Raw genomic sequence first — 115,343 nt, 5'->3', positions numbered from 1 at the left:
GTCGATCAGATGCGTCCAGCCATCGACGCGGTCCGTGAGACCGGCACCACCGTCGCCGAAGTCGCGCTGAGCTACACCGGTGATCTGTCGAACCCGAACGAGAACCTCTACACCCTCGACTACTACCTGAAGCTGGCCGAGCAGATCGTCGACGCGGGCGCGCACGTGCTGGCGATCAAGGACATGGCCGGGCTGCTGCGCGCCCCCGCCGCCGCGACCCTGGTCACGGCGTTGCGCAGCAATTTCGATCTGCCGGTGCACGTGCACACCCACGACACCCCCGGTGGGCAGTTGGCGACGTATCTGGCGGCGTGGCAGGCCGGTGCCGACGCCGTCGACGGCGCGAGTGCGGCGATGGCGGGTACCACGAGTCAGCCCGCGCTCTCGGCGATCGTGGCCGCCGCGGCGCACAGCGAATTCGATACGGGTCTGAATCTGCAGAACGTGTGCGATCTGGAGCCGTACTGGGAAGCGTTGCGCAAGGTCTACGCCCCGTTCGAATCCGGGTTGCCCGCCCCCACGGGCCGGGTCTACACCCACGAGATCCCCGGTGGGCAGCTGTCGAACCTGCGTCAGCAGGCCATCGCGCTCGGGCTCGGGGACCGCTTCGAGGAAGTCGAAGCCAAATACGCTGCCGCCGACCGCCTGCTCGGGCGTCTTGTCAAGGTGACCCCCTCCTCGAAGGTGGTGGGCGATCTGGCGTTGGCGCTGGTCGGCACGGGTGTCGATATCGAGGATTTCGCCGCCGACCCGGGCCGCTACGACATCCCGGACTCGGTCATCGGATTCCTGCGCGGCGAGTTGGGGACCCCGCCCGGTGGCTGGCCCGAACCCTTCCGCAGCCGCGCGCTGGCCGGACGCGGACCGGCCAAACCCGAAACCCCGCTCACCCCGGCCGACGAAGCCGGACTCGCGGGAAGCTCGCAACAGCGTCGCGCCACCCTGAACCGGCTGCTGTTTCCCGGGCCGACCGCGGAATTCCTCGCCCACCGCGAGAAGTACGGCAACACCATGGGGTTGTCGGCCAACCAGTTCTTCTACGGCCTGCGCCGCGGCGAGGAACACCGGGTGCAGTTGGAGAAGGGCGTCGCCCTGCTCATCGGTCTCGAGGCGATCTCCGAGCCCGACGAGCGCGGCATGCGCACCGTCATGTGCATCATGAACGGGCAGTTGCGCCCGGTCGCGGTCCGTGACCGTTCCATCGCCAGTGAGGTCCCGGCCGCGGAGAAGGCCGACAAGTCCGATCCCGGTCATATCGCGGCCCCGTTCGCGGGCGTGGTGACTCTGTCGGTGTCCAAGGGCGACGCCATCAGCGCGGGCGACACCATCGGCACCATCGAGGCCATGAAGATGGAAGCGGCGATCACCGCACCGCGAGCGGGCACGGTATCGCGCGTCGCGATCGGCAAGGTCCAGCAAGTCGAGGGCGGCGACCTGCTGGTCGAACTCTCGGTACTCGAGTCCGCGAGCGAATGACGCGGATCGTCGCCGGTTCGGCGGGCGGGCGGCGTCTCCGGGTGCCGCCCGCGGGGACCAGGCCAACCTCCGACCGGGTGCGTGAGGCGCTGTTCAGCGCGCTCGACGCCAGGATCGATTTCGACGGAGCCAGGGTGCTCGACCTGTACGCGGGGTCGGGTGCGCTCGGTCTGGAGGCGCTGTCGCGCGGGGCCGCGCGGGCACTGCTCGTCGAATCCGACCGCAAGGCCGCAGCGATCGTGCGCGGCAATATCGCGGATCTCGGCCTGCCCGGCGCGGAGTTGCGGGTCGGCGCGGTCGCGGCCGTCCTCCAACAGGGTGGCGCGGAGCCGTTCGATCTGGTGATGTCCGATCCGCCGTACGAGGTGGACACCGACGCGGTGATCGCCGACCTGCGGGCCCTCGCCGCACGTGATTGGCTGGCGACGGGAGCGGTGGTCGTCGTCGAGCGTTCGGTTCGTTCGCCCGAGATCGTCTGGCCCACCGGCTATATCCCGTCGAAGGTGCGCAAATACGGCGAGACGAGGATCGAACTCGCCGAATACGATCCGGCGATCTGAGCGACACGGATCTGTCGGTGGCCGCGGGTACCGTGACCGCGTGAACCGCACCGACCGGTTATACGCCATCGTCGAAGAACTCAGGGCGATCTCGCCGCGCCTGCGCACCGCACGCGAATTGGCACAGCGCTACGAGGTCAGCGTGCGCACGATCGAACGGGATATCTCCGCGCTCCAGCAGGCCGGTATCCCCGTCTACGCCGACATCGGCAGGCGCGGCGGCTACGCGCTGGAGAAGAGTATGTCGCTGCCCCCGCTCAACTTCACCCCGGCCGAGGCCGTCGCGCTGGCGGTCGCTCTCGACGGCAGCCGGGGCACGCCCTTCGCGGACGCCGGGCACAGCGCGCTGCGCAAAATCCTGGCCGTGATGCCCGAACGCAATGCCGAGGCCGCGCGCGATCTCGCCACCCGCGTCCGGCGGCTCGAACGGCCGGACGAGCCACGCGCCGAACAGATTCCGGCGGTGATTGAACACGCCATCGAAGTCGGGCGGGTGCTGCGGATCGACTATATGGACCGGTTCGAGGCGCATAGCGTCCGCGAGGTCGAGCCGATGGCGTTCGTCAACGGCGTCAACGGCTGGTATCTCGTCGCCTGGTGCAGGTTGCGGGACAACTCCCGCTGCTTCCGCCTCGACCGCATCCGTACCGTGACGATGACGGACCTGCCGTTCCCCCGCAGATGTTTCGAGACGAGTGTGTCCGGCCCGCCCGATCTGGTGCTCAGGTCCGTCGGATTCTGAAGGCGCCGAATCGATGTCGAAACACCGACATAGGGTTGTCGCCGCGCCGGGAGATCGTGATCGGGCACAGCACGATCCACGAACTCCCGGAGGAGAGAGATGACGATACCGGCGGAAAACACGGTGGCCTGGTTCCAGATCGGCAGCGATAAGCCCGCCGAGGTCGAGAAGTTCTACGGCGATCTGTTCGGCTGGAATTTCACCCCCGACCCCGACAGCGCAGGGTACGACCTCATCGGCTATCCCGGCGGCCAGGCCCCGAGCGGTGGTGTGGCGCACTCCCCGGACGCGAGCGGCAATCACGCCACCTTCTTCGTCCTCGTCCGCGACGTCGCCGCCACGGTCGCCGCCGCGGAGGGTTTCGGCGGCAAAGTTCTCGTCCCGCCGATCACCTCGGAGAACGGGCTGGTCTTCGCCCATATCCTCGACCCGTCCGGCAATAATTTCGGCATCTTCACCCCCGCCCCGTAGCGGGCGAGGGGCGCGGGGGATCGGGTGGCGGCGCGCGACTGTCGCGCCGCCACCCGCAACCCGTCGTCCTCGGAAGTTGGCAGGCGCGGTGCGACTGCTACCGTCGGCCCATGGCTGGAGCACTGTGCCCCGGGTCCTTCGATCCGGTGACCAACGGACATATCGACGTATTCGCCAGGGCGTCGGCACAATTCGACGAGGTCGTGGTGACCGTCATGATCAACCCCAAGAAGCAGGGGATGTTCAGTGTCGAGGAGCGGATGGAGATGTTGCGCGAGGCGACATCGCATCTGCCGAATCTGCGAGTGGCGTCCTGGCAGGGCCTGCTCGTGGATTTCGCGCGCGAGCAGGGGATCGGCGCGATCATCAAGGGCCTGCGCGATGCCGGTGACTTCGGCTACGAACTACAGATGGCGCAGATGAACAAGAAGCTCTCCGGTGTGGATACCTTCTTCATCGCCACCAATCCGGCGTTCAGTTACCTGTCCAGCTCCCTTGTCAAAGAAGTCGCGTCCTACGGTGGCGATGTCAGCGATATGCTGCCGCCTCTCGTGCACAAGCGGCTGCTGTCCCGGCTCGCCGAACGCGACAAGGGTTAGCGGATCGGGGTTCAGAAGACGAGGCCGCGCAGGGCGAGGAAGCGCATGCCGCCGACCACCGCGGTGATGGCGAGCACGGCCGCCGCCTGCATGCTGTCGCCGAGACTCGGAGTCCACAGTTCCAGGCAGGCCAGTCCAGCGGTCGAGATGCCGAGGCCGACCAGCGCCAAGCCGCCGCCCTCCCACTGCGCGGTGAACCAGCCGACTCGACCGGCCGCCTGGAAGGTGAGCTGGCGGTGCAGTTCGTTGGCGATGACGGTGCTCACGATCGAACCGGCTACATTGGCGAGTAGCGGACCGACGCCGTGTAGCGCGAAGAACAGCAGCACATAGGTGATATTGCTGGATCCGCCGACCAACGCGAACCGGATCAGCTGGGCAAACGCACGGTCACCGCGCAGATAGCCGGCGACCCGACCGATGCGGCGGCGCACCGGCGCCGTGTCCATGACCGGGTACGGCCCCACCCACGGGGTGTATATCCCGGCGGGCAGCACGGGCGTCCGCGGTACTTCCAGAACGGTCATGGTCTATCCGATCCACACTGTGCCTTCGATGGGAACAACGGCGATGGTCATCGCTCTCCTTCCCACCACCGGCTGTCCCGCTCGTCGTGCCCGTTCAGGATGGACTGAGCGACGCGAACTGGTCAATCGGTATATGCGAAGGGTTGATCCGACCGTCGGCCTCCTCTCAGTCCCACGGTTCCGGTCGGGGCCTGCATTTGTCTTATGAAGATCTTGTTCTGATCCACACGGATAAAAATGTAACACGAAGCGGAGAAGGTCTCTCCACTTGATTTTGTGTGGTCTGCGAGACACTGGGTACGACACACCGGAAAACGACTCGGCGTCGGCGGTGATGAGGGGCACACTGGGCTCGGCGGAGAGTTTCGCCCGAAGGTCTGTACGAGAGCGGGGTAGTCAGCATGTATCGCGTATTCGAAGCGCTGGACGAGTTGGTGGCCATCGTCGAGGAGGCGCGTGGTATCCCGCCGACCCGCAGTTGCATCGTGCCGCGAGGTGATGTGCTCGAACTGCTCGACGACGTACGCGACGCGCTGCCGGGTGAGCTGGACGACGCCCAGGATGTCCTCGACCATCGCGACAAAATCGTCTCCGACGCCCGCGGCGCCGCCGAATCCACCGTGGCCGGCGCCAACGACCAGGCCGAGCGGACCATCGGCTCGGCGCGCGACGAGGCCGACCGGATCCTGGCCGACGCCAAGGCCCATGCCGATCGCATGGTCGCCGAGGCGAGCGCGCACGCCGATCACCTGGTGAATACCGCCCAGGCCGAAGCCGATCGCATCGTCGCCGACGGCAATGCCGAATTCGAGGCCGTCACCGGGCGAGCGGGCGTCGAGGCCGATCGCATGATCGAGGCGGGCAAGGCGTCGTTCGAGCGGTCGGTCGCCGAGGGCAAGGCCGAACAGGCCCGCCTGGTGGCGCAGACCGAGGTCGTCCGGGCCGCCCATGCCGAATCCGCGCGTCTCATCGACGGCGCCCAGGCCGAGGCGGACCGGATGCGCGACGAATGCGACCACTACATCGACTCGACGCTGGCCGACCTCGAGGAGACGCTCAACACCACCCTGCGCACGGTGGGCCGGGGCAGGCATCAGCTGCGCTCCGGGACGGGCGCACCCGACTACGCGGCCGATTATCGCCGGTAGTCGTCGCGGGCGTTTTGATTCGCCCGGTGCACCTCGCGTATTGTCGAGTGGTTGCCCATACCACTTCGATCGTGAGTGAGTTCGTGATGTCCGCCGGTTCCGGTTCCACATCGCGTTCGCACGCGGCCAAGCGCCGCGAGCCGGACGCGGCCTTCGTGCTGGATGTGCGCAGCCTCGGTCGGCGTCCCGGCACCATGAAAGAGCTGCGCCGCACGGTGGTCACCGCCGAGCGGCTCGGTCTGGAGATGATCGCGGTGCCCGCGGGCACCGAGGTGGAACTCGATCTGCGGCTGCAGGCGGTATCCGAGGGCGTGCTCGTGACAGGAACGGTCCGCGCGCCGACGGCGGGGGAGTGTTCGCGCTGTCTCGAACCGTTCACGGATTCGCAGGAGCTGTACCTCACCGAACTGTTCGCCTACCCGGACAGCGCCACCGAGCAGACCACCGAGGACGACGAGGTCCACCGCCTCGTCGACGACACCATCGATCTCGAACCGGTGATCATCGATCAGCTCGGCCTCGAACTGCCGTTGCAGCCGCTGTGCACCCCGGATTGCGCCGGGCTGTGCCCGGAATGCGGTGTCCGGATGGCGATTGCGGGTTCCGATCACGGGCATGAGATACTTGACCCTCGCTGGGCCGGGCTGGCGAATTTCGCCGCCGAATCGCCCGGTAGCGCCGCCCCTGATGCGGGCGCGGCCGACCCGGACCACTGAGAAGCAAGACCAGTCAGCCGCCGTGGCAAACGATGCCATGGCATGCACACAGGACAGAGGAGAAGTAGTCGTGGCCGTTCCCAAGCGCCGGATGTCCCGTTCCAACACCAGGTCGCGGCGCAGCCAGTGGAAGGCCACCGCGCCGACCCTGATCACCTGCCCGAACCGCGCGTGCGGTGAGAAGACGCTGCCGCATATCGCCTGCCCGTCCTGCGGCACCTACAAGGGCCGTCAGGTCACCTCCGCTGTCTGACAGTTCGATCTGTCGTATCGACGTGACGGTCAGCAAAGACGTAGCCGGTTCGGCCGGTGAACACGCGAGCCTACTCGAGGCGCTCGGTGTCGAGGTGGGACCGGATCTGCTGCGGCTCGCGCTGACACACCGGTCCTACGCCTACGAGAACGGCGGGCTGCCGACCAACGAGCGCCTGGAATTCCTGGGCGACTCGGTGCTCGGCCTGAGCATCACCGAACGGCTGTATCACGAGCACCCGGAGAAGTCCGAGGGTGAGCTCGCGAAGTTGCGCGCCAGCGTGGTCAATATGCACGCGCTGGCCGAGGTGGCGCGCGGTCTCGGCGAGGGCGGTCTCGGCGTGCATCTGCTGCTCGGCAAGGGCGAAGAGCTCACCGGCGGCCGTGACAAGCCGAGCATCCTCGCCGACGGTATGGAGTCGCTGCTCGGCGCCGTGCACCTCGAGCACGGTATCGGCGTGGCGCGCGAGGTGGTGCTGCGCCTGTTCGCCGATCTGCTCGAGCGCGGTCCTCGGATGGGCGCGGGCCTGGACTGGAAAACGAGCCTGCAGGAGCTCACCGCCGAGCGCGGTATCGGTGTGCCCAGTTACGAGATCACCTCGACGGGCCCCGATCACGACAAGGAATTCACCGCGACGACGGTGATCGGCGGCGCCCACTACGGGCAGGGCGTCGGCCGTTCCAAGAAGGAAGCCGAGCAGAAGGCGGCGGGCGCCGCCTATCGGGCATTGACCGCAGACGCCTGACGTGCCAGAACTTCCCGAGGTCGAGGTGGTTCGGCGCGGACTCGCCGAACATGTGGTCGGTCGCACCGTGGAATCGGTGACGGTGACCCATCCCCGGTCGGTACGCCGTCACCTCGAGGGCGCCGCGGATCTCGCCGCCCGACTGACCGGGCGGCGAGTGGAATCCGCACAGCGGCGCGGCAAATACCTGTGGCTCACCTTCGACGAATCGGATACCGCGCTCGTCGTGCATCTGGGCATGAGCGGGCAGATGCTGGTCCAGCCCGCCGCCGCCCCGCTGGAGAAACACGCGCATATCCGAGCCGCCCTGCACGACGGCGCGGAACTGCGTTTCGTCGACCAGCGCACCTTCGGCGGCTGGGCGCTGGCCCCCTTGGTCGAGGTAGGCGGATCGCTGCTGCCCGAACCGGTCGCCCATATCGCTCGCGATCCCCTGGATCCGCGTTTCGATCGGGAAGCCGCCGTGGCCGCGCTGCGGGCCAAACAGACCGAGATCAAGCGGGTGCTGCTCGATCAGACGGTGATCTCGGGGGTCGGCAATATCTACGCCGACGAGTCGCTGTGGCGCGCGCGCATTCACGGCAACCGGCTCGCGTCCGGTCTGACGCGCCCCGTACTGCGCACCCTGCTCGCCGAGGTCCACGCCGTGATGAGTGACGCACTGGAAGCGGGCGGCACCTCCTTCGACGCCCTCTACGTGAACGTCAACGGGCAATCCGGCTATTTCGAGAGGTCGCTGGCTGTTTACGGCCGCGAGGACGAACCGTGCCGCCGCTGTGGCGCGCCGATCGTTCGCGAGCGCTTCATGAACCGTTCGTCCTACTCGTGCCCGCGTTGCCAGCGGAAGCCTCACCAACGCTGAGCCGAGCGAGCTACCGTTTCCTCATGCGGTCCGGGATACGGGTCCGGTCGTTGGAGGAAGGATTTATGCGCAAGCTCACCTATTACGTCGCATCCACGATCGATGGATTCATCGCCACCGAGGAGGGGTCGGTCGACTTCTTCCCGGTCGGCGGCGACCACGGTCCGGCGATCACCGCGCAGTATCCCGAGACGCTGCCGACCAAGGTGCGGGAGGCGCGGGGTATCACCAAGCGCAACGCCAGTTTCGACACGGTGCTGATGGGACGAAAAACTCACGATTTCGGAGTGCGAACCGGGACGTCGAGCCCGTATGCGCACCTGCGGCAATTCGTGGTCTCCACGACGTTGCCGGAGAGTCCGGATCCCGCGGTCGAAATCATTGCGCGCGATCCGCTGGGCAAGGTCCGCGAACTCAAACGCGAGCCCGGTCTCGGAATCTGGTTGTGCGGTGGCGGGGAGTTGGCCCAGGAGTTGCTGCCCGAAATCGATCAGATCTTCCTCAAGCTGTATCCGATCGTGCTCGGCCGCGGCAGGTCGCTGTTCGGCGCCGGCCCCCGGCTGCCCGAGGCCGCCCGATACCGGGTGATCACCAGTCGGGTCTTCGAGGACGGAGTGGCCTTCATCAAATACAGCAAGGTGCGATAGGCGCGGTGGCCGAACCGAATTCGTCAGCCGAACCGGGCCCTGCCGTGACGGAGGGCCCGGTCGAAGCGCTGCGCGAAATCGGTTTCTGGCTGGAACGCGCACGTGCGCAGACTCACCGGGTGAAAGCCTATCGGCGGGCCGCCGATATCGTGGCCGACCTGTCCGAGGATGAACGCGCCGCGTACCGCGCCGCGCGCAGCTGGCAGGAGATCGCGGGTATCGGGCCCAAGACCGCCGCTGTCATCGAACAGGCGTATTCCGGTGCGACACCTGCGTATCTGTCCGAATTGCGTGGGGCCGCCGCACCCATCGGCCCCGCGGGGAAACCGCTGCGCGCCGCGCTGCGCGGGGATCTGCACACCCATTCGGACTGGTCCGACGGCGGCAGTCCGATCGAGGAGATGATGGGTGTCGCCGCCGCGCTCGGTCACGAATACTGTGCGCTGACCGATCATTCGCCGCGGTTGACGGTCGCCAACGGTCTATCCGCCGATCGGCTGCGCCGCCAATTGGACGTGGTGGCCGAACTCAACGAGCGGGTCGCACCGTTGCGTATCCTCACCGGCATCGAGGTGGACATCCTCGACGACGGCGCACTCGACCAGCGGTCGGATCTGCTGGCCGAGCTGGATATCGTGGTTGCCAGCGTGCATTCGCATCTGCGGGCCGAGGCCGATGTGATGACCAAGCGCATGGTGTACGCGGTCGCGAATCCGAATGTGGATATCCTCGGGCATTGCACCGGCCGCCTGGTGGAAGGCGGTCGCGGGATACGGCCCGAATCGAGTTTCGACGCCGAAGTGGTGTTCGAGGCGTGCAGGCAGTACGGGACCGCGGTCGAGGTCAACAGTCGCCCCGAGCGGCGTGATCCGCCCTCGCGGCTCATTCGGCTCGCCGTCGAGATGGGCTGCTGTTTCGCCATCGATACCGACGCGCACGCGCCGGGACAGCTGGATTGGCAGGGCTACGGATGCGAGCGCGCGCTGGCGAACGGCGTCGCGCCCGATCGGGTCGTCAACACCTGGCCGGTGCAGCAGTTGCTGGCCTGGACTCGTACCACCGAGGCCGGTTGACTGCCGGTGAACAGTCCTCGAATATTCGCCCCGGTATCGGGCGAGTAGTCGAATTCGCTCGAAAATGGTTGGCACCCGGCGGTAGTCGAGGTGGGCTGTGCGCGGCCAGAAGACGCAGGGGAGGGGTTCATCGGTGGGGGATTTTCCGGTCGACACGGTACTGGCGCTCATCGGTATCGCGGTGCCGGTCGCAGCATTCCTCTGGGAGTTCATTCTCGTCGGGCGGCGCAGGCTCGGCTACCGGGTGCAGATGGACACGCCGGTCACCGGCGAGGTCGAGGCGGTCTTCCCCGGGGTGCTGACCCAGTTGCGTCGTGACGCGGGGGCGCAGTTGCGCGATCTGTCGATCGTGCTGGTTCGTATCGAGAACAGCGGGACCTCGACGATCGAAACGTCCGACTATCTGGCTCCGGTGCCCCGGGTCGGTTTACATCTGCGCTTCCCGCAGCGCCGCGTTGTCGGCATGGCGGTGACCGAACTCAGCGATCAGGATCTGGCCGATACCCTCGGCCCCAATTCCGGTATCGGCGTCCGGGAGGACACCGGCGGGCATATCGGGGTGATCGACCTGCCCAAGGTGCCGCTGAATCGCGGGGATCACTACAAGGTGCTCGCGATCCTGCAACGCTCCGAGGGCAACGGCGAATATCCGGCCCCGGTGCTGCTCGGCGGGATCAAACGCGGGCGCGTCACCGAGACCAGGAGCCGCACCGGGGTGTCGCGGGTGATGCTGGCGCTCATCGCGTTCCTGGTGCTGGTGATCGTGGTGCAATTCGTCGTCGCGATGGTCGAGCCCGAGCCGAATCCCCTGGACTGTGCCACCGGAAAACTGACCGTCGTCGGCTCCTCCGCCTTCGAACCCGTCATTCGCGATGCCGCAGCCCAGTACGGGAAACGTTGTACCGGAGCGGAATTCGCCTTCGACTTCGCGGGAACCGAACGGGGACTGGACCGGGTGACCGAGGCGGGCGTCGATCCGGGGCTGCTGACCATCAGCGACGGGGCCAAGGGCGAAGGGTATCCGGCGCTGCGCGCGCGCCCGCTGTCGCTGTCGCTGTTCACCGTGATCGTGCACAAGGATCTCGGCATCACCGACCTCAGCGCGGCGCAGGTCGACGATCTGTTCCAGGGCAGGATCACCCGGTGGAGTCAGATCGGCGGCCCCGACCGCCCGGTGGTGCTGGTGAACCGCACCCCTGGATCGGGTACCCGTACGATATTCGAGCGCCGACTACTCGGCGGCGGGCAACCCGAACGCCCGCACCAGAGTTGTACGGCGATCAAGGACACCGCGGGCACGTCGTGCGATGTGCCGGTGACCAGGGATATGCACAAGGCGGTCGCCGAGATTCCCGGAGCCATCGGCTACAGCGAACTCTCCGAGGCCCGCAAGGCCGATATGCGGATCGTCACCATCGACGGGGTGGCCGCCGACAGGCAGCGGGCCATCGACCGGTCGTACCCGTTCTGGGGGGTCGAATACGCCTACAGCAACGGTGACCTGCCCGCCGAATCCCTCGCCGCGAGTTTCCTGCACTATCTGACCGCCGATATCGGCGCGGAGGTGCTGCGTTCACACGGGAACGAGCCGTGCGCCAGTCCCCTGATCGAGCCGGGACGGTGCGATCCGTCCCGGTGACGCCGCGTTCTCGGCGACAGGGGACCGCCGCCGCCGTGCCGATCTGTCGGTGGGGTCGGCGAGGATCATTCCATGACCGAACTTTCGCTGCGTGAGCTGAACCGGACACTGCTGGTGCGCCAGATGCTGGCCGAGCGGGTCGATATCAGCCCGTTCGAGCTGGTCCGGCATGTGGTCGCCGTGCAGGGGCAGGAACCCAACTGGCCCTATGTCGGATTGTGGTCGCGGCTGGCCGGTTTCACCCACGAGGATCTGGCCTCGCTGCTGCGCGATCGGAAGCTGGTGCGCTCCACCATGATCCGGCGCACCGTGCACCTCGCCACCGCCGAGGACTTCCGCTGGTTACGGCCCACGGTGCGGCCGATCGTCGACGCCGCGCTCCGGTCGCCCTACTTCCGCGACGAGATCGATGGCATCGACCTCGATGAACTCGCCGCGGCGGGTCGCGCCCTGCTCACGGGAAAGATATTGAGCCGCGCCGAGTTCGGGAAACTACTCGGCGAGAAGTTTCCGAATCGGCTGCCGCGCAGGCTCGCCGAATCGGTGGAGTTGATGGTGCCGATGGCCCACGGTCCCGAGACCGGGGAGTGGGGCCGGTGGCGCAATCGCTACGTCACGCTGAGTCTGGCCGACGAGTGGATCGGCGCGCCGATGGGGCCCGCCCCCGATCCACGGCAGTTGATCCTGCGCTACCTGGCCGCCTACGGTCCGGCCACCGTCGCCGATATGCAGGCGTGGGCGGGGGTCACCAGGCTGGCCGAGGTCATCGACGATATGCGCGACCGGCTGCGGGTGTTCACCGACGACAAACACAAGGTGCTGTTCGATCTCCCCGGCGCGCCGCTGGCCGATCCCGACCTGCCGGTCCCCGTGCGTTTCCTGCCCGCCTTCGACAACGCCCTGCTCGGCCACAAGGACCGCCGTCGGATGATCAGCGAACAGGACCGCCGGCGCGTCGCCAAGGAGGCATCGGCGGGGGTGCCCATGTACCTGGTCGACGGTTTCGTCCACGGCCGGTGGGGACTCGACGGCTCGACCATCCGCGTCATCCCGTGGCATCCGCTCACCCCGGCCGACGAGGAGGCGCTCCGCGCCGAAGCCGAACGCCTGCTGTCCTTCGTCGCGCCCGGTGCGGACGCCAAGGTGCTCGTCGAGCGGTGAACGTGCCAGGCCATCGGTGACCGAAGTATGACGCTCCGGCGCGGATACCGCCCGATCGCGCCGCGACCGGGCACGATCGGGCTATGACTCGAGATGCCGAGGCGGGCAAGCCGGAATCGCGCCGGTGAGCGGAATGCGGGTGTTGCTGACCGGCGCGGCCGGATTCATCGGATCCCACGTCCATCGCGCGCTGACCGGCGCGGGACACGACGTGGTCCCGATCGACCTCATGGTGCCCGCGGCGCACGGGCCCGATGCGGCGCCGCCGCCGGGGGTGGCGCGGGTCGATGTGCGCGACGGCGCCGCGTTGGACGTCGTACTGCGCGGTATCGATGTGGTGTGCCACCAGGCCGCGGTGGTCGGCGCCGGGGTGAGCGCTCAGGACGCGCCCGCCTACGCCAGCCACAACGATGTCGGGACGGCGGTGCTCTCGGCCGCCATGGACCGGGCCGGATGCAGGCGACTGGTGCTCGCGTCGTCGATGGTGGTCTACGGCGAGGGCCGCTACCGCGGGCAGCGGTGCGGCCGGGTCGAGGTCGGCGCGCGCCGACGGGAGGATCTCGCGGCGGGAATCTTCGAATATCGGGGCCGGGACGGTGAATTGCTCACCTGGGAGACGGTCGACGAGGACGCGCCGCTGCGGCCGAGGAGCCTGTACGCGGCTAGCAAACTCGCGCAGGAGAATTACGCGGCGGCGTGGGCCGCCGTGACCGGATCGACGGTGACCGCGTTGCGCTATCACAATGTGTTCGGACCCGATATGCCGAGGGACACGCCCTATTCCGGGGTTGCGGCGATCTTCCGCTCCGCGCTGGAGGCCGGGCAGCCGCCACGCGTTTTCGAAGACGGCGGGCAGATGCGGGATTTCGTGCACGTCGCCGATATCGCCGCCGCGAATCTGGCTGCCGTCGAGCGGCCGTTGTCAGGGTTCCAGCCGTTCAATATCTCTTCGGGGCGGCCGATCTCGATTCTCGAGGTCGCCGAGGCATTGGCCGCCGCGCGCGGTGGACCGGAGCCGGTGGTCACCGGGGATTACCGGCCGGGGGATGTGCGCCATATCGTCGCCGATCCCGGACGGGCCGCGCGCACACTGGGTTTCGTGGCGGCGGTGGACCCGATCGACGGCCTCGCCCGTTTCGCCTTCGAGCCCTTGCGCGAGAGTGCGGGTGTGTGCGCGCCGACGCAGTGAGGCGCACGTCCGCGTCCGGCGGTTCAGTGTTCCGACAGCGGCAGCCTGACCTCGAAACGGCTGCCCTGCTCGCGGTTGTGGACGGTGATGTCACCGTGGTGCGCCTGTATCAATCCGGCGGCGATGGCCAGACCCATACCGCTGCCCGCGGGAACCCCGCCCGCCGCGACCGGCGAGCGCGCGGCGGTGCCCCGGTAGGCGACGTCGAAGATACGGGGCAGATCCGTTTCCGAGATTCCGGGACCGGTGTCATCGACACGTGCCCACGCCTGGCCGTCGTCGGTGCCGGCGGACAGGGCCACCTCGCCGCCGGGGGGAGTGTGGGCGATGGCGTTGGAGACGAGGTTGGTCAGCACCCGGGACAGGGCCTGGTCGCTGGCGGACACCATGATCCGGTGCGGCGGCTGGTCGGCGCGCAGGGTGACGCGGGCGCGTTCGGCGGTCGGCCGGTTGGCGGCCAGGACCTCGTCGATGAGTTCGCGCAGATCTATCGGCTCCAGTTCCAGCCGCAGCGCGCCCGCGTTGATTTTCGACATCTCGAACAGGTCGTCGACCATCCGCGACAGCCGGTCGGTCTCACAGCCGATCTGTGCGGCGTAGCGGGCGACGTCGACGCGGCCGGTGACGACCCCGTCGGACAGCGCCTCCGCCATCGCCCGAATACCCGCGAGCGGAGTGCGCAGATCATGGCTGACCCACGCGACCAATTCGCGCCGGGATTTCTCCGCCGCCCTTTCCTGATCCCGTATCTGCTTCTCCCACACGGTTTTACGGGCCTGTTCCCGGCCGAGGACGATCGCCGCGGGCACGGTGACGGCGGCGACAACCGCCAATACCACGGCGGTGCGCTGTAATTCGTGGGTGAACATCAGGCCGCTGACGCCGATGATGCCCGCGAGCGTCGCCAGCGTCGGGATCAGCACGAGTACCGCCATGCTGACGGTCAGTGAACGATTGCTGTTGGCGCGCAGAATCAGTGCGCCGATCACCACCACCGGCACCGAACAGGCCAGCGAGTAGACGACCAGCGCGAAGGTGTCCTCAGGCACGGGTTCCTCCCGAACCGGAATCGACGCGCCCCCACGCGTAGCCGCGCCCCCAGACCGTGTCGATACGGTGGCGGTCACCGAGTTTGGCGCGCAACCGCTTGATATGCACGGTGACGGTGGACAGATCGCCGAAATCCCAGCCCCACACCTGTGCCAGCAGTTCCTCCCGGCTGAACACCTCGCGCGGATGCCGGAGCAGGAAGACCAGGAGATCGAGTTCGCGCGGGGTCAGATCGACCGGGGTGGCGTCGACCAGCGCAAGTCGGGCGGCGGGTCGCACCTCGATCGGTCCGTCGCGCAGGATCGGGTGGCCGTTGTCGCGCACCGTCGTGGCCCGCCGCAGCACCGAGGCCACCCGCAGCGCGAGTTCGCGTGGGCTGAACGGTTTGGTGACGTAGTCGTCCGCGCCCGCCTCCAATCCGAGAACCCGATCGTCTTCGTCGCCGAGCGCGGTGAGCAGGATGACGGGGGTGTCCGGGCGCGGCCCGGATCGGATCGCCCGGCAGATCTCGATACCGTCAGGCGCTGGCATCATCACGTCGAGTACCGCGAGTTCCACCGCGTCGCCGTCGTCGGACAGCGCGGCCAATGTCGCCGGGCCGTCCGCGGTTTCGCGGACGGTGTGGCCGTCACGTTCGAGGTAGCGCCGGACCACCTCCCGCACGACGGGATCGTCGTCGGCGATCAGAATGCACATGGATGTCACCAATTCGTCAGGACCAGATGGACGAGCGCGAGCGTGCCCGCCGCCTGGATCGCGAGCCAGACCCGGGCGTGGGACCTGGGCAGGAATGCCGTCGCGGCCAGTAGCCACATATCGAACGGTAACCAGATCCGCTCGGTTTCGGCTTTGCTGAGTCCGCTCATATCGGCGACAAGAACGGCGCAGAGCCCCGCGACGACCAGCAGCGCCGCCGGGTCGAGCGCACGCAGCACGCGCGGGGCGAGGGCTCGGGGCAGGGCTGCCGCGGTGGCGAGCCCGAGCGCGCACAGCGTCGCGGCGAGATTGGCCCACCAGAAGTACGCGAACGGACGTTCGGCGGCGATGCCCTGGTAGTAGCGTTCGATCACCAGGTGATAGCCGTCGAGCCACCAGAATCCGGCGAGGGTGAAGACGGCGGCGACGGCCAGTGCGCCCGCCGCCGCGGCGAGGATCGGGCGCGGGGTTCGTCCGGCGATGAGTACCGCGACCGCGGGCAATGCCATCAGCGCCAATCCGTAGCTGAGATATCCGCAGAGCCCGAACAACACTCCCGAGGCCATCGCGACGAGCACGCGGGCGCGGCCGGGTCGCGTGGCGATCGCGAGCAGCGCGACCGCCCATGCGGCGACGCCAGCGAATACCGCGTCGGCGGAGACGGCGATCCAGATCGCGGCGGGCGCCAACGCCAGATACGGCAGCGCCGCCCGCGCCCGGTGTTCGGCCCCCAACGCCCGCAGCGTCACCGCCACCGCGACGACGGCACTCGTTCCGATCAGCAGGCAGGCCGTCCCCGCCCACGCGCCGCCGCCGAGACCGATCCGATCGAGGAGGACGAAGAACAGCAGCGCGCCGGGTGGATGCCCGGAGACGTGAGTGGTCCACGAATCCGGCTGGAAATCGAGGATGCGGTCCGAGAAGCCGTGCAGGGCATCGGGAATATCGGTGACGCCGGGTACCTCGTGCAGATATTCGTGGCTCGTGGTGAGCCGGTCGGTGAAGCCGCGCCGCCAGCCGTCGACCATGGCGAGTGCGAAGGCCCAGGCGATCGCGGTCAGCCACGCCGTCGCCAGCGCCGAGCGCCACGGTAGCCGCCCGGCCAGTTCCGGCCCTCGGACGATGACGAGGCAGGCGAGGACGATCGCGGGCGCGGTACCCCATCCGATATGCGGTAGCCAGTTCCCGAAAATCGGCGCGGCCCCCGCGTACAGTCGGCCACGCCACTGTTCGCTAGCGATTCGCGGAACCGTGAAAGCCGTGACGGTCAGCGCCGCCGCGATCCCCGCGCCGATGAGTTCGCCCCGCCACCGCGCCCGCGGCGGGTCGGCAGCCGCTCGATCGGTGGCATTCTCGGTGGCATCGCTGACGTCGTACACGGAATTCACCATAGGACCGCGTTCGGGAGGCACGTGCAGTTCCAGGCCGTTTTTTCGGCACCGTCACTGTTTCGTCACAGGAATTCGACCGCCGATCGGGTCTCGGCGGCCTAGGTTCGAACCGTGACCGAAGCCTACGTTGATCCGCACGGAGTGACCGTCGTTATTCCGTGTCGAGACGAAGCTGAATCGTTGCTGGATGTGCTGGCTGCCATTCCCGCCGGATATCACGCGCTTGTTGTCGATAACGGGTCCACCGATGGCACCGACGCGGTGGCCCGCAGCGGCGGCGCCACCGTGGTGCGGGAGGATCGGCCCGGTTACGGCTCCGCGGTGCAGGCGGGTATTCGCGCGGCCCGCACCGAGTTGATCGCGGTTCTGGACGGTGACGGGTCGATGGATCCGGCCGAACTCCCCGATCTCGTCGAATTGGTGCGCGGCGGAGCCGATCTCGCGGTGGGGCGACGGCGTCCGATCGGCGCGGGGGTCTGGCCGTGGCACGCGCGGATGGGCAATCTCCTGATCGCCCGCAGACTGCGACGCAGGTACGGCCTGCCCGTGCACGATATCGCCGCCATGCGGGTGGCGCGGCGCAGCACGGTGTTGTCGCTGGGACCGCTGCATCCCCGCTCCGGATATCCGCTGGAATTGCTTGTCGGCGCGGCGGGTTCGGGTTGGCGGGTGGTCGAGCGTGACATCAGCTATCGGCCGAGGGCGGGCGGGCGGTCGAAGGTGTCGGGCTCGTGGGTGGGCACGCTGCGCGCCACCAGGGATTTCCTGGCGGTGCTGCGATGACCGGCCGCGGCGACACGACGCTGCTCGTCATCGCCAAGGCCCCGATCGCCGGATTCGCCAAGACCCGCTTGACCCCGCCGCTCGAACCGCGCGCGGCGGCGCGGGTGGCGGCGGCCTCGTTGCTGGACACCCTCGACGCGGTGTCGCGCAGCGACGTCGCCCACCGGGTCGTCGCGTTCACCGGCGATATCGACGCCGCCGAACGCGGCGTGGAATTGGCGCGGGTGCTGGCGCGATTCGTCGTCGTCGCGCAACGCGGCGCGGATTTCGGCACCAGGCTGGCCAATGCGCACGCCGACGCCGCCCGATTCGACGCCCCGGTGCTCCAGATCGGGATGGACACCCCGCAGGTGGGCCCCGAGGTGCTGAGCGCCGCCGCGCGACAGTTGGCGCAGGGCGATTCGGCGTTGCTCGGACCCGCCGAGGACGGTGGGTGGTGGGCGCTCGGCCTGCCGTCCCCGCAACCGGCGCATTTGCTGGCGCGGGTGCCGATGTCCACCGCCCGCACCGCCGAACTGACCCGTGACATGGTGCGGCACTGTGGTTTTCGCGTCATCGATCTTCCTTCGTATCGCGATGTCGACACCTTCGCCGATGCCGTGTCGGTGGCCGCCGCGTCCGACGGACGTTTCGCGAGGACCGTCGACGCGGTGCGTGAGCACGGGCTGGTTTCGCGGTGAGCGGCACGGATTTCGACGTCTTCGATCGCCTGCTGGCGGGTGAGCGATGCTGGATACGCAGTGCCGACGGCACCAGGCACCGGTTGCCGACCCGGCGCTGGCTCGGGCTCTCCGGCGACGAACACAGGGCGGATTTCGCCCTGACCGCCTGCTGCGACGGACCAACGGTCGATCTCGGCTGCGGTCCGGGCAGACTCGTCGCGGGACTGCTGCGCCGAGGGGTGCTCGCGCTCGGTGTCGATATATCGCCCGCGGCGGTGAGTATCACCAGATTTCGCGGAGCTCCGGCATTGCGCAGGGATGTGTTCGGGCCGCTGCCCGGCACCGGGCGCTGGGCGTACGCCCTGCTGGCCGACGGCAATATCGGGATCGGCGGCGACCCGCGCCGCATCCTGGCCCGCACCGCCGAACTGCTCGCACACGACGGTCTGGCGATCGTCGAATTCGCCGTTCCGGGAACAGGTGTGGTGACGCGACCGATCCGGTTGGAATCGCGATCGGGTGTGGGCGCGTGGTTTCCCTGGTCCCGCGTTGGTATCGAACACGCCGACGAGGTCGCGGCCGGCGCGGGTCTGCGGGTGCTCGGCACGGCGGCGGTGGACGGTCGACATATCGCGTGGCTGCGTCGTCAGCGGGAAGCCGAGCGGGTGTCGGTGCGATGAGTTCGGGTGAATCCGCCTACCGCCCTTCTGATTCCACGCCTCCACGGGCGCGCGAGTCGGGGCGGTTGGCAGGCATATCGGCGGCGAGGGGGCCCGAAGTGGCGAGCCGGGTCGGTATCGCGCTCGGCGTCGCGATCCTGCTCTGTTTCCTGACCGGCCTGCTCAGCCACGGAATCCAGCATCCGCCGAGCTGGTTCTGGTGGCCCGCGCATCCGGTCTGGCTCTATCGGGTGACCCAGGGGCTGCATGTGATCTCCGGGGTGAGCGCTATTCCGCTGGTGCTGGTGAAATTGTGGTCGGTCTATCCGAAGTTGTTCCAGCGACCGCTCATCGGCTCACCGCTGCGCGCACTGGAACGCGGATCGATCGCGTTGCTCGTCGGTGCGGTGCTGTTCGAGCTGTCGACGGGGTTGCTCAATATCGCCCAGTTCTATCCGTGGAAATTCTTCTTCCCGACCGCGCATTACGCGATGGCCTACATCGCGGCCGGGGCGCTCGCGGTGCACCTGGCGGTCAAGCTGCCGGTGATCAGGTCGGCGCTGAGTCGTCCGGTGCAACCGGCGGACGCGCCCGATAGTGCTGGGGTGCGGCATATTTCACGCCGGACGATAGTCGCGACCGCCTGGGTCGCCGCGGGGGTGGCCGGGCTCTCCGTCGCGGGGCAGACGGTGCCCCTGCTGCGGCGGGTCGCGTTCGCGGCGCCGCGCAGTGGACACGGGCCGCAGGGGCTTCCGGTGAATCGTTCGGCGACCGCGGCCGGTGTGCTGGACCGTGCCCGCGATCCGGCGTACCGCCTGACCGTGGTGGTCGGTGCGCGTCGCAGGGAATTCACCCGCGAGCAACTGCTGGCGTTGCCGCAAACCCGGGCCACGCTGCCGATCGCCTGTGTCGAAGGCTGGAGCGCGTCGGCCGACTGGTCCGGAGTGCGCCTGCGCGATCTACTCGAGGCCGTCGGTCCCTACCCGGGCGGCGACGTCGGATTCCGATCACTCGAAACCAGCGGCATCTACGGTGCGTCGCTGCTGCCGCAACGCCACGTCGTCGCCTCGGACACGCTGGTCGCGCTGGCACTGAACGGTGAGACGCTGGATCTGGATCACGGTTACCCGTGCCGCTTGATCGCCCCGAATCGCCCCGGCGTCCTCCAGACGAAATGGCTGTCGAGTATCGAGGTGCGAACGTGACGACACTGCGCGTCGTGCTGATCCTGGCCGGGTTGTGGCTCGGATGGCACGGCATCGGTCTGTTGTTCGACCTCGGACGCAGAGACCTCGTCTCGGTGATCCTCTGGTTCGCGGGCGCGATCCTGCTGCACGACGCGGTTTTCGCGCCGCTGTGCGCCGCGACGGGGCTGACGGCGCGTCGCTATCTTCCGCACGCCTGGTGGGGGCCGGTCGCCTGCGGCGCGGTCTGCACCGTCGCGTTGCTGCTGATCACCGCGCCGGTGCTGCGCCGCGGCGGCGCGATCGTGGACAACCCGACGGTGCTCGACCGCGACTACCCGCTCGGCCTGGCCATCGCGATCACGCTGATCTGGGTCCTCGTGGTCGGCGCGGTAACGGCAGGCCGATTGCGGACCCGACGGACCCCGGCCTCCGGCCACCAGCCCTGACCTCTACCGATGGTCCCGTCCGGAGGGAGTTTCGGGAGATGCGCCGTGCGGGTCGGTCACCTCGCCCACCGAGACCCCCGCCTCCGGAATTCCCTCGAGGAATCCGGCACCGAGAGCCTGCGTCGGGGTGTACGCCCCGCCGGGACGGGATTCGGACGCCAAGAGTGTGCGCACCGCGTGCAAGGCGCTCGCCGCGGTGAAATCGTAGGTGTTGGCGACGGCGAGCCGCAGCTGTCTGGCCTGCCCGGAGGGGTCGCTGACCTCGGCCCACAGTTCGCTGCGGGTATCGGCGCGGGTGTTCTCCGACGGCCCGGTGACAGCCGCGGCGATACCGCGGTCGAGCAGCTTCGCCACCCCGGGCAGGCGCAGCGCCCCGCGCAGGACCGGATCGGCGTGGCGAAGGAATCCGCCGAAGGGAATGCGGGTGAAATCGGTGATGTTCGGTATCCCGGTGGAGCGATAGGCGCTGCTGATATCGCCGAGCGGAATGCTGTGGACCGTGACCTCGCCGCCGCTCAACCGGATTCGACGGGAGCGGTGTGCGGTGGCAACGCTCACCAGTTCGCCGTTCGCGCGGACCCGGCCGCCGCTCTGCGCGCCTTCCAGCGCGGTGCGCAGGGTGCCTCGGCTGAACCCGCCGCGACTGACCAGTGCGATATCGAGGTCGGTCGCGGTCGGCAGTTCGCGAGCCAGGCGCACCGCGAGATATTCGGTGGGCACGACATCGAATCCGACGCCGGGCACGAGCATGACTCCGGCCGCCGCCGCGTCGTCATGCAATCCGTACAGCGCTTCGAATACGTCGACCTCGCCGGTCACGTCCACGTAGTCGGTGCCGGTGCGCAGGCACGCGTGCGCCATGGGCGACGCGGTGGCCGAGAACGGTCCGGCGCAGTGCGCGACGATGTCGATATCGGCAAGCGCGGCGTCCAGTCCGGCGTCGTCGGCGAGGTCGACCGCGACGAACGGGAGATCGAGTCGTTCGGCGACCGACCGGACGGCCTTCGCGTTGCGGCCCGCGAGCAGCGGCCGCTCACCGGTGGACGCCGCACGCTCGGCCAACAGCGCGCCGGTGTAGCCGTTCGCCCCGTAGATCATCCACGTCATGGCGGTTTCGGTCCTTTCTGCGGGTCGCCCGTTCGCAATCGCCGGGTACCGGCGAACTGTAACGTGTTGTCAAAGGGGATAGTCCGATCCGACACCCTTCAGCCTCGGTAGGGATAGTCGCGATCGAGTGCCAGATTGAGTTCGACCACGTCGACGGTGGGTTCGCCGAGGAATCCGAGTGTGCGACCGCAGGTGTGCGCGTCGATGAGTTCACGCACCTGCCGCTCGGAAATGCCCCGCGCCCCGGCGACCCGCGCGACCTGGATATTCGCGTAGTCGGGGGAGATATGCGGGTCGAGTCCGCTGCCGCTCGCGGTCACCGCGTCGGCGGGGACGGCGGGTTCGGCGGGGTTGTCGCCGTAGATCGCGATGATGCGCCCCTCGGCGTAACCGCCGAGTTCGGCCGCGCATTTCACCTCGACGCCGTGGTATCGCGCCAGGAACGGCCTCGGATGTTCGGAGCACAACTCGTTGACGCTGTAGACCGCGACCGGATGCGAGACCTCGCCGGCGGCGTCACGCGGCCCGATGACCGACAGCACCGCGCCGATACCGTCCGCCGTGCAGAACGGGCGGCGACCGTCGACCCCCTCACGGTCGGCGATCTCCTTGCCGCGCGTGCAGACGGTCGTCAGCAGACCGGCCCGGGTCTCGGATCTGCCCTCGTCATCGGTGACCGTGACATCGCGAATATCCTCCGGCCCGCGGTTGGACGCAGAGGTGGACAGCGGGTTGTACCCGTCGCCCGCGCCCTGGGTGATCTCCCCTGCCGCGGACGGTCTGCTCTGGAAGTACTGCACCAGTGCCGCGCCGTCCTTGCCGGTGAAAGGCTGGCCGATCAGGCTGCTGCCCACGACCTGTCCGTTTACCGTGAGCAGGGAGCCGTCGGCGTCGTGCTTCAGGCCGGGCAGCTGCCCGACCGCGAAAACGGCTACCGGATAGACGATTCCGGTGATCGCGGTGAGCGCGAGCAGCGCGCGCAGCGCGGCCACGTGCTGGCGGACCCACGTTGGCATACGCATATCAGGCCATCCCGGGGAGGAGTTGGACGACGAGGTCGATGATCTTGATGCCCACGAACGGCGCGACGATGCCGCCGAGGCCGTAGACCGTCAGGTTGCGGCTCAACAACTTCGACGCGTCCGCCGGGGTGTATCTCACCCCGCGCAGTGCCAGCGGAATCAGCGCCACGATGACGAGTGCGTTGAAGACGACCGCGGACAGAATCGCCGATTGCGGACTGGCCAACCGCATCACATTGAGCAGGTCGAGGCCAGGGAAGAGCCCGATGAACAGCGCGGGCAGGATCGCGAAATATTTGGCGATATCGTTGGCGATCGAGAAGGTGGTGAGCGCGCCGCGGGTGATGAGCAGTTGTTTGCCGATCTCCACGATCTCGATGAGTTTGGTCGGGTCCGAGTCCAGATCGATCATATTTCCGGCCTCTTTGGCCGCCGAGGTACCGGTATTCATCGCCACACCGACATCGGCCTGCGCGAGCGCGGGTGCGTCGTTGGTGCCGTCACCGGTCATCGCGACCAGCCGCCCGCCGTGCTGTTCCTTCTTGATCAGGGCGAGTTTGTCCTCCGGGGTGGCCTCGGCGAGGAAATCGTCGACGCCAGCCTCCTCGGCGATCGCCTTGGCGGTCAGTGGATTGTCACCGGTGATCATGACGGTGCGGATGCCCATCCTGCGCATCGCGTCGAATCGTTGCCCCATGCCCTGTTTGACGACATCCTTGAGGTGGATGACGCCGAGCAGTCGCGCCAGCCCCTGATCGACCTCCGCGACGACGAGCGGGGTGCCGCCGGAGGCCGAGATCCCGTCGACGACCGCCCCGAGTTCGGCGGGAACGTCGCCGCCCTGGGACCGTACCCATTCGGTGACGGCACTGGCCGCGCCTTTGCGCAACCGGTGACCGCCGGCAAGGTCGACCCCCGACATGCGGGTCGTGGCGGTGAACTCCACCCAGGTCGCGCCGATCAGCTCACCCGGCGTGCGCTCCCGCTTGTTGTACGCCTGCTTGGCGTACACCACGATGGAGCGCCCCTCGGGGGTTTCGTCGGCGAGGCTGGACAGCTGTGCCGCACCTGCCACCACGTCGTCCGGAATACCCGGCATCGCAACGAATTCCGAGGCCTGCCGGTTGCCGAGGGTGATGGTGCCGGTCTTGTCGAGCAGCAGGGTGTTCACATCGCCCGCGGCCTCCACCGCGCGGCCCGACATGGCCAGCACATTGCGCTGGACCAGCCGGTCCATGCCCGCGATGCCGATGGCCGAGAGCAGCGCGCCGATGGTGGTGGGGATCAGGCAGACCAGCAGCGAGACCATGACGATTCCGGTGACGCCGTGCGCGTCGAGCGCGACGGTCTCGGCGACGCCGGGGTTGTTCGACATGGAGAAGATCGCCAGCGGCTGGAGTGTGATCACCGCGAAGACGAAGATGATCGTCAGCGAGGCGAGCAGGATGTTCAGCGCGATCTCGTTCGGCGTCTTCTGTCTGCTCGCGCCCTCGACCAGGGCGATCATCTTGTCGATGAAACTCTGTCCCGGCTCCTGGGTGATCCGCACGACGATACGATCCGACAGCACCGTGGTGCCGCCGGTCACCGCGCAGCGGTCGCCGCCGGACTCCCGGACGACCGGGGCGGATTCGCCGGTGATGGCCGACTCGTCCACCGAGGCGATGCCCTCCACCACGTCGCCGTCGCCGGGAATGATCTGTCCGGCCTCGACGACCACGTGGTCGCCGCGGCGCAGTTCCGGTGCGCCGACCGCTTCCTCGACCGGTCGGCCGCCGGGAGTCCATTCGACGAGGCGTCGTGCGACGGCGTCGGTCTTGGCCTTGCGCAGGGCGTCGGCCTGCGCTTTGCCCCTGCCCTCCGCCACCGCTTCGGCCAGATTCGCGAAAACCACCGTCAGCCACAGCCACAGCACGATCGCCCAGGCGAAGAAGGTGGGGTCCGCGATCGCCTGCACCGTCGACCAGACGGCGCCGATCTCGACGATGAACATCACCGGATTGCGCCACATGGTGCGCGGGTCGAGTTTGCCGACCGCGTCGGGGAGGGAGGTCAGGAGCATCTTCGGGTCGAGCGCGCCCCTCGCGGCGCCTCTGCCGTCGTGTCCCGATCCGGTCTCGTATTTGTTACAGGTTACGGCGCTGGGCATTTCAGTGAATTCCTTCGGCGAGCGGCCCGAGCGCGAGCGCGGGTAGGAAGGTGAGCGCGACCAGGATCACCGTCACGCCGACGACCATGCCGACGAACTGCGGCCGGTGCGTCGGCAAGGTGCCGATCGAGGCGGGAGTCGTGCCCTGTCGGGCCAATGAACCGGCGAGTGCGAGCACGAAGATGATCGGCAGGAAACGGCCGAACACCATCGCCAGGCCGAGAGCGGTGTTGTACCAGTCGGTGTCGACACTCAGACCGGCGAAGGCCGAACCATTGTTGTTGGCCGCGGAGGTGAAGGCGTACAGCACTTCCGAGAGTCCGTGCGGACCCGCACCGAGCATGCCCGCGCGTTGTCCCGGCATCGCCATCGCGACCGCGGTGCCTACCAGCACGATCAGCGGACTGATCAGGAAATACGAAGCGGCGAGCTTGATTTCACGGGGCGTGATCTTCTTGCCGAGGTATTCCGGGGTGCGCCCGACCATGAGGCCCGCGACGAATACCGTGATCACCGCGAGGATCAGCATGCCGTAGAGCCCCGAACCGGCGCCGCCCGGCGCGACCTCGCCCAGTTGCATATCGAACATCGTCATCATGCCGCCGAGGCTGGTGTAGGAGTCGTGGAACGAGTCGACCGCGCCGGTGGACGTCAGGGTGGTCGAGGCGGCGAAGGTCGCCGAATTCGCCACGCCGAAGCGTGTTTCCACTCCTTCCATGGACGCGCCGACCGCGGTCGGCACGGTGCCGTGATGCTGTAACTGGAAGATATTGGTCAGCGTCACACTGAGCAGCGCGATCGTGCCCATCACCGCCACGATCGCGAAGCCCTGCCTGGTGCTTCCCACCATCCGGCCGAAGGTGCGCGGCAGCGAGAAACTGATCACCAGCAACAGGAAGATCTCGATCCAGTTGGTCCATGCGGTCGGATTCTCGAACGGATGCGCGGAGTTCGCGTTGTAGAAGCCGCCGCCGTTGGTGCCGAGCTCCTTGATGGCCTCCTGGCTCGCCACCGGGCCGCCGGGAATGGTCTGCTCGGCGCCGTTGAGGGTCGCGGCGACCTGGTCGTGCGGGTGGAAGTTCTGGACAACGCCACCGGCGATCAGCACGATCGCGAAGACGAACGCCGCGGGCAGCAGGATGCGCACGGTGCCGCGCACCAGATCGACCCAGAAATTGCCGAGTTCACCGGTATGCCTGCGGGCGAAACCGCGCACAAGCGCCACCGCCACCGCGATGCCGACCGCCGCGGAGACGAAGTTCTGCACCGCCAGACCCGCCATCTGCACCAGATGGCCCTGGGTCGATTCGCCGGAGTACGCCTGCCAGTTCGTATTGGTCACGAAGCTGATCGCGGTATTCCACGCCAGCGCGGGCGTCATCTCGGTGCCCGGATCGTTCAGGCGCAGCGGCAGTCCGCCCTGGAGCAATTGCAGGAAGAACAGGAACAAGACGCTGACCGCCGAGAACGCCAGTACGCTGCGCGCGTACACACCCCAGGTCATCCCGACCTCCGGCTGCGCGCCGATGGCTCGGTAGATCAGCCGCTCGACGCGCGAATGTCTGTCGCCGTTGTACACCCGGTACATGTAGTCGCCCAGCGGCACGTGCACCAGGGCGAGCGCGATGATCAGGGAGACGGCGAACGCGATCCCCGCCGTTGTCGTGTTCACCGTCGTGTTCACCTAGAACCTCTCGGGAAACAGCAGAGCCGCGACCATGTAGAGCGCGACGAGAACGGCGAGCACCAGACCGACAGCGTTCGCGATCACAGTTTCGAAACCCCCCGCTGAATCAGGCCGAGCAGCGCGAACACCGCCACGGTGAGCATCGTGAAGACCACGACAGACATGGATGACCAACCTCCTCGCACCGTCCCCTCGTGGAACGCGCACGGATGAGTCAAGCGCGCGAGCGAGTCTTCGCCGGGGTTCCTTACGAGTCCTTAGCGGGTCGTCGACGAGCATTGATATTTCGTTGACGGGCGCGCTCGGGGTGGTGAAAAGATGCCGTCAAGGCCGAACGGCATACCGTCAAGACGTCGTAAAGATCGCGATCGTCGCCGCGTGGCGGAGGTAGAAACGACAGCGACCGGCCAGGCGGAGCCTTCGCCACCGGCATTCCCATCGGTTGTCGAAAGGACGGCGCATGTCGGCCGTGGCGGTCGCCCTCATCGGGGGCTTCGTGGTCAGCGCACTTCTCATCCGGTCGCTGCACGCGGCAGGCGATCGCCGGGAATGTGACCCCGCGACAGTCCGCGCCGGGATCGGTGACGTGGCGTCGTGGCGCGCGATGATGGACGAGTGAAACGCGGCCAGCTTCGCATCTACCTGGGTGCGGCACCGGGGGTCGGCAAGACTTTCGCCATGCTCGGCGAGGCGCACCGGCGCGTCGAGCGCGGTCGCGACGTGGTCGCCGGGGTCGTCGAGACGTACGGCCGTCTCGAGACCGCGCGCCTCCTCGAAGGGATCGAGCGGATTCCCCCGAAGGTGATCGCCTATCGGGACGCCGAATTCCCCGAACTCGACGTCGAGGCGGTGTTGCGCCGCCGTCCCGCGGTGGTTCTCGTCGACGAGTTGGCCCACACCAACACGCCCGGCAGCACGCACGAGAAACGCTGGCAGGATGTCGAGGAACTTCTCGACGCGGGTATCGACGTCATTTCGACGGTCAATGTCCAGCATCTGGAGAGCCTCAACGATGTGGTCGAGCAGATCACCGGGATAACGCAGCGCGAGACCGTGCCGGATGCGGTCGTGCGCAGCGCCGAACAGGTCGAACTGGTCGATATCACTCCGGAAGCGTTGCGGCGCAGACTTTCCCACGGCAACGTCTATGCCGCGGACAAGGTCGACGCGGCGTTGCGTCATTACTTCCGTCCCGGCAACCTGACCGCCCTGCGCGAACTCGCACTGCTCTGGCTCGCCGACCAGGTGGACGCCGCGCTGGCGAAGTACCGCGCCGACCACAAGATCACCGAACTGTGGGAGGCCCGCGAACGTGTCGTGGTGGCGGTGACCGGCGGTCCGGAATCGGAGACCGTGGTCAGGCGCGCCAGTCGCATCGCGATGAAATCGAGTGCCGATCTCGTCCTGGTGCATGTCGTGCGCGGTGACGGACTAGTCGGCGTCTCGGCCGAGCGGATGGCCAGGCTGCGCGAGCTCGCGGGCAGCCTCGACGCCTCGCTGCATACCGTGACCGGCGATCACGTGCCGACCGCGCTGCTGGAATTCGCGCGCGAGGTGAACGCGACCCAATTGGTGCTCGGCACCTCCCGGCGGTCCCGCTGGGCTCGCATCTTCGACGAGGGGATCGGGTCGACCGTGGTGCAGCGGTCGGGAAAGGTCGACGTGCACATGGTCACCCACGAGGAGGCCAACAGAGGACTGCGCTGGCGATCGGTCGCGCCCCGGCAACCGGCGATGGCCTGGCCCGCCGCGGTACTGGTGCCGCTCGCGGTCTGTGGGATCAGCGTGGTATTCCTGGACGACTACCTTCAATTGGGCGGTCTGAGCGCGATGTTCTTCGTCGGCGTCGTCGCCGTCGCGCTGCTCGGCGGCGTCATCCCCGCGGTGTTCTCGGCGCTGTTCTCGGGACTGCTGCTGAACTGGTTCTTCGCCGACCCTCGCTACAGCCTCACCATCGCCGAGCCGGACAGTTTCGTCACGGTGGCGGTACTGCTGATCGTCGCGGTCGCCGTCGCGGCGCTCGTCGATGTCGCGGCGAAGCGAACCAAGCAGGCCCGCAAGGCTTCCCGGCAGGCCGAACTGCTGACGATGTTCGCGGGAGCCGTGCTGCACGGCGCGGATCTGCCGAATCTGCTGGAGCAGGTGCGTGAGACCTACGGATTACGCGCGGTCAGCATGGTGTGCGGTGACCTCGTGGTCGCGCAGGTCGGGATCGATCCACCGCAACGCGTCTCCGCCGCCGAAACCGCTGTCGAGGCGGGCGATACGACCAGTTGGCTGCTGTTGTCCGGGCGTCCGCTGTCGGCGGGCGACCGCCCCGTGCTCAACGCCGTCGCCAATCAGGCGGCCGGACTGGTCAGGCAGGGGCGGTTGGCCGAGGAGGCGAGCGCGGCGGCGGCGCTGCTCGAGGCGGATCGGTTGCGCCGCGCGCTGCTGTCGGCGGTGAGTCACGATCTGCGCACGCCGCTGGCCGGGGCGAAGGCCGCCGTTTCCAGCCTGCGCAGCGACGATGTCGAATTCTCCGCCGCGGACACCGCCGAATTGCTCGAGGCCATCGAGGAATCGGTGGATCAGCTGACGGCGCTGGTCGGCAATCTGCTCGATTCCTCCCGGCTCGCCGTCGGCGTCGTCGCGCCACAGTCGCGGCGGGTCTACCTGGACGAGGTGACCCACCGTGCGCTGGTGAGTGTGGGAATGGGCACCCGCGGGTTGCGACGGGCCTCGATGGATCGGGTGAAGGTCGACGTCGGCGAGGTGTATGTCCGGGCGGACAGCGGTCTGCTGGAGCGGGTCGTCGCGAATCTGATCGATAACGCCCTGCGCCATTCCGGGCGGGATACGCCGGTTCGAGTGACCGCCGAACGTGCCGACGATCGGGTGGTGATCGCGGTGGTCGATGTCGGGCCCGGGATCGCGCCCGGTTCCGAGGAGCAGTTGTTCGAGCCGTTCCAGCGACTCGGAGATCGTGACAACACCACCGGGGTCGGTCTCGGTCTATCGGTGGTGAGGGGTTTCGTCGAGGCGATGGGCGGCACGGTGCACGCGGAGCCGACGCCGGGAGGAGGATTGACGATGATCGTCGATCTGCCCGCCGACGAGGATCCGCGGGCAGAGAGCCGATGACCACCGCGAAGGTGATCGAGCGCGGTGCGAGGACAGAACGAGCGGAGAGGCGGACCGGAGTCGCGATGACCGACACCGAGCAGGATGCTCCGACGACCAAGGTTCTCGTCGTCGACGACGAACCGCAGATCGTGCGGGCGCTGCGGATCAACCTGTCGGTGCGCGGCTACGAGGTGATCACCGCGAACAACGGCGCCGCCGCGCTGCGTGCCGCGGCCGACAGACATCCCGACGTGGTGATCCTCGACCTCGGTTTGCCCGATATGGACGGTATCGAGGTGCTGGCGGGGCTGCGCGGCTGGACCGAGGTCCCGGTGATCGTGCTGTCCGCGCGTACCGATTCGACTGACAAAGTCGAGGCATTGGACGCGGGCGCCGACGACTACGTCACCAAACCGTTCGGCATGGACGAACTGCTCGCGAGGCTGCGCGCTGCCGTGCGGCGCGGCGCGACCGATGCCGACGCCTCCGAGCCGGTGGTGGTGACCTCCTCGTTCACGGTGGACCTGGCGGCCAAGATGGTCACCAGGAACGGCGCGACCGTCCATCTGACGCCGACCGAATGGGGCATGCTCGAAATGCTGGTCCGCCACCGCGGAAAGCTGGTCGGGCGCAAGGAATTGCTGCGCGAGGTCTGGGGACCGTCGTATGACACCGAAACCCACTACCTGCGCGTGTATCTCGCACAGTTGCGCCGCAAACTCGAAGACGATCCGTCCCGGCCGAGACATCTGCTGACCGAGGCGGGGATGGGCTACCGGTTCCAGCAGTGAGCGCGCCGTCGCGGGTGTGACGGTGCTCCCGCGCCGGAATGCCCGCGCGTCCGGCCGATGTTGCCAAGCGTGAGTGGTTTCCCGACCACCCCGACGACAATGGCAGGATCGACACCATGGCTGACCAGACCGCTGCACCCGTGACCAATGCCGCCGCGCCGACGAGCGCGGAACCGACCACCCTGTGGGTCGAGCGCACCGGAACCCGCGAGTACACCGGTCGCAGCTCACGCGGGGCCGAAGTGCTGGTCGGCTCGCAGGGCGTCCCCGGCCGGTTCACCCCCGGTGAACTGCTGAAGATCGCGCTCGCCGCCTGCTCCGGGCTGAGCGCGGATTTCCCGCTGTCGCGCAAGCTCGGCGACAATTTCGACGCGAGGATCAGGGTCGCGGGCGACCCGGACCGGGAGAACGAGGTCTACCCGCAACTCGACGAGGTTTTCGAACTCGACCTCAGCGAACTCGATGAGCAGGCGCGCGAGCGACTACTCGTCACCGTGGCGCGCTCCATCGACAAGGTGTGCACCGTGGGCCGCACGCTGAAGGCGGGCACGAAGGTGACGGTGTCGTTCGAGGTCGACGCCTGATCCGGACCGGTATCGGCGAACAGTGCCGGTGCGGTGCGCCCGGCGGCCTCGCACCCGTTAGGGTCTGCCCATGGGTGAGACACCTGCGGATCGATCCGGGCCGGACGAGCGCGCGCGACTGAGTGCCTGGGTGCACGGCACGGTGCAGGGTGTCGGGTTCCGCTGGTGGACGCGCTCGCGCGCACTGGAACTCGGACTCACCGGCTACGCGAGGAACGCACCGGACGGCCGCGTGCATGTGGTCGCCGAGGGCCCCCGGTCGGCGTGCCGGAAGTTGCTGGATTCGCTGCGCTCCGGCGATACCGCTGGCCGGGTCACCCTGGTTGTGGAAAGCTGGGAGCCCGCGCGGGGTGATATGCCCGGATTCGAGGAGCGGTAGTGGTGGTTTCGAGAGTGCCGGGGAGGGTTCGTTGAGCACGCAGCAACCGGGTGGGGAACCATCGGGCGGCCCAGGCCGCGAAGAGCCAGGCAGCGGCGGTCCCGCCGGACCCGCGCCCGGTGAGCCGACGCGGCAGGGCAGCATCCAGCGTCAGGAACCGGGCATCACCCAGCCGCGCCCGCCCACGGTCGCCGAGGCCAGGGCCCGCGACAAAGCGCGCAAACGCGCCGAGGAGGCGCAGCGCGCGGCCGTCGCCGCCGCGCAGGCCAAGAAGCGCACCCGCAATCGCGTGCTCATCGGCGGCGTCGCCGTCGTCGGCGTCGCCGGATTGGTCGGCGGCGGCTATCTCGCCTATCGCGCGCTGACCGCCCCGGATACGGTGACCGCCTCCTGCGTGCAGATCGACCAGAACGGCAAAGAAGTCGTGGTCGAGGACAAATACTGCAAACCGGGACAGGCCGGTTTCGCCGACGACGACACCGGACGCAACCACACCGGCGGCATCATCCTGCTCGGGGGCTGGCCGCAGTACCGCTACTACTACGGCGGCAGCACCACCGTCGGCAAGCCGCCGACCGGCGCGGTCACCGTGCGGCCGAAGGGCGCGGAGATCAAGACCAAGACCGGCACCACCGTGCAGCGCGGCGGACTCGGCAGCAAGAGCACCGGGGGCGGATCCTAATGCGGCGTGTCCGAAGCACGCCGAGGGCGGGATGGCAGCAGATCATCGAAGGCCAGGGCCTGGTCTACGGCGCGCCGGGCCGTGACGCCAGCGGACAGCCGCGTCCCTATTGGGACGAATCGGTGCACTACGAATTCGATATGCCGGAGATCCTCGCGCTGGAAGCCGATGTCGAACTGCTGCATTCGATGTGCTTGAACGCGGTCGAACATGTCGTCCTGACCGAGCGGTACCGGGATTTCGGTCTGCCGGAGTGGACGTGGGAACCGATCGCCGAATCCTGGCGGCGCGGCGACCCGTACGTCTACGGCCGCTTCGATCTGCGCTACGACGCGCGCCGCCCGGCGAAACTGCTGGAATACAACGCCGATACGCCGACCTCGCTGCTCGAGGCCGCGATCATCCAGTGGCACTGGCTGACCACGGTCTTCCCCGACGACGACCAGTGGAATTCGGTGCACGACAAACTGGTCGAGCGCTGGCGCGAACTGCGCGATCTACTGCCCTCGTCGCAACTGCATTTCAGCTGGTCCAGCGCCGACGCCACGGGCGAGGACAACGTCACGACGGCGTATATGCAGGAGACCGCCGCCGAAGCGGGTTTCGACACCATCGCGCTGCCCATCGAGGAAATCGGATTCGATTCCGAATTGGAGCGTTTCGTCGATCTGGCGGAGGCGCCGATCGAGTCGGCCTTCAAGTTGTATCCGTGGGAGTGGGTGCTCGACGACGATTTCGGCAAACGGGTCGTGCAGAGTCTGCCGCAGACCATGTGGGTGGAGCCGCTGTGGAAAACCCTGCTGAGCAACAAGGCGATTCTCGCGGTGCTGTGGGAGATGTATCCAGGTCATCCGAATCTGCTGCCCGCCTACCTCGATCAGCCGAATGAGCTCACCGAGTACATTCGCAAACCCAAACTGGGTCGCGAGGGCGCGAATATGACGATCGTCGGCGCGGGTATGGAGACGGCGACCGGCGGAATCTACGGCGCCGAGGGTTTCGTCTACCAATTACTCGATCCGCTCCCGGAATTCGACGATATGCGCCCCGTCCTCGGCGCCTGGATGGTTGGCGACACCGCCGCCGGACTCGGCATCAGGGAGACCGCCGGACTGATCACCGACGACGGCGCCGCTTTCGTCCCGCACCGCATCCCCACGAACTAGACGTTCAGTGTTCAGGAAGGACCATCGATGACCGCAGTCGCCCTCGAATCGGGTTACTGGAGCGCACTCGGCGAAGGTGTGGGGGCCATCCTCCTCTACGCCGTCATCGGCCTGGTGCTGATGCTCATCGGCTTCTACGCCATCGACTTGACCACCCCGGGCAACCTGCGCGGCATGGTCGTCGAGGGTAAGCCCAATGCCATCATCGTGACCGCCGCGGGCATCATCAGCATGGCGCTCATCGTGGTCCTGGCGATCTACTCCTCCGGGGGCAAACTCTCCGAAGGTCTGATCGCCGCGCTGGTGTACGGCCTGGTCGGCATCATCGCCCAGATCATCTCGGTCCGCGTCCTCGAACGCGCGCTCGGCATCGATATCGGCGTGGCCCTGCGCGCCGAGACCTACACCGTCGAGATCCTGGTGGTGGCCGCCGCGCACTTCGCGCTCGGCCTCGTCGTCGCCTTCGCCATCCTGTAGGCCGGAACCCGATTCCGGATTCCGGCCCCGTCGCGGTCAGTGGCCGCGGGCGATCCAGTCCGCTAGCGCGGGCTTCTCGGCGCCGATGGTGGTGCCGTCACCGTGGCCGGTGTGCACCGTCGTGTCCTCCGGGAGGGTGAGCAGGCGGGTCCGGATGGAGTCGATGATGGTGTCGAAATCGGAATACGAGCGTCCGGTGGCTCCTGGGCCCCCGTTGAACAGGGTGTCCCCGGTGAACAGGGCCGACAGTTCCGGCAGGTGCAGGCTGACCGAGCCGGGGGAGTGGCCCGGGGTGTGCAGGATGTCGATATCGGCGCCCGCGACCGTGATTCGTTCGATATCGGCGAGGGAACGATAGCCGACCTCGGGGTGGGTCATCCGCCACAGTGGCTCGTCGCCGGGATGCAACAGGATGGGGGCGTCCAGGCGGCTGCTCAATTCCGGTGCGACGGTAACGTGATCGTTGTGCCCGTGCGTGCACAGCACCGCGACCACGTGTCGCCCGCCGACCGTCGCTTCGATCGCGTCCGCGTCGTGCGCGGCGTCGACGACGAGCACCTCGCTGTCGTCACCGATCAGCCAGACATTGTTGTCGACGTCCCAGGTGCCGCCGTCCAGCGAGAAAGTGCCGGAGGTGACGACCCGGTCGATGCGCGCCGTCACAGCACGACCACCGAGCGCAGCACCGCACCGGCGTGCATCGAGTGGAATGCCGCTTCCACCTGATCGAGCGCGATCCGTTCGGAGACGAAACGGTCGAGGGGCAGGCGGCCCTGGCGGTACAGATCGATCAGCATCGGGAAGTCGCGTTCGGGCAGGCAATCGCCGTACCAGGAGGATTTGAGCGCGCCGCCGTGGGAGAACAGGTCGATCAGTGGCATATCGAGGGTCATCTCCGGGGTCGGTACGCCGACGAGGACCACGGTGCCCGCCAGATCGCGCCCGTAGAACGCCTGCTTCCAGGTTTCCGGGCGGCCCACCGCGTCGATGACGACATCGGCGCCGAATTCGTCGGTGAGTTCCTTGATGCGCTCGACGACATCCTCGGTACTGGCGTCGATGGTGTGGGTGGCGCCGAATTCGGTTGCCCAGCCCAGCTTCTCGGCGTCGCGGTCGATGGCGATGATGGTTTTCGCCCCGGCCAGCCTGGCCCCGGCGATGGCGGCGTCGCCGACACCGCCGCAGCCGATCACCGCGACGGTATCGCCACGGGAGATATCGCCGGTATTGACGGCCGCGCCGATCCCCGCCATGACGCCGCAGCCGAGCAGGCCTGCGACGGCCGGATCGGTGTCGGGATCGACCTTGGTGCACTGCTTCTCGTGCACGAGGGTTTTGTCGGCGAACGCGCCGATGCCGAGGGCTGGACTCAGCTCGGTGCCGTCGGTCAGCGTCATCTTCTTGCTCGCGTTGCTGCTGTCGAAGCAGTACCAGGGGCGTCCGCGCTTACAGGCGCGGCAGTGCCCGCAGACCGCGCGCCAGTTCAGTACCACGAAATCGCCCGCCGTCACATGGGTGACCTCGGCGCCCACGGTTTCGACGATGCCTGCGGCCTCGTGCCCGAGCAGGAACGGGAATTCGTCGTTGATGCCGCCCTCGCGGTAGTGCAGGTCCGTATGGCATACCCCGCACGCCTGGATACGCACGACCACGTCGTGCGGCCCCGGATCGGGTATGACGACGTCGACGATCTCTACCGGTGCACCTTTGCCACGGGCGATGACGCCACGCACGGTTTCCGACACGAATGCCTCCTGGGTTCGGCCTGTCGCATGTCAAGCATCGCCCATCCTGCCGTGCACGGGAACGACGCGCCACGGTGCCCGGCCACCCGGGGTTGACATTCCACATTGGAGGTTGCATTCTTGTTCTACATTCCAATGTGGAACATGACGACATAAGGAATCGGATTATGGACATCGCGACCGGTATGCGGGCATCGGACGTAGAGCGTGACCATGTGGTGGGACTGCTCGGCAGGCATCTGGCCGATGGCAGACTCGACCTCGCCGAATACGACCAGCGCGTGGCGAAGGTCTACGCCACCGCCACCCGCGACGATCTACACCTGGTGCTCTCGGACCTGCCCGGACTCTCGAAGCAGGGATTCGCCGGGGCGGACACCACCCGATCCCGGATCCCGCTCTGGCAGCGTATCGAGGGCGCGTCGTGGCTCGGGGTGAGCGTGCTCGTGCTGGTGATCTGGGGTGCGATCTCGATCGGCGTCGGCGAATTCACCTATCCGTGGCCGGTCTGGGTGATCGGTCCGTGGGGTGCGGTACTGGTGTTGCGCATGCTGACCGGATTCGAATCGGGTCACCGCCACCGGCGAGCCTGAGCACGGCGCCGCCGGCGGCCGGATGACTACCGGCCGTGACGTGCGCGCGGGGCGTCGCCGTAGAAATCGTCGTCGCCGTAGAAATCGTCGTCGTCATCGAAACCGCGGCGGGTGCGCGGGGCGGGCCTGCCGCGTTCGTTCGGGGGTGTACGCCGCTGCGCACTGCCGCCCGCACGTGCGGGATCGACGGGCGTGCGCGCGAATCGCGGCTGTGATCGGTCCGCGCGTTCGCGCGCGGGCGTCTCGAAGCCGGACCGGCCGTTGCGATTCGGTTCCGGCTGGCCGGAACGCGGGTTCGCCGAACGAACCCCGTTTCCCGCGGGCGGTGTCCGGCGCGCGGTCGTAGACCGCCGGGCGGGCGGATCCTCGTGCTGCGCGCGTCGGTCGCGCAGCCCCGGCCCGGAGGGTTCGGCGGATCGGCGCGCCGGGCGATCGACCGGGTAGTCGTCCTGATCGCGGCGGGCGCGACGGCCGCTCGGGATCGGGCCGGACAGGCCGTCGCTGTTCGGGCTCGACCGCGAGGACGGGGACCGGTCGGGGGAGGAATGGTTCCGGGACGGCGGGTCGGGGCGATCCACCGCGCGCTGTCGTCCCGATTCGGGCGTGGAACGCGTCCGCGACGGCGGGTCGGGGCGATCCACCGCGCGCTGTCGCCCTGAATCGGGCGTGGAACGCGTCCGGGACGGCGGATCGGAGCGATCCACCGCGCGCTGTCGCCCTGAATCGGGCGTGGAACGCGTCCGGGACGGCGGATCGGAGCGGTGGCGTCGATCGGGTTCCGGTGCGCGACGATCCCGTGGCACCGGCGCGGGACGCCGCGCGAAACGATCGTCGGCGCCGCCGAAGTGGTCGACATCGTCGCCGTCATCATCGACACCGCCATCGACATCGTCGTATTCGTCGTATTCGTCGTCGTATTCGTCATCGAGGTCGTCCGCGTCGCGCCGCTGCGGGATGGCACGGGCGAGCAGCCCGCGCGCACGGTCGAGTCTGTCTCGCAGCGACGGTGGATCGTCATCGATACGACGGGAATGCGACAGGCCCGCGAAGCCGGACCGCGCGCCGTCCCGCTCGGCCGGTACGGCGGGCCGCGCGGCGCGGGCGGGGGTGTGGGCGGGGGTGCGGAATGGTTCGGGCGTGACACGGGAATGCGGGCCCGACGCGGGGCGGGTGGACTCCCGCCCGGCCGGTTTCACGGTCTCGGCACTGGTTCCCGCCGCGACGGCGACCGCGCGGCTGGACTGCAATTCGCGCGGGAGGCCACGTTTGAGGATCGGGAGTTTACGGGTGGCGTGACTGGGATTGTCGCCCTTCTCGCGGTAGGTCGCGGTGATCCCGTGCGCGCGCACCCACGCCCCCGGATCCCTGCGGCTGTGCCGATCCAGTTGGGGGACGATCGTTTCCAGCAGGTCGACCAGTTCGCCGCTGCCGCCGCCGAGTGCGGTTCTGATGGCGGGGAACGTGCTGGGACGGAAGGTCCACGACCATTCGTGGGCCTGCGGGCCATCGGTGATCTCGCGGCCGTGGAACACCAGATTGCCCGATGGCGCGATGCGGGCGCGGATCGTGCGGTCCTCGGATTCGAGGAGGAACTCGCCGGATACTCCGGTTTCTGCGGCCTCGAGTTCGCCGGTCCGATTACTCAGCGAAATCTCGAACCAGGCCGCGGCGATCCCCGCGATCCCCAGGCCGGCCGCGAGGAGTACCTCACCCCACACATCCGCCAGCATCGAACTGCGACTGCGTTCGCACGCATAGAGAAAGACCAGGCTGCCCAGCACCAGAGCGCTGATACGGGCAAGCCGGTAGCTGGTGCTGGTCCCGGGTGTGGGGGCTGGCATCGGCAATACTCCCGAACAACATTCCGCTGGCGAATCAGGTGGATGGTAAGCCCAGTGAGGGCTTCATGGCACAGTTTGCGATGCGATCCGTTCAGGGCGAGTGCGTGAACGTCCTGTGAACAGCGCCGGAGTCGGTTGCCGGGACCGGTGGGCGTCCTGCTTCCGGGGGTGGTCGCCGCGCTCTCATCGCAGGTCACCGGCGTCATGGCCATCGTGGGGCAGGCGCGGGCCCGGGGCGCGGGTGCGCTGGGGCAAACGCGGAGCACACCCGGATACCCGAGATCGCCGGATGACTCGATAACCTGGACCGGGCCGTCCGCGGCGTCCGCCGCTGGGCCGATGGCACGGTAGGTCGCCTCGCAGTACTGTCGGCCGCATCGAAGACGGAAAGGTCGTCCGAATTTGCACCTGAAGAGCCTGACGTTGAAGGGGTTCAAATCCTTCGCCTCCGCGACGACGCTTCGCTTCGAGCCGGGTATCACCTGTGTGGTCGGTCCCAACGGCTCGGGTAAATCCAATGTCGTCGACGCGCTCACCTGGGTCATGGGTGAGCAGGGCGCGAAGGCGTTGCGCGGCGGCAAGATGCAGGATGTCATCTTCGCCGGTACCACCGGGCGCGCGCCGCTCGGTCGCGCCGAGGTGACCCTGACCATCGACAACTCCGACGGTGCGCTGCCCATCGACTACGCCGAGGTGTCCATCACCCGGCGCATGTTCCGTGACGGCGCGGGCGAGTACGAGATCAACGGCAGCTCCTGCCGCCTGATGGATGTGCAGGAACTGCTCAGCGATTCCGGGATCGGCCGCGAAATGCACGTCATCGTCGGACAGGGCCAGCTCTCGGCCATCCTGGAATCGCGTCCCGAAGACCGCCGCGCCTTCGTCGAAGAGGCCGCGGGCGTGCTCAAACATCGCAAGCGCAAGGAAAAGGCGGTCCGCAAACTGGAGGCGATGCAGGCCAATCTGGCTCGCCTCACCGACCTCACCACCGAATTGCGCCGCCAGCTCAAGCCACTCGGCAGACAGGCCGAGGTGGCGCGTCGCGCGCAGACCGTGCAGGCCGATCTGCGCGACTCGCGGTTGCGTCTGGCCGCCGACGATCTCGTCACCCGTCGCGGCGAACTGGAGAGTCAGCAGAGCAAAGAGGCGTACGCGCGCGAACAGCAGATCACGGTGCAGTCCGAACTGGACGCCGCCAACGCCGCGCTCGCCCAGCAGGAATTCCAGCTCTCCCGGCTCACCCCGAGCGCCGAGGCCGCGGCCCAGATCTGGTTCCAGCTCTCCGCGCTGGCCGAACGTGTGAACGCCACCGTCCGCATCGCCGGTGATCGCGCCCGTCACCTGCACGCCGAAACCCCGGTCGGCTCCGGCCGCGACCCGGACCAGCTGGAGGCCGAGGCGGCGCGGGTCGAGGTCGAGGAGGCCGAACTGCGCGCGGCGGTGGAAATGGCCACCGAGACGCTGGAGGCGGCCCGCGACGCCCTGGCCGAACGGGAGTACGCGGCCAAGGCCGCCGAGCAGGCGCATCTGGCCGCGGTGCGGGCCATCGCTGACCGGCGCGAGGGTCTGGCCAGACTCTCCGGACAGGTCGACACCCTGCGCACCCGCGCCCAATCGGTCGACACCGATATCGCCAGGCTGTCGGTGGCGATCACCGAGGCCAGGCATCGCGGCGAGTCCGCCAAGGCCGAATTCGACGCCGTGCAGAACGAACTCGGTGAACTCGACGCGAGCGAGGCCGGTCTGGACGCCCAGCACGAGCACGCCGTGCAGGCCATGGCGCTGGCCGACCAGCGCGTCACCGAATTGCGCGAACAGGATCGCGACGCGAGTAAACGTGTCGCCTCGCTGACCGCGCGCATCGAGGCGCTGAGTATGAATCTGGCCCGCCGCGACGGCGCGGCCTGGCTGGCCGAGCACCGGGCCGAAGGCCTGCTCGGTCCGCTGTCGGGAATGCTGCGGGTACACAGTGGTTTCGAGGCCGCGGTGGCCGCGACGCTCGGCCCGCTGGCCGACGCCGTCGCGGCCGACACCGGCGACTCGGCGCACGCGGCGGTCCGGGCGCTGAAGGAGGCGGACGGCGGACGGGTGGCGTTGGTATTCGACGCGACACCCGCGTCGAGTCCGCACGGCGATCCGCTGCCGGATTCCGCGCGGTGGCTCGGCGACGTGGTGGATTGTCCCGAGCGGGTGCGCGGGGCCATCGGGGCGCTCACGGCCGGTGTCGCCGTGGTCGCGGATCTCGCCGCGGCGACCCGGCTCGTCGCCGCGCGGCCCGACCTGCGGGTCGTCACGCGCGACGGTGATCTCACCGGAAGCGGCTGGGTGCTCGGCGGTTCGGATCGCGCGCCGAGCCAGCTGGAGATCCAGGCCGATATCGACGCGGCCGCCGCTGATCTGATCGCCGCGCAGCGCCGGGCCGAGGAGTTGGAGGCGGCGCTGTCCGGCGCGCTGGACGAACAGACCGACCGCAAGGACGCCGTGGATCAGGCGCTGTTGGCGCTGCACGAATCGGACCAGGCGCTGACGGCCATCTACGACCGGCTCGGCCGACTCGGCGAAGCCGCCCGTGCCGCCGAACGTGACAGCGCGCGACTCACCACCCAGCGCGACGAGGCCGAGGCGGGCCGGGAGGAATCCCTCACCGCGCTCGCCGAATTGGAGGATCGCCTGCGCGCGGTCGAACTCGAACACGGCGACGACGACGGGATCGGCGCGGCGGGCACCGAGTCGGCGGGCCGCGACCGCGAGGAGGCCGCCGCCGCGCTGGCCGAGGCCCGCTCGATGGAAGTAGAAGCCCGCCTGTCGGTCCGCACCGCCGAGGAACGCGCGGAATCGGTACGCGGCAAAGCCGATTCACTGCGTCGCGCGGCCCGAGCCGAACGCGAGACACGAGCCCGCGCCGAACGCGCGCAGGCCGCCCGCCGACAGGCCGCCGCGGTGGCGGCCGCGGTCGCCGAATCCGGCACGACGATCGCCGCGGAGTTGGAGAAGGTGGTGGCCGAGGCGAGCGCGAGGCGCGACGATCTGGTGCGCCGCCGCACCGAGGCCGCCGCCCAGGTCGATCAGGTCAAGGAGCGCGTCCGCGCACTCACCGCCCAGTTGTCCCAGCTCACCGACGCGGTGCACCGCGACGAGGTGGCTAAGGCCCAGGCGGCGCTTCGTATCGAACAGCTGGAGGCGAATATCGCCGAGCAGTTCGGTATCGCGCTGCCCGATCTGATCGCCGAATACGGCCCGGATGTGCCGCTGCCGCCCTCGGATCTGGAATGGCAGGAATACGAACAGGCCAAGGAACGCGGCGAACAGGTCACCGCGCCCGCCCCCATGCCCTACGACCGCGCCACCCAGGAGCGCAGGGCCAAACGCGCCGAGAAAGATCTGACCACCCTCGGCAAGGTGAACCCGCTCGCGCTCGAGGAGTTCGCCGCGCTGGAGGAACGCTACAACTTCCTGTCCACCCAGCTCGAGGACGTCAAGAACGCCCGCAAGGATCTGCTCGACGTGGTCGCCGAAGTCGACGCGCGCATCCTGCAGGTCTTCACCGAGGCCTACGAGGACGTGGAGCGCGAATTCGTCGGGGTGTTCGCCAAACTGTTCCCCGGCGGCGAGGGCAGGCTGGTCCTCACCGACCCCTCCGACATGCTGACCACCGGTATCGAGGTGGAGGCGAGGCCGCCGGGCAAGAAGGTCAAACGTCTCTCGCTGCTTTCCGGCGGCGAGAAATCGCTGACCGCGGTGGCCCTGCTCGTCGCCATCTTCCGTGCCCGCCCTTCGCCGTTCTACGTGATGGACGAGGTCGAAGCCGCCCTTGACGACACCAACCTACGGCGTTTGATCGGCCTGTTCGAGCAGTTGCGCGAGAAGAGCCAGCTGATCGTCATCACCCATCAGAAACCGACGATGGAAATCGCCGATGCCCTCTACGGCGTGAGCATGCGGGGCGACGGCATCACCCAGGTCATCTCCCAGCGTCTGCGCGGGGACAAGCCCGCTGCGGTGAGCGCGGCGAGTTGATGATCAGCCGGTAGGTCGCGCGGGCACGTGTCGAGCCGACGCGGAACGGCCCGAGGTGGATCAGGGCCGAGGTGGGTCAGGGCCGAGGTGGGTCAGGGCCGAGGCGGGTCAGGGTCGAGGTGGATCAGGGCCGAGCGTCGGCCTGCTGCTGGTCGAACAGGGCCGTGAGCTTTGCGGATCCGCCTGCCGCCAGCCAGGTTTCGAGGGTCTGCAAGCCGGGATGCAGCTCCCGCAGCGCCGGGATGTCGGCGTGCCAGCCGCCCGACGCGCGAGACCTGCGCCATGCCTCGGCCACAGCGTCGGCGATTCGGTCGGCCTGCGCCTCGGTGAGTTCGTGGTAGCCGACCGGATATCCGGTGGCTTTGCTGATGGCCTCGGCGGCGGCCACCGGGGTGAAGGCGTCGCCGGCGAGTTCGAGGGTTTCGCTGTGGAAACGGTCCGGATCGGCGAAGGCGATGGCCGCGAATTCGGCGATATCGGCGAGTGCGATCATCTGCACCGGATGATCGGCGCGGAATATGTGGCGGTGCACGCCGTTATCGATGCCGTCGACGGGAAGGCCCTGCGCCAGATAGTTTTCCATGAAACGCACCGGGCGCAGCAGGGTGTAGCGCAGCCCGCTGGCGACGGCAGCCGCCTCGATGCGGCGCTTGCCCTCCGAACCCCACTGGTCCTTACCCGGCATCGAGGCGACGCCGGTGAAGACGATGTGATCGACCCCGGCGCGCGCGGCGGCCTCGATCACGTGGACGCCGCGCCGCGCTTCGATATCGATATCCCAGCCGTCCGGGCCGAAGGCCGCGGGCGGAACGACGAAAACCCCGCGTGCGCCCGTGACCGCGGGGATAAGGCTGTCGGGGACGTCGAAATCGCCGGTCACCAGTTCCGCGCCCGAGGCAGCCAGTTCCAGCGCCTCGCGTGCGTGCGGGTCGCGTACCAGCGCACGCACCGAGACGCCGTCGGCGAGGAGCCGTCGCGCGGTGGCGCCGCCCTGCTGTCCGGTGGCGCCGGTGACCAGGATCGGATGCTGCTGAGAGGACATACTCGCCTTTCGTGCCCGATCGGAGGCGATCCGGTCGGGCATTCTCGATAGAATCGGGTCGGTCGACCCGTATCCGGACGATATGGGTGTTCGAACCGGCTTGGCCAGCACGGGAAATGGAAGGCCGTAACGTATGTCAGCTCCCTCGATCCCGCCCGGCGGCGCATCCCGTGCTGACGCCAGGCGCAATCGCGCCCGGGTGCTCGCCGCCGCGCAGCGTGCCTTCGCCGAAGGCGGTCTCGGTGTGTCACTCGCCGAGATCGCCCGCCGCGCCGGGGTCGGCGCGGGCACCGTCTACCGGCATTTTCCGACGAAAACCGATCTGCTGGAAGCGGTTTTGCAGCAGCGGGTCGACGGGTTGGCGCGCATGGCGACGGCGCGTCTGCGCGATCCGGATCCCGGCGCAGCCTTCTTCGCGGTCTGTGCCGAAGTGGTCGCGAGCAGCCCGGGGAACCAGGCGCTGTGCGATCTGGTCCAATCCGACGACGGCTGGCCGAAGGCGCTGTTGCGCGGTGCGGGCGAACGATTCCAGCGGGCACTTGCCGAACTCCTGCGCGCGGCGCAGCGGCAGGGATCGGTGCGCGCCGATATCACCGTCACCGAGGTGCAGCAGATCTTCGCCGGATGCGTTGCCATTCAACGATTTCAGCGTCCTGATGGACAGCTGGTGCGGGCAGCGGTCCTCGTACTCGACGCGCTGCGGACGAATCCGGCCGTGACGTCCGTAACGAAAGTCGAGCCGGAGCGCAGTCGCCGTAACGAAACAGTTGCTCGTGATGAAAGTGGCGCGGTATCGCACTGCCCGATCTGTCGCGCCCCGCTCCGTCGCACCGGAATGGGCAGGCCCGCACGCTACTGTTCCCCGGCCTGCCGTCAGAAGGCTCATCGCAGGCGTCACGCCGGTCGGTTGACGTCCTGATCCCTACCTGTTCGGGGAGTTGCCCGATGGCGCGCCTCGACACGGCAGCCGGGCGTTGCGCGGCCTGCCGTCGCGGCGGAGGGCGCGGAGGGCTACGAGTCGCTCAGAGCAGATCGCTGACGTCGTCGGGCACGTCGACGGCGTATTTGCGCAGTATTTCCATGGAGATCACTTCCAGTGCGTTCTCGTGGGTAGCGGCGAGCACGACGGGGGCGGCTACGCCGTCCTCGTGCGCGTGCAGCCAGCGCACCGCGACCACACACCAGCGGTCGCCCGGTTGCAGTCCGGGGAAATTGTTCTCCGGACGCGGCGTACTCAAATCGTTCCCGATGGACGCCTGGTGCTCGAGGAACTCAGCCGTGACAACAGTGCATACCGTATGGCTCCCCAGATCCTCCGGCCCGGTACTGCAGCAGCCATCCCGGTAGAACCCGGTGAGAGGATCGGTGCCGCACTCTTCCAGCGGCCCCCCAAGCACGTTTCGATCGGTCACGTCGCCGATCCTATTGTCACTTCGCGAGAAGTTCCGCAGGACAAGAAATCTCGGGGGCTGTGTCGGTGCCGTGCGCGCCGCCCCCCAGCCCTGCTCGCGGGCCGACGACCTGCGGCAAGACGCGCCGACCCCCCTCCGGGACAGGTTCTGCAAGGATGGTCGGCGTGAGTTCCGAAGCCTGGATTCTGATAGCCGTTGTCGCCGCGCTGCTGCTGGTGGCGTTTGTGGCCGGATTCGTCCTGTACAAGCGTCGCCGCGTATCGCTGACGCCACCGTCTCGGGAAAAGGAGCTGACCGACCGCTCGGGTGGTTACACCGCATCCGGTGGATTCAGTTTCAGCCAGGGCGGCACGGCGACGCCGACGCGCCCGGAACCCGTGCCGATAGAGCGAACCGATACCGAGGGTCAGCCGCATATCGGTGACGACGCCGCGATCCCACGCGACGCGCCGAAGCGGGGGATCACCAACGTCCCGCTGCCGGAAGCCGACGTCGATACCGCCACCGCCACCGCGGCGGGTCCGGCGGTCGCCGACGCCGGTACGGCCGCCACCGCGGCGACCGACGACGTGGCGACCGACGACGTGACGACCGACGACGTGACGACCGACGACGTGACGACCGACGACGTGACGACCGGCGACGTGGCCACGGCCGGGCCGGACGTGGAGACGCCCGACACCACCGCGCCCGACACCACCGCGCCCGACACCACCGCGCCCGACACCACCGCGCCCGACACCACCGCGACCGGGCCCACCGCGACCGGCGTCGCCGAGCCGGAGGCCGCGACCGTCGAACCCCCGGCCACGATCGAACCGGCCGCAGCGGACCTCACCGAGTTGGAGACCGCCCCCGCGCTCGATGAGATCGAGCCGACCGCGGGCCGGCTGATCCGTCTGCGCGGTCGTCTTTCCCGCTCCCAGAACGCCGTGGGCAAGAGTCTGCTCGGTCTGCTCGGCGGCGGCGATCTGGACGAGGATTCCTGGGAGGAGGTCGAGGACACCCTCGTGCTGGCCGATCTCGGCACCGCGAGTACGACGGCCGTGGTGGCCCGGCTGCGCGAGGAAATGGCCTCCCGCAGTGTCCGCACCACCGAACAGGCCCGCGAGGTACTGCGCGACGTGCTGATCGAGGCGCTGCGCCCGGAACTCGACCGCTCGGTGCGCGCGCTACCGCACGACGACCACCCCTCGATCCTGCTCGTGGTCGGAGTCAACGGCACCGGCAAGACCACCACCACCGGCAAACTGGCGCGAGTACTCGTCGCCGACGGCCGCCGGGTGCTGCTCGGCGCCGCCGACACCTTCCGTGCCGCCGCCGCCGATCAATTGCAGACCTGGGGCGAGCGGGTCGGGGCGGACACCGTGCGCGGCAAGGAAGCCGCCGATCCCGCCTCCGTAGCCTTCGACGCCGTCGCCACCGGTATCGAGCGCGGCGTCGACGCGGTGCTCATCGACACCGCGGGCCGCCTGCACACCAAAACCGGCCTGATGGACGAACTGGGCAAGGTCAAGCGCGTCGTGGAGAAGAAGGCGAAGGTCGACGAGGTGCTGCTGGTACTCGACGCCACCGTCGGCCAGAACGGGCTCACCCAGGCGCGGGTTTTCGCCGAGGTCGTCGATATCAGCGGTGTGGTGCTCACGAAACTGGACGGGACGGCCAAGGGCGGCATCGTCTTCCAGGTCCAGCACGAACTGGGCGTACCGGTGAAACTGGTCGGCCTCGGTGAAGGAGCCGACGACCTCGCCCCGTTCGAACCGGGCGCATTCGTCGACGCGCTTCTGGGCTGAGATTCGGCGGCCCGGGGGCCGCGGGTTCGCGGCCCCTTATGTCTCGCGTCCGAGCGGTCGAGACTCGCGCCTTCGGCGCATGCGCTTCGACCTCTCGGACGCGAGACGGCCGCGAACGGTCGCTCGTAATACTCGCTCCGTGGTGGGTTCGTGGGTCGGGTATCTCGCGTGTGAGGTGGGCCGTGCACAGGCGCTCGTCGGGCTCGCGCGGTGGGGGTTCGTGGTTCGGTCGTCTCGATTGTGAGGCGGCCGTGAAGGGGTGCTCGTCAGGCTCGCGGTGGTGGGTTCGGGGGTTGGTTGTCTCGCCTGTGAGGTGGCCGCGAATGATGGGGCGTGTGGGAATCGCGCCGTTGTCCGGTGCGGGACATTTGCTGATTTCCGGTTCGTCGCGAATTTCTTTGGGGATGTTCGGCCCCGCCGTCTTTCTTTCGGTCGCCGCGGGGAGATCCCGCAAACATCGCGCGCTCCTCGGGCGAATGTGATCCGAGACCTACTGTTCGGGAGCCGGACTTCCGGTCGCGGGACGCGCACTTCACATCGGCGCCGAAACGTGTGGTGTACATCATGAAACGTGGTAGCAACACAACTGCGGTATCCGTTCACGCAGGTGAAACATTGCAGCATGACGGATGAAACACCGAGTGAGGAACCTTCTGTGCAGGTCCATTTGCCGTAGTCGGCTGGGCCCGAGATGAGGAGGACATTAAGGTGGCATTTCCCGTAATCGGCGCGCCGGACGCCGGTGACACCGCATGGATGCTGGCCAGCTCAGCGCTCGTGCTCTTGATGACACCCGGACTCGCGTTCTTCTACGGCGGCATGGTCCGCTCGAAGAACGTGCTGAACATGATCATGATGAGCATCAGCTCCATGGGATTGATCACGATCCTGTGGGTGCTGTACGGCTTCTCGCTGACATTCGGCGAGGACAAAGGCAATCTCATCGGAGACCCGGGTCAATATTTCGGATTGAAGAGCGTATTCGGCGGTAGCTACCTCGCTTCCACCGATCCGGCGGCGCCTGCCGCGGTTCCCTTGAACGGAACCATCCCGTTGTCGGTATTCGTCGCGTTCCAACTCATGTTCGCGATCATCACCGTCGCACTCATCTCGGGCGCGGTCGCCGACCGCCTCAAGTTCGGCTCCTGGCTCGTCTTCGCCGGTATCTGGGCGACGGTCGTGTACTTCCCGGTCGCGCACTGGGTGTTCGCGTTCGACGGCTACACCGGTGAGGCCGGTGGCTGGATCGCCAACAACCTGAAGGCGATCGACTTCGCCGGTGGTACCGCCGTCCACATCAACGCCGGCGCCGCCGGTCTGGTGCTGGCCATCGTCCTCGGCAAGCGCAAGGGCTGGCCGGGCACGCCGTTCCGTCCGCACAACCTGCCGTTCGTGATGCTCGGCGCCGGTCTGCTGTGGTTCGGCTGGTACGGCTTCAACGCCGGTTCGGCCGTCGGCTCCAACGGCATCGCGGGCGCCACCTTCCTGACGACCACGATCGCCACCGCCGCGGCCATGCTGGCGTGGGTTCTGGTGGAGAAGTTCCGTGACGGCAAGCCCACCTCGCTCGGCGCCGCCTCGGGCATCGTCGCCGGTCTTGTCGCGATCACCCCGTCCTGTTCCTCGGTGAACGCGCTGGGCGCGGTGGCTGTCGGTGTCGTCGCGGGCGCCCTGTGCGCCCTCGCGGTCGGCCTGAAGTTCAAATTCGGCTTCGATGATTCGCTCGACGTGGTCGGCGTTCACCTCGTCGGTGGTCTGGTCGGCACGCTGATGGTCGGCCTCGTCGCCGCGCCGGAAGCCCCGGCGGCGGTCGAGGGCTTGTTCTACGGTGGTGGGATCGAGCAGTTGAAGCTGCAGGCCGTCGGTGCTTTCACCGTGCTTGCCTACTCGCTGGTCGCTACGGCCGTGATCGCGTACGCCATCAAGTTCACGATCGGCCTGCGCGCGGATGAGGAGGGCGAGTCGGTGGGTCTGGACGAGTCCGAGCACGCGGAGACCGCATACGATTTCGCTGCTGTGGGTGGCACGGCACGCTCGCTCGTCAAGGAGGCATGACGACAATGAAACTGATCACCGCAATCGTCAAACCGTTCACACTCGAGGACGTGAAGTCCGGGCTCGAACAGGCGGGCGTGCTCGGTATGACCGTCAGCGAGGTGCAGGGTTACGGGCGGCAGAAAGGCCACACCGAGGTATATCGCGGTGCGGAGTACTCGGTCGATTTCGTGCCGAAGGTCCGGGTCGAGGTCGTGGTCGACGACGCGTCGGTCGACAAGGTCGTCGAGGTGATCGTCGAGGCCTCGCGCACCGGCAAGATCGGCGACGGCAAGGTCTGGGTGACGCCGGTAGAGGCGATCATCCGGGTCAGGACCGGAGAGCGCGGCACCGACGCCCTGTAACCACGGGGTCGGCACGGAGAATCGAAATCGAGCGGCGGCTCCGCTCCCACCGGGTTTCCCGGTCGGGGCGGGGCCGCAAGCATCTGACGGGTGGTGGGGTTGTGGGTAATGATCGTGACGGCGGCGGACAGGTGAACGGCAGAGTTTCCAACGGGGCCGCCGATCTTGTCAGGGCACGGGAGCAATTACTCGACGGCGGATTGCCCCGCAATCCTCGGCTCGATGCCGAATCGCTGCGTTCGGCCCTGGTCGATCTCTACGAATTGTGGCTGTCCAGCAAGGGGTCCGAACTCGGCATCACCGCCGAGAGCGGTTTGGCCATTGTGGCGGTCGGCGGACTCGGGCGCAGGGAGATGCTGCCCTATTCGGACCTGGATCTGGTGCTGCTGCACGACGATGTCGATCCATCCAGGGTGGCCGAGGTCGCCGACCAACTCTGGTATCCGCTGTGGGATGCCCACATCAAACTCGACCACAGTGTCAGGACCGTGCCCCAGGCACTGCGCGTCGCGAACGACGATCTGATCGCCGCCCTCGGCATGCTGGAGGCACGGCACATCGTCGGTGATGTGGAACTGAGCAACCTGTTGATCGGCGGGGTTCGCCGGGAATGGCGCAACGGAATTCGTTCGCGCTTCGACGAATTGATCGCCCAGGCGGCCACGCGCTGGGAGCGCAGCGGTGAGATCGCGCACCGGGCCGAACCCGATCTGAAGAACGGGCGCGGCGGGCTGCGGGATATCCAATTGCTCGACGCCCTCTCGATCGCGCAGTTGACCGACGCCATGCCCGGCCTCGGCCCGGATGTACCGGGCGGCGGGCTCAAACACGCGCACCGCCGGCTGCTCGACGTGCGCACGGAATTGCATCGGGTGGCGGGCAGGGCGCGAGATCAGTTGCGCGCCCAGGATGCCGATGAGATCGGAGCGGCGCTGCGGATCGGCGATCGTTTCGATCTCGCCCGCACACTCAGCGATTCGGCGCGGACGGTGAGTTATTCCGTCGACGTCGGCCTGCGCACGGCGGCGAACGCGCTGCCGCGGCGTGGACTGGCGCGTTTGCGTCGGATGCCGGTGCGTCGACCACTCGATGAGGGGGTGGTCGAGCACGCGGGCGAGGTGGTGCTGGCGCGGGACGCGCGCCCGCAACGTGATCCAGGGCTGATCATGCGGGTATCGGCGGCATCGGCGCAGACCGGGCTGCCGATGTCGGCCACCACCTTGAACCGGCTCTCCGAGGACGCGCCGGAATTGCGCGAGCCGTGGCCGAAGGACGCGCTCAACGATCTGCTGGTACTGCTCGGGGCTGGCCGCGGCACCATCAACGCGATCGAGGCGCTCGACCGCACCGGGCTGTGGGGCAGGCTACTACCCGAATGGGGTGCGGTACGCGATCTTCCGCCGCGCGACGCCGTGCACACCTGGACCGTCGATCGCCATCTCATGGAGACCGTCGCCTATGCCAGCGCGCTCGTCACCAGGGTCGCCCGCCCGGATCTGCTCATGCTCGGCGCGCTGCTGCACGATATCGGCAAGGGGCGCGCGGGCGATCACAGTATCGTCGGCGCGGAACTGGCCACCCATATCGGACGTCGCCTCGGGCTGTGGCCGTCGGATGTGCGGACGCTCAGCGCGATCGTGCGCTACCACCTGCTACTGCCCGATACCGCGACGCGCCGTGACCTGGCCGATCCCGAAACCGTGCAACTCGTCGTCGACGCACTCGACGGAGATGTGCAGTTGCTGGAATTGCTCCACACCCTCGCCGAGGCGGATTCGCTGGCGACCGGGCCGGGGGTGTGGGGGGACTGGAAGGCGTCATTGATCGGCGAACTGGTGCGGCGCTGCCGCCTGGTGATGGCCGGTTATCCGCTGCCCATTCCCGAACCGATCGCCGCGGAGTTGCTCGAACGAGCCGCGGCCGGCGGCGTGCACGTCGACCTGCGTCCCGGCGAGGGGAAGTACACCTACACCGTCACGGTGATCGCGCCCGATACCGCTGGCCTGCTGTCCGACGCGGCGGGGGTGCTCGCCCTGCATTCGCTGCGCGTGCTGTCCGCCTCGGTGGGCCACGAGGGACCTTCCGCCATCAACACCTTCGTGGTGTCGCCGAAATTCGGCGATCCACCCGAAGCCGGGCTACTACGCCAGGAACTGATCCGCGCGACCGCGGGCGATCTCGACTTGTCCGCGTTACTCGCCAAGCGGGAACGCGAGGCGACCGGGGCCGGGCCGAATCCGTACGCGCAGGCCCAGCCGCGCGTGATCTGGTTCGACAGTTCGACGCCCGGGCAGGCGATCCTGGAATTGCGCGCCGAGGATCGGATCGGTCTGCTGAGTCGTCTCGCCGCGACGTTCGCCGCCGCGGGCGCGAATGTGCGGTGGGCGAAGGTGGTCACGATGGGTTCGGCGGTGGTGGACGCGTTCTGCCTGGATCTCGGTTCCGACGTCGGCCCCGCGCGCAGGGAGGCGATCGAGAAAGCGGTGCTGGAAGTGGTGCCGCGACCCGCGCCGAAGAAACCGGACGACCCCGCGACACCGGGCGCAGATCAGGTTTCCTGATTATTAACTGAATGCCCAGTCTGCTCATCGATCGACCGGTTCAGCTAGTACATATGCCTAGCAACCAAACCGTTGCACACTATTTGCTGGAACCTATCGGCGTGCTGCCTTGCGCACCCTACGATCAGAGCGTCCCGCTATCGCTAGCACGAGGGGAGCATGTCGGTGGCAATTGAGGTTGTTTCGGCTTCGATGATGACGAGTGACGAGACGACACATATGGCTCGATGTGTCGGCGGCGACCGCTGGGTCGTTTCCTGGTTGCCTGGGCGCACATTGACCGGTCGGCAGGCGGTGACGGCGATGACGATCGCCACCACGGTCGCCACCCGCGAAATGCGTACCGGCGCGGATTGGGCCCTGCTCGACGACCTCGCGCTGGAACTGGGCCTGACCGCCCGCGAGGCGACGTTCATGGTGGCACTCGAGAATCACGACTACCGCATGACCGTCAGACCGCGGAGTCGCGTGCTCGACTGAGTAACGCCGCGACCTCGGAGGACACACCGGTTGCGCGCCGGTACGGGTGATCCCATTACCCTGGGTGGCAATCGTCTACCCACGCCGCGGGCTCCGCCTGCGGCCGTCCCCCAGGGACGTCCCCCGAGATCAGGAGCGCGACCGGTGTTCGAATCCCTGTCCGACCGGCTTACCGGTGCCCTCAAGGATCTGCGTGGCAAGGGGCGTCTGTCTCCGGCCGACATAGACGCGACCTGTCGCGAGATCCGGCTCGCCCTGCTCGACGCCGACGTCGCGCTGCCCGTTGTGCGCGGTTTCATCGCGAAGATCAAGGAACGGGCCAAGGGCGCCGAGGTCTCCGCCGCGCTCAATCCGGCTCAGCAGGTCGTCAAGATCGTCAACGAGGAACTCGTCACCATCCTCGGCGGCGAAACCCGCAGGCTCACCCTCGCCAAGAATCCGCCGACGGTGGTCATGCTCGCCGGTCTGCAAGGTGCGGGTAAGACGACGCTGGCGGGCAAACTCGCCAAATGGCTGAAGGGGCAGGGGCATCAGCCGCTGCTCGTCGCCTGTGATCTCCAGCGCCCCGGCGCCGTCACCCAGTTGCAGGTCGTCGGTGAGCGCGCGGGCGTGCCCGTCTTCGCCCCGCATCCGGGCACCTCCGTCGGCGGCGGCGCGAATCCGCTCGGTATCACCGCGGCGGACCCGGTCGAGGTCGCCCGTGACGGCGTCGCCGAGGCCAAGGCCAAGCAGTACGACGTGGTCATCGTCGATACCGCGGGCCGCCTCGGCATCGACGCCGAGCTGATGCGCCAGGCCGCGGGTATCCGCGACGCGGTGCAGCCGGACGAAACGCTGTTCGTCCTCGACGCCATGATCGGCCAGGACGCGGTCAGCACCGCCGAGGCATTCCGTGACGGTGTCGGATTCACCGGTGTCGTGCTCACCAAGCTCGACGGTGACGCCCGAGGCGGCGCGGCGCTGTCGGTGCGAAATGTGACCGGCGCGCCGATCATGTTCGCCTCCACCGGTGAGAAGCTCGAGGATTTCGATGTCTTCCACCCGGACCGAATGGCGAGCCGCATCCTCGGCATGGGCGATGTGCTCACCCTCATCGAGCAGGCCGAACAGGTCTACGACGCGCAGCAGGCGGAGGAAGCCGCGCGCAAGATCGGCAGTGGTGAACTCACCCTGGAGGATTTCCTCGATCAGATGCTCGCCATCCGCAAGATGGGTCCGATCGGCAATCTGCTCGGCATGCTCCCCGGCGCGGGGCAGATGAAAGACGTCCTCGCCCAGGTCGACGACAAGCAGCTCGACCGCGTGCAGGCCATCATCCGCGGCATGACCCCGGCCGAACGCGATAACCCCAAGATCATCAACGCTTCACGCAGGCTGCGGATCGCCAACGGTTCCGGCGTGCAGGTCTCCGAGGTGAACCAGCTCGTCGACCGGTTCTTCGATGCCAAGAAGATGATGGCCATGATGGGCCGTCAGATGGGGATGCCCGGTTCGCGTCGCGCCAACAACAAGAAGGGCAAGAAGGGCAAGAAGGGCGGTCGCGGGCCGACCCCGCCGAAGATGCGCGGTGGATTCCCCGGGATGCCCGCGGGCATGCCGGGCTTGCCGCCGGGTATGCCGGATATCTCGAATATGCCCCCCGGGCTCGACCAGCTGCCGCCCGGACTCGAAGGTTTCGACATCAGCAAATTGAAGTTCCCGAAGCAGTAGGCGATCACCGAAGCCCGAACCGGCCGCCGTCGACGTGTTTCGCGGCGGCCGGTTCCGGCTCGTCGCGAACCGAGCGCGGATCCGTCGGCGCGGTAGGTTCGATACGCCGAGGACGTTCTGGAGGTTGCTGTGCATCTGCGTGGTGTGGTTCTTCCCGATGACGAGGTACGCGACCTGTGGGTGCGGGACGGACTGGTGTCCTATGATCCGGCGCTGGACGCCGAAACCCTGTGCGACACAGGGTGGATCGTGCCGGGCCTGGTCGACGCGCACTGTCACGTCGGAATCCGCTACGGCGGTGGACACGAGGATCGCGAGGGTGCGATCGCGCAGGCCGAGACCGAGCGCGAAGCCGGTGCGCTGCTGTTGCGCGACGCCGGATCGCCGATCGACACCAGGTTCATCGACGACCACGAAGATCTGCCGCGCATCATCCGCGCGGGCCGCCATATCGCCCGCCCCAAGCGCTACATCCGCGAACTCGGCATCGAACTCGATGACGAGCGTGACCTCCCGGAGATCGTCGCCGAGCAGGCCCGTTTCGGCGACGGCTGGGTGAAGATCGTCGGAGACTGGATCGATCGCTCGGTCGGCGATCTGCGCCCGCTGTGGAGCGACACGATCCTGAAGGAAGCCATCGACGCCGCCCATGCCAACGGGGCCCGCGTCACCGCGCACGTCTTCGGCGAGGACGCGCTGCCCGGCCTGATCGGCGCCGGGATCGACTGTCTGGAACACGGCACCGGACTCACCGACGACACCGTCGCGATGATGGTCCGACACGGCACCGCGCTCGTGCCGACCCTGATCAATATCGACACCTTCCCCGACATCGCCGACGGCGCGGGCAAATTCCCCACCTACGCCGCCCATATGCGCGATCTGCACCGTCGCGTGCGCGGCACCGTCGCCAATGCCTACGAGGCGGGCGTGCCGATCTACGCGGGTACCGACGCGGGCGGCTCCATCCGCCACGGCCGCATCGCCGATGAGATCACCGCGCTCACCGCCGCGGGACTCTCGCCCCACGACGCCCTCGGCGCGGCCTCCTGGAATGCCCGTACCTGGCTGGGCCGACCCTCCATCGCCCACGGCGCACCCGCTGATTTCGTCGTCTACCGGGAAGACCCCCGCACCAACCCGGCCATGCTCGCCGAGCCGCAGTGGGTCGTGCTACGCGGGCGAGTCGTCGAATCGGGTCCGGTAACCGGCCACCGCTGACTTGGAGTGAGTGTGGGTTTTCTGCTCATGTCCGGGCATTGACCTGCGAGTTCGAATCGAGCGGTTGAGCGACGGCGTGCGACGGCATGCGACGGGAGATCGGACTACATGACGACGAGCGCTGAGGTTGAGATGATCCACCCGCTGGGCCCGAAGACTGTGCAGGACTGGCTGGCCGAAGAGCAGCCGTCTGACGGATCTCGACTCGAACTGATTCTGGGGCACCCGCACCAGTTTCGCGCCGGAGGTACCGATCAAGGTGGATACCGCTGCTCTGCGCTGACTCCGGTCGGCGGCGTCGCCGTTGCGGCACTGCACCTGGTCGGGAGCGAGCAGTTCAGGTCCGGCGTGGTCTCGCTGCGATATCGGGCGCGGTAGCCACCGGATCGCGGCTCGCCCGACGGAGGCGATTTCCAGCCGCCGCGACCCGTCTGGCACAATGGTCCACCGTCCTTCCTGGACAGTGTCAGCCCGTCTCCGGTTACGTACCGCGCGGCGGTCACACACTCCAAGCGTGAAACCGGGCTCGCAGACCATGCGAGTCGCTGAATCGCGTCGTGACCAACCATCGAAAGAGGCAGATCAGCATGGCTGTTCGCATCAAGCTCACCCGCCTGGGCAAGATCCGCAACCCGCAGTACCGCGTTGTCATCGCGGACGCCCGCACCCGTCGTGACGGCCGGGCCATCGAGTCCATCGGCAAGTACCACCCGAAGGAAGAGCCCTCGCTCATCGAGATCGATTCCGAGCGCGTTCAGTACTGGCTGAGTGTCGGCGCGCAGCCGACCGAGCCCGTGCAGCGCCTGCTGGAGATCACCGGTGACTGGCAGAAGTTCAAGGGCCTGCCGGGCGCCGAGGGCACGCTGAAGACCAAGGCCCCGAAGACGTCCAAGCTGGACCTGTTCAACGCCGCGCTGGCCGCCGCCGACAACGAGCCGGTCGCCGACGCCGTCACCCCGAAGAAGAAGGCCGCCAAGAAGGACGAGGCCGCCGAGGCGACCGCCGAGACCGAGGCTGCCGAATAAATGAGTGCCGTCGTCGCCGATGCCGTCGAACATCTGGTTCGCGGCATCGTCGCCAACCCGGATGACGTCCGCGTCGAGCTGATCACCGGCCGTCGCGGGCGCACCGTCGAGGTGCATGTGCACCCCGAGGATCTGGGCAAGGTCATCGGCCGTGGTGGGCGCACCGCGACCGCGCTGCGAACCCTCGTCGCCGGGATCGGTGGCCGGGGCATCCGGGTCGACGTGGTCGACACCGATCAGTAGATGGAACTCGTCGTAGGGCGGGTCGCCAAGTCGCACGGTGTGCGCGGCGAACTCGTCGTCGAGGTCCGCACCGACGCACCCGAGGCGCGTTTCGCGCCGGGCGTCGCCCTGCGGGGTCGTCTGGCGCGCTCGAAAGAGGTTCGCGACTTCACCGTGGAGTCGGCCCGTGAACATTCGGGCCGGCTCCTCGTATGTCTCGACGGAGTCTCCGACCGCACCGCCGCCGACGCCTTGCGCGGCACGCTGTTCGTAGTGGAGAGCGATGATCTGCCGCCCTCGGAGGACCCGGACGAGTACTACGACCACGAACTCGAGGGACTGACCGTGCGGCTCACCGACGGCACACTGGTCGGCGCCGTCACCGAAGTACTGCATTCCGCTGCGGGAGAACTGCTTTCGGTGCGTGCGGCCGAGGACGGCAGGGAAATCCTCGTCCCGTTCGTCAACGCCATCGTGCCCACCGTGTCGCTGGCCGACGGACTGGTCGTGATCGATCCGCCCGAGGGGCTGCTCGATCCGGAGTGAGGGTTCATCGCTCGACCCGGATACCGCCGCGGCGAGTGCGCGGTCGCGGGCGTGGAGACCAGGAGGGTCGATGAAGATCGATGTCGTCACGATCTTTCCGGAATATCTGGAGCCGCTGCGCACCGCGCTGCTCGGCAAGGCCATCGATAAGGGCCTGATCTCGGTCGAGGTCCACGATCTGCGTCGGTGGACGCATGATGTGCACAAATCTGTCGACGATTCGCCCTACGGCGGCGGGCCCGGCATGGTCATGAAACCGACCGTATGGGGCGACGCCCTCGATGAGGTGTGCCCCGACGACGCGCTACTGGTCGTGCCGACCCCGGCGGGGGTGCCGTTCACCCAGGCCACCGCGCAGCGCTGGGCGGGCGAGGAACATCTCGTCTTCGCCTGCGGTCGATACGAGGGAATCGATCAGCGCGTCTTCGACGACGCCGCCCGTCGTGTCCGCGTCGAGGAGGTCAGTATCGGGGATTACGTTCTCATCGGCGGCGAGGCCGCCGTCCTGGTGATGACCGAGGCCTTCGTCCGCTTGATCCCCGGCGTACTCGGCAATCAGCAGTCACACCAAGAGGATTCGTTCTCCGACGGACTTCTCGAGGGCCCGAGCTACACTCGCCCCGTCACCTGGCGCGGTCTCGAAGTGCCCCCCGTCCTGCTCTCCGGCGACCACGCCAAGGTCGCCGCGTGGCGTCACGAACAGTCCCTCGCGCGCACCCGCGACCGACGTCCCGACCTCCTGCCCGACGCCACGCAGAGTTGAGCCGGGTGCGAGCGATCGGCCGCACCGACGACGCCCGATGTCAGGGAAGAAGACCGTGGCGCCGGGCGCGGACGACGGCTTCGTGGCGGGAGTGGGCGTCGAGTTTCGCCATCGCGCTGCGCAGGTAACTCTTGACCGTCTCCGGGCCGAGACAGAGGCGTTGGGCGGTTTCCCTATTGGTGCAGCCGAGGGCGACCTGGGCGAGGACGTCGATTTCACGGCCGGACAGGCGGGGCGCGTCCGAGGACGGGTCGCCGTTGAGGGTGCGGGCCATGCGTTCGCAGACATCGTGCAGGTGAGTCCGAAGTTCGTCGGAGGCGGTGCGGGCCAATTCGCGCAATTCGGCGTGCAGGTCGCGTAATTCCTCGACGACGGCGGGGGCGGTATCGAGCGCGGGGGGAGCCGATCGGAGCAGGCGCAGCCTGCGGTCCACCTCGTCGCGGACGGTGATCTCGGTGGCGAGACGACGTCCGGCCTGCATCAGGAAATCGGTGGTGCGGTCGCCCAGCGGTGCGCCGCCGCGCGTGGCGGCGTAGAGGATGGCGCGCGAACGGCTGTCCACCACGACCGGCACCGCGAGGACCGAACGGATCCCCTCACCCGAGACCGGGACGTCGTAGTGGTGGGTGATGGTCGCGGCGCTGCGATAGTCGGCCACCGAGGCGGGACGACGCGTATCCATGACACGACCGCCGAGGCCCGAGGCACGCAATACCGGAAGCCCGCGCAGACCGTTGGTCACGGTGCCGACGAATTCCGTCAGCAGCAGCGTGTCCTCGTGCACCTCGCCGCCGAAGACCACCGGCACCCCGGCCTTGGCCGCGACCCAGCGGATCTCGGACCGCAGGGCGTCACCGTCACGTGGACGCAGCAGGGAGGGGGTCATCAGACTCACCCCTTTTCGGGGGTAGTGGCGAAGAGGGTGTGACCCACATCCTATTGCAGACGCCGGTGGCCTGGATCACCGATCGGTCATCGCGGCGTGGATCATGGATGAGGAGACGAGATGAGCACCGACCTGACGCAGCGGGTACACGATCTGTTGGACACCTACGACGGCCCCGACGCGTGCGCGGCCCGGCTGCTGTGCGATCGGCATCCGGCCGACGAGGTGGCCTTCACCATCGTCGAGGCCGATCTCACCTCCACCGATCTCACCTACGGCGAACTACGCGAACTGTCGTCGCGATTCGCCGCCGCGCTGGCCGCTCTCGGTATCGGCCCCGGTGACCGGGTCGCCACCTTGATGTCGAAATCCGCCGACCTGCTCGTGGCGCTGCTCGGCATCTGGCGTCGCGGCGCCGTCCATGTCCCCCTGTTCACCGCCTTCGCTCCACCCGCCATCGGGCTGCGCCTGACCGCGAGTCATACCGTCCTCGTCATCGCCGACGCCGACCAAGCCACCAAATTGTGTGCGGGCGACGACATCCCCGCCGACGCGCCATGGCGGCTCGTGATCGCGGGCGAACGGAAGGGAGTCGACGCCGCGTCGGCCGCCATCGCGGCCTCGGTACAGCGCAGTGAGGCTCCGCGTACGGATCGCGCGGTCCTGTCCTTCGACGATCTTCTCGCCGCGTACTCCGCCGATGATCCCCTGGCGACCCCTGTCGCGGTCGGCGGCGACGGTCTGCTGGTGCAGTTGTTCACCAGTGGCACCACCGGCACACCGAAGGGGGTGCCGATTCCGGTGCGCGCCTTGGCTTCGTTCCACGCCTACCAGGAATTCGCCCTGGACGTCCGCCCCGACGACGTGTTCTGGAATGCCGCCGATCCGGGATGGGCCTACGGGCTGTACTACGCGATCCTCGGCCCGCTCGCCTCCGGCATGCGTTCCCTGGTGCTGCACACGAGTTTCTCGGCTCCGCTGACCTGGCAGGTACTCGAGCGGTTCGGCGTCACCAATTTCGCCGCGGCGCCCACCGTCTATCGCGCGTTGCGCGCGGACGCCACGCCGGTGCCGGAGGGCCTTTCGCTACGGCGTGCCTCGTCGGCGGGCGAGCCGCTGACGCCCGAGGTGGTCTCCTGGTCGGCGCGCGAACTCGGTGTGGCGGTGCGCGATCACTACGGGCAGACCGAACACGGCATGGTCATCTGCAACGCCTGGCACGACGAACTCAGTGCCGCGGTTCCGCTCGGTTCGATGGGCAGGCAACTGCCGGGCTGGACTTGCGCGGTTCTCGCCGAGGACGCCGACGTCGAGGCGGCGCCCGGCGAAATGGGCAGGGTGGCCATCGATACGACCGCTAGTCCGTTGATGTGGTTCCTCGGCTACCTCGATGCCCCCGAGCGCACCGCGCAGCGCTACACCGCGGACGGTCGCTGGTATCTGACCGGTGACGCCGGATCGCGCGACGCGGCCGGTTTCTTCCGGTTCTCCTCCCGCGACGACGACGTCATCATCATGGCCGGTTACCGTATCGGCCCCTTCGAGGTGGAAAGCGTGCTCGTCCTACACGAACAGGTCGCCGAGGCCGCGGTCGTCGGCATGCCGGACGAATTGCGCGGCGAGGTGCTCGAGGCATTCGTGGTGCTGCGCGACGGTTCCGACGGCAGCGGTGAACTCGCCGCCGAACTGCGCACGCTGGTGAAGGAGAGATTCGCGGCGCACGCCTATCCGCGTCGCGTGCATTTCGTGGAAAGTCTGCCGAAGACGCCGAGCGGCAAGGTGCAGCGTTTCGTGCTCCGTCGGCAGGAGGCGAAATGATGTCGGGACTTCCTAGCTACTCGTCCGGAATCTCGGACGCCCCACTGCTCGGCGACACCATCGGCGCGAACCTCGATCGCACGGTGGCCGCGCATCCCGACCGGGAGGCGCTGGTGGACAGTCCCTCGGACCGACGCTGGACCTACCGTGAACTCGCCGCCGCTATCGACGCGGTGGCGACAGGTCTGGTCGGCCTCGGAATCGGCAAGGGCGATCGGGTCGGCATCTGGGCGCCGAACTGCGCGGAATGGTTCTTCGTCCAGTACGCGACGGCGAAGATCGGCGCGATCCTGGTCACCATCAATCCGGCCTATCGGACCAGCGAACTCGAATACGTCCTGCGCCAGGCGGGCACGCGCATGCTGATCGCCGCGCGGGAGTTCAAGTCGTCGAATTACGCCGAGATGATCGCGCGGGTGCGCCCGAATTGTCCCGGCCTGGAACAGGTGCTGATCCTCGGGTCCCCCGAATGGGAGGCGATCACGCGCACCGAGATCGACACGCGGCGCCTGGTCGCGATCGGCTCGACACTGTCGATGGACGATCCGATCAATATCCAATACACCTCGGGCACAACCGGTTTCCCGAAGGGGGCCACGCTCAGTCATCACAACATCCTGAACAACGGGTATTTCGTCGGCGAGTTGTGCGGATACACCGAACAGGACCGGGTGTGCGTGCCGGTGCCTTTCTATCACTGCTTCGGAATGGTCATGGGCAATCTGGCCGTCACCACCCACGGTGCGGCGGTGGTGATTCCGGCGCCCGGCTTCGATCCCGCGGCGACGCTGGCCGCGGTCGAGGCGCACCGGTGCACCTCGCTCTATGGGGTACCGACCATGTTCATCGCCGTTCTCGCGGAACTGGATTCACGACCCGACCGGGACGCGCCGGACCTGTCGAGTCTGCGGACCGGCATCATGGCCGGGTCGCCGTGCCCCGTCGAGGTGATGAAGCGGGTCATCGATCGGCTGGGGATGGCCGAGGTCTGCATCTGTTACGGGATGACGGAAACGAGCCCCGTCTCCACCCAGACCCGCCGCGACGACAGCATCGACCGCCGCACCGCGACCGTCGGCCGGGTCGGACCGCATCTCGAGGTCAAGATCATCGATCCGGCAACGGGTTCGACGGTGCCGCGCGGCGAACCCGGCGAACTGTGCACCCGCGGGTATTCGGTCATGCTCGGCTACTGGGACCAGCCCGACAAGACAGCCGAAGCCATCGATGCCGCCCGCTGGATGCACACCGGCGATATCGGCGTGATGGACGACGACGGCTACCTCGCGATCACCGGCCGGATCAAGGACATGGTCATCCGCGGTGGCGAGAACATCTATCCGCGCGAGATCGAGGAATTCCTCTACGCCCACCCGGATATTCTCGACGCCCAGGTCATCGGGGTTCCCGATGCGAAATACGGCGAGGAGCTGATGGTCTGGATCCGGATGCGCGAAGGCGCGACGCCGGTGGACGCCCACGCCGTGAAATCCTTCTGCGCGGGCAAACTGGCGCATTACAAGATTCCACGCTACGTGCATGTCGTGGACGACTTCCCGATGACGGTCACCGGTAAGGTCCGCAAGGCAGATATGCGGGAGATCGCGCTGCGTATCCTCGCCGATTCCGGCGGGTCGACGGCGGGATAGGGCGCGCCGGACGGGCGCGCGGCCCCCCACTGCACCCCTGGCGTGGGTCGCGTGTCAGCGGACAGCGGTAGTGTCTGCGGCGTGACGACAGCGCCCGAGACCGCCGCCAGTTCAATGACGAACACCGACACACCGGCCGCCGCATCTGCCGCCGCCGCGCCCGCACCTCTGGCCAGCGTCGGCAGGCGCATCGCCGAGGAACTCGGCGTCCGCGAGAGTCAGGTCAGAGCCGCCGTCGAGTTGCTCGACGCCGGTTCGACCGTGCCCTTCATCGCGCGATACCGCAAGGAAGTCACCGAAGGACTCGACGACGCCCAACTCCGTCAGCTCGACGAACGCCTGCACTATCTGCGCGAACTCGACGAGCGGCGCGGCGCCATCATCGAATCCATCAGAGGCCAGGGCAAACTCGACGACGCGCTGCTCGGGCAGCTGATGACGGCCGAGACCAAGGCCCGCCTCGAGGACATCTACCTGCCGTACAAGCCCAAGCGGCGCACCAAGGCCCAGATCGCCCGTGAGGCCGGCCACGAGCCGGTGGCCGACGCGTTGATCAACGACCCGGCCACCGATCCGGCCCAGTACAGCGCCGAACAACTCGACGGCGCCCGCGCGATCCTGGTCGAACGGTTCGCCGAGGACGCCGATCTGGTCGGTGAACTGCGCGAATTGATGTGGAACCGCGGACAGGTCGTCTCGTCGGTGCGCGCGGGCAAGGAGGAAGCGGGCGCGAAATTCGCCGATTACTTCGAATTCAGCGAGCCGTTCGTAAAATTGCCCTCGCACCGAATTCTCGCGCTGCTGCGCGGGGAGAAGGAAGGGGTGCTCTCTCTGCAACTCGATCCCGATACCGAGGAACTCGAACCCGGTGCGCGCACGGTCTACGAAGGCCGCATCGCGGTTCGCTTCGATATCGCCGACCGGGGTCGCCCCGCCGACGGCTGGCTGCTCGATACGGTGCGCTGGGCGTGGCGAACCAAACTTCAGGTGAGTCTCGGCATCGACACGCGGATGCGGTTGCGACAGGCCGCCGAGAAGGATGCCGTCGACGTCTTCGCCGCCAATCTGCGTGATCTGCTGCTCGCCGCGCCCGCGGGCACCCGCACCACGATGGGCCTCGATCCTGGTTACCGCACCGGCGTCAAGGTCGCCGTCGTCGACGCCACCGGCAAAGCGGTCGCCACCGAGGTCATCTACCCGCACAAACCACAGGGGCAGACGGAGAAATCACTCGCCGTCCTCGCGGCCCTCGTCGCGCGTTTCAACGTCGAACTCATCGCTATCGGCAACGGCACCGCCTCGCGCGAAACCGATGCCCTCGCCGCCGAACTCATCTCGCGCATCCCGGAGAACAAGCCGACCAAGGTCGTGGTCTCGGAGGCGGGCGCCTCGGTGTACTCCGCCTCCGCCTACGCCTCGCAGGAACTGCCGGATATGGATGTCTCGCTGCGCGGCGCGGTCTCCATCGCCCGCAGGCTCCAGGATCCGCTGGCCGAACTGGTGAAGATCGACCCGAAATCCATCGGCGTCGGGCAGTACCAGCACGACGTCTCGGAGACGCTGTTGGCGCGCTCCCTCGGCGCGGTGGTCGAGGACGCGGTGAACGCGGTCGGCGTCGACGTCAACACCGCCTCGGTGCCGCTGCTCTCCCGCGTCTCCGGCGTCGCCGGATCGGTCGCGGAAAGTATTGTCGCGCACCGGGACAAGAACGGTCCGTTCCGCAGCCGCACCGCGCTGCTCGACGTGCCGCGACTGGGTCCGAAGGCATTCGAACAGTGCGCGGGCTTCCTGCGGATCCGCGGCGGCGAAGACCCCCTCGACACCTCCGCGGTCCACCCCGAGGCGTATCCGGTGGTGCGGCGCATTCTGGAGAAGACGGGGAGTCCGATCACCGAGCTGATCGGCAATACCTCTGCCCTGCGCGCCCTGCGGCCCGCCGAATTCACCGACGAGACCTTCGGTGTCCCCACCGTCACCGACATCATCTCCGAACTCGAGAAGCCGGGTCGTGACCCCCGCCCCGAGTTCAAGACCGCCGAATTCGCGGCGGGCGTGGAGAAGGTCGCCGATCTGGAGCCGGGCATGGTGCTCGAGGGCGTGGTCACCAATGTGGCCGCCTTCGGCGCCTTCGTCGACGTCGGCGTGCACCAGGACGGCCTCGTGCACGTCTCGGCCATGTCGCACAACTTCGTCAAGGATCCGCGCGAGGTTGTCAACACCGGCGATGTGGTCAAGGTCAAAGTGCTCGAGGTGGATGTCGCGCGCCAGCGCATCGGACTGTCGTTGCGGCTGGACGACGAGCCGGGCACGGCGGCCAAGCCCGAACGGGGTGGCGGCAATCGAAGCCAGGGCGGGCGCGGCCAGGGGCCACGCGGACAGCAGGGCGGTCAGGACAACCGGCAGCGGCAGGGCGGTCAGGGTAAGGCGCAACAGGGCCATGGCCGCACCCAGGGGCAGGGCCAGGGCCGTAACCAAGGTAATCAGCGGCGCAACGCGCCCGCGCCGACCGGTTCCATGGCCGACGCCCTGCGCCGGGCCGGTTTCGGTCAGTAGGCGCGCGACCGCGAGCGGAGGAATCAGGCGGCCATGCACCGGTGGCTCGAAGAAGACATCATCGACCGAGGCCGCCTACCGCTGCTGTGCTTCCTGTTCGGATTCATCGTCGGATTCCTGTTCATCCGGCTCAGCGTGCGGCTGATCCGGAAACAGGTGCGCTGGTGGCCGGGCAATCTGAGTGCGGGCACGGTGCACATCCACCACATGGTGTTCGGCGTCGTCCTCGTACTCGGCTCCGGTCTGGGGATGATCGCGGTCTTCGACAGCGCCGACAACCTCACCGCCGGATTGCTGGCGGCGGCCTTCGGCATCGGCGCCGCACTCGTCCTCGATGAATTCGCACTGATCTACTACCTGCGCGACGTCTACTGGGAGGAACAGGGACGCACCTCGGTCGACGCGGTTTTCGTCGCACTCGCGGTGACGGGACTGCTGCTGCTCGGATTCCACCCGCTGTCGCTGCTCGAGATCAACGATTTCCGCAGTTCCATGGGCACCGAGGCACGCGCCGTGGTCAGCCTCTTCGCGGTGTTCAACCTGATGCTCGCGGCCATCGTGATCGCCAAGGGCAAGATCTGGACGGGCTTGTTCGGCATGTTCTTCCCACCGCTGCTACTGGTCGGGGCATTTCGGCTGAGTCGTCCCGGCGCGCCGTGGGCCCGCTGGCGCTACGCCGATCGACGCCGCATGATGTATCGCGCCATCGTCAGGGAACGCCGGTATCGCAGGCCGGTCATCAGGGCCAAGATCTTCATCCAGGATCTGATCGCGGGTAAACCGGATGTCGAACATGTGCGTGTCGCGGCCGAGGCGGAACTGGCCAGGAAAGTGGTGCCCGCGCCGCCGTCCCCGCATCCGCACCACCTACCGTGGGAACGCAGGTCCGATCAGTGAACACGGTGGCGACGGGGCCGATTTCTCCCGCGTGTCCCCGGTCTGGCACAATGCACAGGTTGCCCTGGGTGCATGTCGACCCCGGGAGCACCTCTTAATTCGGAGCACGAACCGGTCGAGCACGCAGGTGCCGCCAGGGTCCTCTGTTCGCGCACACATCACATAAGGATGGACATGAACACCCTTGACTTCGTCGACGAGCAGTCGCTGCGCAGCGACGTCCCCGACTTCCGGCCGGGCGACACTCTCAATGTGCACGTGAAGGTCATCGAAGGCTCGAAGGAGCGCATCCAGGTCTTCAAGGGCGTCGTCATCCGACGCCAGGGCGGTGGCATCCGCGAGACCTTCACCGTTCGCAAGGTGTCGTTCGGTGTCGGTGTGGAGCGCACCTTCCCGGTGCACACCCCCAATATCGACCACATCGAGGTCGTGACCCGCGGCGACGTCCGCCGGGCCAAGCTGTACTACCTGCGTGACCTGCGCGGCAAGGCCGCCAAGATCAAGGAAAAGCGCTGAGCTTCGCTCCTTGACACACGGGGCGGTCCGATCTTGCCGACCGCCTGCGGCCATACCTGCGCGCCGCGAAAGATTTTCGTAGCCCGGCACCGGACGAATGGTCATGGTGCCGGGCTACTCTGTTCGGCGTGGCAGACGAAAGTGGGTCGGTGAGATTGTCCGGATCGGACGACGAGGGGACCGGGCGCAGGCGGCGTCAGGGGAAGACGAAGAAGCAACGTCCGTTCTGGCAGGAGTTGCCGATCCTCATTGTCATCGCGGCCGTGATCGCCGCGCTGATGGTCAGTTTCGTCGGTCGGCCCTATGTGATTCCCTCCCAGTCGATGGAGCCGACCCTGCACGGCTGCACCGGTTGCACCGGCGACCGCATCTACGTGCAGAAGCTGAGCTCCTACTGGAGCGATCCCGAACCCGGCGATGTCGTCGTCTTCGTCGGACCACCCTCATGGAACACCCGCTACCAGTCGATCCGCTCCGATAACGCGGCGGTGCGCGGTGTGCAGAACTTCTTCTCCTTCTTCGGCCTGGTGCCGCCGGACGAGAACGATCTCGTCAAGCGCGTGATCGCGGTCGGCGGGCAGACGGTGCAGTGCTGCGACGCCGAGGGCCGAGTCATGGTCGACGGCAAGCCGCTGGACGAGCCGTACGTCGCCAATGACTACAAGTGGATCACCGGTCAGCAGAACGCCGGTTACCCGGCGGGCCGTGTCTTCGGACCCGTGAAGGTGCCCGAGGGCAACCTGTGGGTCATGGGTGACAACCGCGACCAGTCCGCCGATTCCCGCGCGCACGTCGGCGACGAATTGCAGGGCACGGTGCCGATCGACAATGTCCGCGGCAAGGCGGTGTTCAAGATCTGGCCGCCGAGCCGGATCGGGCCGATCAAGTCCGAGGATCCCCAGACGAATTGACCGGTGCGGCAGCGGGATAATCGAATGGTGGGGCAAGGTCGAGTGGCTGAGATGCCGAGCGCGGGGTGGCCGCCGCGTGTCGTGATGCGTCGTGCGGGCGGGTTGCGCACCTTGGAAGCGGCGTTGATTCGTAGCGGCCTGGGTCCGGTCGCAGGCGTCGACGAGGCCGGACGCGGGCCGTGCGCGGGGCCGCTGGTGGTGGCGGCCTGCCTGCTGGCGCCCAAGGCATACGACAAACTGTCCGGGCTCGACGACTCCAAGAAACTCACCGAGGCGACCCGCGAGGAGCTGTTCCCTGTCATCACTCGGTTGGCGCTGGCCTACGAGATCGTCGTGATTCCGGCGTGGGAGATCGACTCGATCGGAATCCACGTCGCGAATATCGAGGGCATGCGCCGTGCCGTCGCCGGTCTGCGGCACACCCCCGGGTACGTGCTCACCGACGGCTTCAGGGTTCCGGGTATCCCGGTGCCGTCGCTGCCGGTCATCGGTGGCGACGCGGCGTCGGCCTGTATCGCGGCGGCCAGCATCCTGGCGAAGGTCACCAGAGACCGGATGATGGTCGAACTGGACCGACGCCTGCCCGGATACGGTTTCGCCGCCCACAAGGGTTACAACACGCCCGATCACACCACGGCGCTGCACCGGCTCGGACCCAGTAGCGAACACCGCAGATCATGGCGAAACGTGAGGGAGACGATGGGGTTGGGGCCGCTGGACGCCACCGTCGCCGAGGCCGACGCGGTGCTCGCCGATGGCTTCGAGGGTAGCCGAGTGGCTACCGACGCCGCACATGCGAGATGATATGCGCATGCGACGCAGCGGCGTGAGTGGAAGGGCCCGGAGGCAGCAGCGTGCGTAACCACGAAGGGCCCCGCGAACACCGCACATCGAACGCAGTGCGGCGAGAAGGAGGACGTCCCACCCGATGAGTGCCGAGGACCTCGAGAAGTACGAAACCGAGATGGAGCTGTCCCTGTACCGCGAGTACAAGGACATCGTCGGTCAGTTCTCGTACGTGGTGGAGACCGAGCGCCGCTTCTACCTGGCCAATTCCGTCGAACTGCGGCCGCAGAACGCCGATGGCGAGGTGTACTTCGAAGTGCGCATGAGTGACGCGTGGGTATGGGATATGTACCGCCCGGCTCGCTTCGTCAAACACGTCCGGGTGATCACCTTCAAAGACGTCAATATCGAAGAGTTGGAGAAGCCGGACCTGCGGCTGCCGGAGTGAGTGCGCGCTAGCGGCCCTCGCCCGGTCGCGGCTCGGAATTGTCCACAGCGCGGCAGTTGTCCACAGCGCGGCGGTTGTCCACAGGGCGGCTGTTCTGCCTGGTCGGCCCCCATGACTCGAGGCGGTCGTCCGCCACGCTGTGCGGGTGGCAGATAAACAGGCGCTCGGCGCGCAAGGAGAAGAGCTGGCGGCACAGTTCCTGGAGGCCGCCGGTATGCAGATCATCGAGCGGAACTGGCGTTGCCGGTACGGCGAGCTGGATCTGATCGCACGCGATTGCGAGGTCACCGCCTTCGTCGAGGTGAAGACCCGCACCGGCCTCGGCTACGGGACACCCGCCGAATCCGTCACGTTCACCAAACAGCAGCGCATCCGCAGGCTGGCCTTGACCTGGTTGGTCGAGCAGGAGGGCCCGTGGCGGCACATCCGGTTCGACGTCATCGGGGTGTTGCTGCGCCGCGGCTACCGGCCCGTCATCGAACACCTCGCTGGGGTGTTCTGATGGCGCTCGGCCGGGCCCACTCGGTGGCGGTGACCGGGGTCGACGGGCAGCTGGTCGAGATCGAAGCCGATATCGGGCAGGGCCTGCCGTCGGTGAATCTGGTGGGGCTGCCAGATACGGCGCTCCAGGAATCCCGGAACAGGGTGCGTGCGGCGGTGGCGAACTCGGGGGAGAAGTGGCCGGACGGCCGGGTGGTACTCGCCCTCTCGCCCGCCACGCTACCGAAAGTAGGCAGCGTCTATGACGTGGCGCTCGCGGTCTCGGTACTCGACGCGGCGGGTTCGGTGCCACCCGAGCGACTGTCGAAAACCGTTCTGCTCGGCGAACTGGCTCTCGACGGCCGGGTCCGGCGCGTCCGCGGCATTCTGCCCGCCGTGATCGCGGCGCGCAACGCGGGATGGTCGACGGTTGTCGTGCCCGCGACGGCACTGGCGGAGGCCGGACTCGTCGACGGGATCGAGGTACTCGGCGCGACCGATCTGCGCGCCGTCATCCGATGGCTGCGTGGTGCGGGCGCGCTGCTCGAACCGGAGGGAACCGTGCCCGATACGCCCGCGTGCGGCGGTGACCTGAGCGAGGTGACCGGACAGGAGGAGGCGCGGTGGGCGCTGGAGGTCGCCGCCGCTGGCGGACACCACCTTCTGCTGACCGGTCCGCCCGGAATCGGCAAAACCATGCTGGCGCAACGTCTTCCGGGGCTATTGCCGCCGCTGACCGAATCCGAGTCGCTGGAGGTGACGGCCATCCATTCGATGGCGGGCGCATTGTCCGGCGACCGTCCGCTGATCACCGCACCGCCTTTCGTCGCACCGCACCACTCCACGTCGGCCGTCGCGATGGTGGGCGGCGGCTCGGGCTCGGCGCGCCCCGGCGCGGTGAGCCGAGCCCACCGAGGCGTGCTCTTCCTCGACGAATGTGCCGAATTGGGCGCCAAGGTGCTCGAGGCGTTGCGTACCCCGTTGGAGGAGGGGGAGGTTCGCATCGCGCGCCGCGACGGCGTGGCCCGCTACCCCGCCCGATTTCAACTCGTTCTCGCGGCGAATCCGTGCCCGTGCGCGCCCGCCCGAGACGTCGATTGCGTCTGCGCGCCGCTGGCCCGCCGTCGTTACCTTGGCAAGCTTTCCGGCCCCCTGATGGATCGCATCGATATCCGGGTGCGGATGCACGGCGGGGCCGGGGGTGCGTTCGACGGCGAGGTATCCGAGAGCAGCGCGGTCGTGCGCGACAGGGTGACCGCGGCGCGCCGAGCCGCCGCCGAACGCTGGCGCGATCACGGCTGGACCACCAACGCCGAAGTTCCCGGGCACGCGTTGCGCCAGAAATTTCCGCTGCCAAGGGAGGCGATCGCACCGGTCGAAGCCGCCCTGCGAGTCGGCAGAATGTCGGCCCGTGGAGCGGACCGCGCTCTCCGCGTCGCCTGGACCATCTGCGATCTTCGTGGCGCCGACGTGCCCGCCGCCCGAGATGTGTTGTTGGCGCTCAACTTCCGTCAGCGGGACGCGCAATGAGCGCCGCCGGATCCGGCGGTGAACGGACGAGCGACCTCGAATATCACCCGGGCGGGGCTGTCGGGTCGACCGCGGTCGGGACAGATGACCTCGCGCGCGAGACGGTCGCCGCCGATTCTCTCGCCCTCGCGCCGTGCGGTGGGACGCGGACAGTCGATCCGGACGTGTCTGAGGCCGATGAACGGCGGCTCGCCTGGGTATATCTGTCGCGGGTGGTGCAGGGGCCGTGCGCGGCGTTGTCGGCGTTGATCGAATCGGTGGGGGTGGTGGAGGCGGCGCGGGCGGTGCGGGAACGCGCACTTCCTGAGTCGTTGCGCGGACCGACCGAACAGCGCCGTGACAGTTACTGCGCGGCAGGGGATCTGGAAACGATGCGGCGGATCGGCGGGCGGGTGGTGACGCCGGACGATCCGGAATGGCCCGCCTGGCGGATGCTGGGGTTGGCGCAGTTGGAGGCCGGTCGTGATCAGGACGGCGCGGTTCCGCTGGTGCTGTGGGTGCGTGGGTCGCGATCACTACTCGAGTCCACCGAGCGGGCGCTCGCCGTCGTCGGCGCGCGCTGCAGCACCGGGTACGGGGATCGGGTCACGGGTGAGATCGCCGGTGATCTCGCCGCGCGGGGCTGGACGATCGTCTCGGGCGCGGCGTTCGGAATAGACGCGATGGCGCACCGTGCGGCGCTGGCGGTGGGCGGGGTGACCATCGCGGTACTGGCCTGCGGGGTGGACCGACCGTATCCAGCGCAGCACGACCGGCTGTTGGCCGAAATCGCCGACGTGGGATTGGTGGTCAGCGAATATCCGCCGGGAACCGTCGCCCGCAAACACCAATTCCTCGCCAGGAACCGGGTCATCGCGGCCCTGTCCGACGGGGTGCTCGTGGTGGAAGCCGGATTGCGCAGCGGTGCGCGCAACACCGTGAAGTGGGCACGCCGCATGGGCCGTCCGGCCCTGGCGACGCCGGGACCGGTGACCTCGGCGGCTTCGGTCGGTTGCCACCGCATGATTCGCGACGGCGAGGCGCTACTGGTCACCCAGGCATGCGAGGTGATCGATGAAGCGGGACCGCTGCGGCTGTCCATCCCCGGTTCCCCGCCAACGGTCACCGGCCAGGCCGAGGCGTTGACCGGCATCCGCGCCACCGTCTACGCGGCCCTGCCCGGAGTCGGCGCTCGTCTGCCCGCCGCTCTCGCCGCGCAATCCGGTCTCCCGCTACCCGAGGTCCGTGCCGCCCTGACCGAACTGGAACTGTTCGGGCTGGTCGGAGTCGGTGAGAACGGGTGGCACCGAATCACATCCGGTCGTGCTACCCGGTAGCGACGGGCGAGTAGTACAGGCGGTTCGATCGACCTCGACGGGAGATGCGGCGAGGACGCTGCCTCGGGATCGACTACCGGCTCAGCGTTCGGAGTGCTCGCGCGGCGCGGGGACTTGCCAAGGGTCTGGTGTGGGGCGACGGTGGTGGGGTGGAGGAGTTACCGGAAGATTTGAGTGCGTTGGCGCAGGAGTACGCGCGGCATCTGCGGCTCGGGCGCAACAGGTCGGCGCATACCGTGCGGGCCTACGTCGGGGACGCGCGCTCGCTGCTGGCCCACCTCTACGCGCAATCGGCGGATTCGGCGATCGGGGAACTGGATCTGGCGCTGCTGCGCTCGTGGCTGGCGGCACAGTCGGCCCGGGGCGCGGCGCGCACGACGATGGCGCGTCGCGCGTCGTCGGCGCGGACGTTCACCGCATGGCTGACGACGACAGGTCGGCTCCCGCTCGATCCGGGGCTGCGTCTCGGCTCGCCCACATCGCACCGCGTGCTTCCCGCCGTATTGGGGCAGCGGCAAGCCGTGGGGGCGATGGACGCGGCGCAGTCCGGCGCGGCCCAGCGTGATCCGATGGCTTTGCGGGACCGGCTGATCGTGGAGTTGCTGTATGCCACGGGGGTCAGGGTCGGGGAATTGTGCGGGCTCGATATCGAGGATATCGACCGTGAGCGGCGTCTGGTGCGCGTTCTGGGCAAGGGGAACAAGGAGCGATCGGTGCCGTTCGGCGGGCCCGCCGACGAGGCGATCGAAGGGTGGCTGCGTTTCGGCAGACCTTCGTTCGCCGTCCCCGAGTCCGGTCGTGCGCTGTTACTCGGCAGGCGTGGACGCCGGCTCGACCAACGCCAGGCCAGAAGTGTTGTGCACGAAGTCGTTTCCGCGATTCCGGGTGCGCCGGATATGGGCCCGCACGGTTTGCGGCACAGTGCGGCCACCCATTTGCTCGAGGGCGGCGCGGATCTGCGTGTGGTGCAGGAGTTGCTCGGCCATTCCAGTATGGCCACTACCCAGCTCTATACCCACGTCTCCATCGAACGATTGAAGAAGGTGCACGATCAGGCCCATCCGCGCGCCTGATCGTTGCGCCCGAAAGGGGTGTGACAGGCGAGCGGAACTCATATTCTGTAACAAGTTCTAATTTTGGGAGGATCCATCCGGATGAGCACGCATACCGTTCTCGGTCAGCAGGTCCAGACGCCGGTGCGGATCCGGCACGCACGCGCCTTCATGGCGTCCTACCGGGTTCCGGCCGACGCGGCGCAACGACTCATCGATTATTCGGGTCTGCACGTCCTGCGGGTGCCGCGGGATCGTGCGCTGTGCACACTGGTCTTCGTCGAGTACATCGACGGCGATCTCGGTCCCTACAACGAATTCGGCGTGTCTTTCATGGTTCGTCACCACACCGCCGACGAGGTCGGTGGTCTCGCCGACGTCCGCGCCCTCGCGGCCGGTGAGGCAGGGGTGTTCATCCACCGGTTGCCGGTCGACGGCGACTTCACCCTGGCCGCCGGTCGCGGAATCTGGGGGTTCCCGAAGGAACTCGCCGATTTCGACGTGGACTACGCGGGCAAGGTCCGGCGGGGAATCCTGCGTCAGGGCGGTGATCTCATCGTCGACTTGGCGGTGAAGCCGGGCCTGTCGGCTCCCGCGCGTGGTGCGGGGACGTCCTTCGACGCCTACTCCCACATCGACGGTGTCACTCGGTGCACGCAGTGGGATATGGAACCGACCGGAATGCGTGCCCGCATGGGCGGGGTGGAACTGAAACTCGGCAACCATCCGATGGCAGGAGAACTGGCCGGCCTCGGACTTCCCACTCGCGCGCCTATGACCTCGACGGTCGACCGTCTCACCATGACATTCCAGGACGCCGTGCCCGTATAACCGGACCGGCGGACGCGCGAGGTATTCGGCTGTGACCGATGGTTTCTCGAACACGGGCCGCGACGGCGTGTTCCCCGGGCAGCGGACGGCGTAGTGCGTGGACGGTCTCCTTTCTCGGGGTTAGGCTGGCGTAGCGGTGTGTTTGCTTCGGTACGAAAACCGACCAGGTATGGAGAGGCGTCCATGAGCCCGGAGGATCGGCTGCGCCCTGCGGTGCAACCCTCTGGGCCGCATGAATTCCAGAGCCGGACGGTGGGGCGGTCGGGGGAGACCCGCGTTGATCGCGGTCCGTGCCGCAGCCCTTCGAGGAGGGTTTCCGCGATAGATAGCTATTTTCCGGACAACATCGAATGCCGCGACTTCCTGTCGCACCCGGCGACCGGAATCGAGCCGATGTGACATTGCCCAGCCCGGCGGAAGAGTCGGAGGACGATGAGGAGGAGATCGACTACCGCTTCACCCTCGCCAACGAACGAACCTTCCTGGCCTGGATGCGGACCTCGCTCGGGCTGCTCGCGGGTGGAGTCGCCGTGCACACCCTCGTCGAGCCCTTCCAGCGGTCGGGTATCCGCCGGGCGATCGCGATGAGCTGTCTCGCGCTCGCGGTCATCGTCGCCATCGGGGCCTACGCGCACTGGCGGCGGGTTCGCGCGGCGATGCGGCGTGGCCTGCCGCTGCCCGCCACCCTGCTGGTGCCGATCCTTTCGGCGGGCATCACCATCGTGTCGGTGCTGGCATGTGTGGCGGTGCTGTTGCGATGAACGAGACGGGCGAACAGGGCGCGGCACGGCCGGGTGCCGACCCCGACGCGGGAAAGGCGTCCGAGCGCACCGCCCTGGCCTGGCGGCGCACCGCCATCTCCTCGATGGTGGTCGCGGTCCTGTTCCTGAACCACGCGGCGGTCGACGACTGGCGTGCGACCGGCACCGCGCCACTGGCCGCCGCGGGCGCCATGCTCGCGCTGGCGGCGCTGTGCCTGGCACGCAACCACAGTCTGCACGCGGGCAGGCGCGACGGTGAACGCGGCGCGATCGTCATGACCACGGTGGCGGTGGTCCTGGTCGCCGCGATCGCCGCCGGTCTGGGATTCGTGGATCCGGCGCCGTGATGAGCGGCGCGACGGTTGATTCGGCAGAGCACAGGAGGATGGATATGAGCACAGCGACCGAACCGAGCGCCATCATCGCGGCCGCGCAGCGTCGCGCCGCCGGAGCTCTGCCCTTCGCCGACGAGACGGATTCGGCCGACGCGCGCCGGGGTTTCATCGCCGCTCTCGACCCCGGCGTCGTCACCATGTCCGACGGAACCGTGGTGTGGGACAACGACTCCTATGAATTCCTGCGCCGACCCTGCCCCTCCTCGGTGCATCCAGGACTGTGGCGGCAGTCCGGGCTTGTCCTCGAACAAGGTCTGTTCGAGGTCACCGGGGGGATCTACCAGATCCGCGGACTCGACCTGTCGAATATGACCCTGGTCGAAGGCGATTCGGGTGTCGTCGTCATCGACCCGCTCATCTCCGCCGAGACCGCCGCCGCCGGACTCGCGCTGTACCGCGCACATCGCGGCGACCGGCCGGTGACCGGGCTCGTCTACACCCATTCGCACGTGGACCATTTCGGTGGCGCGCTCGGCGTCACCACCGAAGCGGATGTCGTCGCAGGCCGCTGCCCGGTACTCGCGCCCGCGGGTTTCCTGGAACACGCGGTGGCCGAGAATGTATACGCCGGGACCGCGATGGCCAGGCGCGCCGCCTATATGTACGGCGCGGTGCTGCCGCGCGGACCACTCGGTCAGGTCGGCGCCGGTCTCGGACAGACCACCTCGCTCGGCACCGTCACCCTGATTCCACCCACTGTCGACATCACCGAGACCGGTCAGCGGGAAATCGTCGACGGGGTGCCCATCGTCTTCCAGGTCACCCCGGGAACCGAGGCGCCCGCGGAGATGAATTTCTACTTGCCCGATCATCGAGCGCTGTGCATGGCCGAGAACGCCACCCACACCCTGCACAATCTGCTGACGCTACGCGGTGCGCTGGTACGTGATCCGCATATCTGGGCCAAATATCTGACCGAATCCATCAACCTGTTCGCCCGCGAGGCCGACGTGGTTTTCGCTTCGCACCATTGGCCGACCTGGGGCACCGACCGACTCGTGGAATACCTCGCACTGCAACGAGATCTCTACGGATATCTGCACGATCAGACGGTGCGACTGTTGAATCAGGGCTGTGTCGGCGCCGAGATCGCCGAGCGGTTCGCCCTGCCGCCCGCGATCGACAGCGCCTGGCATGCCCGGGGCTACTACGGTTCGGTGAGCCACAATGTGAAGGCGATCTACCAGCGGTATATGGGCTGGTTCGACGGCAATCCGGCCCACCTGTGGGAATATCCGCCGGTCGAATCCGCCCAGCGGCATGTGGAGTTCATGGGTGGCGCCGACGAAGTACTCCGCAAGGCGCGCGTGTCCTACGCGGCGGGTGACTACCGCTGGGTGGCGCAGGTGGTCAATTACGTCATCTTCGCCGATCCCGGCAATACCGCCGCGAAGGAATTGCAGGCCAGCACTTTCGAGCAACTGGGTTACGGCGCGGAGAACGCCACCTGGCGCAATTTCTATCTCAGTGGCGCCTACGAACTGCGTTACGGCACGTTCGGCACCCCGACGACGCCGAACGCGCCGACCGTGCTGGCGGCGCTGACCACCGAGCAGATCTTCGACGCGTTGGCGCTGCGGGTCGACGGTCCCAAGGCTTGGCGGCATCGTCTCGTGGCCGACTGGCATCTCACCGACGAGGACCGCACCCACCGACTGGAATTGCGCAATGGGGTGCTGATCCACTACGACAGGCCCGACAGCGTGAAAATGCCCGATCCGGACACGGTTTTCACCCTGACCCGCCACACCCTGATCCGGGTGTTGCTGGCCGGTGACGATTTCGGAGTCGCCGTCGCGGCGGGCGATATCGCCATCGAAGGCGATCCGGTCACGCTGGCCGATCTCATCGATGTCTTCGATGCGCCCGACCCGGATTTCGCCATCGTCACCCCGTAGTCGCGGTCGTCTCGACGCCCATCTGTAGGTGGCGGACGGCGAATTTCGCTATTCTGGCGACTCCCGAGCGATCGCGATAATTCGATCGATCGCAGGCGATTTCTAGGATGGACGTGGCACATTTCGAACTCGTGACCGAGCGGATCCGCTCGGCGCTACGCCTCGGCGGCGGTGATCTGTCGGCCGTCTGCGATACCTGTGTGCAGGTGATTCCGGTGCGGCGGGCCGCGATTCTGATCAATGAACCGCATCTCGGCGTGCAACCATGGGCCGCCAGCGACGAGTGGACCACCCGGATCGAGGCCGCGCAGGCCACGGCGGGCGAAGGCCCCGCGTTCGACGCCGTGGCCACGGGGATGCCCGTCACCGTGGCGGATCTCGGCACCGGATGCGACGGGTGGCCCGCGTTCGCCGCGCTGTTGCGGAGGGAATCGGCCTCGGGTGCGCTGGTGGCGGTGCCGCTGTGCTCGGGCGCCATCCGACTCGGCACCTTGGATCTCTACCTCGACGCTCCCGGCACGTGGTCGTCGTCCACTCTCGCGGAAGCGCAGCACATCGCGAATCTCATCGCCGCACACCTGGTTTCGGCCAATACCGCCCCTCCGCCGACCAGCACCCTCATCCATCACGCGGCGGCAACGGTGATAGCGCAACGCCAGGGGTCGACAGCGGACGCCTACGCCCGGCTGCGCGCAGAGGGATTGCGACGCGGAATGTTCCTCGCGGAGTTGGCCGAGCAGGTAGTCGACCACCGGATTCGCCTCACCGCCGACGACGTTCGCTGATCGGGCGGGATCGATCCCGATTGCTCCTCAGGCCGAGGTGGGCAGCGCGGCGATATACCTGCCCGCCATGTACCGCTGGATCAACCGGACGACGGGACCGCCGATCCGCGTGTACCAGGCTCCCGGCCGGGAAAAGGCGGTGATCAGGCCGTACACGGCGTCATCGGTCGCGTCGTATTCCACCGCGAACAGTTCCTCACCGATCTCGGGATGCCCGGTCAGCGTGCCGTAGGCGAAGCCGCGCCGGTCCGCCTCCTCCAGCAGGTACACCACCTTGCAGGGTGCGGTGATCGCCAGTCGGCCGACGCCGAGTCGCACCGTCAGCACGGTCCCCACCTCGGCTGTCGGCGTGCTCGATTCATCGAAGATTCCGGTGCCCTTCTGCATCACGAACGCCAGGATCGCCACGCCCGCCTGCTCGAAGAGCGCACGTCCGGAACCGATCCGGCGCCGCAGGGTGAAGCAGTGATACCCCGGTGGCAGTGAGCCAGCCGTGGCGCCGATCTCGGAGTAGGTGAGCACGTCGCCCGATTCGTTGCGCATATCCCGATCCTCGCGCTATCGGGCGCGGGACGGAACCGTGCGCAGCGTCTGCGCGTGAGTGCTGTCGACGGACGCGGTTTCCGATCGATGGCGCCGCCCTCCGCGCGGCAGTGCCGAAGAAATATCCGAACGGCCTCACCGCTCACCGATCGGCTTCAGTCGCAACGGCGACAAGTGCAGCAGCGCAAGGGGATCGAGGTATTCGCGACGAGCCCGCGTACCCGCCTCCCTGCGCAGACCCCAGTGCAGGCACGCGGCCGCCGCGCACCCCTCGTGCCCGGCCGCCAACTCTCCGATCCGCGCACCGCGCCCGACCCGGCTGCCGACCGAAACCTTCGCCTGTACCGGCTCATACGTCGTTCGCAGCCCACCCGGGTGGTCGATCGACACCACCGGCCTCCCCGCGACCTCTCCGGCGAACACCACGATCCCGGCCCCGGCCGCAAGCACGTCCTGGCCCGGCCTGCCCGCCAGATCCACGCCGCGATGCCCCGGCAGCCAATCCTGCGCCGGTCTGTCGAAGCGTCGCTCGATCATCGGCCGCGGGCGCAGCGGCCAGTCGAATCCACCGGCGGGTACCGCCGAGGCCGGGGGTCCCGCCTGCGGCGACAGCGCGACCGCGATCCCGACGAGGATGCCGATCGGCCGCGGAACCTTCGCCACGATCACCGAGCGCCCGCGACGCGCGACAGCGGGCGCGTCACCGTGGCCGCTGTCGTTCGCCGTCCCCGCGCAGGTGGATCCCACAGCGGACGATGGCGACGCTGACGATCTCGACACGGCGACCGGCTCCGGCATGTACGGCGACGGCGTGGCCCGGCCGTCACCGGAGCGTGCACCACGGGACTGGCACGGCGACGACCGGCGGGGCGGGAAACGGGGGCGGCAGAACGTGGACCGGCCCCACGGGCAGGCGCATGACGCGAATGCGGCAGGGAGCCGACCGCAGCCACCCGCTCGGCAGACACGCCGAACCCGTGCACGCCGCTGCGACAGCCTTCGGCGCGGGTGGATCCGCGAGTGCCGGATATGCCGGAACCAGGGATGACGCGAATGCCGCCGCGACGATGACGGCCAGCGAAACCGATATGCGATTCATGCCTCCAGCCTCGGCCAGGGGACGGCTCTCCGAGGCCACGCATGGTCGAATGTGGACAACTTTCCGAACTGTGAATACAGCACATTTCGCCTGTTCGGGGCATCGTCGTGCGGCCGATTTAGGTCATGGGGTCCGCGCGCCGTAGACTGGTCGAGCGGTCTGTGCTGGCACGGACCGACTTCGCGCGCCACCCGTGCTTGTTCGTGACGTCGCTGTTCGAACCGGACCTCAATTCGAGATCGTTCGCGGCAGTGCACGTGCGGAGCAGGGAATCGCCGGCTGGTCCTGATCTTTGTGGTCGGGTCCGGTGATTCGGAGGCGCCAGGGCAGTGGATCGCCGATTCGCTGCGTCAACCGGCAAGGAAAGAGAGATACGAGAGCCATGGCTGTCGTAACAATGAAGCAGCTGCTCGACAGCGGCGCGCATTTCGGACACCAGACCCGTCGGTGGAACCCGAAGATGAAGCGGTTCATCTTCACCGACCGCAACGGCATCTACATCATCGACCTGCAGCAGACGCTGACCTACATCGATAAGGCCTACGAGTTCGTCAAGGAGACCGTCGCCCACGGTGGCACCGTGCTCTTCGTCGGCACCAAGAAGCAGGCCCAGGAGTCGATCGCGGCCGAGGCGACTCGGGTCGGGATGCCCTACGTCAACCAGCGCTGGCTGGGTGGCATGCTCACCAACTTCTCCACCGTGCACAAGCGTCTGCAGCGCCTCAAGGAGCTCGAGGCGATGGAGCAGACCGGTGGTTTCGAGGGTCGCACCAAGAAGGAAATCCTCATGCTCACGCGTGAGATGAACAAGCTGGAGCGCACCCTCGGCGGTATCCGCGATATGGCCAAGGTGCCCTCGGCCATCTGGGTCGTCGACACCAACAAGGAGCACATCGCCGTCGGCGAGGCGCGCAAGCTGAACATCCCGGTGATCGCGATCCTGGACACCAACTGCGACCCCGACCTGGTCGACTACCCGATCCCGGGTAACGACGACGCGATCCGTTCCGCCGCTCTGCTGACCAAGGTCGTCGCCTCCGCGGTGGCCGAGGGCGTGCAGGCGCGTGCGGGCGGTTCCTCGAGCGACGACAAGCCGGAAGCCGGTGCGGGCGAGCCCCTGGCCGAATGGGAGCAGGAGCTGCTCGCGCAGGCCGCCCCCGCCGCCGAGGCCGCTCCCGCCGAGGAGGCCGCGCCGGCCGCCGAGGCCGCTCCGGTCGAGACCCCGGCCGAGGCCTGAGACTCACCTGGAACGCGGTATTCAGACACTGTTCCGGCGGTGATCACGAGGCTGTGCCATCGTGATCACCGCTGCCCAGTACTCAGGAGCGTTCGGGCGGATGACAGTCGCCGCCCGTCGCGCACTTTCTCGAAGGAGGCTCGCCACCCATGGCGAACTACACCGCTGCCGATGTGAAGCGGCTCCGGGAGCTGACCGGCTCCGGGATGATGGACTGCAAGAACGCGCTGACCGAGACCGAGGGTGATTTCGACAAGGCCGTCGAGGTGCTGCGCATCAAGGGCGCCAAGGACGTGGGCAAGCGCGCCGAGCGCGCCACGGCCGAGGGCCTGGTCGCGGCCAAGGACGGCGTTCTGGTCGAGATCAACTCCGAAACGGACTTCGTCGCCAAGAACGCCGAGTTCCAGACGTTGGCCGATCAGATCGTGAGCGCCGCGGCCACCGCGAAGCCCGCCGATCTGGACGAGCTGAAGGCGCTGCCGCTGGCGGGCGGGACCGTCGACGCCGCGCTGCAGGAGCTGGCCGTCAAGATCGGCGAGAAGCTCGAACTGCGTCGCGTCGTCTCCTACGACGGCCCGGTCGCGACCTACCTGCACAAGCGTGCCACCGATCTGCCGCCCGCCGTCGGCGTGCTGATCGAGTACACCGGCGAGGGTGACGCCGCGGCCGAGGCCGCCCGCGCCGCCGCCATGCAGGTCGCCGCTCTCAAGGCCAAGTACGTCACCCGCGACGAGGTTCCCTCCGACATCGTGGAGAACGAGCGCCGCATCGCCGAGCAGACCGCTCGCGAAGAGGGTAAGCCCGAGGCCGCGCTGCCGAAGATCACCGAAGGCCGCGTCAACGGCTTCTTCAAGGACGTCGTGCTGCTCGAGCAGCCGTCGGTCACCGATTCGAAGAAGACGGTCAAGGCCCTGCTGGACGAGGCCGGTGTCACCGTGAGCCGCTTCGCCCGCTTCGAGGTCGGCCAGGCCTGATTCAATCGGAAGGCCTCTCGCACGTTGTATCCTGATGTGCGAGAGGCCTTTTGCGTGTCGGCGGTTGTATCAGCGATGCCGACGGGCGCGGGTTTCGGCCGAATCGGGCTCGGCGCTCACCGCAGGGTTGCGGTCAGTGCGAGGCCTGCGATTCCCGCACACGGTTCATGCTTCGGAACATTGTTGAGGCGTGAATGTTTCAGATCTTCGCACGGGCGTGATCGGCTATTCGATTTCGCGCGAGGCCGAACCGTCCGAGGGGGGCTTATGTGCTCGCCGAAACTCGGTAAGGCAGGATGGGAGCGCTCTATGTAGCGCATCCGACTCCGAAATACCGTTGACCCCCAGCCTGCCGAGCGGGCAACCAGCACCGAGGGAGAAGAGCACCGATGACGGACCCCGGGACCGACCGTCCAGGATATCGCCGCGTGCTTTTGAAATTAGGTGGGGAGATGTTCGGCGGGGGCACCGTCGGGCTCGACCCGGATGTCGTGCAGACCGTCGCCGAACAGATCGCCGAGGTGGTCGAAGACGGTATCCAGGTGGCGGTGGTCATCGGAGGAGGCAATTTCTTCCGTGGCGCGGAGCTGGAAGAGCGCGGCATGGACAGAGCGCGCTCGGACTATATGGGCATGCTCGGCACCGTGATGAACAGCCTTGCGCTGCAAGACTTCTTGCAGAAGCAGGGCATCGACACCCGCGTACAGACCGCGATCACCATGGGGCAGGTGGCCGAACCGTACCTTCCGCTGCGCGCCAAGCGTCACCTGGAGAAGGGGCGCGTTGTCATCTTCGGCGCCGGGATGGGTATGCCGTACTTCTCCACCGACACCACCGCCGCCCAGCGCGCGCTGGAAATCGGCGCCGACGTGGTGCTGATGGCCAAGGCCGTCGACGGCGTATTCAGCGCGGATCCTCGGGTCGACGAGAATGCGACCATGTACACCGAGATCACCCATAAAGAGGTGATCGAGCGGGGTTTGAAGGTCGCCGACGCCACGGCGTTCAGTCTCTGTATGGACAACCAGATGCCGATCCTGGTGTTCAATTTGTTGACGAAGGGCAATATCGCCCGGGCGGTCGCCGGTGAGAAGATCGGCACATTGGTTCGGTCCTGACCCCGCGACCCGCGGATCATGACGATGACGACGCTGTGGAGGAAACGGTCGTGATTGATGAAGCGCTCTTCGATGCCGAGGAGAAGATGGAGAAAGCCGTCTCGGTAGCGAAGGATGATCTCGGGGGCATCCGGACCGGCCGGGCCAACCCCGGCATGTTCACCCGAATCGTCATCGACTACTACGGCTCTCCGACGCCGATCACCCAGGTGTCGAGCATTACGGTGCCCGAGCCGCGCATGGTGGTGATCAAGCCCTACGAGCAGGCGCAGTTGAACGCGATCGAAACCGCGATCCGCAACTCGGACCTCGGGGTGAACCCCACCAACAACGGCGACATCATTCGCATCTCCGTGCCGCAGCTCACCGAGGAACGGCGCCGCGAACTGGCCAAACAGGCCAAGGGCAAGGGTGAGGACGCCAAAGTCTCGATCCGCAATGTCCGTCGCAAGGCCATGGACGAACTGTCGCGGATCCAGAAAGATGGCGAGGCGGGTGAGGACGAGGTCGGGCGCGCCGAGAAGGAGCTCGACAAGACCACCGCCAAATACGTCGGTCAGATCGACGAATTGGTCAAGCACAAGGAAGCTGAACTGCTCGAGGTCTGAGGTATCGCGGATGCGGGCGGCGGGCCTACGAAGCAGGCCGCCGCGCACGTCACGGATCGGTAACTACCGAAGACCTGCCGAGTGGGGGACGAACGGAACGACGAGTTGAGCGACGGGACAATCGTGGCCGAGAAAGCCGCCGCGACCGGTGCGGCGAAGGAGCCGAAGCCGGCGAACGGCACACCTGAATCGCCGCGCGGGCATTCCGGCGATTCTTCGACCGCCGAAACCGGCAGTAAGGAATGGGCCACCGATTTCGGGTCGGCGTCCGAGGTCGAACCGCCCGCCGATTCGTCCACCTCCGCTCCCGTCGAATCCGCCGAGACATCGGTACCGCCTTCCGGGAACCCGGTTCCGGCCGAATCCGAGCGCCCGGTCGAACCCACGCCCGCCCCCGCGGGATCCGGCTCGCGGGCAGGTCGCAATCTGCCCGCCGCGCTCGCTGTCGGATTCGGTCTCGGTCTTTCGGTCATCGCCATCCTGCTGTTCGTGCCGAAGGTGTTCATCGCGGTGGTGGGCGCGGCGGTCGGTGTGGCGACCTGGGAGGTCGCCAAGCGGCTGCGTGAGGCCGATGTCCTCGTGCCGCGGATCCCGCTCATCGTGGGTGGTCAGGCGGTGTTCTGGCTCGGCTGGCCGTACGGCACCAGTGGTGTGGCGGGGGCATTCGCCGGTACCGCGCTGGTGTGTATGGTGTGGCGGCTGTTCGATCACGGCCTTCGGACAGCGCCGCGAAATTTCCTGCGCGACACCGCGATCACCATATTCACCCTCGCCTGGATTCCGTTGCTCGCGTCGTTCTCGACGCTGCTGTTGCTGGAAACGGACGGCAACCTGCGGGTGCTGACCTTCATGATCCTGGTGGTGTGCTCCGATGTCGGCGGCTACGTGGCGGGCGTGCTGTTCGGCAAGCATCCGATGGTGCCGTCGATCAGCCCGAAGAAATCCTGGGAGGGTTTCTGCGGCTCGCTGCTCTTCAGCGTCATCGGTGGTCTCCTCACGGTGACGTTGCTGCTGCAGGCGAATTCGATGGTCGGCGTCGTACTCGGCGTCGGCCTGGTCCTGGTGGCGACGGTGGGCGATCTCATCGAATCGCAGATCAAACGCGAACTCGGCATCAAGGACATGGGCACGCTGCTGCCGGGTCACGGCGGCATGATGGACCGCCTCGATTCCATGTTGCCCTCGGCCTTCGTCTCCTGGCTGGTTCTGTCCACCTTGATCTGATCCGTCGTCCGCGCGACCTGATTCGACGGTCGGGGCCGCTAGCGCTTGGCCGCGTGGCGCAACTGCATGATGCGCACGCCGCCGACCAGCGCCATCACCAGGGCGCCGCCGATCACCGACAGCAGAACCGCGACGCCGATCGGCAGGTTGAACTCCCAGAAGAACAGGCTGACCCGGATGCTCTGCAGGTTCTGCAGGATGAAGATCAGCAGGACGATCAGGATGAGGGCCCCGGCGACCAGACCGACCCAGGCGTAGCCGGTGCGGGAGGAAATCGACTTCTTGGCGGTGCCCCTGGGGGTCGCCTGCGGTGGAATCGACTCGGGGTCGGGTAGTTCTTCGGCGTTGGTGGACATGACTGAATCATTGCCGACGACTATCAGGGCCGCACGTATTTCGCCCCGACGGACTCCATGTCGCCCGGCGGAACCCCCGGTGCCGCCAGGTGTGGATCCGGCCTGAATACGCGCGGAACCGGGCCAATGAGAGAATGGGGGCATTATGACCGTCTCCCTGCCCCTCGTTTTCGATGCCCCGCGCCGCGGCATGCCGCCGCGGCATCTCGCCGATCTCGACGCGGACGGACGGAAGGCGGCCGTCGAGGAACTGGGGTTGCCCAAATTTCGTGCCGACCAGATCGCCCGGCAGTACTACGCCAGGTTGCAGGCTGATCCGGAGCAGATGACGGATCTGCCCGCGCCGGTGCGGGAGAAGATCGGCGCGGCGCTGTTCCCGCCGCTGCTGTCGGTGGTCAAACATGTCGCGTGCGATTCCGGGGAAACGCGCAAAACGCTGTGGCGGGCGGGTGACGGCACGCTGCTGGAGAGCGTGCTGATGCGCTATTCCGACCGCAATACGCTGTGTATCTCCAGCCAGGCGGGCTGCGGTATGGCCTGCCCGTTCTGCGCCACCGGCCAAGGCGGGCTGAATCGCAACCTGTCCACCGCCGAGATCGTCGACCAGGTGCGGGCGGCTGCGGCGGCGCTGCGCGACGGTGAGGTCGCGGGCGGACCTGGGCGGCTGTCGAACATCGTGTTCATGGGCATGGGGGAGCCGCTGGCCAATTACAAACGGGTGGTGGACGCGGTCCGCCGTATCACCTCGCCCGCGCCGGATGGACTCGGCATCTCCCAGCGCAGTGTCGTCGTCTCCACCGTCGGCCTGGCCCCCGCCATTCGTAAACTCGCCGACGAGGGCCTTTCGGTGACCCTCGCGGTGTCGCTGCACACCCCCGACGACCAATTGCGCGACACCCTTGTTCCGGTGAACAACCGCTGGCCGGTGGCCGAGGTTCTCGACGCCGCCAGGTACTACGCCGACAAGACCGGACGCCGCGTTTCCATCGAATACGCGCTCATCCGCGATATCAACGATCAGCCGTGGCGCGCGGATATGCTCGGCCAGAAATTGCACAAAGCACTCGGTTCGCGCGTGCACGTCAATGTGATCCCGTTGAACCCGACGCCGGGCAGTAAATGGGATGCCAGTCCGAAGCCGGTCGAACAGGAATTCGTGCGCCGGGTGAACGCCCAGGGCGTGCCGTGCACCGTGCGCGATACGCGCGGCCAGGAGATCGCCGCCGCGTGCGGCCAGCTCGCCGCCGAGAACTGATCCGCTCATCCCGCCCTCGACCGAATCGCGCCCGAATGCGCGGAGCTGAGGGGCGGCATTCGCCCCGCTCAGCCACCTGGATCGACTTATTCGCGCACGAGAGTTGTTGGGTGCTGAAGAGGCGGCCGCATCGAATTGTCGCCTGGCGTGCTTCAGCGGGGCCGGATTCAGCGACGCGCTGTGTGAGCGTGCTGAGCAGGACCCCGACGTGCTTCGCTTCGGACTCGCTCAGTTGTATGGCCTGCGTGAGCAGAGCGCTCGGGTCTGACGAGATGCGAAGTCCGAAGCGAAGAGTCGGCCGCATTCGCATTGCCGCCGACGTGGATTCGTCGGGCACTCCATGGGCCGGATGAGCGTCGGGTGTGGGCGGTGTACAGTGCCGACAAGCGTGGCCACGCAGTCCGCCGCGCACGGCAGTCCGCTGCCGACAACTGATCGGAACCGGTCGAGGGGGTGTCCCGGTGCTGCGCAGCGGTGAGGTATTCGCGGGTTACAGCATCGAGCGATTGCTCGGCCAGGGCGGGATGGGCGCGGTGTATCTGGCCAGGCATCCGCGACTGCCCAGGCTGACAGCGCTGAAGCTGCTGAATCGGGAGTTGTTCTCCGACGACGAGATTCGGGCCAGGTTCGAGCGTGAGGCCGATCTGGTCGCGCAACTCGATCATCCCAATATCGTGACCGTCTTCGATCGGGGCATCGAAGACGAGCAACTGTGGATCTCCATGCAGTACATCGACGGCGTGGACGCCTCGACGGTCGATCCGCGCACCCTGCCGCCGCACCGGGCCGCGCAGATCATCACCGAGACGGCGGCGGCACTGGACTACGCGCACGCCAAGGACGTGCTGCATCGCGATGTGAAACCCGGCAATATCCTGCTCGCGCACGGCGCGGGGCAGGAGCGGGTGCTGCTCACCGATTTCGGCATCGCCCGCCCGCGCGAGGACACCCGGCAGCTGACCAAGACCGGAAGTTTCACCGCCACCCTGGCTTACGCGGCGCCGGAACAGCTGACCGGTGGGCAGTTGGATCACCGCACCGACCAGTACTCACTGGCGTGCACGCTCTACTGGCTGCTGAGCGCGACGGTGCCCTTCGACTCGCCGCACGCGGTACAGGTGATCGAAGGACATCTGCGACGGCCGCCCCCGCCGGTCACCGCCCATCGGCCGGACCTACCGGTGGAACTGGACGCGGTACTCGGGCGGGCGCTGGCGAAACGTACGCCCGACCGCTTCGACAGTTGCGCAGAGTTCGCCGCGGCGGTGCGGGTGGCGTTGAGCCGCAACGGATCTCGTCCAGGCACCGGGCCGCGATCGATCCCCCGGCAGTCGATGCCCCTGGCCGTGCCCGTGGTGGAGCCATACGGCCGAGCCGTCGGTCCCGGAAGTCACCTCGCCCCCCAGGGGACGCCCGAGGGCGGCTATGCGCCGGGCGGAGCGCATCCGGCGCAGGGCGCGGGGTACGCGCAGGCCGGGCCGCCGAACGGCGTCTATCGGGCTCCCGTGCCGATGCCCGCGGGCGGCTACCCACCCGCGGGTCGCCCTCCTGGTCGCGGACCGGTGAACGCCGGTCGGCCGTCGGGAAGCGGTTATCCGGCCGCGCGTCCGCCCGCCGCCTTTCGTCCCCCGCGGCGGCGTAACGGTTCGAAGATCGCCTTGACGATTTTCGGTGTGATCGCGTTGCTGGTGGCCGGTTGTGGTGTCTGGGTGTGGAAGGACGAGACCACCTGGGTATCGCAACTGACGGGTCATTCGAAGGGGCACCAGGATCTATCGGCGATGTCCGCGGCTTTCCCGCAGTTACTGCCCGCAGGCAATCGAGACAAGGGAACCGGATACGAGGGGGCCGCCTGCACCCCCGCATCGGGTTGGGACGACTGGCAGGCCGAAAAGGGTGACCTGTCCGCGCTCGATCATTGGCAGGCGCGATGGGAGTGCCTACTCCAGAACAAAGCCACCTTGGCCTATACGTTCTACACCTACGACACGGAGGGCGCGGCGCAGCGGGCATTGAGCGGGTTCCTGGCCGCAGCGAGCGATCAGGGGACGAGTACCACCGGTAATCGCACCGATCGTCGCGTGATGTACACCAGCGCCTACAACAACGAGTACCCGTTGATCGTCACGACCTTCGACGACCCGTCTCGCGCCCGATGGATTTTGACGTTCGCCCTCGGGTCAGGCGGAATGGACAAACTCGTCGAGAAGCTGAAAACCGTACCGCTCACCTGACCGGGAAAATCGGGACGGTGTCGGTCAGCCGCGATTCTTGGCCGGACGGTTGGTCGCGGCGCGACGCTCGGCCTCCTTGGCCTTGATGCGCTCGTTCTCCGCTCGCACGGCGGCGTGCGTTTCGCGCTCGCGCAGGAGCCAGGCCGGGGGGTCGGCGAGCAGCGCGTCGATCTGCTCGGCGGTGAGGGCATCGGAGACCTCGGCGCGGGCGAGTCCGCTGTTGGAGATACCGAGTTTGCGGGCGACGACATCGCGCGGGAAGGGGCCGGTGCGGCGCAATTCGGTCAGCCACGCGGGCGGATCGGTGCGCAATTTCTCCAACTCGGCGCGCGAGACAGTGGAGTTGCGAAACTCCTCGGGGGTCGCAGGAAGGTAGATGCCGAGCTTATTCGCCGCCGTCAGCGGCTTCATGGTCTGCGGTTTCTGCTCCTGGCTCACCCACTGAGCTTAATCGACGCCACGGGAACGCATCGCCACCACCGGACCGCTTCGGCGCGACCGTCCGATTCGCCGCAGGTCGAAGCGGCTAACCTTCATGCAATGAGCCGGTTCGAGTCGATCGACGTCACCCGCGTGCGGTGGTTCGCCGCGGTCGCGCAGGAATTGCATTTCGCGCGGGCGGCGAAATCCTTGAATATCTCCCGGCAGAAGCTGAGCCGGACCGTCCTCGATCTGGAAGAGGAGTTGGGCACGAAACTGTTCGTGCCCGGCGCCCAGCCGACCGAACTCACCGAGGACGGGCGCGCGTTCCTGGCCGCCGCGCCCGCATTGATCGCCGCTGCCGAAGTTTCGGGCGGGCAACAGGATTCGGATGCGCGGCCCGGTTTGCGGGTCGGATTCGTTCCCGGAGTGACCGTGTCCAAGTGGACCCGCGTCTGGGGTGAACGATTCCCGGATATCGCGCTGGAGGTGGTTGCGCTCACGGCGGCGGACCAACTGGATGCCCTGCGCGAGGATCGTGTCGATATGTGCTTCGTTCGTCTCCCGATCGATCGCGAGGGCCTGAACGCCATCCCGCTCTACCGCGAGGTTCCCGTGGTCGTCGTACCCAAGGATCATCCGATCTCGGTGTTCACCGAGGTCAGCGTGGCTGATCTGGCCGATGAGCGGATGCAGGAAGGCCATGCGATCGATGACGCCGCGGTCACCCTGGAAATGGTCGCCGCCGGCGTCGGTCACGCCGTCGTCCCGCATTCCATCGCTCGCCTGCACGCCCGCCGCGACCTCGTCTACCGCACGGTCACCGACGCCCCCGACACCGAGATCGCCCTCGCCTGGCCCGCCGCACGGACCACCGATCTGGTCGAGGAATTCATCGGCATCGTGCGAGGCCGCTCCGAACGCAGCTCCCGCTCACCCGCCGCCACGGACCGGCGACGCCCGACCGCTGCCAAGCGCCCCGCAGCGGCCGAGAAGCCCACTCCGGGTAAGCATTCCGCGAAGAAGAAGCCCGCGAAACGCCGCGGCCGCTGAACACGAACGCCGTCTCCGCGCGGGGCGGGGACGGCGAGTGAACGTGTGCGCGCGGGATCAGCGCGGCTTGCGCGAGAGGATCTTGTCGTAGCCGATGAATCCGAGGATCGCCACCGCGAAGCCGATCAGGAAGATGTCCTCGACGTGGCCTTTGTGGTTTCCGATGAGCATTCCGAGCAGGATGATCGCGACGACGACGCCCGCGATCTTGAACGTGCGCGGCGCCTCACCACTCCAGCCCCACGCGGCCGAAGGAACCTCGGCGGTATCGACGTGAGTGACGACGGCGCGCTCGGTGTTGGCGGGTTCGAGTTCCGTGGCGGCCACGATCGCTCCTTAGCTCGAGGTTCCGGGGTGATCCCGATTCCGGTATTTCACCGATATCGTGGCATACGACCGTCCGTCGTAGCCAGTGACCCTGCCACAATGGGGCCGTGTCCGACATCGTGAGAGTTCTGCTGCTGGGCAGCACCGGATCCATTGGTACCCAAGCACTCGAGGTGATCGCCGCCAACCCCGACAAGTTCGAGGTGGTCGGGCTGGCCGCGCGTGGCGGCAATGCCGAATTGCTCGCGGCGCAGATGGCGGCCACCGGTACTCGCAATGTCGCGGTCGCCGATGCCGCCGCCGCGCGGGCATTGGGTGTGCCGTTCGGCGGCCCGGCAGCGGTCACCGAACTGGTGCGTCGCACCGAGGCCGACGTCGTCTTGAACGCGCTGGTCGGCTCCCTCGGTCTCGAGCCGACGCTGGCCACCCTCGAATCTGGCACCAGGTTGGCGCTGGCGAATAAGGAATCGCTTGTCGCGGGTGGTTCGCTGGTGACGAGGGCGGCGGCTCCCGGCCAGATCGTCCCGGTCGATTCGGAACATTCCGCACTGGCCCAATGTCTGCGCGGCGGGCGTGCCGAGGAGGTGGACCGGCTGGTTCTCACCGCCTCCGGCGGCCCGTTCCGCGGGTGGACCGCGCAGATGCTGGAATCGGTGAATCCGGCGGAGGCCAAAACGCATCCCACCTGGTCCATGGGTTTGATGAACACCCTGAACTCGGCGTCGCTGGTGAACAAGGGGCTGGAGTTGATCGAGACCCACCTGCTGTTCGGCATCCCCTATGACCGGATCGACGTCACGGTGCATCCGCAGTCGATCGTGCATTCCATGGTCACCTTCACCGATGGTTCGACCCTGGCCCAGGCCAGTCCGCCCGATATGAGACTGCCCATCGCACTGGCTCTCGGCTGGCCGGACCGGGTGCCGGGCGCGGCTGCGGCCTGTGATTTCGGAACCGCCTCGACATGGACCTTCGAACCTGTCGACACCGAGGTGTTCCCCGCGGTCGAACTGGCCAGGCAGGCGGGGGAGGCGGGCGGCAGTGTCACCGCCGTCTACAACGCCGCCAACGAGATCGCGGTGCAGGCATTCCTCGACGGGCATATCCGCTTCCCCGGGATCGTGAGCACCGTGGCCCGCGCGGTCGACGCGGCCGAACGGTGGCGTACCGAACCCGAATCGCTCGCCGATGTCCTCGCCGCCGACAGTTGGGCGCGTGCATACGCTCGCGCCCTGGTCAGCGCGTGACCTGTTCGGTAGAGCCGAGGTGATCGCGGGGCGAGGCGACGATCCGACGCGCGGTGTGACCGTCGCCTGGCAGACTTGTGAGGTGAGGTCGGTCGGCGTCCGGTTACTGTGGTCGGGTGTTCGCGGCCGGGACCGGATGCGGGCGCGGCGGATAATAGCGGCCGATCCAGCGGTCGTGTCGAGGCGAGCTGCGTAACGCAGGAGGGCTGTACATCAATGGTGTTCGCGTTGGGGTTCGCGTTGTTCGCCCTCGGTATCACGATATCGATCGCGCTGCACGAATGCGGACACATGTGGGCCGCTCAGGCGACCGGCATGAAGGTGCGCCGCTATTTCATCGGCTTCGGTCCGAAGGTGTTCTCCTACCGGCGCGGTGAGACCGAATACGGGCTCAAGGCGCTGCCGCTCGGCGGATTCTGCGATATCGCGGGCATGACGGCGCTCGACGAATTGGCCCCGGAAGACCTGGACCGCGCCATGTACCGCCAGAGCACCTGGAAGCGGCTGGTGGTGATGTCCGGCGGTATCGCGATGAACTTCGTGCTCGGTTTCGTCCTGGTCGCCGTGCTCGCGATCGGCTGGGGGCTGCCGCGTTTCGATCAGCCGCCCGCCACCGCGCTCGGCACGATGGGATGCGTGCCGCAGCAGAATCCGGACGGCACCACCCAGCCCTGCACCGGCACCGGACCGGCGCAGACGGCGGGGCTGCGGCGCGGTGACGTGGTCAAGACGGTCAACGGCGTGCCGGTGGCGACGTGGAAGCAATTCCAGGCCGAAACCCAGAAGCAGACCGGCCTGTTCGCCTACACCGTCGAACGCGACGGGCAGACCCTCACCATCCCGGTCGATCCGGTGCGGGTGATGCGCTATCCGGAGGGCGGCGGTCCCGGCAAGGAAGTCAGCGCGGTCGGCGTCGGCGCCGACTTCTACGAGCCGGAGCAGTACGGCGTGCTCGCCGCGATCCCGGCCTCCGCCGTGTTCACCGGCGACATGTTCGTGCGCACCTTCGAATCGCTGGCCCAGATGCCGAAGAAGGTCTCGGCGCTGTGGACCGCGGTCACCGGCGGCGAGCGCGATCCGGAAGCGCCGATCAGCGTGTACGGCGCGAGCCGGATCGGTGGCGAGACCGCCGAGCGCGGGCTGTGGAGCGTTTTCATCCTGATGCTGGCCAGCCTGAACTTCTTCCTCGGCGCGTTCAATATCCTGCCGCTGCTGCCGTTGGACGGCGGCCATATCGCGGTGGTGCTGTACGAGAAGGTGCGTAATTCGATCCGCGCCGTGAAGGGGCTGGCCCCCGGCGCCCCGGTGGATTACCTCAAACTGCTACCCGTGACCTACGTCGCAGTGGTGATGGGTGGCGCGTATATGGTGCTCACGCTGGTCGCCGACATCGTGAATCCGGTTCGGCTTTTCCCCTGATCCGTCCGCTGATCCACGACGACGGTTTTCGACGGGTGCGATCGGGGACAGCGAGCATGTCACCGTCGTCACAAGGTGACGTCCTGATTCGCGCGACTAAGCTTGGCAGGCGAACGGCACGCTCAGCGAACCACGCTCAGCGAACCACGCTCAGAGAACCACGCTCAGAGAACGCAGGAAAGAAGGCACCCGAAAGTGACCAGCACAATCGGATTGGGTATGCCCGCCGCACCGGCGGCCGTTCTCGCGCCCCGCCGAAAGACCCGCCAGTTGACGGTGGGCGGCGTCGGCGTCGGCAGCGACCACCCGATCTCCGTGCAGTCGATGACCACGACCAAAACCCACGATGTCAACGCCACCCTGCAGCAGATCGCGGAGTTGACAGCCTCCGGATGCGACATCGTGCGAGTGGCGTGCCCTCGTCAGGAGGACGCGGACGCGCTGGCGACGATCGCCCGCAAATCGCAGATTCCGGTGATCGCGGATATCCATTTCCAGCCGCGCTACATTTTCGCCGCGATCGATGCGGGCTGTGCGGCGGTGCGGGTCAATCCGGGCAATATCAAGGAGTTCGACGGCCGCGTCGGCGAGGTCGCGAAGGCGGCGGGCGCGGCGGGTATTCCGATCCGCATCGGCGTCAACGCCGGATCGCTGGACAAGCGGATGTTGGAGAAGTACGGCAAGGCCACCCCGGAGGCACTGGTCGAGTCGGCGCTGTGGGAGGCGAGCCTGTTCGAGGAACACGGGTTCGGCGATATCAAGATCTCGGTCAAGCACAACGATCCGGTGATCATGGTCGAGGCGTACCGGCAGTTGGCGGCGCGATCGGATTACCCGTTGCATCTCGGCGTCACCGAGGCCGGTCCGGCGTTCCAGGGCACGATCAAATCCGCGGTGGCATTCGGCGCATTGCTGAGCGAGGGCATCGGCGACACCATTCGGGTGTCGTTGTCCGCGCCGCCCGCCGAGGAGGTCAAGGTCGGCGGGCAGATCCTGCAGTCGCTGAATCTGCGCCCGCGCAAACTCGAGATCGTCTCCTGTCCGTCGTGCGGACGCGCCCAGGTGGATGTTTACACCCTGGCCAACGAGGTTTCGGCCGGATTGGAGGGCATGGAGGTGCCCTTGCGCGTCGCCGTGATGGGCTGCGTGGTGAACGGTCCGGGTGAGGCTCGTGAGGCCGATCTCGGTGTCGCATCCGGTAACGGCAAGGGGCAGATCTTCGTCAAGGGAGAGGTCATCAAGACCGTGCCCGAGGCCCAGATCGTGGAAACCCTCATCGAGGAAGCCATGCGCATCGCGGAGCAGATGGGCGAGGACGCGTCCGGCGAACCGGTGGTCACCGTCAGCTAGAGGCCGAAGATTCGAGGCCGTGTGCGGGGGTGCGCGGCCTCGCCCCGGAATGTTCTTTCCTGATGCGCATACCAAATCCGCGCATTTCGTGGCAGGCTGTCGATGTGCGGAGTCTGCTCGAGCCGACGCGACGGGCGAGGTTCGCCCCCGCGCGTCAGCTGGCGCACCGAGATCTGGCACAGGTTCTCCGTGTCCTGGACGCCGATCCGGTGGCGTCGTGTATGGTCGCGGCTCGATTGCAGGAATTCGGTCTCGACGCGCGAGCGGGGACCGGCGAACTGTGGAGCCGGGGCGGCCCGACCGAGTCGCTGTGCTTCTCCGGCGCCAATCTCGTCCCCTTGCGTGGTGATCGCGCTGCCCTTCGCGCGTTCGCCGACCGCGCGGCACGCTGGCCCCGGGTCTGTTCGTCGGTGGTCGGCCGTCAGGAGTTGGCGCTGCCGCTGTGGGAGTTGCTGTCGCAACGCTGGGGTCCGGCTCGCGAATTGCGCGGCGAACAACCGCTGCTCGCGCTCGCGCAGCCGCCGCTGACGACGCCCGATCCGCAGGTGCGCCGGGCCAGGCCGGATGAACTGGACCGCTATCTCACCGCCGCCATCTCCATGTTCATCGAGGAAGTCGGTGTCGACCCGCGCGCCGGTGACGGCGGCCGCGGCTATCGGCGACGCATTCAGAGTCTGATCGAATCGGGCCGCGCCTGGGCGCGTTTCGAAGACGGTGAGGTCGTCTTCAAGGCCGAGGTCGGGTCGTTGTCCCGGCGCACCGGCCAGATCCAAGGGGTCTGGGTGCACCCGGACCGCCGCGGTCACGGCCTCGGCACGGTGGGCACGGCCGCGATCGCGAACGCGGTGGTGGCCTCCGGCCGGACCGCCAGTTTGTACGTCAACGACTACAACCGGGTGGCCCGCCGCGCGTACGGGCGGGTCGGGTTCCGTCAGATCGCGACGTTCGCCACGGTGCTACTCGACTGAATCGCGCCACGCCGACGCCGAATTGCCGCGTGTCGAGTCGAAATCCGCGCGCGTCCCAGGCGTTTGCCGATAGTTGTCTATACCATCAGTGCCGATGTGGATTCGCATGCTCATGCAGCCCGCGATTATCGTGCTCGCCGTCGCGGCGGCGGGCTGCTCGGTCGGCTCGCAGGGGCCGGTGCCCGCCGCCGACGCTTTCGTGTCCGCCTTCGCCGACCGGAATCCGGATCGGGCGTCTCGACTCACCACGGTGCCCGAGAAAGCCTCTGCCGCAATGGAATCGGCATGGACGAAATTGCAGGCCGAGGCGATGACCGCCGAGACGGGCGCGGCCAGGGTCACCGGTGATACCGCGACCGTCGAATACACCTACGAGTGGAAACTGCCCAAGGATCGGATCTGGCGTTATACCGGTCAATTGCAGATGGGCCGCAGCGACGGTCGCTGGGTCGTGCGCTGGACCTCGTCGAATATCCATCCCAAACTCGGTGATACCCAGACCATGGTGTTGCGCGCGAACCCGCCGCCGCGCGCGCGGGTGAACGAATCGTCCGGCAGCGATGTGATGGTGCCGGGCAAGGTGACCAGGGTCGCCTTCAGACCCGCCGCCGCGACGGATGCGACTGCGGTGTCGAACGCGCTGGCGGCGGCGCTGATCCGCTTCGACGAGCAGCTTACCCCCGAGTCCATCCTGGGGTCCGCGCGAGCCGCCGACGGCGCGCACACCGTAGCGCTGTTGAGCGAGGTCGAATTCGACGAGGTCAGAGCCGAATTGCTCGGCCTGCCCGGGGTGACGCTGACCCAGCAGTGGGATCTGATCCCCACCGAACGTGGGTTCGCCCCGGATCTGCTGGCGCAGGTGCGCAAGACGGTGATCGCGGAGGTGGACGGCAAGGCGGGGTGGAGCGTGGTCACCATGAACGCCAACGGCGTCGATACCGATGTGCTGAAAGAGGTTCCGTCTCAGCCCACCCCGTCGTTCTCGCTGAGTATCGATCGCTTCGTCCAGGCCGCCGCGCAGCAGGCGGTCGACGCGCCCACCGACCAGACCATGATGGTGGTGCTGAAACCCTCCACCGGAGCCATTCTCGCGGTGGCGCAGAACAGGGCGGCCGATCGGGAGGGTCCGGTGGCGACCGTCGGGCAGTACCCGCCGGGTTCGGTTTTCAAGACGGTGACCGCCGCCGCGGCCATGGCAACCGGTCTCGCCACTCCCGATACCGAGGTGCCGTGCCCGAGCCGAATCGTCATCGGGGAGCGCACGATTCCCAACTACAATCTGTTCGCCGTCGGTAGCGTGCCCATGGCGACCGCCTATGAACGCTCGTGCAATACGTCCTTCGCCGAACTCGCGAGCGAATTGCCCGGCGACGCACTGCACACCACCGCCGCGCAATTCGGGGTTGGGCCGGGCTACACCGTGGCCGGGTTGCCGACCATCTCGGGTTCGGTGCCGCCCGCCGAGGACAGGGTGCAGCGCGCGGAAGACGGCATCGGCCAGGGCAAGGTGGTGGTGAGCCCGTTCGGCATGGCGGTCATGGCCGCGACCATCGCCAAGGGGGCCGCGCCGGTGCCGTATCTGATCGCCGGTCGTCCCACCGTCATCGACGGGGATCGGCCAGCGATCGCGCCCGAGGTCATCGAGGGATTGCGGATGATGATGCGCAAGGTGGTCATCGGCGGCACCGCCGAGCGGATCATCGATCAGGGCGAGGTGTACGGCAAGACGGGGGAGGCCGAGGTCGAGGGCGGATCCCATTCGTGGTTCGTCGGCTATCGCGGGGATATAGCGTTCGCCACGCTGCTGGTGAAGGGCGGGAGTTCGGACAACGCGGTGAGCGTCACCCGCGATATGTTCGCCGCGCTGCCGCCGGGTTACTGAGCTGTCGGCGCGGCGCGGCGCAGTGTGGCTGCCAGGTGGTGGGTCAACGGCTCGCCGACCGCGGCCATCCGCAGGGTGTAATCGATGGTGTCGCCCTCGAGGGTGAACGACCGGCCGAGCGCGGTGACCAGTTTCGCCGTGCTGCTGCACCCGATACTGGTCGAGTCGAATTCCATCCGCAGCGCGCCGTCGCTGATGCTGAGCCCGCCCTCGCAGATCTCGGTGATACCCATGGGGTGGGCAAGGATCAGCTCGACGTGATCCGGACTCGGGCAGCGCAGGTAGCCGGTTTCGGCGTGCATCGGCCTGCTGCCGTCGGCGGCACGGGTGCGTTGCCGGTAGGTGAGGAAGGGACGGCCGAGGTGGCCGAAGCGCACTTCCTCCAGGTAGTCGAAGGATTCGATGGTCGGGTATTCGCCGTGCCCCCCGCCGCGCCATATGCCGAGCAGCGGCGCGAGCGGAGCGATATCCGGATGGGGGGCGACGGAGGGTTGAGGTTCGACCACGCGCGACAGCATAGTGCGCCGCGTCGCCGAGGTCGCGTCCCGGCGGCAGAGTCGGCCGAACCTGTCGATTTCCGCACTGTGCGCAGTCGAAGGTTCCCGCGTCCTTCGACGGCCGAATCGGGTGTCTCGGCGCCGCGCCGACGACGAGTGACCGCTCCCGCTAGGTCGGTTTCAGGTCGGTCGCCCAGCGCTTCGACCAGGTCCACAGGGGTTGCAGTGCCGCGGTGAGCTCGGTTCCCGCCGTGGTGAGTTCGTACGTCTTGGCGGGGGTCTTCACGATCAGGCCCGCGGTCTGAAGGTGGTGCAGGCGCACCGAGAGCATGCTCGACGAGCACTGGCCCATGCGCCGGCGCAGTTCCAGGAAGCCGAGGGGAGCGGGTTCCAACTCCCAGAGCACGCGCATCATCCACCGCTGGCCCAGCAGATCCATGGTCGTCAGCATCGGTTCGTCGGCGGGGTCGTCCCGGCCACGGGGTGGTTTGGCCCCACTTGCGCTTCCCATTTCGAACTACCATAGTGATTCTGATTTAGAAGCAATGTCATGGGATGACCGGCGATCGGGAGGGACGGCAATGCGCGCAGGACAGAACACGGGACGACGAATCGTCCTGATCACCGGCGCGTCGAGGGGAATCGGCGCCGAAACGGCGCGCATCCTCGGGGCGGGCGGCGATCACGTCGTCGTCAACTATCGAGAGAAGCGCAAACGGGCCGAGGTGATCGCCGAGGAGATCAGGGCTGCCGGAGGTAGCGCGTCCATCGCCGGCGCCGATATCGCCGAACCCGATGCCGCGCGCACCCTGATCGACGGCGTCGCGGCCGAATTCGGCAGGCTGGATGTGCTGGTCCTGAACGCCTCTGGCGGGCTGGAACGCCAGGCCGGTCCCGGCTACGCGATGGCCATCAATCGCGACGCTCAGGAGCGGCTGGTGCGAACGGCGCTGCCGTGTATGCGCTCCGGTGGACGCGTCGTCTTCGTCACCAGCCATCAGGCGCACTTCCACGGACGCAAACCGGTGCCGGCCGACTACGAACCCATCGCGGCGAGCAAACGTGCCGGGGAAGATGCCCTGCGGGCGATGATCCCCGAACTCGCGGCGCACGGTGTGGAGCTTCGGGTCGTCTCGGGAGACATAATCGACGGCACCATTATCGTGCGCCTACTCGAACGCAGGAACCCCGACGCGGTATCGGCGCGCAAGGACCACGGCGACCTGCCGACCGTCATCGAATTCGCCGCCGCCGTCGCCGCGGCCACCGAGGACACGGCGGAGTCCGGGCACACGGTATACGTCGGCGGGCAGGACTACCTGGCCCTTCCTGGGACCTAGCGACCGGTTGGCCCAATACCTCGGATTCGCGAATTCCGTGGTTCCTGTGGGGCGGACATACGGGACGACCGGGTTGTCCGCTCGGTTTCCGGTACCCGTTCGGTCACATTTGGGAGACGATTTGATGATGTCGGATACCGATGAGCGGGCGACGCGGGCGATGAGCGGTGTGGGCGACCACTGGTTGGTGCCCGGCAAGGAGATGGTTGTCGCGGTCTGCGGCGGGTTGAGCCATGACGGACATCCGATGCTGGAGGCGGCGGTCGAATTGGCGCGCCTGCACGAGATCCGCGAGCGCACACCGCTGTCCGAGGCGGCGGGCATCGATCGGCGGCGGCTGCAGTTGGTGCGCAGCATAGATCGGTGGATGACGTTGACGACGCCGGTGCCGTACGGGGAGGTCGGCACCTATGACATGACGGTCGGGCAGGTGGTCGATCGGCTCGCCGAGCGTGTCACCCAGGTCTGCGTGACATTGGCCCACGCACCGGAGTCGGTGCTCGACAGCGTCTGGGTTCGGGTGCACGAATTGGCCGATACCTACCAGGATCTCGTGGACGGACTACGCGCGGGCACCCACCGCGTACCGGACGCCTGCTAGCGGCCGAAGAGCCGGAACCCGCGTCCCTTCTTGCGGGGAAGTGTCGCGTAGACCATCGTCATATCGGCGAAGACCTCGGCCTCCTGTTCGCGATCGGCGCCGAATTCGGTGCGGCCCAGCGCATGCTGGATCGAGAGAGAGGGGAACAGCGAGGCCAGGGTCGTCGGCATCGGTGCGGTCGGCTCGTCCTCGGCCTTCCCGTGCCCGAGCAGCATATGGCCGATTTCGTGCAGGATGATGTGGTCGGCGTTGCGGTCGATGGCGTCGGCGTCGTAGACGATGATGTCGTCGTGTGTGCGGGCGACCCACAGACCCTTGCCGCGACAACCCCTCTCCGCGAGCATCTCCCCGGGAACCTGACGCACGGAGATGGAGCGTCCCCGATATGCGGCGACCTCGCCGAGGTAGGCATTCAAATTCCACGGATTGGGGAGGGGCACCGCCCGGGTAGCGTCACCGATGCGGGCTTCCATGCTGGTCATCCGGGCCCACCTTACCCATTCGGTCGCGCGGCGTCATCACCGCATATCGGACATGACCGCCGCGATGCGCTCCGGCGCCGCGTTATTCGCCGCGTTCGGATTCCGGTGTCGGAACCTGCTCGGCGGCCGGCGATTCGCTGTGGGTTACCCGAACGACCAGGTAGTTGAGCGCCCACAGGACAACGCCGATGGCGAGCAGCGCCCCGGCGATGACGTACTGATCGGTATTGCGATCCGTCCATGGCGTCACCAGGAATCCGCAGCTGAGCGCGCCGACCACGGGAAGCGGCGTCGGGGTGCGGAAGTGGCTGTGCTCGACGGTATCCCGGCGCAGCACCAGTACCGCCACATTGACGATGGTGAAGACGGCGAGTAGCAGCAACGCCGTGGTTCCGCCGAGTTCGGGCACTTCGCCCACGAAGAAGATCAGCCCGAGTGCGAGCACCGTGGTGAACGCGATGGCCAGGTGCGGGGTACGGCGGGAGGCGTGCACCCTGCCGAGCGGGCGCGGGATGACCCCTTTGCGTGCCATGCCGTAGAGCAGGCGGCTGGCCATCAGCATATTGATCAGGGCGGAATTGGCCACCGCGAACATGGTGATGAACGCGAAGATATGCGTGGGGAACGCGGGCGCGCCCACTTCGACGACCTTCAGTAGCGGAGTGTCGCCCTGCCCGAGTTGATCGGCCGGCACCAGGGCGATCGCGGTGATCGAGACGACGACGTAGATGGCGCCGGTGAGCAGCAGTCCGGCCAGCAGGACTTTCGGGAAGATTCGGCTCGGCTCCTTGCATTCCTCGGCCATATTCACCGAATCCTCGAATCCCACCATCGCGTAGAAGGCCAGGGTGGTCGCGACGACGACACCGCCGACAGCGCTGCGGTCACCGGTGTCGAATTCGGTGATGCGTCCGAAATCGCCGTCGCCGACGCCGAGCGCCCACAACCCGATGGCGATGACGATCAGCAGCCCGCTCAACTCGACGCAGGTGAGCACGACATTGAGCTTCACGCCCTCGCTGACGCCGCGCAGATTGATCGCCGCCACCACGAGCATGAAGGCGAGGGCGATGAGCGTGACGCCGATACCCGTGCCGAGGTCGAAATCCAAGGCTTCGGCGAAATTCGCGGCGAACGCTCTCGACGCGGTGGCGGCCGAGGTGATGCCCGAACTCATCACCGCGAAGGCGACCATGAATGTGACGAAGTGGATGCCGAACGCCTTGTGCGTATAGAGCGCGGCGCCTGCGGCATGGGGATATTTCGTCACCAACTCCAGGTAGCTGAGACCGGTGACCAGCGCGACCAGGAACGCGACGAGGAACGGCACCCACACCGCCCCGCCGACCTCATTGGCTACCTTGCCGGTGAGCGCGTAGATCCCGGTGCCGAGGATGTCGCCGACGACGAACAGCAGGAGCAGTCCGGGGCCCATCACCCGTTTCAAGGTCGGTTCTGGTGTGGCGCCCGGTTCGGCGGTCACATCGGCCATGTGGTGTTCTCCTGTGGGGTCGCGAACAGATGTGGGATACCCATTCTCGCCCGCGACGCGGCCGCCGTAGGGTGACCGCTCGCGCATCGAATCCGTCTCGATGGTGAACCGCTTCCACCGCTGTCGCGTTCATCCGAAGGTCAGCGTCCACTCCGACATGCCGCCCCACGGGCGTGCTGCCGGAAACCGGGATGCCGCTCGCGCAGGATGGGAAGGGTGCAGATGACCAGTGATCAGCGGGTCGCGCCACGGGCGCCGGTGTTGGCGCAGTGGTGGGTGCTCGCCTGTCGGTTGATCAGACAGTCGCCGCGCAACGGCGAGTTGTTGACGGCCGTCGCCGCGCCCACCGTCTTCACGATCGGCTTCTACGTCCCGCTGAATACGGTGATGAACCTGTACGGGCACGGACTGAGCAGCTACGCGCAGTTCCTGATGCCGATGATCGTCATGCAGTCGGTCTCCTTCTGCGCGACCTCCGCGGCGTTCCGCGCCGCGATGGACGCCAGGGACGGTCTCAATTCGCGCTTCGGCTCGCTGCCGATGCCCGCGGCGCTTCCGTTGACGGCGCGACTCACCGCCGCGATGTATCGCGCCGCCATCGCGCTGGCCGCCGCGGTGGTGTGCGGATACGTCATCGGGGTGCGCTTCTACGGGGGTTTCGCGGATACGGTGGGCTTCCTCGCCTTCGCACTGCTGATCGCGCTGACGCTGTGCCTGGGCGCGGATGTGCTGGGGACGGTGTCGCAGAGCCCGGAGGCGACCACCCAGTTGCTCATCATGCCGCAGTTGATCCTCGGCATGGTCTCGACGGGTTTCGCCCCGGCCGAACAATTTCCCGCCTGGATGCAGGGTTTCGCGCGGAATCAGCCGATCTCCCAATTCGTGTACGCCCTTCGGGCGCTGGCGGGGGATCCGTCCGGCAATGCGGGCGTGGTCGGGTGGGCGGTGCTCGGTCCGGGGTTGGCCTGGGCGCTGGGCCTGCTGCTCGTCTTCGCCGGGTGGGCCGCCGTCGTGGTGATGCGGAGATCGGGATGACGCGGACATTGCGGCTGCCCGTCGCCGCCGGACCGACCGAGACCTGGCGCGGGGCGGGACCGCAGACGCTGATCCAGACCCAGCGGCTGTTGGTGCGCTGGTGGCGCGATCCGCTCACCGTCGTGCAATCGCTGGTATTCCCCGCGCTACTGCTCGTCATGCTGAATACCGTGCTCGGCAAGCAGATTTCGGCGGTATCCGGGATGAACGCGCTCTACGGGACGGTGCCGATGGTGGCGCTGGTCGGGGTGATGTCCGGATCGCTGGCCGGTGCGGTGACGCTGGGCCGTGAACGCGATGCCGGACTGTTGGCCCGATTCTGGGTGCTGCCGGTGCATCGAATATCGGGACCGGCCGCCAGGATCCTGGCCGAGGGCATACGAATCCTGCTGTGCACCACGGTCATGTTCGCGGTGGGGGTTGTACTCGGCTTCCGGTTCGAGCGTGGGCTGCTCGCCGGTATCGCGCTGTTCGGTGTTCCGCTGATGTTCGGGCTCGGATTCGCGACCCTGGTCACCGCCGTCGCCACGTACACGGCCAATGCGGCCCTGGTGGAGGCGATTTCGCTCGGATCGTCGCTGATGATGTTCTTCAGCACCGGATTCGTGCCGCTGCCCGCGTATCCGGGCTGGGCGCAGCCTATCGTCGCCAACCAGCCCATGAGTCACGCGATCGACGCGATGCGCGGGCTGTCGGCGGGCGGTCCGGTACGCGAACCGCTGCTGGCCACCGTCGCATGGTCGATCGGGGCGATCGCGGTGTTCGCGATTCCGGCGGGCGTCGGCTACCGCCGTGCCAGTCGCGGCTGAATCCGGCGCTGGCTCAGGTCAGCTCCTCGGCGATCTTCTCGATGCGGTCCATGGAGTCGCGCGGGCTCAGGGCCATGGCGCGTAACTGGTCGAAAATCACGCCGAAGCGGCGGATTTCGAGGTGCCCCTCGATCAGTTCGTCGCCCGCGATACCTTCGACGTACACCAGTTCCGGATCGTTGGGTTCGGGGAAATCGAGCAGCGTGAACGATCCAGCCATACCGGGATGCGCGCCCGCGTCGAACGGAAGTATTTGCAGGATGACATTTTTCATCTTGCTGTGATCGATGAGCTTTTTCAGCTGCCCGTACATGACTTCGGTCCCGCCGACCACACGGCGGATAGCGGCCTCGTCGAGCACCACCCACAGCTCGAGTGGTTCGTCTTTGGTGAGCACGGTGGCGCGGTTCATCCGCGCGGACACCCGACTCTCGGTGACGGCCGCCTCGACCTTCGGCATCGAGGTATCGATGACCGCGCTCGCGTACTGCGGGGTCTGCAGTAGACCGGGGATGTAGGAGGTCTGGTAGTGCCGCGCGGACAGCGCCTCGGACTCGAAATTGATGTATGCCGAATAGACCTCGGTCAAATTCGCTTCGTAGGGCCGTGACATCCCCGGTTTCTGCGCGTCCGACAGCAGGTCCAGGGCATATCTACGCCGATCGGGTTCGATGTCGTACAGATCGAGAAGCGTCATCAGGGTGCGCCGCTGCGGACGGGCCTGCGCCGCCTCGATGCGATACAGGGTGGTGACATTGATGCCGGTTCTGCCGCTGACCTCTTCCTTGCTGAGCCCGACGCCTTCGCGCATTTCGAACAGCAAAGCGGCCAAGCGGCGCAGACCGGCGGTGAGAACGGTGCGCTTGCCTGCCATGGCGCCAATCCTTTCACCTCGCACGGCATTCGGACCAGATATTCGGACGACATATCGGCGGTCTCGCATCGGCACGAATTCGCCGAATATCCGGCACACGGTTCCCGCGTTATCGCCGTGCGTCAGGTCTGGGGCATCGGCAGGGGCACGACGATGCCGAATGGCAGGTTGATACTCGGCTGGTGGGCAGGCGGTGGCGCCGGTGATACCTGCGGTTGCTCCTCCAGGTGGAAGGGCGCGGGATCGGGCGACCGTTCGACGGGTGGTTCGGGGTGTTCGGGCACGATTGGCGCGCAGAGGATTCCGCACTCGACGGTGACACCGGGCATCGTCACCAGCGGCGGCGTCACGCGGACCGGCGCGCTGGTTCGGGCCATCGGCTCGAGCGGTATCGGCCTGCCCCTCGGTGGTGTGTTCGCCGCCAGGACCGCGGGGCCGGGTCCGATCGGCGCCGAGCCGGGCGGAACGAGTTCGGGGGAGAGGGCGACCCGCCGGGGTGTTCCGCCGGTGTGATATGCCGCCGACCAGCTCAGCACGTCGGTGGCATAGGACATCGAATTGTTGTAGCGCAGTACCGCGCGCAGCTCCTGGGCCGGGTCGCGCAGGTCGAGATCGCCCGAGCAGAGGTAGTTTCCCGCACCGAGGGCGGCGTCGAAGACGTTGTGCGGGTCCTCGATTCCGTCGCCGTTGCCGTCGGCGGCGTACCGGTTCCAGGTATCGGGCAGGAATTGCATCGGGCCGAGCGCGCGCACATATCCGCCGCCCGCCGCGGGAATCACCTCGTTGGCGGGCAGGGTGCCGTCCAGGGCGGGCCCGAAGATGGGTTGCACCGTGGTGCCCGCGGCATCGGTGCGCCCGCCGGAGGCATGCCCCGACTCGATCCGACCGATACCGGCCAACAGATGCCAGGTCAGTCCGCAGCCCGGTCTCGACGACTCCATGGCGAGCTCGGCGTTGCGGTAGGCGGCGAGCGCGATCTCGGGAATCCCGAGTGCGCCAACATTTTCGGGGAGGGAAATCTCCCGCAGCGGCACCGTGGCGCCTGCCGGAACCACCTCGGCGGCGCCGGGGGTCACCGCGTGCAGTCTGCGTGGGGAATCCGGAACGACGGACAGCAGGCCGACGGCGCTGTCGGGGGAGGGCTCCCGCGCGGTCGATTCGCTCGCGGCGGGAGCGGGGTCCGCGGTATCGCGTGCCGCCGAAACCCCGGTGGCCGGTACGGAACCCGATACGACAACACCGACCGCGATCAGTGCCGACACGGTGATCGGAGCGGACAAACGCATGCGGTCACACCTATCCCGACGTCGGGGGACCGCGGCGCGACCGCATCCGGCCTGCCGAGACTCCGAACGCCATCGTCCAGAAGTATGAGAACACTCACTAACATAACGCATCCGATAGCCACGTCGAAATGATTTCGAGTGGCGAATCGGTGATCACATAGCTGGATCTCTCCGGCCCATGGTCGGGATGGTCCATCGGATCGGCGGTGGCCGGGATGGTAACTGACAGTCTGCTATGAGGGTGAATCGTGTGCGTTGCCTCCGCGACAGTGCGGCGGAGCGCGCTGATCAACTGGTCGATTGACCTCGAAGGCGGATCAATTTCTATGCCTCGAACACGGCTTATTCGAATCCGCGCCGTGTCCATATTGGAATCCATCCACGCGGGTCCGCGACTCGAATAGTGATTGCTGCATATTGACTGATCAGAGAGAGGTTGGGTCGTCGAGGTGGTGCTGGACCTGAAAGTGGTGGTGGTGGGCGCGGGATTCGGTGGAATCGGTATGGGGGTGGCTCTCAAGCAGTCCGGCCGCGAGGACTTCGTGATCCTCGAGAAGGGCGACCGAGTCGGGGGCGTGTGGCGGGAGAACACCTATCCGGGCTGTAACTGCGATGTGCCCTCCCATCTGTACTCCTTCTCCTTCGCCCCGTATCGCAGTGCGACACAGCGGTATCCGGGCCAGGAACAGATTCTGTCCTACCTGGGGCAGGTCGCGAACGACTACGGCCTGACCCCGCATCTCCGGTTGAATTCGGCCCTGGCGGAGGCGACCTATCTCGAGGACAGCGGGCGCTGGGAACTCACGACTGTCGCAGGCGAGCGGATCCGCGCCGACATCGTGGTCTTCGCCCTCGGCCAGTTGCATCGCCCCTTTATTCCCGACATTCCGGGACGGGACGACTTCGCGGGCCCGGCATTCCACACCGCGCAATGGGACCACCATCAGGATCTGCGCGGCCGGGATATCGCCGTGATCGGCACCGGCGCCAGCGCGGTGCAACTACTTCCCGAGATCGCGCGGATCGCCCGTCGCGTACACGTCTACCAGCGCACCCCGCAGTGGTTGCTGCCCAAACCCGCTCGCGATTTCGGCGCGGTGTCCAGGCTCGCGCTGCACGTGCCAGGCGCGCACCAGGTCTATCGCACGGCGTTGCACCGCGGCGCGGATACCGTGCTCGCGCCGATCATGCGTCGGGGCTGGTCGGCGTGGCCCGCGCAGTGGTTCGCGCGCGCCTATCTGCATCACCAGGTCGCCGATCGGAGTCTGCGCGCCGCGGTGACCCCCGACTATCCCATCGGGGGTAAGCGGATCATCTTCGACAGCCACTACTACCCGACCCTGGCCCGGCACAACGTCAAACTCGTCACCGACCCCATTCACCGCATCGTCGCGGGCGGCGTCGAAACCGTGGACGGCGCGTACCGGCACGCGGATATCCTCGTCTACGCCACCGGCTTCCGCGCCGCCGAGTTCATGGTGCCGATCACCGTGCGCGGTCGCGGCGGGCAGGTGCTGCACGAGCAGTGGTCCGACGGGGCGGACGCCTTCATGGGATTGGCGGTGCCCGGATTCCCCAACGCATTCCTCATCGCCGGACCGAATTCCTTCACCCCCGCCGGGAGCAATCCCACGATGAAGGAGTATCAGATCGGCTATATCCTCGACTGCCTGCGGTGGCGCGAGGAGATCGGCGCTGCCGCAATCGAAGTCGGCGTGACCGCGATGGCGCGGTACCGGTGCTGGCTACGGCGGTCGATGGCGAAAACCATCTGGTCGGGCTCGATCGACAGCTGGTTCAAACATTCGAGCGGGCGGGTGGTCAATCCGTGGCCGAGCACTACCCGCGCCTTCGCGCGCATGTTGCAGCATGATCCGGCCGAGGCGTTCACCGCCGTGCCGATCGGATCGGACACCACCGAGGACATCGACCATCGCGAGGACACTTCTCGCTGACTCGACCGTCATGCCCCGATTCATCGTCGGGGCGATTCGGCCGCCGTCCCCTCGTGCGCGGTGAGCAGCAGGTGGTCGAGTTGTGCGCGCATGCGCGTTTCGGCCGCGGCGACGGTGGACAGTCCGGCGATCAGGCGTTCGGCGATGGTGCGCAACTTCGTATTGGTGTCCTGTGAGCGCCACCGCAGGACATGGAACGCCTGATCGGGACCGATGCCGTACACCACCATCAGCACCCCCTTGGCCTGCTCGATCACCGCGCGGGATGCCACGAGGTCCGGCAGGACTTCCTCTAGCGCCCCCTCGCGATGTTCGGCCAGGGTGCCGGTGATATCGATGTAGTAGCCGATCGTGCCGATGACGCGTTCGTCGTCATCGAGCAACCGGTCCGACACCACGATCACGTCGCGGACGGTACCGGCGGTGTCGATGATCCGGTGATTGCTGGAGAACGGCGATCCGTCCTCGACCGAGGTGACCAGTGCGGCCTCGACCCGATCGCGATCATCGGGATGTTTGTGCGACAGCAGCAGTTCGGTGGTCGGCACCACCTCGCCCGGCTCGTAACCGTGCATACGCGCGACTTCCGGCGACCACTCCCAGCTCTGATCGGCGAACAGGAAACGGAAACCGCCCACTCCCTGCGGCTGGCCCGCGCCGACGACGCGCTCGAGCCGGTCGATATCGGCCCGGGGTGGAGTGAGGTCACCACCATCGTGCATAGCCATTGGTACCACGTCGGCGGTATCGCCGAGCCGTTTCCCGGTCGGCGCACACCCCGCACGCAGCGATTCGCCCCCGGCACGCGGTAACCGCGCACCGAGGGCGAATCGAGCCGGTCAGGCCTTGCGCTGCGCCGAGGTGCGGGCAGGGTTGGCCTGTTCGGCGGCCTTCGGGTCGAGTTCGTCCTGCTTGTCTCTGACCCCCGCCTCGATTCGGTCGCCGAGACTCTTGTCCACATTGCGCCAGTACTCGAACGCCCGTCCCAGCACCGGCTCGCTCACTCCGTTGAGCAGGTGGCCGACGATATTGTCGACAAGTCGTTGCCTGCCCGCGTCATCGAGGACATCGCGCACCATGGTGCCCGCCTGGCCCCAGTCGTCGTCATCGGCGCGGGCGGTATAGGCCTGCCGAACCATCTCTCCGTCGGTATGCCAGCCGACCGGCGGCCCGGACACCGCGGGATCGGCGTGCGGACCACCCTTGGAATTCGGCACGTAGACCGGATCGCCGGGGTTGTGGTGCCGCATCGCTCCATCCTTGGAATAGGAACGGACCGGGGCCGCGTGCGCCGAGTTGACGGGAAGTTCCTTGTAGTTCGCGCCGATTCGATGGCGGTGCGCGTCCGGATAGGAGAACCACCGACCCAGCAGCATCTTGTCCGGGCTCGGACCGGTGCCAGGCACCGAATTGCTCGGCTCGAACGCGGCCTGTTCGATTTCGGTGTGATAATCCGCCGGATTGCGGTTCAAGGTCATCCGGCCGACCTCGATCAGCGGATAGTCGCCGTGCGGCCAGACCTTGGTGAGGTCGAACGGATTGAACCGGTAGGTCTTCGCGTCGTCGAACGGCATGATCTGCATATGCAGCGTCCAGCTGGGATGGTCGCCGCGGTCGATCGCCTCCCACAGATCCCTGGTGTGGTAATCGGTATCGATCGAGGCCATCTGATCGCCCTCGTCCTGGGTGAAGAATTCGACGCCCTGATCGGTCTTGAAATGGTATTTCACCCAGAAACGTTCGTTCGCGGCGTTGTACCAGAGGTAGGTGTGGCTGGAATAGCCGTTCATATGCCGCCAGGTGCGCGGTATACCCCGGTCGCCCATCAGCCAGGTGACCTGGTGCGCGGATTCCGGTGACAGCGTCCAGAAATCCCATTGCATATCGTGATCACGCAGGTTGTTGTCGGCCCTGCGCTTCTGCGAGCGGATGAAATCCTGGAATTTCATGGGATCGCGGACGAAGAAGATCGGCGTATTGTTGCCGACCATGTCGAAATTGCCCTGCTCGGTGTAGAACTTCAGGGCGAATCCACGCGGATCGCGCCAGGTATCGGGACTGCCGCGCTCGCCGGCGACGGTCGAGAACCGCGCGAGCATTTCGGTCTTCTTCCCGGGCTGGAATACGTCGGCCCTGGTGTAGGCGCTGACGTCCTCGGTCACTTCGAAGGTGCCGAAGGCGCCGCCACCTTTGGCGTGCGGCTGCCGCTCGGGCACCCGCTCCCGGTTGAACGCGGCCATCTTCTCGATGAGATAGGCATCGTTCAACAGGATCGGACCGTCTGGGCCCACCGTGAGTGAGTGTTCGTCGCTCGGTACCGGAATACCGGCGTCATCGGTGGTGAAATTCGACATCTTGCTCCCTTCTACCTGCGGTAATAGGAGGCCGAGCCGGGCGGCTCAGGCGATGGCCACCGACTCCGATGCTATCGCTGTACCGCAGGACAGGTAGATCATCGGGATGACGGGAGGTGATCAGTGCCCACCTGTCCGCCGTCTACCCGCCGGTCGGCCGCCGAAACTGTGCGGCCGCTCGGGTGCGCCCCTCGATGACGTCGGTGACCGGTCGACCGGATGGTTGGGCGGCGGGTGTGATCGGGCTATAACGGCTGGTCGGTCGCATGTCGTCGAAGGAACCTGTGGGATCCGCTCCTGGGGGCGGCGTTCGTAAGGATTCCGTAGGAAAACTCCTAGCTCCCCTGGGTTTGATTCACAGGTGCGGACACGACAGTGGGGTTCGCCGCGGTCGGGACTCCGGTCCGGAGCCGATCGGCGGGCGAACCCGTCACCGGAGGACGCATAGCCGCTGATGCGAGATCCGGATCTGCTCGAGGAATGGAGAAGACAAGTGCCGACGATGTTTCCGACTTCCGTCACGGTGGCGAGCCAGGATGCCGCGCAGGACTACACCCGCTTCGGGTGGACGGTCGCGGCGACGGCCAACGGCGCCTGCCTGATCACCGACGACCAGGTGGCCGGTATCGAACTGACCGGTCAGCTGGCCGCGAATGTGCGCCGGTTCCTGCGCGCGAACAATCTGTCCGGCCCGGTGATCGAGATTCCCGGTGCGCAGCGTCGTGAGATCCATCTCGTCACCGGCTTGAACCGGGTCGAGATGGCGATCGAGGCGCTGCGCGAGGCGGGCGCCATCGTGTACAGCGACGGCGCGGGTATCCCGCTGCCGCCGAGCACGCTGTCGACCGGCGCTCTCGCCTGGGGTATCGCCCCGTCCGAAGCCCGGTGGATGCCGCCGCTGGTGGCTGTCGCCGCCGCGGTGCGCTCGGCCGCCCGCCGCGCCCGATTCGTCCGCGTCGCCTGCTGAGAGTCCGCGAGCGGGGTGATCTTCGTGACTCGCGGCGGCCGGTTTCGGGTCGGAGCGGCCGGGTAGTTCGGTCCCTGAGTATTGCGGCGAACGTCGCGACACGAGAAAGGCGTGAACGATGACCAAACCGATCACGAGCACACTCGACCAGGAACAGCAGCGGATCACCGGTGAGGCCCTGCAGGCCACGGTGGTGGATCTGATCGACCTGACCTTGATCGCCAAGCAGGCGCATTGGACCGTGGTGGGGCGCAACTTCCGTTCGGTCCACTTGGCGCTGGACGAATTGGTGGTCGTGGCACGAGATTTCACCGACAGCAGCGCCGAACGCGCCACCGCGATCGGCGTCAGCCCCGATGGTCGCGCCGCGACGGTGTCGACGGATTCCGGCGCACTCGGCATCGGCGCGGGCTGGCAGCAGGACACCGATGTGATCGACGCGGTCGTCAGTAACCTCGGCGCCGTCATCGCCCGGTTGCGCGACCGCATCGAAGCGACCGAGGAGGCCGATCCGGTCACCCAGGATCTGTTCATCGAGATCACGGCGCGGTTGGAGCAGTTGCACTGGATGTGGCAGGCGCAACTCGCCTCCGCGTGACCCGAACCCCGTGCGCGCGGGCAAAAGTGACACCTGTCCGCCGTCGGCGTCGATACGCCGACGGCGGACAGGTGTCCGCACGGTGCGGAAGGCGGTGTACCGCCGCGACGTCGGGTGCGGGGGATTCACCGAAGCCGGAGCCAGGGGGTGGAAACCCCTCTTGCACACGCCGTCCCAGCTGTGTCCGGCAGCTTCCGTGGTCACGACGGTGCGCGACGTTCGAGATTGCATCTGTAAGAACATGTTAGATGCAGCAAGTAGAACGCAATCTTGCGTTCCGGCTTCCGTCGGAGCATGATCCAGCTAGCCTGGTCGTGAACAACTGATCCGATGACCGGTAAAACCGAATCGAGAGCCAATAATGTTGGTACAAAGAGCGTTGGTGTCGGTGGATTTTCGGGGGATGCGATGAGCGCGCCGACTGTAGGGGTACTGCCGACGGCTCCGCAAATATTGTGCGCATTCCAGGGGAGACGCTTTCAAGATCGCGAACTGTTGCGATCCGCGCATGTTCTCGCCGAACTGCACGCCCGTCGCGCCCAGATCCGCGATCCCCTTCTCGTCGCCGAAATCGACTGTCGACGCAGTGAACTCGTCGACGATATCAATGACTGGATCGCGCAGGAGATTCCGCAACATCGTCAGGGTGCGTCATTGCATACCGAAAGCCTCGGGGCCGTTGTGGACCGAATGGCGCGTAGCTGGGTCGATGCGAACCAGGCGATCGATGTCGAGGGGCCGCGCAGTAATAACACCCATAAGCATTGGTATCACCTGGCAGAACTGGTCGACGGTTACACTGATCTGGTAACCGATGTGGCCGGAGGTCGCCGTCGATTGCCCGCACAGTAATTCCGGGCGACGCGGATTCGATCACCTCGGTGGCACTGCCCAGTAGTGTCGCTGCCGACAATGGCGAGATCCGTGCGGATTCTCCGATCGGTGAATCCAGGCGGGCACGAATTTCGCCCGGCACAGTGACGGCGGGCGCAACGGCGCGCCCCGCCCGGCGTGCCGCGTAGTCGACTCACGCGGCACGCCCGCTGAGGATTTAGGATCGACGGGGTGTCGCTGCTTCCCTTGATCTTCACCGCGGGCTGGGCCAGCGGGATCAATGCCTACGCGGTCATCCTGCTATTCGGGTTGTTCGGCCTGACCGGCCTCTCCGATGACGTGCCCGCCGGTTTGCAGCGCACCGACGTGCTGATCGCCGCGGCCGTGCTGTTCCTGATCGAAGCGGTGGCGGACAAGATTCCCTATCTCGATTCGTTCTGGGATGCCTTCCACACGGTGGTGCGGCCGGCCTCCGGCGCTGTGGTCGCGGCGCTGATCGCGGGGTCGGACGGGTCGCTGCCCGAATTGGCCGCGGCGGCGGTCGGCGGTACCACGGCGTTGGTGAGTCACTTCGTGAAAGCCGGGCTGCGGATGGCGATCAACACCTCACCGGAGCCTGCCACCAATATCGTCACCAGCACCGCCGAAGATCTCGGCGTCGCCGCCGTCATCACGCTCGCGATATTCCATCCGGTCCTCGCGGCGACCATCGCGGGCGTCCTGCTGCTCGCAGGAGTGACGCTGGTCGTGCTGTTGGCGAGCAGAATTCGCCGCTACCGCCGACGCCGCCGCGAACGCAGGGCCCGGCGGCAGGCGGCGGCCGTCACGGGCTGACGCCACGAAGGTCACTGCGCGTGAGACGGTCCCGATCCGGAACTGCCTTGCGGCTCAGCGACTCGATGTCCATGATCACACCATGGACAAGCCGACGCGGCAGCTGGCGCGGGGAGTCGCCCCACCCCAGCGCATCGAGCTCGATGACCTGGTGGTCAGGCGCTGGCAGGCCACCGATATCGCGGCCCAACTCGCGGCCCTCACCGAATCCTTCGACCATCTGCACGCCTGGATGCCGTGGATGGCCGAAGCGCCGTCGCTGGACCGGCAGCGCGCGTTCCTCGCCGATGTGACAGCGAATTGGCCCACGTCCTCCGGGGAGTTCGCCTACGGCATATTCGACGCCGAGGGCGGCCTCCTCGGCGCGATCGGCCTGCGCGGTCCGGTCGGGCCCGCGACATTGGAGATCGGCTACTGGTGTCATGTCGCCCATTCCGGCCGCGGGGTGATCACCCGCGCCGCCGCCGCGCTCACCGAAATCGCGCTGGCGCTACCCGGTATTCGTCGCGTCGAAATCCGTTGTGACGCGCGGAATTCCCGCAGGGCCGCGGTTGCGCGCCGACTCGGGTACCGCCTGGAGCGAGTAGAGCCTCGCGAACCGCAGGCGCCCGCGGACTCGGGGAGTGTCATGGTGTGGGCGCGGGACGCGGACGTGCGCGCCGATCGACAGGACGGGCGCGCGGGGTGATCGTGCTCGCCACCCGGATTGTGCTCGGTCGCCGCGCGGGCGGTGGAACCCTTCCCATGGCTCACGGTGTCGACCGCGGTATCCGGTGCTGGCCGAATCCGATTGTAGGACAGCGCATTTCCTCAGAGGTTGAGCAGATCTGCGGTGTCCTGGCCGAGGGCGGGGGCCAGGGTCAGTCCGCGGTCGCCAGTCCCGGTGACGACCCAGATGTGTTCGCCCGCCTTGACGCGGGTCATCGGTGCGGCCGGGTCGACGCTGCGGCTGTGGACCCCGGCCCAGCGCCGCACCACCGGAGGCAACTTGCGACCGAGCAGTTCCTCGGTGACCTGGGTGAGGTGCTCGTAGGGTGCTTCGTCCACGTCGAAGGCGAAGGGTTCGGTGTATTCGCGGGTGTCGCCGATGGTGAGTCCGCCGTGCAGACGTTGCACGCACACCAGGTGCATCCGGTGTTCGGCGGCGATGGCGGTCTGAGACTGTTCGGCGTTCAGCGCGTCCACCACGGGTCCGGCGAAAGCCGGGTGATGGCGGAAGCTGTCGCCGTCGGCGATGGCGGTGGTCAGCGGTTCGCCGAGGGGGGCGGTCTGCATCATCTGCAGCCGGACCCGGTGTACCGGGAGGACCCCGGCGAGTTCGCGGGTGAGGCCGGAGTGCGCGGCGCCGGGACAGTGGAGCACCAGATCGGCCTCGAAGGTGCGGCCGTGATCGTCGAGAACCCTCGCACCCGAACCGGTTTCGGTAACCGACCGGGCCTCGGTGGTCGAGTGGAAGGTGTAACGGCCGGTGGCGGTGAGATAGGCGCGCAGGGCGGGTAGTGCCCGTCGGGATTCGACGGCGGCATCGGTCGAGCAGTGCAGTCCGGCGAGGAATTTCCCGCGCAGCGCGGGGCTGATCGTCCGCACGCGCTCCGGTTCCAGTAATTCGAGACCCCTGGTCTCGGCATCGGGGTGGGCGGCGGCGGCCTCGGCGACGTCCAGTTCCGCGTCGGTGCGGATCAGCGTGATCGAGCCGGTGCGACGGAATCCGACCCCGGCCACCTTGCCGCCGATCTCCTCCCACAGCTGCCGCGAGCGCAGGGTCGTATCCAGTTCGGTGGACGAGCATCCGGCCACCCGGATGAGTCCGAAGCCGCGCACGGTCGCGCCCCGCGCCTCCGGTTCCCGCTCCAGGTGCACGACCTCGTGCCCGCGGGTGACCGCGGCGAACGCGTGCGCGGTGCCGAGGATGCCGCCTCCGATGATGACCAGTCGCATGGCCCCATGGTGGTCCAGCGATCTGGACCACCGGGTGGTTCCCGGGCGAACGACAGGTTAACAAGCAGCGGGATCGAACGAGTCGCGTTCCCGCCGGACGCGCAGCCGATGACACGGCCGCGCGCGGCGGCGGCCATGCGATGACCTGGCCGCGACATGTCGACATCAGGGCGGCCCGATAGTCTTGTTCCATGGCAGTTCGGACCCGCAAACCACTCGTACCCGGCACGCAGTCGCCTACGCGTGAGGTGCCCCGCTCGATCGAGCGGCCGGAATACGCGTGGAAGAAGACCGTGAACGAGGGTCGCGAACCCTGGGTGCAGACCGCGGAGACGATCGAGAAGATGCGGATCGCGGGCAAGATCGCGGCGCGGGCGCTCGAGGAAGCGGGTAAGGCGGTCGCGCCTGGCGTCACCACCGATGAACTCGACCGGATCGCGCACGAGTACATGTGCGATCACGGGGCCTACCCGTCCACGCTCGGGTACAAGGGTTTTCCGAAATCGTGCTGCACCTCGCTGAACGAGGTGATCTGCCACGGAATCCCCGACTCGACGGTGATCGAGGACGGTGACATCGTCAATATCGATGTCACCGCCTATATCGATGGCGTGCACGGTGATACGAACAAGACCTACCTCGCCGGCGACGTCGACGAGGAGGTCCGGTTACTGGTCGAGCGCACCGAGGAGGCCACCGCGCGAGCCATCAAGGCGGTGCGGCCGGGCCGGGCGCTGAATGTGATCGGGCGCGTGATCGAGTCCTACGCCAACCGCTTCGGCTACGGCGTTGTCCGCGATTTCACCGGCCACGGCGTCGGCCCCACCTTCCACAGCGGCCTGGTGATCCTGCATTACGACCAGCCGGCCATCGAGTCGGTGATCGAACCGGGGATGACCTTCACCATCGAGCCGATGATCAACCTCGGCGGTATCGACTACGAGATCTGGGATGACGGCTGGACCGTGGTCACCAAGGATCGCAAGTGGACGGCCCAGTTCGAGCACACCCTGGTGGTCACCGAAACCGGCGCCGAGATCCTCACGCTGCCGTGACGGTCCGACGGCGCGGATACCGGCGCACCCGCGCGACGGCCACGCCGTGAAAGGGGCATTACTGGTCGCGGGCACCACCTCCGACGCGGGGAAAAGCGTGGTGGTGGCCGGGCTGTGCCGTCTGCTGGCCCGGCGTGGGGTCAAGGTCGCCCCGTTCAAAGCCCAGAACATGTCCAACAATTCCGTCGTCACCCTCGATGGCGGGGAAATCGGTCGTGCGCAGGCATTACAGGCGCAGGCCTGCGGACTGGAGCCGAGCGTCCGCTTCAATCCGGTGCTGCTCAAACCCGGTAGCGACCGGCGCTCGCAGCTGGTGGTGCGGGGCAAGGCCGTCGGCGACGTCGGTGCGCGCGACTATTTCCTGC

General features: G+C 67.4%; 114 protein-coding genes (2 of these 114 cut by a window edge). 84 read left to right on the top strand and 30 right to left on the bottom strand.

The genetic code is table 11. From position 1 onward, the window contains the following. The 5 genes from ABZS43_RS03070 to coaD all read left to right on the top strand — a co-directional run. Positions 1-1,476 carry the end of a pyruvate carboxylase gene (locus ABZS43_RS03070; protein ID WP_355034132.1) on the top strand. 1,929 nt of this gene lie to the left of the window's left edge, so 1,476 of the gene's 3,405 nt are visible here — the last part of the coding sequence; its start codon lies off the left edge, out of view; its stop codon occupies positions 1,474-1,476. Then, positions 1,473-2,036 carry a 16S rRNA (guanine(966)-N(2))-methyltransferase RsmD gene (gene rsmD, locus ABZS43_RS03065; RefSeq protein WP_355034131.1) on the top strand — a complete coding sequence of 188 codons (564 nt, stop codon included), beginning with the start codon at positions 1,473-1,475 and terminating at the stop codon, positions 2,034-2,036. The genes ABZS43_RS03070 and rsmD overlap by 4 nt, the downstream gene beginning before the upstream one ends. Before the next feature lie 40 nt (positions 2,037-2,076). Then, the gene (locus ABZS43_RS03060) at positions 2,077-2,778 is read left to right on the top strand and encodes a WYL domain-containing protein (RefSeq protein ID WP_355034130.1); all 702 of its coding nucleotides are present in this window, start codon (positions 2,077-2,079) and stop codon (positions 2,776-2,778) included. A gap of 99 nt (positions 2,779-2,877) precedes the next feature. Next, positions 2,878-3,249 (top strand): VOC family protein, encoded by a 372-nt coding sequence (locus ABZS43_RS03055; RefSeq protein WP_355034129.1) that lies wholly within the window; start codon positions 2,878-2,880, stop codon positions 3,247-3,249. Between the two features lie 110 nt (positions 3,250-3,359). Further along, positions 3,360-3,848, top strand: a complete 489-nt coding sequence (gene coaD / locus ABZS43_RS03050) for a pantetheine-phosphate adenylyltransferase (protein ID WP_355034128.1) — start codon at positions 3,360-3,362, stop codon at positions 3,846-3,848. A gap of 11 nt (positions 3,849-3,859) precedes the next feature. Here the strand turns inward: coaD and ABZS43_RS03045 are convergent, their stop codons facing one another. After that, positions 3,860-4,375 carry a GtrA family protein gene (locus ABZS43_RS03045; protein ID WP_355034127.1) on the bottom strand — a complete coding sequence of 172 codons (516 nt, stop codon included), beginning with the start codon at positions 4,373-4,375 and terminating at the stop codon, positions 3,860-3,862. A 401-nt stretch (positions 4,376-4,776) separates the two neighbouring features. Between ABZS43_RS03045 and ABZS43_RS03040 the strand changes: the two genes are divergently transcribed. The 10 genes from ABZS43_RS03040 (at position 4,777) to ABZS43_RS02995 (ending at position 13,808) form a co-directional block, all read left to right on the top strand. After that, positions 4,777-5,523, top strand: a complete 747-nt coding sequence (locus ABZS43_RS03040) for a DivIVA domain-containing protein (RefSeq protein WP_355034126.1) — start codon at positions 4,777-4,779, stop codon at positions 5,521-5,523. A gap of 86 nt (positions 5,524-5,609) precedes the next feature. Beyond that, the gene (locus tag ABZS43_RS03035) at positions 5,610-6,239 is read left to right on the top strand and encodes a DUF177 domain-containing protein (protein ID WP_355034368.1); all 630 of its coding nucleotides are present in this window, start codon (positions 5,610-5,612) and stop codon (positions 6,237-6,239) included. A 70-nt stretch (positions 6,240-6,309) separates the two neighbouring features. Further along, entirely contained in the window at positions 6,310-6,492 is a 183-nt protein-coding gene (gene rpmF / locus ABZS43_RS03030) for a 50S ribosomal protein L32 (RefSeq protein ID WP_109529679.1), read from the top strand. Positions 6,493-6,514: 22 nt separating this feature from the next. Next, a complete protein-coding gene (rnc, locus tag ABZS43_RS03025) occupies positions 6,515-7,237 on the top strand; it encodes a ribonuclease III (RefSeq protein WP_355034125.1) in 723 nt (240 codons plus the stop codon). 1 nt (position 7,238) lies between these two features. Then, positions 7,239-8,099 (top strand): bifunctional DNA-formamidopyrimidine glycosylase/DNA-(apurinic or apyrimidinic site) lyase, encoded by an 861-nt coding sequence (gene mutM / locus ABZS43_RS03020; RefSeq protein ID WP_355034124.1) that lies wholly within the window; start codon positions 7,239-7,241, stop codon positions 8,097-8,099. 65 nt (positions 8,100-8,164) lie between these two features. Then, a complete protein-coding gene (locus ABZS43_RS03015) occupies positions 8,165-8,746 on the top strand; it encodes a dihydrofolate reductase family protein (RefSeq protein WP_355034123.1) in 582 nt (193 codons plus the stop codon). Between the two features lie 44 nt (positions 8,747-8,790). Further along, complete coding sequence (locus tag ABZS43_RS03010) at positions 8,791-9,819, top strand: PHP domain-containing protein (protein WP_355034122.1); 1,029 nt, start codon at positions 8,791-8,793, stop codon at positions 9,817-9,819. A 133-nt stretch (positions 9,820-9,952) separates the two neighbouring features. Further along, on the top strand, positions 9,953-11,458 hold the full coding sequence (locus ABZS43_RS03005) for a substrate-binding domain-containing protein (RefSeq protein ID WP_355034121.1): 1,506 nt from the start codon (positions 9,953-9,955) through the stop codon (positions 11,456-11,458). 72 nt (positions 11,459-11,530) lie between these two features. After that, the gene (locus tag ABZS43_RS03000) at positions 11,531-12,619 is read left to right on the top strand and encodes a winged helix DNA-binding domain-containing protein (RefSeq protein WP_355034120.1); all 1,089 of its coding nucleotides are present in this window, start codon (positions 11,531-11,533) and stop codon (positions 12,617-12,619) included. A gap of 124 nt (positions 12,620-12,743) precedes the next feature. Continuing rightward, on the top strand, positions 12,744-13,808 hold the full coding sequence (locus tag ABZS43_RS02995) for an NAD-dependent epimerase/dehydratase family protein (RefSeq protein ID WP_355034119.1): 1,065 nt from the start codon (positions 12,744-12,746) through the stop codon (positions 13,806-13,808). Positions 13,809-13,831: 23 nt separating this feature from the next. Here ABZS43_RS02995 and ABZS43_RS02990 read toward each other — a convergent pair whose 3' ends face one another. From ABZS43_RS02990 to ABZS43_RS02980, 3 genes are read right to left on the bottom strand one after another with little or no spacing between them, the layout of a single operon-like run. After that, complete coding sequence (locus tag ABZS43_RS02990) at positions 13,832-14,857, bottom strand: HAMP domain-containing sensor histidine kinase (RefSeq protein WP_355034118.1); 1,026 nt, start codon at positions 14,855-14,857, stop codon at positions 13,832-13,834. Further along, positions 14,850-15,554 (bottom strand): response regulator transcription factor, encoded by a 705-nt coding sequence (locus ABZS43_RS02985; RefSeq protein ID WP_355034117.1) that lies wholly within the window; start codon positions 15,552-15,554, stop codon positions 14,850-14,852. The genes ABZS43_RS02990 and ABZS43_RS02985 overlap by 8 nt, the downstream gene beginning before the upstream one ends. Before the next feature lie 5 nt (positions 15,555-15,559). Beyond that, positions 15,560-16,945 (bottom strand): hypothetical protein, encoded by a 1,386-nt coding sequence (locus ABZS43_RS02980; protein WP_355034116.1) that lies wholly within the window; start codon positions 16,943-16,945, stop codon positions 15,560-15,562. A gap of 111 nt (positions 16,946-17,056) precedes the next feature. Here ABZS43_RS02980 and ABZS43_RS02975 point away from each other — a divergent pair, with 111 nt between their 5' ends. The 5 genes from ABZS43_RS02975 (at position 17,057) to ABZS43_RS02955 (ending at position 20,682) form a co-directional block, all read left to right on the top strand. Continuing rightward, on the top strand, positions 17,057-17,728 hold the full coding sequence (locus tag ABZS43_RS02975) for a glycosyltransferase family 2 protein (RefSeq protein WP_355034115.1): 672 nt from the start codon (positions 17,057-17,059) through the stop codon (positions 17,726-17,728). Further along, a complete protein-coding gene (locus ABZS43_RS02970; protein WP_355034114.1) occupies positions 17,725-18,408 on the top strand; it encodes a DUF2064 domain-containing protein in 684 nt (227 codons plus the stop codon). The genes ABZS43_RS02975 and ABZS43_RS02970 overlap by 4 nt, the downstream gene beginning before the upstream one ends. Beyond that, a complete protein-coding gene (locus ABZS43_RS02965) occupies positions 18,405-19,070 on the top strand; it encodes a class I SAM-dependent methyltransferase (RefSeq protein WP_355034113.1) in 666 nt (221 codons plus the stop codon). Before ABZS43_RS02970 ends, ABZS43_RS02965 begins: the two co-directional genes overlap by 4 nt. Positions 19,071-19,168: 98 nt before the next feature. Continuing rightward, positions 19,169-20,254 (top strand): molybdopterin-dependent oxidoreductase, encoded by a 1,086-nt coding sequence (locus ABZS43_RS02960; RefSeq protein ID WP_355034112.1) that lies wholly within the window; start codon positions 19,169-19,171, stop codon positions 20,252-20,254. Further along, complete coding sequence (locus ABZS43_RS02955; RefSeq protein ID WP_355034111.1) at positions 20,251-20,682, top strand: hypothetical protein; 432 nt, start codon at positions 20,251-20,253, stop codon at positions 20,680-20,682. Before ABZS43_RS02960 ends, ABZS43_RS02955 begins: the two co-directional genes overlap by 4 nt. A gap of 3 nt (positions 20,683-20,685) precedes the next feature. Here the strand turns inward: ABZS43_RS02955 and ABZS43_RS02950 are convergent, their stop codons facing one another. From ABZS43_RS02950 to ABZS43_RS02930, 5 genes are all read right to left on the bottom strand, one after another. Then, entirely contained in the window at positions 20,686-21,789 is a 1,104-nt protein-coding gene (locus tag ABZS43_RS02950) for a saccharopine dehydrogenase NADP-binding domain-containing protein (RefSeq protein ID WP_355034110.1), read from the bottom strand. A gap of 98 nt (positions 21,790-21,887) precedes the next feature. Continuing rightward, the gene (locus ABZS43_RS02945; protein ID WP_355034109.1) at positions 21,888-22,811 is read right to left on the bottom strand and encodes a potassium-transporting ATPase subunit C; all 924 of its coding nucleotides are present in this window, start codon (positions 22,809-22,811) and stop codon (positions 21,888-21,890) included. A gap of 1 nt (position 22,812) precedes the next feature. Further along, on the bottom strand, positions 22,813-24,873 hold the full coding sequence (kdpB, locus tag ABZS43_RS02940; RefSeq protein WP_355034367.1) for a potassium-transporting ATPase subunit KdpB: 2,061 nt from the start codon (positions 24,871-24,873) through the stop codon (positions 22,813-22,815). 88 nt (positions 24,874-24,961) lie between these two features. Continuing rightward, a complete protein-coding gene (gene kdpA / locus ABZS43_RS02935; protein ID WP_355034366.1) occupies positions 24,962-26,632 on the bottom strand; it encodes a potassium-transporting ATPase subunit KdpA in 1,671 nt (556 codons plus the stop codon). Between the two features lie 12 nt (positions 26,633-26,644). Beyond that, on the bottom strand, positions 26,645-26,926 hold the full coding sequence (locus ABZS43_RS02930) for a potassium-transporting ATPase subunit F (RefSeq protein ID WP_355034108.1): 282 nt from the start codon (positions 26,924-26,926) through the stop codon (positions 26,645-26,647). A gap of 181 nt (positions 26,927-27,107) precedes the next feature. Between ABZS43_RS02930 and ABZS43_RS02925 the strand changes: the two genes are divergently transcribed. From ABZS43_RS02925 to ABZS43_RS02890, 8 genes are all read left to right on the top strand, one after another. Further along, positions 27,108-27,266 carry a hypothetical protein gene (locus ABZS43_RS02925; RefSeq protein WP_355034107.1) on the top strand — a complete coding sequence of 53 codons (159 nt, stop codon included), beginning with the start codon at positions 27,108-27,110 and terminating at the stop codon, positions 27,264-27,266. Then, on the top strand, positions 27,263-29,770 hold the full coding sequence (locus tag ABZS43_RS02920; protein ID WP_355034106.1) for a sensor histidine kinase KdpD: 2,508 nt from the start codon (positions 27,263-27,265) through the stop codon (positions 29,768-29,770). The genes ABZS43_RS02925 and ABZS43_RS02920 overlap by 4 nt, the downstream gene beginning before the upstream one ends. A 65-nt stretch (positions 29,771-29,835) precedes the next feature. Then, the gene (locus tag ABZS43_RS02915) at positions 29,836-30,543 is read left to right on the top strand and encodes a response regulator (RefSeq protein ID WP_355034105.1); all 708 of its coding nucleotides are present in this window, start codon (positions 29,836-29,838) and stop codon (positions 30,541-30,543) included. A gap of 116 nt (positions 30,544-30,659) precedes the next feature. Continuing rightward, positions 30,660-31,127, top strand: coding sequence for an OsmC family protein (locus ABZS43_RS02910; RefSeq protein WP_355034104.1), 468 nt, complete (start codon positions 30,660-30,662; stop codon positions 31,125-31,127). Between the two features lie 70 nt (positions 31,128-31,197). Further along, a complete protein-coding gene (locus ABZS43_RS02905) occupies positions 31,198-31,506 on the top strand; it encodes an acylphosphatase (RefSeq protein ID WP_355034103.1) in 309 nt (102 codons plus the stop codon). Between the two features lie 31 nt (positions 31,507-31,537). Continuing rightward, complete coding sequence (locus ABZS43_RS02900) at positions 31,538-32,188, top strand: hypothetical protein (RefSeq protein WP_355034102.1); 651 nt, start codon at positions 31,538-31,540, stop codon at positions 32,186-32,188. Next, entirely contained in the window at positions 32,188-33,354 is a 1,167-nt protein-coding gene (locus ABZS43_RS02895; RefSeq protein WP_355034101.1) for a glutathionylspermidine synthase family protein, read from the top strand. The genes ABZS43_RS02900 and ABZS43_RS02895 overlap by 1 nt, the downstream gene beginning before the upstream one ends. A gap of 27 nt (positions 33,355-33,381) precedes the next feature. Further along, a complete protein-coding gene (locus ABZS43_RS02890; RefSeq protein ID WP_355034100.1) occupies positions 33,382-33,831 on the top strand; it encodes a DUF350 domain-containing protein in 450 nt (149 codons plus the stop codon). A 36-nt stretch (positions 33,832-33,867) separates the two neighbouring features. On the opposite strand, the gene ABZS43_RS02885 is transcribed toward ABZS43_RS02890, so the two are convergent. Both ABZS43_RS02885 and ABZS43_RS02880 read right to left on the bottom strand, forming a co-directional pair. Then, positions 33,868-34,494 (bottom strand): MBL fold metallo-hydrolase, encoded by a 627-nt coding sequence (locus tag ABZS43_RS02885; RefSeq protein WP_355034099.1) that lies wholly within the window; start codon positions 34,492-34,494, stop codon positions 33,868-33,870. Further along, positions 34,491-35,576: an S-(hydroxymethyl)mycothiol dehydrogenase gene (locus ABZS43_RS02880; RefSeq protein WP_355034098.1), complete on the bottom strand. Its 1,086-nt coding sequence runs from the start codon at positions 35,574-35,576 to the stop codon at positions 34,491-34,493. The genes ABZS43_RS02885 and ABZS43_RS02880 overlap by 4 nt, the downstream gene beginning before the upstream one ends. Before the next feature lie 167 nt (positions 35,577-35,743). On the opposite strand from ABZS43_RS02880, the gene ABZS43_RS02875 reads away from it, so the two are divergent. Beyond that, on the top strand, positions 35,744-36,169 hold the full coding sequence (locus tag ABZS43_RS02875; RefSeq protein ID WP_355034097.1) for a DUF1707 domain-containing protein: 426 nt from the start codon (positions 35,744-35,746) through the stop codon (positions 36,167-36,169). 26 nt (positions 36,170-36,195) lie between these two features. Here ABZS43_RS02875 and ABZS43_RS02870 read toward each other — a convergent pair whose 3' ends face one another. Then, positions 36,196-38,010 (bottom strand): hypothetical protein, encoded by a 1,815-nt coding sequence (locus ABZS43_RS02870; protein ID WP_355034096.1) that lies wholly within the window; start codon positions 38,008-38,010, stop codon positions 36,196-36,198. Positions 38,011-38,412: 402 nt separating this feature from the next. Between ABZS43_RS02870 and smc the strand changes: the two genes are divergently transcribed. Further along, on the top strand, positions 38,413-42,027 hold the full coding sequence (gene smc / locus ABZS43_RS02865) for a chromosome segregation protein SMC (RefSeq protein WP_355034095.1): 3,615 nt from the start codon (positions 38,413-38,415) through the stop codon (positions 42,025-42,027). 124 nt (positions 42,028-42,151) lie between these two features. Here smc and ABZS43_RS02860 read toward each other — a convergent pair whose 3' ends face one another. Then, entirely contained in the window at positions 42,152-43,069 is a 918-nt protein-coding gene (locus ABZS43_RS02860; RefSeq protein WP_355034094.1) for an NmrA family NAD(P)-binding protein, read from the bottom strand. Positions 43,070-43,202: 133 nt separating this feature from the next. Here ABZS43_RS02860 and ABZS43_RS02855 point away from each other — a divergent pair, with 133 nt between their 5' ends. Further along, complete coding sequence (locus ABZS43_RS02855) at positions 43,203-43,988, top strand: helix-turn-helix domain-containing protein (RefSeq protein WP_355034093.1); 786 nt, start codon at positions 43,203-43,205, stop codon at positions 43,986-43,988. A gap of 103 nt (positions 43,989-44,091) precedes the next feature. Here the strand turns inward: ABZS43_RS02855 and ABZS43_RS02850 are convergent, their stop codons facing one another. Beyond that, positions 44,092-44,481 carry a DUF2237 domain-containing protein gene (locus ABZS43_RS02850; RefSeq protein WP_067514140.1) on the bottom strand — a complete coding sequence of 130 codons (390 nt, stop codon included), beginning with the start codon at positions 44,479-44,481 and terminating at the stop codon, positions 44,092-44,094. A gap of 155 nt (positions 44,482-44,636) precedes the next feature. Between ABZS43_RS02850 and ftsY the strand changes: the two genes are divergently transcribed. From ftsY to trmD, 11 genes are all read left to right on the top strand, one after another. After that, on the top strand, positions 44,637-46,274 hold the full coding sequence (gene ftsY, locus ABZS43_RS02845; RefSeq protein ID WP_355034092.1) for a signal recognition particle-docking protein FtsY: 1,638 nt from the start codon (positions 44,637-44,639) through the stop codon (positions 46,272-46,274). A 708-nt stretch (positions 46,275-46,982) separates the two neighbouring features. Continuing rightward, on the top strand, positions 46,983-48,329 hold the full coding sequence (locus tag ABZS43_RS02840; RefSeq protein ID WP_355034091.1) for an ammonium transporter: 1,347 nt from the start codon (positions 46,983-46,985) through the stop codon (positions 48,327-48,329). A gap of 5 nt (positions 48,330-48,334) precedes the next feature. Then, positions 48,335-48,673 (top strand): P-II family nitrogen regulator, encoded by a 339-nt coding sequence (locus ABZS43_RS02835; RefSeq protein WP_039799550.1) that lies wholly within the window; start codon positions 48,335-48,337, stop codon positions 48,671-48,673. A gap of 101 nt (positions 48,674-48,774) precedes the next feature. Then, complete coding sequence (locus ABZS43_RS02830) at positions 48,775-51,234, top strand: [protein-PII] uridylyltransferase (protein WP_355034090.1); 2,460 nt, start codon at positions 48,775-48,777, stop codon at positions 51,232-51,234. A gap of 165 nt (positions 51,235-51,399) precedes the next feature. Continuing rightward, entirely contained in the window at positions 51,400-51,714 is a 315-nt protein-coding gene (locus tag ABZS43_RS02825; protein WP_355034365.1) for a hypothetical protein, read from the top strand. A gap of 144 nt (positions 51,715-51,858) precedes the next feature. Beyond that, a complete protein-coding gene (gene ffh / locus ABZS43_RS02820; protein WP_355034089.1) occupies positions 51,859-53,424 on the top strand; it encodes a signal recognition particle protein in 1,566 nt (521 codons plus the stop codon). A 129-nt stretch (positions 53,425-53,553) separates the two neighbouring features. Beyond that, positions 53,554-54,645, top strand: coding sequence for an amidohydrolase family protein (locus ABZS43_RS02815; protein ID WP_355034088.1), 1,092 nt, complete (start codon positions 53,554-53,556; stop codon positions 54,643-54,645). A 587-nt stretch (positions 54,646-55,232) separates the two neighbouring features. Continuing rightward, positions 55,233-55,670 carry a 30S ribosomal protein S16 gene (gene rpsP / locus ABZS43_RS02810; RefSeq protein ID WP_355034087.1) on the top strand — a complete coding sequence of 146 codons (438 nt, stop codon included), beginning with the start codon at positions 55,233-55,235 and terminating at the stop codon, positions 55,668-55,670. Then, positions 55,671-55,913 (top strand): RNA-binding protein, encoded by a 243-nt coding sequence (locus ABZS43_RS02805; RefSeq protein ID WP_067782143.1) that lies wholly within the window; start codon positions 55,671-55,673, stop codon positions 55,911-55,913. Then, a complete protein-coding gene (gene rimM, locus ABZS43_RS02800; RefSeq protein ID WP_355034086.1) occupies positions 55,914-56,438 on the top strand; it encodes a ribosome maturation factor RimM in 525 nt (174 codons plus the stop codon). Between the two features lie 70 nt (positions 56,439-56,508). After that, positions 56,509-57,201 (top strand): tRNA (guanosine(37)-N1)-methyltransferase TrmD, encoded by a 693-nt coding sequence (gene trmD / locus ABZS43_RS02795; protein ID WP_355034085.1) that lies wholly within the window; start codon positions 56,509-56,511, stop codon positions 57,199-57,201. A gap of 40 nt (positions 57,202-57,241) precedes the next feature. Here the strand turns inward: trmD and ABZS43_RS02790 are convergent, their stop codons facing one another. Then, positions 57,242-58,087 carry a LuxR C-terminal-related transcriptional regulator gene (locus ABZS43_RS02790; protein ID WP_355034084.1) on the bottom strand — a complete coding sequence of 282 codons (846 nt, stop codon included), beginning with the start codon at positions 58,085-58,087 and terminating at the stop codon, positions 57,242-57,244. Between the two features lie 120 nt (positions 58,088-58,207). Here ABZS43_RS02790 and ABZS43_RS02785 point away from each other — a divergent pair, with 120 nt between their 5' ends. From ABZS43_RS02785 to ABZS43_RS02705, 17 genes are all read left to right on the top strand, one after another. Next, positions 58,208-59,905: an AMP-binding protein gene (locus tag ABZS43_RS02785; protein ID WP_355034083.1), complete on the top strand. Its 1,698-nt coding sequence runs from the start codon at positions 58,208-58,210 to the stop codon at positions 59,903-59,905. Beyond that, the gene (locus ABZS43_RS02780; protein ID WP_355034082.1) at positions 59,902-61,554 is read left to right on the top strand and encodes an AMP-binding protein; all 1,653 of its coding nucleotides are present in this window, start codon (positions 59,902-59,904) and stop codon (positions 61,552-61,554) included. The genes ABZS43_RS02785 and ABZS43_RS02780 overlap by 4 nt, the downstream gene beginning before the upstream one ends. A gap of 114 nt (positions 61,555-61,668) precedes the next feature. Then, positions 61,669-64,107 (top strand): Tex family protein, encoded by a 2,439-nt coding sequence (locus ABZS43_RS02775; protein WP_355034364.1) that lies wholly within the window; start codon positions 61,669-61,671, stop codon positions 64,105-64,107. Positions 64,108-64,140: 33 nt separating this feature from the next. Continuing rightward, a complete protein-coding gene (locus ABZS43_RS02770; RefSeq protein WP_355034081.1) occupies positions 64,141-65,004 on the top strand; it encodes a hypothetical protein in 864 nt (287 codons plus the stop codon). Between the two features lie 174 nt (positions 65,005-65,178). Beyond that, positions 65,179-65,520, top strand: a complete 342-nt coding sequence (gene rplS / locus ABZS43_RS02765) for a 50S ribosomal protein L19 (protein ID WP_109529704.1) — start codon at positions 65,179-65,181, stop codon at positions 65,518-65,520. A 149-nt stretch (positions 65,521-65,669) separates the two neighbouring features. Continuing rightward, positions 65,670-66,431, top strand: a complete 762-nt coding sequence (gene lepB, locus ABZS43_RS02760) for a signal peptidase I (RefSeq protein WP_355034080.1) — start codon at positions 65,670-65,672, stop codon at positions 66,429-66,431. Between the two features lie 51 nt (positions 66,432-66,482). Then, positions 66,483-67,235 (top strand): ribonuclease HII, encoded by a 753-nt coding sequence (locus ABZS43_RS02755; RefSeq protein ID WP_355034363.1) that lies wholly within the window; start codon positions 66,483-66,485, stop codon positions 67,233-67,235. Between the two features lie 124 nt (positions 67,236-67,359). Further along, on the top strand, positions 67,360-67,665 hold the full coding sequence (locus tag ABZS43_RS02750) for a DUF2469 domain-containing protein (RefSeq protein WP_011210678.1): 306 nt from the start codon (positions 67,360-67,362) through the stop codon (positions 67,663-67,665). A 145-nt stretch (positions 67,666-67,810) separates the two neighbouring features. Then, the gene (locus ABZS43_RS02745) at positions 67,811-68,167 is read left to right on the top strand and encodes a YraN family protein (protein ID WP_355034079.1); all 357 of its coding nucleotides are present in this window, start codon (positions 67,811-67,813) and stop codon (positions 68,165-68,167) included. Then, positions 68,167-69,675, top strand: a complete 1,509-nt coding sequence (locus tag ABZS43_RS02740) for a YifB family Mg chelatase-like AAA ATPase (protein ID WP_355034078.1) — start codon at positions 68,167-68,169, stop codon at positions 69,673-69,675. Before ABZS43_RS02745 ends, ABZS43_RS02740 begins: the two co-directional genes overlap by 1 nt. A gap of 164 nt (positions 69,676-69,839) precedes the next feature. Further along, a complete protein-coding gene (gene dprA / locus ABZS43_RS02735) occupies positions 69,840-70,991 on the top strand; it encodes a DNA-processing protein DprA (RefSeq protein WP_355034077.1) in 1,152 nt (383 codons plus the stop codon). Between the two features lie 149 nt (positions 70,992-71,140). Beyond that, the gene (locus ABZS43_RS02730; RefSeq protein WP_355034076.1) at positions 71,141-72,064 is read left to right on the top strand and encodes a tyrosine recombinase XerC; all 924 of its coding nucleotides are present in this window, start codon (positions 71,141-71,143) and stop codon (positions 72,062-72,064) included. A gap of 81 nt (positions 72,065-72,145) precedes the next feature. Next, entirely contained in the window at positions 72,146-72,874 is a 729-nt protein-coding gene (locus tag ABZS43_RS02725) for an acetoacetate decarboxylase family protein (RefSeq protein WP_355034075.1), read from the top strand. 395 nt (positions 72,875-73,269) lie between these two features. Then, positions 73,270-73,635, top strand: a complete 366-nt coding sequence (locus ABZS43_RS02720) for a DUF202 domain-containing protein (protein WP_355034074.1) — start codon at positions 73,270-73,272, stop codon at positions 73,633-73,635. Further along, positions 73,632-73,982 carry a DUF202 domain-containing protein gene (locus ABZS43_RS02715; protein WP_355034073.1) on the top strand — a complete coding sequence of 117 codons (351 nt, stop codon included), beginning with the start codon at positions 73,632-73,634 and terminating at the stop codon, positions 73,980-73,982. Before ABZS43_RS02720 ends, ABZS43_RS02715 begins: the two co-directional genes overlap by 4 nt. A gap of 44 nt (positions 73,983-74,026) precedes the next feature. Further along, complete coding sequence (locus ABZS43_RS02710) at positions 74,027-75,928, top strand: alkyl sulfatase dimerization domain-containing protein (RefSeq protein ID WP_355034072.1); 1,902 nt, start codon at positions 74,027-74,029, stop codon at positions 75,926-75,928. Positions 75,929-76,041: 113 nt separating this feature from the next. Continuing rightward, positions 76,042-76,713 carry a GAF domain-containing protein gene (locus tag ABZS43_RS02705; protein WP_355034071.1) on the top strand — a complete coding sequence of 224 codons (672 nt, stop codon included), beginning with the start codon at positions 76,042-76,044 and terminating at the stop codon, positions 76,711-76,713. 27 nt (positions 76,714-76,740) lie between these two features. On the opposite strand, the gene ABZS43_RS02700 is transcribed toward ABZS43_RS02705, so the two are convergent. The 3 genes from ABZS43_RS02700 to ABZS43_RS02690 form a co-directional block, all read right to left on the bottom strand. After that, the gene (locus tag ABZS43_RS02700) at positions 76,741-77,256 is read right to left on the bottom strand and encodes a DUF1990 domain-containing protein (protein WP_355034070.1); all 516 of its coding nucleotides are present in this window, start codon (positions 77,254-77,256) and stop codon (positions 76,741-76,743) included. A 135-nt stretch (positions 77,257-77,391) separates the two neighbouring features. Further along, the gene (locus ABZS43_RS02695) at positions 77,392-77,868 is read right to left on the bottom strand and encodes a M23 family metallopeptidase (RefSeq protein ID WP_355034362.1); all 477 of its coding nucleotides are present in this window, start codon (positions 77,866-77,868) and stop codon (positions 77,392-77,394) included. A gap of 211 nt (positions 77,869-78,079) precedes the next feature. Then, positions 78,080-78,355, bottom strand: a complete 276-nt coding sequence (locus ABZS43_RS02690; RefSeq protein WP_355034069.1) for a hypothetical protein — start codon at positions 78,353-78,355, stop codon at positions 78,080-78,082. Positions 78,356-78,737: 382 nt separating this feature from the next. Here ABZS43_RS02690 and rpsB point away from each other — a divergent pair, with 382 nt between their 5' ends. The 5 genes from rpsB to ABZS43_RS02665 all read left to right on the top strand — a co-directional run bounded on the left by rpsB (position 78,738) and on the right by ABZS43_RS02665 (position 83,516). Continuing rightward, positions 78,738-79,592 (top strand): 30S ribosomal protein S2, encoded by an 855-nt coding sequence (gene rpsB, locus ABZS43_RS02685; protein WP_355034068.1) that lies wholly within the window; start codon positions 78,738-78,740, stop codon positions 79,590-79,592. A gap of 149 nt (positions 79,593-79,741) precedes the next feature. Next, entirely contained in the window at positions 79,742-80,566 is an 825-nt protein-coding gene (gene tsf, locus ABZS43_RS02680; RefSeq protein WP_355034067.1) for a translation elongation factor Ts, read from the top strand. Between the two features lie 389 nt (positions 80,567-80,955). Then, positions 80,956-81,684, top strand: a complete 729-nt coding sequence (gene pyrH / locus ABZS43_RS02675; protein ID WP_355034066.1) for a UMP kinase — start codon at positions 80,956-80,958, stop codon at positions 81,682-81,684. A 50-nt stretch (positions 81,685-81,734) separates the two neighbouring features. Further along, a complete protein-coding gene (frr, locus tag ABZS43_RS02670; protein ID WP_355034065.1) occupies positions 81,735-82,292 on the top strand; it encodes a ribosome recycling factor in 558 nt (185 codons plus the stop codon). A 105-nt stretch (positions 82,293-82,397) separates the two neighbouring features. Continuing rightward, the gene (locus tag ABZS43_RS02665) at positions 82,398-83,516 is read left to right on the top strand and encodes a phosphatidate cytidylyltransferase (protein WP_355034064.1); all 1,119 of its coding nucleotides are present in this window, start codon (positions 82,398-82,400) and stop codon (positions 83,514-83,516) included. A gap of 38 nt (positions 83,517-83,554) precedes the next feature. Here the strand turns inward: ABZS43_RS02665 and ABZS43_RS02660 are convergent, their stop codons facing one another. Further along, complete coding sequence (locus ABZS43_RS02660; protein WP_355034063.1) at positions 83,555-83,872, bottom strand: lipopolysaccharide assembly protein LapA domain-containing protein; 318 nt, start codon at positions 83,870-83,872, stop codon at positions 83,555-83,557. A 145-nt stretch (positions 83,873-84,017) separates the two neighbouring features. Between ABZS43_RS02660 and rlmN the strand changes: the two genes are divergently transcribed. Then, positions 84,018-85,127 carry a 23S rRNA (adenine(2503)-C(2))-methyltransferase RlmN gene (gene rlmN / locus ABZS43_RS02655; RefSeq protein WP_355034062.1) on the top strand — a complete coding sequence of 370 codons (1,110 nt, stop codon included), beginning with the start codon at positions 84,018-84,020 and terminating at the stop codon, positions 85,125-85,127. A gap of 461 nt (positions 85,128-85,588) precedes the next feature. Then, positions 85,589-87,361, top strand: a complete 1,773-nt coding sequence (locus ABZS43_RS02650) for a protein kinase (RefSeq protein ID WP_355034061.1) — start codon at positions 85,589-85,591, stop codon at positions 87,359-87,361. Between the two features lie 24 nt (positions 87,362-87,385). Here ABZS43_RS02650 and ABZS43_RS02645 read toward each other — a convergent pair whose 3' ends face one another. Beyond that, on the bottom strand, positions 87,386-87,799 hold the full coding sequence (locus ABZS43_RS02645) for a DUF5997 family protein (protein WP_355034060.1): 414 nt from the start codon (positions 87,797-87,799) through the stop codon (positions 87,386-87,388). 102 nt (positions 87,800-87,901) lie between these two features. On the opposite strand from ABZS43_RS02645, the gene ABZS43_RS02640 reads away from it, so the two are divergent. Next, entirely contained in the window at positions 87,902-88,834 is a 933-nt protein-coding gene (locus ABZS43_RS02640; RefSeq protein ID WP_355034059.1) for a LysR family transcriptional regulator, read from the top strand. 57 nt (positions 88,835-88,891) lie between these two features. Here the strand turns inward: ABZS43_RS02640 and ABZS43_RS02635 are convergent, their stop codons facing one another. Then, on the bottom strand, positions 88,892-89,161 hold the full coding sequence (locus tag ABZS43_RS02635; protein ID WP_355034058.1) for a DUF2631 domain-containing protein: 270 nt from the start codon (positions 89,159-89,161) through the stop codon (positions 88,892-88,894). 107 nt (positions 89,162-89,268) lie between these two features. On the opposite strand from ABZS43_RS02635, the gene dxr reads away from it, so the two are divergent. From dxr to ABZS43_RS02610, 5 genes are all read left to right on the top strand, one after another. Continuing rightward, entirely contained in the window at positions 89,269-90,408 is a 1,140-nt protein-coding gene (gene dxr / locus ABZS43_RS02630; protein ID WP_355034057.1) for a 1-deoxy-D-xylulose-5-phosphate reductoisomerase, read from the top strand. Between the two features lie 216 nt (positions 90,409-90,624). Next, positions 90,625-91,827 (top strand): M50 family metallopeptidase, encoded by a 1,203-nt coding sequence (locus tag ABZS43_RS02625; protein WP_355034056.1) that lies wholly within the window; start codon positions 90,625-90,627, stop codon positions 91,825-91,827. A 195-nt stretch (positions 91,828-92,022) separates the two neighbouring features. Beyond that, a complete protein-coding gene (ispG, locus tag ABZS43_RS02620) occupies positions 92,023-93,177 on the top strand; it encodes a flavodoxin-dependent (E)-4-hydroxy-3-methylbut-2-enyl-diphosphate synthase (protein WP_355034055.1) in 1,155 nt (384 codons plus the stop codon). Between the two features lie 104 nt (positions 93,178-93,281). Next, positions 93,282-94,145 carry a GNAT family N-acetyltransferase gene (locus ABZS43_RS02615; RefSeq protein WP_355034361.1) on the top strand — a complete coding sequence of 288 codons (864 nt, stop codon included), beginning with the start codon at positions 93,282-93,284 and terminating at the stop codon, positions 94,143-94,145. A 112-nt stretch (positions 94,146-94,257) separates the two neighbouring features. Beyond that, the gene (locus tag ABZS43_RS02610; RefSeq protein WP_355034360.1) at positions 94,258-96,027 is read left to right on the top strand and encodes a penicillin-binding transpeptidase domain-containing protein; all 1,770 of its coding nucleotides are present in this window, start codon (positions 94,258-94,260) and stop codon (positions 96,025-96,027) included. On the opposite strand, the gene ABZS43_RS02605 is transcribed toward ABZS43_RS02610, so the two are convergent. Both ABZS43_RS02605 and ABZS43_RS02600 read right to left on the bottom strand, forming a co-directional pair. Next, positions 96,021-96,545, bottom strand: coding sequence for a peroxynitrite isomerase (locus ABZS43_RS02605; protein WP_355034054.1), 525 nt, complete (start codon positions 96,543-96,545; stop codon positions 96,021-96,023). The two genes, ABZS43_RS02610 and ABZS43_RS02605, sit on opposite strands and share 7 nt — an antisense overlap. A gap of 148 nt (positions 96,546-96,693) precedes the next feature. Then, the gene (locus ABZS43_RS02600) at positions 96,694-97,035 is read right to left on the bottom strand and encodes a helix-turn-helix domain-containing protein (protein ID WP_355034053.1); all 342 of its coding nucleotides are present in this window, start codon (positions 97,033-97,035) and stop codon (positions 96,694-96,696) included. A 70-nt stretch (positions 97,036-97,105) separates the two neighbouring features. Here ABZS43_RS02600 and ABZS43_RS02595 point away from each other — a divergent pair, with 70 nt between their 5' ends. Both ABZS43_RS02595 and ABZS43_RS02590 read left to right on the top strand, forming a co-directional pair. Beyond that, positions 97,106-97,864: an SDR family oxidoreductase gene (locus tag ABZS43_RS02595; RefSeq protein ID WP_355034052.1), complete on the top strand. Its 759-nt coding sequence runs from the start codon at positions 97,106-97,108 to the stop codon at positions 97,862-97,864. Positions 97,865-97,991: 127 nt separating this feature from the next. Further along, complete coding sequence (locus ABZS43_RS02590; RefSeq protein WP_355034051.1) at positions 97,992-98,465, top strand: hypothetical protein; 474 nt, start codon at positions 97,992-97,994, stop codon at positions 98,463-98,465. Here the strand turns inward: ABZS43_RS02590 and ABZS43_RS02585 are convergent. Then, positions 98,462-98,947, bottom strand: a complete 486-nt coding sequence (locus ABZS43_RS02585) for a hypothetical protein (RefSeq protein WP_355034050.1) — start codon at positions 98,945-98,947, stop codon at positions 98,462-98,464. The two genes, ABZS43_RS02590 and ABZS43_RS02585, sit on opposite strands and share 4 nt — an antisense overlap. Positions 98,948-99,029: 82 nt before the next feature. Then, positions 99,030-100,439, bottom strand: a complete 1,410-nt coding sequence (locus ABZS43_RS02580; RefSeq protein ID WP_355034049.1) for an APC family permease — start codon at positions 100,437-100,439, stop codon at positions 99,030-99,032. 222 nt (positions 100,440-100,661) lie between these two features. On the opposite strand from ABZS43_RS02580, the gene ABZS43_RS02575 reads away from it, so the two are divergent. Both ABZS43_RS02575 and ABZS43_RS02570 read left to right on the top strand, forming a co-directional pair. Further along, positions 100,662-101,474, top strand: coding sequence for an ABC transporter permease (locus ABZS43_RS02575; RefSeq protein WP_355034359.1), 813 nt, complete (start codon positions 100,662-100,664; stop codon positions 101,472-101,474). Then, the gene (locus ABZS43_RS02570) at positions 101,471-102,283 is read left to right on the top strand and encodes an ABC transporter permease (protein ID WP_355034048.1); all 813 of its coding nucleotides are present in this window, start codon (positions 101,471-101,473) and stop codon (positions 102,281-102,283) included. Before ABZS43_RS02575 ends, ABZS43_RS02570 begins: the two co-directional genes overlap by 4 nt. Before the next feature lie 13 nt (positions 102,284-102,296). Here ABZS43_RS02570 and ABZS43_RS02565 read toward each other — a convergent pair whose 3' ends face one another. Together ABZS43_RS02565 and ABZS43_RS02560 are read right to left on the bottom strand one after the other, a co-directional pair. Next, on the bottom strand, positions 102,297-103,157 hold the full coding sequence (locus ABZS43_RS02565) for a helix-turn-helix transcriptional regulator (protein ID WP_355034047.1): 861 nt from the start codon (positions 103,155-103,157) through the stop codon (positions 102,297-102,299). Positions 103,158-103,279: 122 nt separating this feature from the next. Next, a complete protein-coding gene (locus ABZS43_RS02560; protein WP_355034046.1) occupies positions 103,280-104,443 on the bottom strand; it encodes a lytic murein transglycosylase in 1,164 nt (387 codons plus the stop codon). Between the two features lie 449 nt (positions 104,444-104,892). Between ABZS43_RS02560 and ABZS43_RS02555 the strand changes: the two genes are divergently transcribed. Continuing rightward, positions 104,893-106,398: an NAD(P)/FAD-dependent oxidoreductase gene (locus ABZS43_RS02555; protein ID WP_355034045.1), complete on the top strand. Its 1,506-nt coding sequence runs from the start codon at positions 104,893-104,895 to the stop codon at positions 106,396-106,398. Between the two features lie 20 nt (positions 106,399-106,418). Here ABZS43_RS02555 and ABZS43_RS02550 read toward each other — a convergent pair whose 3' ends face one another. Together ABZS43_RS02550 and ABZS43_RS02545 are read right to left on the bottom strand one after the other, a co-directional pair. Then, positions 106,419-107,120: a PAS and ANTAR domain-containing protein gene (locus ABZS43_RS02550; protein ID WP_355034358.1), complete on the bottom strand. Its 702-nt coding sequence runs from the start codon at positions 107,118-107,120 to the stop codon at positions 106,419-106,421. Between the two features lie 117 nt (positions 107,121-107,237). Beyond that, a complete protein-coding gene (locus tag ABZS43_RS02545) occupies positions 107,238-108,752 on the bottom strand; it encodes a catalase (protein WP_355034044.1) in 1,515 nt (504 codons plus the stop codon). 502 nt (positions 108,753-109,254) lie between these two features. On the opposite strand from ABZS43_RS02545, the gene ABZS43_RS02540 reads away from it, so the two are divergent. The 5 genes from ABZS43_RS02540 (at position 109,255) to ABZS43_RS02520 (ending at position 112,673) form a co-directional block, all read left to right on the top strand. Continuing rightward, positions 109,255-109,719, top strand: coding sequence for a hypothetical protein (locus tag ABZS43_RS02540; RefSeq protein ID WP_355034043.1), 465 nt, complete (start codon positions 109,255-109,257; stop codon positions 109,717-109,719). 118 nt (positions 109,720-109,837) lie between these two features. Next, the gene (locus ABZS43_RS02535; RefSeq protein ID WP_355034042.1) at positions 109,838-110,317 is read left to right on the top strand and encodes a DNA starvation/stationary phase protection protein; all 480 of its coding nucleotides are present in this window, start codon (positions 109,838-109,840) and stop codon (positions 110,315-110,317) included. 330 nt (positions 110,318-110,647) lie between these two features. Continuing rightward, a complete protein-coding gene (locus tag ABZS43_RS02530) occupies positions 110,648-111,169 on the top strand; it encodes a DUF4254 domain-containing protein (RefSeq protein WP_355034041.1) in 522 nt (173 codons plus the stop codon). Between the two features lie 213 nt (positions 111,170-111,382). Continuing rightward, positions 111,383-111,985 (top strand): DUF4126 domain-containing protein, encoded by a 603-nt coding sequence (locus ABZS43_RS02525; protein ID WP_355034040.1) that lies wholly within the window; start codon positions 111,383-111,385, stop codon positions 111,983-111,985. 82 nt (positions 111,986-112,067) lie between these two features. Beyond that, positions 112,068-112,673, top strand: a complete 606-nt coding sequence (locus ABZS43_RS02520; RefSeq protein WP_355034039.1) for a GNAT family N-acetyltransferase — start codon at positions 112,068-112,070, stop codon at positions 112,671-112,673. Positions 112,674-112,795: 122 nt separating this feature from the next. Here the strand turns inward: ABZS43_RS02520 and ABZS43_RS02515 are convergent, their stop codons facing one another. After that, positions 112,796-113,923 (bottom strand): TIGR03364 family FAD-dependent oxidoreductase, encoded by a 1,128-nt coding sequence (locus ABZS43_RS02515; protein WP_355034038.1) that lies wholly within the window; start codon positions 113,921-113,923, stop codon positions 112,796-112,798. A 191-nt stretch (positions 113,924-114,114) separates the two neighbouring features. Between ABZS43_RS02515 and map the strand changes: the two genes are divergently transcribed. Next, the gene (gene map, locus ABZS43_RS02510) at positions 114,115-114,978 is read left to right on the top strand and encodes a type I methionyl aminopeptidase (RefSeq protein WP_355034037.1); all 864 of its coding nucleotides are present in this window, start codon (positions 114,115-114,117) and stop codon (positions 114,976-114,978) included. Between the two features lie 46 nt (positions 114,979-115,024). Next, positions 115,025-115,343 carry the beginning of a cobyric acid synthase gene (locus tag ABZS43_RS02505; RefSeq protein WP_355034036.1) on the top strand. The gene runs 1,232 nt beyond the window's last position, so 319 of the gene's 1,551 nt are visible here — the first part of the coding sequence; the start codon lies at positions 115,025-115,027; its stop codon lies beyond the right edge, outside the window.

Source organism: Nocardia sp. NPDC005366, assembly GCF_040606855.1.
Taxonomy (GTDB): domain Bacteria; phylum Actinomycetota; class Actinomycetes; order Mycobacteriales; family Mycobacteriaceae; genus Nocardia.
Note: the sequence above shows the minus strand (reverse complement) of the source record. Positions and strands in the feature narration are given on the sequence as shown.

Coding starts and splice junctions, on each gene's coding strand:
- ABZS43_RS02550 (WP_355034358.1), bottom strand. CDS start 107,120: ATGCACGATGGTGGTGACCTCACTCCACCCCGGGCCGATATCGACCGG.
- ABZS43_RS03045 (WP_355034127.1), bottom strand. CDS start 4,375: ATGACCGTTCTGGAAGTACCGCGGACGCCCGTGCTGCCCGCCGGGATA.
- ABZS43_RS02590 (WP_355034051.1), top strand. CDS start 97,992: ATGTCGGATACCGATGAGCGGGCGACGCGGGCGATGAGCGGTGTGGGC.
- rpsP (WP_355034087.1), top strand. CDS start 55,233: ATGGCTGTTCGCATCAAGCTCACCCGCCTGGGCAAGATCCGCAACCCG.
- rsmD (WP_355034131.1), top strand. CDS start 1,473: ATGACGCGGATCGTCGCCGGTTCGGCGGGCGGGCGGCGTCTCCGGGTG.
- ABZS43_RS02755 (WP_355034363.1), top strand. CDS start 66,483: ATGCCGAGCGCGGGGTGGCCGCCGCGTGTCGTGATGCGTCGTGCGGGC.
- map (WP_355034037.1), top strand. CDS start 114,115: ATGGCAGTTCGGACCCGCAAACCACTCGTACCCGGCACGCAGTCGCCT.
- rpsB (WP_355034068.1), top strand. CDS start 78,738: ATGGCTGTCGTAACAATGAAGCAGCTGCTCGACAGCGGCGCGCATTTC.
- ABZS43_RS02585 (WP_355034050.1), bottom strand. CDS start 98,947: ATGACCAGCATGGAAGCCCGCATCGGTGACGCTACCCGGGCGGTGCCC.
- pyrH (WP_355034066.1), top strand. CDS start 80,956: ATGACGGACCCCGGGACCGACCGTCCAGGATATCGCCGCGTGCTTTTG.
- ABZS43_RS02970 (WP_355034114.1), top strand. CDS start 17,725: ATGACCGGCCGCGGCGACACGACGCTGCTCGTCATCGCCAAGGCCCCG.
- ABZS43_RS02690 (WP_355034069.1), bottom strand. CDS start 78,355: ATGAATCGCATATCGGTTTCGCTGGCCGTCATCGTCGCGGCGGCATTC.
- ABZS43_RS03015 (WP_355034123.1), top strand. CDS start 8,165: ATGCGCAAGCTCACCTATTACGTCGCATCCACGATCGATGGATTCATC.
- ABZS43_RS02560 (WP_355034046.1), bottom strand. CDS start 104,443: ATGCGTTTGTCCGCTCCGATCACCGTGTCGGCACTGATCGCGGTCGGT.
- ABZS43_RS02790 (WP_355034084.1), bottom strand. CDS start 58,087: ATGACCCCCTCCCTGCTGCGTCCACGTGACGGTGACGCCCTGCGGTCC.
- ABZS43_RS02570 (WP_355034048.1), top strand. CDS start 101,471: ATGACGCGGACATTGCGGCTGCCCGTCGCCGCCGGACCGACCGAGACC.
- ABZS43_RS02890 (WP_355034100.1), top strand. CDS start 33,382: ATGACCGCAGTCGCCCTCGAATCGGGTTACTGGAGCGCACTCGGCGAA.
- ABZS43_RS02600 (WP_355034053.1), bottom strand. CDS start 97,035: ATGGGAAGCGCAAGTGGGGCCAAACCACCCCGTGGCCGGGACGACCCC.
- ABZS43_RS02640 (WP_355034059.1), top strand. CDS start 87,902: ATGAGCCGGTTCGAGTCGATCGACGTCACCCGCGTGCGGTGGTTCGCC.
- ABZS43_RS02575 (WP_355034359.1), top strand. CDS start 100,662: ATGACCAGTGATCAGCGGGTCGCGCCACGGGCGCCGGTGTTGGCGCAG.
- ABZS43_RS02805 (WP_067782143.1), top strand. CDS start 55,671: ATGAGTGCCGTCGTCGCCGATGCCGTCGAACATCTGGTTCGCGGCATC.
- ABZS43_RS02545 (WP_355034044.1), bottom strand. CDS start 108,752: ATGTCGAATTTCACCACCGATGACGCCGGTATTCCGGTACCGAGCGAC.
- ABZS43_RS02700 (WP_355034070.1), bottom strand. CDS start 77,256: ATGCGCAACGAATCGGGCGACGTGCTCACCTACTCCGAGATCGGCGCC.
- ABZS43_RS02985 (WP_355034117.1), bottom strand. CDS start 15,554: ATGTGCATTCTGATCGCCGACGACGATCCCGTCGTGCGGGAGGTGGTC.
- ABZS43_RS02860 (WP_355034094.1), bottom strand. CDS start 43,069: ATGTCCTCTCAGCAGCATCCGATCCTGGTCACCGGCGCCACCGGACAG.
- ABZS43_RS02660 (WP_355034063.1), bottom strand. CDS start 83,872: ATGTCCACCAACGCCGAAGAACTACCCGACCCCGAGTCGATTCCACCG.
- ABZS43_RS02950 (WP_355034110.1), bottom strand. CDS start 21,789: ATGACGTGGATGATCTACGGGGCGAACGGCTACACCGGCGCGCTGTTG.
- ABZS43_RS02905 (WP_355034103.1), top strand. CDS start 31,198: ATGGGTGAGACACCTGCGGATCGATCCGGGCCGGACGAGCGCGCGCGA.
- ABZS43_RS02770 (WP_355034081.1), top strand. CDS start 64,141: ATGCACCGGTGGCTCGAAGAAGACATCATCGACCGAGGCCGCCTACCG.
- ABZS43_RS02565 (WP_355034047.1), bottom strand. CDS start 103,157: ATGGCAGGCAAGCGCACCGTTCTCACCGCCGGTCTGCGCCGCTTGGCC.
- ABZS43_RS02895 (WP_355034101.1), top strand. CDS start 32,188: ATGCGGCGTGTCCGAAGCACGCCGAGGGCGGGATGGCAGCAGATCATC.
- ABZS43_RS02530 (WP_355034041.1), top strand. CDS start 110,648: ATGACCGGTAAAACCGAATCGAGAGCCAATAATGTTGGTACAAAGAGC.
- ABZS43_RS02710 (WP_355034072.1), top strand. CDS start 74,027: ATGAGCACAGCGACCGAACCGAGCGCCATCATCGCGGCCGCGCAGCGT.
- ABZS43_RS02870 (WP_355034096.1), bottom strand. CDS start 38,010: ATGCCAGCCCCCACACCCGGGACCAGCACCAGCTACCGGCTTGCCCGT.
- ABZS43_RS02780 (WP_355034082.1), top strand. CDS start 59,902: ATGATGTCGGGACTTCCTAGCTACTCGTCCGGAATCTCGGACGCCCCA.
- ABZS43_RS02535 (WP_355034042.1), top strand. CDS start 109,838: ATGACCAAACCGATCACGAGCACACTCGACCAGGAACAGCAGCGGATC.
- rimM (WP_355034086.1), top strand. CDS start 55,914: ATGGAACTCGTCGTAGGGCGGGTCGCCAAGTCGCACGGTGTGCGCGGC.
- ABZS43_RS02775 (WP_355034364.1), top strand. CDS start 61,669: ATGACGAACACCGACACACCGGCCGCCGCATCTGCCGCCGCCGCGCCC.
- ABZS43_RS02725 (WP_355034075.1), top strand. CDS start 72,146: ATGAGCACGCATACCGTTCTCGGTCAGCAGGTCCAGACGCCGGTGCGG.
- ABZS43_RS02925 (WP_355034107.1), top strand. CDS start 27,108: ATGTCGGCCGTGGCGGTCGCCCTCATCGGGGGCTTCGTGGTCAGCGCA.
- ABZS43_RS02980 (WP_355034116.1), bottom strand. CDS start 16,945: ATGGTGAATTCCGTGTACGACGTCAGCGATGCCACCGAGAATGCCACC.
- ABZS43_RS02910 (WP_355034104.1), top strand. CDS start 30,660: ATGGCTGACCAGACCGCTGCACCCGTGACCAATGCCGCCGCGCCGACG.
- ABZS43_RS02750 (WP_011210678.1), top strand. CDS start 67,360: ATGAGTGCCGAGGACCTCGAGAAGTACGAAACCGAGATGGAGCTGTCC.
- ABZS43_RS02595 (WP_355034052.1), top strand. CDS start 97,106: ATGCGCGCAGGACAGAACACGGGACGACGAATCGTCCTGATCACCGGC.
- ABZS43_RS02605 (WP_355034054.1), bottom strand. CDS start 96,545: ATGCTGTCGCGCGTGGTCGAACCTCAACCCTCCGTCGCCCCCCATCCG.
- ABZS43_RS02875 (WP_355034097.1), top strand. CDS start 35,744: ATGGACATCGCGACCGGTATGCGGGCATCGGACGTAGAGCGTGACCAT.
- ABZS43_RS02915 (WP_355034105.1), top strand. CDS start 29,836: ATGACCGACACCGAGCAGGATGCTCCGACGACCAAGGTTCTCGTCGTC.
- rplS (WP_109529704.1), top strand. CDS start 65,179: ATGAACACCCTTGACTTCGTCGACGAGCAGTCGCTGCGCAGCGACGTC.
- ABZS43_RS02515 (WP_355034038.1), bottom strand. CDS start 113,923: ATGCGACTGGTCATCATCGGAGGCGGCATCCTCGGCACCGCGCACGCG.
- coaD (WP_355034128.1), top strand. CDS start 3,360: ATGGCTGGAGCACTGTGCCCCGGGTCCTTCGATCCGGTGACCAACGGA.
- ABZS43_RS02715 (WP_355034073.1), top strand. CDS start 73,632: ATGAACGAGACGGGCGAACAGGGCGCGGCACGGCCGGGTGCCGACCCC.
- ABZS43_RS03000 (WP_355034120.1), top strand. CDS start 11,531: ATGACCGAACTTTCGCTGCGTGAGCTGAACCGGACACTGCTGGTGCGC.
- ABZS43_RS02930 (WP_355034108.1), bottom strand. CDS start 26,926: ATGCTCGTCGACGACCCGCTAAGGACTCGTAAGGAACCCCGGCGAAGA.
- ABZS43_RS02520 (WP_355034039.1), top strand. CDS start 112,068: ATGGACAAGCCGACGCGGCAGCTGGCGCGGGGAGTCGCCCCACCCCAG.
- trmD (WP_355034085.1), top strand. CDS start 56,509: ATGAAGATCGATGTCGTCACGATCTTTCCGGAATATCTGGAGCCGCTG.
- ABZS43_RS02785 (WP_355034083.1), top strand. CDS start 58,208: ATGAGCACCGACCTGACGCAGCGGGTACACGATCTGTTGGACACCTAC.
- ABZS43_RS03055 (WP_355034129.1), top strand. CDS start 2,878: ATGACGATACCGGCGGAAAACACGGTGGCCTGGTTCCAGATCGGCAGC.
- ABZS43_RS02610 (WP_355034360.1), top strand. CDS start 94,258: ATGCAGCCCGCGATTATCGTGCTCGCCGTCGCGGCGGCGGGCTGCTCG.
- tsf (WP_355034067.1), top strand. CDS start 79,742: ATGGCGAACTACACCGCTGCCGATGTGAAGCGGCTCCGGGAGCTGACC.
- ABZS43_RS02580 (WP_355034049.1), bottom strand. CDS start 100,439: ATGGCCGATGTGACCGCCGAACCGGGCGCCACACCAGAACCGACCTTG.
- ftsY (WP_355034092.1), top strand. CDS start 44,637: ATGGTCGGCGTGAGTTCCGAAGCCTGGATTCTGATAGCCGTTGTCGCC.
- ABZS43_RS02625 (WP_355034056.1), top strand. CDS start 90,625: ATGGTGTTCGCGTTGGGGTTCGCGTTGTTCGCCCTCGGTATCACGATA.
- ABZS43_RS03040 (WP_355034126.1), top strand. CDS start 4,777: ATGTATCGCGTATTCGAAGCGCTGGACGAGTTGGTGGCCATCGTCGAG.
- ABZS43_RS02740 (WP_355034078.1), top strand. CDS start 68,167: ATGGCGCTCGGCCGGGCCCACTCGGTGGCGGTGACCGGGGTCGACGGG.
- ABZS43_RS02855 (WP_355034093.1), top strand. CDS start 43,203: ATGTCAGCTCCCTCGATCCCGCCCGGCGGCGCATCCCGTGCTGACGCC.
- ABZS43_RS02835 (WP_039799550.1), top strand. CDS start 48,335: ATGAAACTGATCACCGCAATCGTCAAACCGTTCACACTCGAGGACGTG.
- rlmN (WP_355034062.1), top strand. CDS start 84,018: ATGACCGTCTCCCTGCCCCTCGTTTTCGATGCCCCGCGCCGCGGCATG.
- kdpB (WP_355034367.1), bottom strand. CDS start 24,873: ATGCTCCTGACCTCCCTCCCCGACGCGGTCGGCAAACTCGACCCGCGC.
- ABZS43_RS02945 (WP_355034109.1), bottom strand. CDS start 22,811: ATGCGTATGCCAACGTGGGTCCGCCAGCACGTGGCCGCGCTGCGCGCG.
- ABZS43_RS03035 (WP_355034368.1), top strand. CDS start 5,610: ATGTCCGCCGGTTCCGGTTCCACATCGCGTTCGCACGCGGCCAAGCGC.
- ABZS43_RS02540 (WP_355034043.1), top strand. CDS start 109,255: ATGTTTCCGACTTCCGTCACGGTGGCGAGCCAGGATGCCGCGCAGGAC.